The sequence below is a fragment of the Streptomyces sp. NBC_01320 genome (assembly GCF_035974375.1).
Classification (GTDB): domain Bacteria; phylum Actinomycetota; class Actinomycetes; order Streptomycetales; family Streptomycetaceae; genus Streptomyces; species Streptomyces yanii.
This window is the reverse complement of the sequence record NZ_CP108390.1, coordinates 2,242,920-2,358,262: the sequence shown is the minus strand read 5'-3', so window position 1 is coordinate 2,358,262 and position 115,343 is coordinate 2,242,920. Positions and strand designations below refer to the sequence as shown.

Genomic DNA, 115,343 nt, shown 5'->3' with positions numbered 1-115,343 from the left:
TCGGGTGCCTTCCCGTGCTCATGGCAGCCGGTCTCCCGCCTTGTCCTCCCCTTCGCGCCGTCGGCGGCGAGGGCGGCCACTGCCCGAAAGCCGAGACGAGAACTGCACAGCACAGGGGAGCAGGTGCACAGCACTGCGGCAGCCCCGCGGTGCACCAGGTCCGTGACCAGCATACGGACCTCCTCGACCACAGCGGAGGGGCCCATGCGGGGCGCCCGGTCCAGCAGTTGCTTCGCAACGAGACCGCTGGCCGATGGCGCGGCGGTGTGGCGGCGCCTGATGACTTTTCAGTGCGGCCTCCAGGTGAACTTGTCGCCACCCACCCACCGGACCACTTCCGGGTCGTCGAGGTCGTGGACCGTGATCCCTGCGGCAGCAGCGGTGAAGAGCACGTCCGTAATCGACTCTGCCGCTCTCACGACCTCTCCGTCGATCTCAACAAGGCGGAAGGGAGGATCGCCGGGCTGTACTCCCAGCACGGTAATCCGCGGCGTGGAGGTACGGGGGCTCGCGCTTTCGGTCATGTATGGATCGCTTCCACACCGCGGTCGTCAATATGCCCGGCGGCAGTGTGGGCAACGGGCTTCACGTGCTGGATAGGGGTCCGGCAGCCGACGATCGGGGCACCGTCGCGATGTCCTCGACAGAGACCGGCGAGCGGTGCGTGCGCTGTCGCCTTCGTGCGGTGAAGCTGAGAACGTGAGTATCAGAAGCGTGCACCCGGTGAGTGCGGAGCAGATCTACGCAGCCCTTGTCGCCCTGGGGGCTGAACCAGTACTGGATCCGGACGTGTGGCCCGAGGGCCCGCAGGCCGAGGACCGGCTGCGACTGCTGGGCGCCCTGCTGGCCAAAACAGAACTGGAAATCACCGCCTCGACCGGGGTGGGCAGGCAACCGCTGGAGGACGCCGCCGAAGCGCTGCTCGGATGGACGGAGCAGGCAGGACCCGACTCACAGCTTTCGTCCGTCGTGCTGGCGAACCGGTTGCAGCTCACCGCGCTGCAGCTCATGGGGCCCGAGGAAGAGGGGCCTCCTCGCCGGGCTGCGTCCTGGGCGGCCGTCGTGGCGGCTACGGAGGCACTCAGCGCCCGGCTCTTTTTCGAGCGCGGTGACATTCGGGCCACGCGACGAGCTCTCGACCGGACGGAGGCATCGGTCATCGCGATCCTGGAGGGCTTGCACGAGCTCCGCGTCGCCATCGGCGATATCGAGGAGTAGAAGGAACTCCTGAGACCGCTGGTCGCGTCGCTGACCCGCGAGAAGGGAGGCCCGTGCAAATCGTGAGACGCCTGAGCGGGCGCGCGGCGCTGTCGACACCGGCGGTGGCACCGCGGTCGGGCCATGGGCACAGTGGAGAGATGGGCGTGCCCATGACCGTCCACCTGCCCAGCGCCGACGTGGCCGCCGCGTGTCCGTACGGACGCCCGGCGAGACCCACATCCGCGGCATCGCCTACAGCGACCTCGATGTGATCGAGTTCCTGCGCCGCGCCGGACTCGACGACGCCCGGCCTCTGCTCGATGACCGGAATGGGTCCAGTGGTGCGGCGGCCGGCCCCATGCACGGGGCGCCGTGGCTGTGTCCACGAGATCGAGCAGCACCTCGACAGCGGTTTGCGGACCCCCGAATTCCTGGGCCGGGCCCGCGACATCGCCACCGCTTCGGGCATGGGCCCGTTCACCTGTCTCGCGGTCACCCGGTGCGCCCCCATCGTGTTCGCACTCACCGGTGGCTCGATGGCGTGGGAGTCGCTCGCGAAACCCGATCCGGCGGGCCGAGTGCCCCTGATCGCTGTAGGCGCCGCGACCAGGACGGTGCCGCGTACGAACCGGAGCTCGCGGAGTTGCGGGCCGCCTGGGAGCGGGTGAACGCGGGGCTGCCGGCCCATACGGCACAGCGGCTCGGGCCCTCGGGCGGTTCACACGCAGTGTGTCGAACCGCCCGAGGCCCCGGCCTCCCGGCTGCGACCGGGCTCGGCTGCTCCGCTCCCCGCCGGGAGCGGGCCGACGCACCGGTCAGTCGGTGCCGAACTCCATCGCGGCGCGGTCCAGCAGCTCGTCGTCTTCGGAGACCTCGCCGCGGGAGGCGATGGCCTCGGCGCCGCCCTCCGGCATGGTGCCGATCAGGCCGGTCGCCGCCGCCTGGGCGGCGCCGATCAGCTCGGGGTGGGCCGTGCCGACGATGCCGAGGCCGGCGTACTGCTCGAGCCTGGCGCGCGAGTCGGCGATGTCGAGGTTGCGCATGGTGAGCTGGCCGATCCGGTCCACCGGGCCGAACGCCGAGTCCTCGGTACGCTCCATCGAAAGCTTGTCCGGGTGGTAGCTGAACGCCGGGCCAGTGGTGTCCAGGATCGAGTAGTCCTCACCGCGCCGCAGTCGCAGGGTCACCTCGCCGGTGACCGCCGAGCCGACCCAGCGCTGCAGCGACTCGCGGACCATCAGCGCCTGCGGGTCCAGCCAGCGGCCCTCGTACATCAGCCGCCCGAGGCGCCGTCCCTCGTTGTGGTAGTGGGCGAGGGTGTCCTCGTTGTGGATCGCGTTGACGAGGCGCTCGTACGCGGCGTGCAGCAGCGCCATGCCGGGCGCCTCGTAGATGCCGCGGCTCTTCGCCTCGATGATCCGGTTCTCGATCTGGTCCGACATCCCGAGGCCGTGGCGGCCGCCGATCGCGTTCGCCTCCATCACCAGGTCGACCGGGGAGGTGAACTCCTTGCCGTTGATCGTCACCGGGCGGCCCTGGTCGAAGCCGATCGTCACGTCCTCGGCGGCGATCTCGACCGAGGGGTCCCAGAACCGCACGCCCATGATCGGTTCCACGGTCTCCACGCCGGTGTTGAGGTGCTCCAGCGTCTTGGCCTCGTGGGTGGCGCCCCAGATGTTGGCGTCGGTCGAGTACGCCTTCTCGGTGCTGTCGCGGTACGGCAGCCCGTGGGCGACCAGCCACTCCGACATCTCCTTGCGGCCGCCCAGCTCGGAGACGAAGTCGGCGTCGAGCCACGGCTTGTAGATGCGCAGGTGGGGGTTGGCGAGCAGGCCGTAACGGTAGAACCGCTCGATGTCGTTGCCCTTGAACGTCGAGCCGTCGCCCCAGATCTGTACGTCGTCCTCGAGCATCGCCCGGACCAGCAGGGTGCCGGTGACGGCGCGGCCGAGCGGCGTGGTGTTGAAGTAGGCGCGGCCGCCCGAGCGGATGTGGAACGCGCCGCAGGCGAGCGCGGCCAGGCCCTCCTCGACCAGCGCCGCTCGGCAGTCGACCAGGCGGGCGATCTCGGCACCGTAGGTCTTCGCGCGGCCGGGCACCGAGGCGATGTCGGGCTCGTCGTACTGGCCGATGTCGGCGGTGTAGGTGCACGGGACGGCACCCTTGTCGCGCATCCACGCGACCGCGACGGAGGTGTCGAGGCCGCCCGAGAAGGCGATGCCGACGCGCTCGCCGGTGGGCAGGGAGGTGAGAACCTTAGACATGGGAAGAGTATGTATTAATCCGCATGATTATGCAAAACGACATTCCCTGAAGTCGGTGTGGACTTCGCACAGTGTTCCACCGAGGAGGTCCAGGACGCCTGCAACGCACCGCCGGCATCGCCTCCCGCGACCGGCCTCCAGCTTCTGAACCGTTCGCCGGCAGGCACGATGTGCTGGACTTGCCGTGGGGGTGCTTGGGATCCGGGGCAGACCATCGTGGTCCACAGCGCCGAGCCCTTCCGGGGACGGCCTCAACGGGGGCCATGAGGCGGCGTGTTACGAGCCGAAGGGCTAGTGCGTATAGCCGGTCTCCCCACCCACGTACATCAGGTACTTGTCCCGGACAAGGTTGACGGGGTTGCCGGTGCGGAGGCGTTCGACCAGGTCGGGGTTGGCGAGGAAGGGGCGGCCAAGGGCGATGAGGTCGGCGTCGGCCGCCAGCAGACGTGCGGCTTCGTGCTTGCCGCCGTCGGCAGGAATCTGGTCGGTGGGCAGGACGGGGTTGGCGATGAGCGTGCCTGGCCACTGCTTGCGGATGTCCTGGTAGACGGGGGAGTCCGGGTCGGCGAAGCCCACGTGGAGATAGGCGAGGCAGCGATCGGCCAGAGCGGCGACGAGCGCCGAGTACAGTGCGCCGGTCTCCTCGCCCTCGTCGATGCCGTTGACGGTGTTCCCAAGGGAGATGCGCAGACCAGTCCGCTCGAAGCGTGTCAGGTTCAAGCGGAAAGTCTGTGAGGTGCGTCATGCGGATCGGTGAGCTTGCCAGACGTACCGGGGCCAGCGAGCGGTCCCTGCGTTACTACGAACAGCAGGCTGTGCTGACTGCGGAGCGCACCCCCGGCGGGCACCGCGAGTACACCGAGGGCGCGGTCGGTCGCGTCGCCCGTATCCAGGAGCTGTACGCGGCTGGGCTGTGCAGCTCCAAGATCGCGCAGCTGCTTCCGTGTATGGGGGACACCGACGGCGGTCCCTCCGCCACCGCGGACGCGCGACCGATCGACGACCTCACGGCGGAGCGCGACCGCATCGACCGGATGATCGATGACCTACAGCGCTCCCGGGCGGCGCTGGACGAGGTGATCGACGCGGCCGCGGCCCCTGCGGCGCATGGCCCGGAACAGCCGGCCCGGGGCCGATGAGGCAGGGACAGCGGCCGTGGCAGTCCCTGTGACCTCAGTGTTGACTCTGACGGGTCACCCCGGCCCCCCGTGACCTCAACCGGTTCTTCTCCACCCTCATCGGAGACAAGCTCCAAAAGCACGCCCAGCTCGCCGAGATGCGTACCCCGTCAAGGTTCCCGACGGTCCCGTCACGGGGGCCACAAGCCGCAACGCGATGCCGGGACGCTCCACGGGTTCATCGCCTTCCCCGCCAGGCCCACTTCTGCACCCTGCGGTTCTCGAACACCTTTGCCACGCCACCGCTCGAACCGCCGTCCGCGACCTGGAGCGGCGCTGCTCGCGGGACGGGTGCGGCGGCGACTGGCCGGCTGTGAGGTTGCAGCCGCTTCAGCCGCGCCCGCCATGGACCATCCGCCATCTCCAGTTGAATGATGACCGGCCCCTCGGGAAGCGGCACGGTCTCCCGCCGCTTGCCGATCTCGTTGACGACGTTCTCCCCCCTGGGCAGGCTCGTGGAGTCCTCGTGTCCCGCCAGTTCGTAGAGATGGACGATGAGGTTGTCGTCGCCTCGGTAGTGGATGGCGAGGTCGGCCACTCCCTGCGTGTGCAGCAGGACGTCGGGCCCTCTGTACTCCAACTGTTCCTCCGTCAGCCGCTGAGCCGCGGCCAGCGGCAGCACTCGTACCCGCCAGGGCCCTTCCGCCTGCAACCGCAGGCGCAGGGGCTCCCGCTCGGGCACTTCCGCGAGCAGCCGCCCCCGGAAGTTCTCCTCGGTGCTGTTGACGATGTTGTCCTTCTGCTTGTTGCGCCGGTCGAGGGTCCACAGGCCCGTGTACCCGTCACCTTCGACGTTGAGCTCGACGACGACCGGTCCCGGCGGGAGCCCGTCCACGGTGATCACATCGTTGTCCCGGCCGGTCTCGGTGTACGGCTCGAAGACCGGGCCGAACGACCAGTCCATCCATGGGTCGCCCGCGCCCGACACCAAGGGCTGACGCACCACCGCCGCGGGTGCGCTCACCGTCCCAGGGGCCGGCGCCGACATCGGCGCGGGCACAACCACAGGCGCGGGCACAGGTGTGTGAATCGTTTCCGGACCCGCCTCGTCCCCGGCCACGTCCACGCCATGGTCCGCCGCCAGACCGGCGAGGCCGTCCAGGTACCCCTGGCCCACCGCGCGGAACTTCCATCCCCCCGCCCGCCGGTAGAACTCCGCCACCACCATGGCCGTCTCGCCGCCACCGTCGGTCACGTCGTACCGGGCCACGGACGTACCGTCCGGCGCGAACGCCTCCACCGACGGCCCGTCCGCGTCCCGCACGCAGCCGTTCTCCGTCGACGCGACCACGAGGAGGCGGACGATGTCCTCCTCGATCGCGGTAAGACCGACCTCCAGCCACTCCGTGCCGTCCTCACCCCCGACCAGCCGTACGGAGCCCGAAGGATGGACCGGCGCACCGTGGAACACGACATCCCCGTCCCCCCGGACACGTCCGCGCTCCGTCAGGAGCAAGGCCGAGACGTCCAGCCCGTGCCGGACGGCGACCCGCAGCGGCACGGATGGTACGAAGGAGTTGCCTCCCTTGATGATTCCCCCCATCGCGCGCCTACCCCTGTCCGCCCAGTACGGAGCCGAACATGCGCGGGGCCGGCGGGCATGCCGCGGCCTCGGCGCGTGCGCCGCCCTCATCGTTGCTGGATATCGACTCGTGCCAGCGGAGCTGTCCGCTCACATCTCCTCCATCATCACTGGGACGAATTCGGCCTGCTGCTCGGCATGTTGGTCCTGCGAACGGATCATGCCACAGGGCACCGAGGGGGAACTCGCCGTCATCCGAGCCGGCCTGGCAGCCAGCCGGTCCGGCGCGCTGTGCCGCTTGGGCGAAGAGCAGGACGAGGAAGACAGCCAGGTCGCTTCGGCCTTCGATGTACTGGCGGATCACGGTCAGCGCTCGTACCCGCTGCGGTCAGCCGATCGGCTGGTCACCCGCTACGGCGGTACGGCGGGAGCGGGCCAGAGCCAGCCCACCGAGGACCGTGCCGATCAGTCCCACCAGTAGAGCAACAATGCCCCCGCCCAGCCCGTTGCCGGTGCCGAGCCCACCGTCGGCGGTGGCTACCACCAGCGCACCGAGGGCCAGACTGATCAGACTGGCCACCAGGGCAACAAGGGCTCTGCTTCGTGCGTTGCCGGTGCTGATACGGCCGGCGGAGCGGGCCAGCGCCAGCCCCCCGATGACAAGGCCGGTCAGCCCGATGAGCGCGGCCACGGTGGCGCCCAGGCGCCCAGGGGTCATGGTGTAGACACTGGCGGCGATCGGCTGGACGGAGGCGTGCGCGGCCGCCGGTGCCGCAAGCGCAGATGTGACCGGCATGAAGTGCTCCTTCTCGTCCTGCGACTGGGTGTTGCCTGAGCATGTCTGCCGGACCCACCTTCGGTCGTCCGGCGGACGCAGACACTTCGCGCTGCCACCGATGCCTCATCCGGCTGCCGCAGTCGCCGCAGGAGGCGCGAAGGTACTGCGGGTGCGGTAGCGGGCGGCTCGTCAACAAGGGGGACTCGCTCGCGGCGGCAGCCAGCTAGGGTGCGCGCATGAGTGCAGGTGAGTCCGGTGTCCGGGCCCGTGTCGGAGACTGGGTCGTCGCTGTCGGCGTGGCGGCGGCGCTGCTGGTCACCGGGCTGTCCGGGCAACGTCCCGCGACGACCATCGACTTGCTCGGGTATGCGCTGCTGACGGTCGGCGGGCTGGCATTGGTCGCGCGCCGCCGGGCTCCGGTTGCCGTCCTGGCCGCCACTGGGTTGTGCGCGGTCGGTTACCAGGCGGCCGGTTTCGATGTGCCTGCTGTCGCGTACCTGTTCGCGGTGTACGCGGCTGTACGGGCGGGACACCGCATCATCACGGTGGCGGCGAGCGTGGCCATGCTGGCCCTGCTTCCGCTCGCGGCCCTGGCCTCGGGCCTGCACGACACGGGCGAGGCGTTCGCGCAGGCCCGAGGCGCCTTGGAGCTGGCCTGGCTGATCGCGGCCGGCGCCGCGGGTGAGGCCCTGCGGCAGGCCGAGTGGCGGGCGGAGGAGGCCGAGCGCACCCGGGAGGAGACCGCGCGGCACCGCGCCGACGAGGAGCGGCTCCGTATCGCGCGGGAGTTGCACGATTCGCTCACCCACCAGATCTCGGTCATCAAAGTGCAGGCTGAAGTCGCCGTGCACGTGGCCCGCAGGCGGGGTGACGAGGTGCCGGAAGCCCTGCTGGCGATCCAGGAGGCCGGACGTGAGGCGAGCCGGGAGTTGCGCGCGACCCTCCAGGCGCTGCGCGACGACGACGCCACCCCGCCGCGTGGGCTCGACCACGTCCCGGAACTGGTGCAACGGGCGCGTACGTTCGGCCTCGACACAACGCTGACGATCGAGGGACAGCAACACGACGTCCCGGCCGCGGTGGACCGGACCGTGTACCGGATCGTTCAGGAGTCGCTCACCAACATCGCCCGTCACGCGGACGCCACCACGGCGTCGGTCCAGATCGATTGCCGTCCGGACGCCCTCGCGATACGCATCGACGACGACGGCAAGGCGACGGCGGACACTGCCCCGGTGCCCGGCGTCGGGCTGCTCGGGATGCGCGAGAGAGTCACCGCCCTCGGCGGCCGGCTGCGCGCCGAACCCCGGGGCGAGGGCGGCTTCACCGTCCAGGCGGAACTCCCCGTGGACCGGACCTCATGATCCGTGTCCTGCTGGTCGACGACCAGCCGCTCATTCGCAGCGGATTCCGCGCGCTCCTCGACCTCGAAGACGACATCGAGGTAGTGGCCGAGGCCGCCGACGGGAAGGAGGGGCTGGCCCTGGCCCTGGAACACCTGCCCGACGTCGCTCTCATCGACATCCAGATGCCGGTCGTCGACGGCATTGAGGCGACCCGGCGCATCGCCGCGGACCCGGCCTTGGCCGGGGTACATGTGGTCATCCTGACCAACTACGGCTTGGACGAATACGTCTTCAACGCGCTGCGCGCCGGCGCTGCCGGATTCCTTGTCAAGGACATCGTGCCGGAAGACTTCCTGCACGCCGTACGCGTCGCCGCGCGCGGCGACGCCCTGCTCGCACCCTCGATCACCCGCAAGCTCATCAACAGGTACGTCACCCAGCCGCTCAACGCCGGCACTGACACGGGGCTGGCAGAGCTGACCAACCGCGAACGCGAGGCCGTCACCCTGGTCGCGCAGGGCTTGTCCAACGACCAGATCGCCGACCGTATGGTGATCAGCCCGATGACCGCAAAAACCCACATCAACCGGGCCATGGCCAAGCTCCACGCCCGTGACCGCGCTCAGCTCGTCGTCCTCGCCTACGAGTCCGGCCTGGTAGCCCCGCGCAACTGCTCACATCCACGGTCCGGGTGCGGGCCTGCCCGCCGACGATCCTAGGGCGCGCAGATCAACACCCCGCCTTCAAGATCGCTCACGTAACTGCGGCCGGAGTCGCTTTCACGGATCCCCAACAGCGCCTCGGGCGCTGCCGTCAGGCGCCGCTGGGGACCTTTACGGGCGTTCAATGCGCGGGGTCGTGGGGTGTGCGATCGAGTCCGGCTGGAGTACGGGTGCTTCAATCGGCCGGTGAGTGGTTCAGTTGGCCCGGCCGTGCTCAGCGTCAAGCTGAGCGGCGGGCGGTGAGGTGCGCGACGGCTCGCGGTCCCGGAGCAGGGCGGCGATCGTGGCCGGTAGCGTGATCACGGCCACGATCGCCACCGTCATCACCACTGCCGTCCAGGCGTCCGAGGTGCGGCCGGCGAGGCACGCCGTGGCGAGCGATGCGGCCACCACGCCTACGGACTTCGCCGGGCCGAACGGGACCCGGGGTGGGACGGGGCGTCCGGTGGTGAAGCAGCGGGCCCGCCGGGCGCTGCCGAACGCGGCGATGAAGGCCAGGATCGCCTGCCGGACACCGGCCGGCGTGAGCCCTACGAGCATGGTGGCCTCCTCGTCCGGCTTGGCCAGGATGCGGCTCATATGCGTCTTCGGGCGGGAGGGGCCGTTCTGTCGGACGGGCTGGCTGTGCCGGGGCCGAGCAGGGTGGATACGTTGGCTTTCGAGCGTCGTGGCGGTGCGTCTACTGTGGCGCGGTGATGACTCAGGTGATCGTTCTCAATGGTGGCTCCAGCTCGGGGAAGTCCGGGATCTCCCGGTGTCTGCAGGCGGTCCTGCCGGATCCATGGCTGGTCCTCGGGGTCGACACGTTGGTCGACGCGATGCCCGGGTCCATGCAGACATCGGATGCGGGCATCGAGTTCGCTCCGGACGGCGAGGTGATCATCGGGCCGGAGTTCCGGACATTGGAAGCGGCGTGGATCGAAGGTGTTGCCGCGATGGCCCGTGCGGGTGCCCGGCTCATCGTCGATGAGGTCTTCCTCGGCGGAGCGGCGTCCCAGCAGCGATGGCAGAAACACCTCGGCGGCCTGCGAGTGCTGTGGGTCGGTGTCAGGTGCGAGAGCGCGGTCGCCGCAGGTCGTGAGATCGCACGGGGCGATCGGGTCACGGGGATGGCCGCGTCCCAGGCGGACGTCGTCCACCAGGGCGTGGTCTATGACCTGGAAGTGGACACCACGCACGCCGAGTCGATGGAGTGTGCACGGACCATCGCCGCACATGCCGAGTGATCGGCCGCCCGGCTGTCTGCCGCTCCGACCGCAGCGCCGGAACGATCAGGCCGCTGTGGCGGGGCCGTCCTCCCCAGCGGTTGCCCTTCTCACTGCGGATGAGGGCGCGTTGGCATCTTGGGTGCGTTGGCGCGTGCCAAGGAGGTGTTGGCGGGACTACCGAAGGACACGCCGAGCCGAAGCACGTCCCTCGGTCGACGGCCGGCCTCAGCCGGCCGACCTCGGCATGCCCGTCTTCACTGAAACGCCGCCCTGAACAACGGTCATGCGCTTCTGGGACAGCGACTGGTGGTGACACGAGCAGGGACTCCCGCCGGCTTCGAGACGATCTACAAGCGTAGGAGCGAGGTCGAGCGGACGATCGACAGGCTCAAGAACTTCCGGGCCGTGGCCACGAGGTACGACGAGCGGGCCTACGTCTTCCACGGCACCGTCACCGTCGCCGCGATCCGGCTCTGGCCTCGTCCGTGATGCGCCGGATGGAACCTGGCGGAGAGGCGCTCGAAAACCAGTGGAGCAGCGCCGCTGTGCTGCCTTACCGTGCTGCCGAGCCAAGTTGTCCAGGCAAGGACGAGCCGTTGTACACCCTGTGAGACCTCCCGAGAGCTGATGTGTCGCGCGTCGCGCATGTGCGCCGTGCTCCTTTTTGCTGCGGACTTCTCACTGAAACCGGTGTACTTCTGTGCTCAATAGCTGGGTGGTCATGCCCACCTGCCTGCCGACCGTTCTCCGCCGTTGCCATGCGTGCGCGTCCGAGCGCTTCCGGGCAAACGGTAAATTTCGCGTCAACGCAAACCACAAGCTCCTCGACGCCTGGCTCCTTGTGCTCTGTACCGCTTGCGGGGACACGGTAAAGCTCACGGTCCTGGAGCGGATGAATGTGCGCTCCGTACGGCCTGAGCTGCTGGACCGGCTGCATGGCAACGACCCTGGTCTGGCAGCTGAGCTGCTCCAGGATCCGGTCGTGCGGCGCCGTAATCGCATCGCTCTCGACTGGGACAACGCCTGGCGCCTCGACACCGGCGGATCGGATCACCTGGACCGCGAGGTGATCGACGTCTCGGTCCGCTTTGCGGCGCGGATCCCTGTCCGGCCGGTGCGACTGATTGCTGAAGGTTGCGGTCTTTCGCGGGCCGAGGTCGAGAGACTGATCACGGAGGGGAAACTCGTTTCGGCAGTCCGGCTGAGTGGCAAGCTCTCCGCCGACTTCACCTTCATGCTCAAGCGCTGAGCCCTCCTCGGGACCAGGGGCCTGTCCGGCAAGGTTCGCCGGTCAGGCCCTAACCCTGTCCGCCTCCGTCCACCGCCACGCAGTTGCCAGTCCGGAAAAGCCGGAAAAGAGAGGGGAGACGAAGCTCGCGAGGAGGCGTCGTCCAGCAGTAACGTCAGGCCCGCGGGTATCCGACCGGGTCCTCCGGCGTGAGCTCGAGGTCCGGGGCGGGGACGTTCTCGGCGAAGTGGTGTGGGCTGCGGCCGGTCTTACCCACATGCGGGGCTGCCGCCGGCCAAGAAAAACGCTTGGACTCCGCGGGCGCTGTCGCGGAACACTGAGGTTCCGGGCCCGGCCTCCCCGTACTCGCACGTCTGCGTCGCCACGAGCTGCGCGGGGGCCCTGCCGCCGTGCCCCACCTGTCGCACGAGGACCCGAGCGACGCACTTACTCGAACGGAAGCTCCGCGCGGCCACTGAGGCAACGGCCTCACCCCGCAGAAGTACGAGGCGGGCTGCCGCACGACCACACAGGGGTGGTATGGGATCGCCTGAATCGCGCGAAGCGCCGGGCAGGGGCTCGGTGCTCCTCGCACTTCGTCACTACGGACGGGAGTTGGCCAGGCTCCGGCGGCTGACGGTGCCCGCGATGCTGTTGCCGGCGCTGGGCAACATCGGCATTGCCTACATCGCGCCGCTGGTCGTCGCGAAGCTCGTCGGCCGAATCGCCGGCGACGCCGACACCACCATCGGCTCGATGCTGCCCTACGTCCTTGCCTTCGCGGGAGTGCTGCTCCTCGCGGAGACGCTGTGGCGTATCGGCCTGCACTTCCTGAACCGCCTCGATGCCCTCGGCATCGAGCACCTGTACGTGATCGGCATGGACGAACTGTTCGCCAAGGACACCGCGTTCTTCCACGACAACTTCGCCGGGTCGCTGACCAAACGGGTCCTGAGCTTCGCCTCCCGCTTCGAGGAGTTCGTCGACACGCTGACGTTCTCGGTCGTGGGCAGCTTTGTGCCGCTGGTGTTCGGGTCGGTGGTGCTGTGGCGCTACGAACCGCTGCTCGTTGTCGGGCTGTTGGCGATGATCGCGCTGACGGCGCTGTGTGTGGCGCCCCTCATCCGTCGCCGCCAGTCGCTCGTCGACCAGCGCGAGGAGGCGATCGCCCGGGTGTCGGGCCACGTCGCCGACAGCCTGATGAACATGGACACGGTTCGGGCGTTCGCCGCCGAGGAACGCGAGGCCGCCGAGCACCGGTCCCGCGTCGCGGAGTCGCGGCGGCTCTCGTTGCGTTCGTGGGACTACGGCAACCTGCGCATCGACACGCTGGTCGCGCCGATGTCCGTGCTGACCAACGCGATGGGCCTGCTGCTCGCGGTTACTCTCGGCGGGGGCGCGCACGGCGTGGAGGCGGTCGTTGTCGCCTTCACGTACTACACCAACGCCACGCGGATCATGTTCGAGTTCAACCAGATCTACCGCCGCCTGGAGAGCTCGATGACGGAGGCCGCGCAGTTCACCGAACTGCTCCTGACGCCGCCGACCGTGCTCGACCCGGCGTCGCCGGAGCCGCTGCTGTCCCGGGCCGCCGATGTCCGCTTCGAGCAGGTGACCTTCGCCCACGCGGGTGCGGAACCGCTCTTCGAACGCCTCGACCTGGCCGTGCACAGCGGTGCGAGGATCGGCCTCGTCGGCCGGTCCGGCGGTGGCAAGACCACGCTCACCCGGCTGCTGCTGCGGATGACGGACATCGACGCCGGCCGAATCCTGATCGGGGGTCAGGACATCAGCACGCTGCGTCAGGCCGATGTGCGCAGCCTGATCTCCTACGTGCCGCAGGATCCGGCGATGTTCCACCGCACGCTGCGGGACAACATCGCTTTCGCCCGGCCGGACGCCACCGACGCCGAGATCCGCCGCGCGGCCGAGGCGGCGCACGTCACGGAGTTCGCCGACGCGCTGCCGGACGGCTTCGACACCATGGTGGGCGAGCGCGGGCTCAAGCTGTCCGGCGGACAGCGCCAGCGGGTCGCCCTCGCGAGGGCGATCCTGCGCGACGCGCCGATCCTGCTGCTCGACGAGGCGACCAGCGCCCTGGACTCCGAGAGCGAGATTCTCGTCCAGGAGGCGCTGTGGCGGCTCATGGACGGTCGGACGGCGCTCGTGGTGGCGCACCGGCTGAGTACGGTCGCCACCATGGACCGGCTCGTAGTCCTGGACCGCGGACGGATCGTCGAGCAGGGCACGCACCAGGAGCTGCTCGCGTCGGACGGCGCCTACGCGAAGCTGTGGCAGCACCAGTCGGGCGGCTTCCTCGACGACACTCCCGCGCCGCAGGCCGACCGGCACTGAACGCGAGCCCGGTGGCCTCCGCGGGGCAACGTGCCGGCTTCCCAGAAGGGTGAAGCGGCTGTCTCTCCCGACGCCGCCGGGGACTGACCCGCTGCCTTGACGGACCGGAAATCCACTCGTATGCGGGGACCGTGCGCACGGCGGGGGCCGGGACGAGTCGTCCCGGCCCCTCGTCGGGTTCGCTGGGCGGGGACCGTCAGAGCCCGGTCAGTACGGTGCGGTAGCCCGCCGCCAGCGCGTGCTCCTGCATGACGACATTGACAGCGGCCATCGGGAGGTCCGGCGGAACCTGGATGTCGGCGGTGTCCAGCGCGGCCACGGTGAACACATAGCGGTGCGCAGTGTCCCCGGGCGGCGGGCACGCCCCGCCGTAGCCGGTCATCCCGAAGTCGGTCCTGCCGAGCACCGAGGGAGCGGGCAGACCCGGATTGCCCGGCGTTCCGGCGCCTTCGGGCAGCGAGGTCGTGCCGGCCGGGATGTTCCAGACGGACCAGTGCCAGAATCCACTGGAGGTCTTGGAGTCCAGGTCGAACAGCGAGATCAGATAGCTCTTGGTCCCGGCCGGCGCCCCGGACCACCGGATCGCGGGCGACTTGTTCCCGCCGGTGCAGCCGCCCCAGTCGAGCAGGTTCTCCTGCCCGAAGGTCCCGCCCGGTGGAATGTCGGGCAGGGTCACGGAGAACCTCGGGAGGGACGCGGGGAGCGCCGGGCGCTGAGCCACCGTGAGGACATCATCCTGGTGATGCCGTGTCCCGGTGGAGGGTTGGGCCACGGCGAACGTGGTGACGAGGGAGGTGGTGGCCGCGACCGCCAGGGCGGTGATCGTCCGTTTCAAGCGCACGTCTGGTCCTTTCCGGCGTGAGTCCGTTGTGGCGGTTAGCCTGCCGGAAGCCCGGGGCTTTCCGCTGCCCAAAGTTGAGCGGCGCCCCGCGGCACACCGTGCGCGGGGCCGTACACCGCCGTCCGCGTCTCCCCGGCGGGGCCCGTCCGTCACCGCTACGCTGTCGGGCGCACGCCGAGGTTCCCCCTTTCTTGCGGACAGGTGGTTGGATTTTGCTGTACATCGCGTTCTTGCGCGGGATGAATGTGCCGGGCCGTTCGGTGAAGATGGAGTACTTGCGCAGGCTGTTCACGGACATGGGATTCGACTCCGTGCGCAGCTACATCCAGAGCGGGAACGTCTTCTTCGAGTCCGACGAGACCGACCGTGCCGTGCTCAGTACCCGGATCGGTGACCATCTCAGAGGGACGCTCGGCTACGAGGTCGCGGTCTGTCTGCGTACGGTCCCGGAACTGGAGGCGCTGATCGCGCTCGACCCGTTCAAGGACGTCACGGTCACCCACGACATGCGCTGCTGCGTGGTGTTCACGACCGAGCGGATCGATCCGGATCTGGCTCTGCCGCTGATCTCCCCGAAGAAGGACATGGAGATCATAGGCAGCACTGCATACGACGCCTTTGTCGTCTGGTATCTGATCAACGGCAAGGCACCCGCGGCCAAGGGCTTTCAGGAACGCGCGTTGGGCCGCGACGCGACGACGCGCTACTTCCACACCGTGGTGAAAATTCTCGACGCGGCCAAGAAGGGCGCGTCCTGACGCTCAATACTGGGCGGTTCTCAAGGCCGCCCATCGCCTAGAACAGGTTCAGCCGACGAGAGGGCAGCTACCCATGACCGTCACCGAACCCACCCCGAGCGTGACCGGCCCGACGCCGACCGCTCTGGACCAGACCTCGCTCCCCATCGAGGAACTCCTGCACTCGGCCAACGCAGGGATGATCATCCACCGGACCGGCCAGCTCGCATACGAGTTCTCGACCGAGGGCCGGCAGTGGAGCGTCGACCTGCTGGACCACATAAACAAGGCGCAGCTCGGCGTCTGCACCACTTTCTGCTACGAGGAGGTGTTCGGCACCCGCGACCGTCTTCACTGGCTGATCCAGATGAAGGCACCCAACGACTACAGCAAGCTCCTCGACATGGTCGAGCACGACGACAAGTACCTCGACATCGCGACCAACGAGGACCGTCTGCCGGAGGCCAAGGGAGGCGGCAACTGGGAGCGGATGTTCACCTACGGTTCGCTCCAGGAGCGGATCATGCTCGGCCAGCACGGACTGATCCACGACGACCATTCCCATGAGGACACCGGCACGTTCGTTCCGCCCGCCGGGGCGCAGCTGAGCCAGCCGGCCGAGCTCCAGCTGAACTCGGCCAACGCGGGTGCGATCGTCATGCGCAGCGCGGAGGTGCTCTACGAATTCCGTGAAGAGGGACGCCAGTTCGCGTTCAACTGGCAGGGCCATGTGAACCGGGAGCTGGCCGGACGGGTCACCTCGCTGCTGTACGAGGAGACCTTCGGCCAGCAGGACCGTATCCACTGGCTGATCCACCTGCGCACCCTGGAGGACTACCGCGCACTGGCGGAGTTCGACCGTTCCAGCCGCACCGCCGAGGAGGTGTACGGTGCCGAGCGCCTGCACCCGAGCAAGGGCGGCGGCAAGTGGGACCGGCTGTTCCGTCCGGCGAGCATCAAGGACACCCTGCTGATTCCGCATCAGCGCACCACACCGCTGCGCTGAGCGGGCGTCGGCCGAGCCCCGTGGGCCCGTACACCTCGGTGTACGGGCCCACGGCGCTGGTCTGGCGGCCGGACCTCTCAGCGCACAAGAAGCTCGAAAGGCACCGCGGACTGGAGTCCGGCACGGGCCCCGGTCGCGGTGAGATATCCGGTGAGCGGCCCCCGTACGTCGGCGAACCGCGGTCCCAGCGCCGCCAGATACGCGGCGTGCGCCTCCACCGAGGCCACCGCGCTGTCGAGATGGCCACCGACATCCGCCGCGTGGGTCGGAACGGGCGACGAGGCGATGGCCACATAACGGACCCCCGCCCACGGTTCGAGGTCGAGGTCCGGGAAGATCCAGCGGTTCCCCGCGTCCCCCACGGCATCCAGGACCGCGCGCCCGGTGTTGCGGTGATCGGCCATGTTCCAGCCACCGCCGATGGCCCGGTCGTGGTGGTTGCAGGTGATCACCAGCTCCGGCCGGTGCCGACGGATCGCGGCGGCGATGTCGCGGCGCAGTGCCGGCCCGTGCTCGACGGACCCGTCGGGGTGGTCGAGAAACTCCACCGGTGCCGCGCCGACGATCCGCGCACTGGCCAGTTGCTCGTCGGCCCGCACCTTCGCGGACTCGGCGGGGCTCATGCTGTCGATGCCGGCCTCTCCGTGGGTGACGAGTACATACGCCACGCTCTTTCCGGAGGCGGTCCAGGCAGCGACGGCGCCCGAGGAGCCGAACTCCATGTCGTCCGGGTGGGCGACCACCGCGAGCGCCCTGCTCCAGTCGTCGGGCATCGGTTCGAGAGTGTCGGCCATCGTGTTCTCCATCCCTGGGTGTGGGTGGTGCGACGGTCCATGTAATCGACCCGTCGGTCGTGCTCTCTGCTCAGATTTGGGCAGGCGGTACGGATCGCCGTCGTTACTGTCGGGCCCTGGAGGTGGCCGATGAAGCCGACGGAACTGACCACCCTGGTCCGTGACCGGCTCGCCGATGTGATCGGAGTGCCGGCGGGGGACATCGCTGATGGTGCGCCGTTCGACGACCTCGGTGTCGATTCCATCCTGCGGATGGAGCTGGTCCGCTCGCTCAGCCAGGACCTCGGGGTCGAGTTGCAGGCGGCCGAGGCGTACGACCACGACACCGTCACGCTGCTGGCGAAGCTGTTCGCGGAAACGGTGGCGGCGCGGGACGCCGTGACCGGTGGGCCGAGCGCACCGGAGACCGGGCCGCCGGACGGACCGGTGGCGGCAACGGTGGCCGAGCCCGGGCCCCGCGCCGGCTATCGCGCCGAGGAGCCGACCGGTGCCGGATCCGGCGCTGCGGACAGGGACCTCGCGGAGGAACTAGCGGCGCTGGCCGCCGAGGTCACCGGCCGGGCGTTCGACCGGGACGTCGCCTTCGCCGACAACGGGTTCACCTCGTTCGACATGCTCCGGATGATCAGCGTTCTGGAGAAACGCCTCGGCTCGCTGCCCAAGACGCTGCTGTTCGATCAGCCGTCGGTGGCCGGACTCGCGGCTCACCTGGCCGACGGATACGGCCTGATCACCCTCGGCGCGGCCGACGGCGCCGGTGGCGGACCGGCGGGCAGCTCACCGCAGCCGCTGGACGAGGTCCGCCCGGCGGCCGACGGCGAGCCGGCCGTCCTCGTCAAACGCGAACTCATGGACCAGCCCGCCCTGGCCGCTGTCCTGGAAGATCTCCACACACGGCATGCGGTGGAGAGCGGTCTCGCCGGACGGGACATCGCGCCCCTGGCCTTCCTCGGCTCCCGCAGGTCGGCCTACTTCAACTTCTCCGAACGGGACGGAAACCTCTTCGCCTGGAGCTACGTCGGCAGCGACGAGAACTTCGCCCCGCTCGCGGCCGAATATGTGGCCTACGCGCGGAAGAACGGGCTGAAGGCCAACTTCCTCGCGCTGATCCCGCTCGCCGAAGCGGGCGGTGTCCCGCTCACCGCCACGCCGTTCGGTGCGGTCCAACGGCTGGAGAACCTCGGTTCGTTCAGCCTGGACGGCGGGCCCATGTCCCGTCTGCGCTATCTCGTCCGGCGCGCCGAACGGCTGGGGGAGTGGCGCACGGTCGAATACCGCAGCGGCAGCGATCCCGCCACCGACGGCCGGATCGCATCGATGATCGACTCCTGGACTGGCAACAAACAGATGACCAATCCGTATGTCTCCGTGGTCAAGGAGGAGATCCGGTCCGGACAACTGGCCCCGCGCTACCGCCCGTTCCTCACCCATCTCGATGACGAGCTGGTCAATGTCGTGATCGTCACCGATCTGCCCGCCGCCAACGGATACCTGCTCGACCTGGAGTTCTATCCGCCCGAGATGCCGCTCGGCGGACTCGACCTGGCGATCGTACGGATCATCGGGCAACTGGTCGCGGAGGGCTGCGACACCTTCAGCTTCGGTGCCAGCTTCGGAGTGAGCATCGCCGATTCGGCGACCAGCGAGCCGGAGGTCGAGCAAGGCCTCAGCGAGCTCCGGTCCGCCGGGATCTTCGGTGAGGGGAACTTCCAGTTCAAGAACAAGTTCCGGCCGCTCAACACCCCCATCTACCTGTGCCGTCCGGCCGACGAGGAACCCACGTCCGTGTCGGATGTGATCCTGATGATCGCCGACCCCCGGCTCACTCCCGCCGCCACCGGGATCACGGCCCCCGCCCAGCAGACGGACCCGGATCCGCAGTGTCGTCCGCGGAGCGTGCGCGTCGAGGATCCCGTGCCCGGCCCGGTGGCCGAACGCGAACGGCTGCTCGCCGCACACCATCACAACACCGCACTGCTCCCGGCGGGCTTCCCCGGCCTCGATCTCGCGGCCGGTGCCTGGTGGTACGACGGCGACGGCGGGGACGCTCAGCGGATGACGGAGCTCGCGGCGTGCGCCGTCGGTGAGACGCCCCCGGACTGGATTCCGCAGCCCCACATCACCCTGTTCGCCTCGCGCTCGGCCGCCCTCGCCGCGCTGGGCCGCTGCCTGCCCGGACCCCGGCCGTACATACGCGTGACGCCCGCACCCGGGGACGGCCCGGAACAGCTGCGGGCCGCGCTCGCCGCGGCGCCGCCGGACAGGGTGGCGGTGCTCGACGCCACCCGGCTGCTGGAGTGCTCCGCCGGAGCCGAGGACGTGTCCGCGAGCCTCACCGTCCTGCTCGGCACCGCCGATGTCGCGGTGCTGTCCCTGCCCGCGGAACACGGTGTTCCCTACGGTGCCCTACTGGCGTGCCGCGACGCCGCCCTGGCCGGACGGATCGACGAACAGGTCCTGTTGTACGGCGAGGGGCTGAGCCTCGGCGCCCGCCGGATCGTGTGCGCGGCGCTCGCGGACCTGGGGGCGTCCGCCGCGCGGGTGGCACGGCGGACCGCTGCGGTGGCCCGGCTCGGCGCCCGGCTGTCCGACGCCGGGCTGCCCGTCCTCGACCCGGGCCACGGCCACCAAGTCCTTCTCGACCTGGGGAAACTGGCACAGCTGAGCAACCACAGCAACCGGGTCGTCTCCGCTCTCGTCTGGATCTACCGGGAGACGGGCGTCAGGGCCGGACCCGTACCCGGCGACGACGGTGACCGGCTCGTGCGTTTCGCGGTGCCCCCGGAGCTGCCGGCGGCCCGACTCGACGCCGCGGCCGACGCACTCGTCGCCCTGGCCACCTCGACCACGCCTGTGCCGGAGCTGATGGCGGTGGACGGCGAGGGTGGCTTCCATCCGCGCGATGCCGTTCCCGAGGACATCCAGCAGGAGCTGGAAGAGGGATACGCGCCCGGGGACGACAACGGTGCCGTGCTCCGTGAGCGGCAGCCGGACGTACGACGTGAGCTGCTGCGGATCGGGGACGCCGATGTCGAGGTGTTCATCGCCGGCTCGGGCCCCGCGCTCCTGCTGATGACACCGTTCAACATCGGTGCCGGAGTGTTCGCGGAACAGTTCGCCGCGCTGGCCGACCGGTACACCGTGATATGTGTCCACCACCCCGGTGTCGGGGCGTCGACCGTGGGCTCCGAACTGAGCCTGCCCGGCATGGCCAGGACGGACCTGTCCGCCGTCCGTCGGCTCGGCGTCACCGGACCGGTGCACGTGGCCGGGTCCTCGTTCGGCGGGCTGGTGGCCCTCACCTTCGCACTCGAACTCCCCGACGACACCGCGTCACTGACCCTGATCGGCAGCTCGGCCACCCTCAACAACCGCGAGGGCGAGATCAACCGGCTCGACGTGGTCGCCGACCGGGACCTCTCGTACGCGGCCGAGGGCAGTGGTTCCCGCCGGCTGCGCCGCGAACGCGAGGCGCACCGCGCCCACCTGCTGCGCTCCGAGAGCATGGCCCCCTACAGCGGGCTGCGCTACCTCGATGTGTTCGCGGCAACGCCCGATCTCGGGCCCCGACTGGCCGACATCGCCGCACCGGTCCAGATCGTCCACGGACACTGGGACACCGTCGTCCCGATCGCGACCGGCCGTCGGCTCCATGCGGCGATCCCCGGCTCCCGCTTCCACGAAATCCGTGACGCGGGCCACTTCCCGGCGGTGACCTGTGCCGCGGCACTCAACGCCGTACTGCACGGGTTCCTCACCGTCGCCGGACGCAAAGGCAACGCAGATGAAGGATGAGACGGGCACGCCGGGGCTTCCGGGCTGGGCGTCGCCGCGCATTCTGGACCGCAGCACGGTCAGCCGGGATGTCACCGTGGCCCCGGGCATGTGCGGCACCGGTCTGTTCGTGGGGCAGCTGGGGGACTGGACCTGGGAGGCGGTGAGCGCCCTGTGCGGAGTCGATGTGTTCGCCGCCAGGAACCGGCACGGTGAGCCCGCCTATCTGTCGTTCTACTACTTCCGGATCCGGGCCGGGCGCCGCTTCCATGTGGGCGCCCTGAACTTCGGCGACCGGCTGCGGGTGACCTCCGGTCTGTTCAACTACGGAAGTGAATCGGTGCTCGCCCTGCACACCGTGCGCAGGCAGGACAGCGACACCTCGGTGGACGAGGGCCCGTTCGACCCCGAGGCGTTCTACGCGGGCAAGGACGAGGACTGCCTGTACGTCGAGAACTTCAACCGCTGGATCAGCCGGGGGCGCACCGGCAGCAATGAGGACCTGGTGCGCTCCTCGCCCCCCGACTTCCACTACGCCGAACTGCCCCGGCTGCCCGCCCCCCACTCACCGCGAGCCGACTACCGCAATGCCCGGACGAACCGGACCTTCCTCGACGGGGAGCCCCCCGGGAGGCTGCCGACCGGGCCCACCCGGCTGACGTACGCGGTCGACGCCACCCGTGACATCAACGGAGTCGGGCTGCTGTACTTCGCCTCCTATTTCTCCATCACCGACTGGGCCCTGCTGCGCCACTGGCGCGGGCTCGGCCGGGACGTCCACGACTTCATGGGCCGTACGGTCCTGGACCAGCGGATGTGCTACCTCGGCAACGCGGACCCCGAAGCCGAACTGGCCGTCGAGGTCACCGGCTGGGTCCGCCCGGGCACACCCCACGACGAGATCGTGACCGTGGTGCTGGAGAACACCGGCACCGGCCAGGTCATCGCCGTCAGCACCCTGCACGTCACGGCGGAGGGAACACAGTGACCAGGGACGAGTTGCGGAGCCTCGTCCATGAGGCGATCACGGACATCCTGCCGAACGTCGCCCCCGAGCGGATCACCGACGCGGCGCATCTGCGGGACCTGGGGGCCGACTCGGTCGACCGTGTGGAGATCATCATCTCCCTCCAGGACCGGCTGGGCATCGACCGGCCGATGGCGGAGTTCAGTGACATCCCGGATATCGGCGCGCTCGTCGGATTTCTCTGGAAGGTGAGGCAGCAGTGATCGGCATCGAGGCACTCAATGTGTACTGCGGACCCGCCCGGATCCCGGTCCCCGTCCTGTTCGAGGGGCGGGGCCTCGACCCCAAGCGGCTCGGGAACCTGCTGATGGACGAACGGGCGGTGAACCTGCCGATCGAGGACACGGTGACCAATGCGGTCAACGCCGCCGCGCCGCTGGTGAGGGCTCTCGACGACGAGGCGAGATCACGCATCGAGATACTGATCGTCTCCACCGAGTCGGGCGTGGACTACAGCAAGTCGGTGAGCTCCTATGTGCACGAGCAGCTGGGGCTCAGCCGCAACTGCCGCATGGTGGAGGTCAAACAGGCCTGCTACGCGGCCACCGCCGCGCTCCAGCTCTGCGCCGGCTATCTCGCCTCCGCCGCCTCGCCCGGCGGCAAGGCTCTCGTCATCGGCAGCGACGTGGCACTGGTGGACGCCCGCGCCGAGTACGCCGAGCCCGCCACCGGCGCGGGCGCGGCCGCCGTACTGATCAGTGACGAGCCGCGGATACTCCGGCTGGACCTCGGCGCGTTCGGTACCTACGGCTACGAGACGCTCGACTCGGCCCGCCCCGGGCCGGAGTTCGACATCGCCGACTCCGACCGATCCCTGTTCGCCTACCTCGACTGCCTGGCGAACTCCTACCGCGACTACACCTCCAAGGTGGAGTCGGTCGACCTGCGCAAGACCTTCGGTCAGCTGGCCATGCACACCCCGTTCGCCGGCATGGTCAGGGCTGCCCACCGCAAGCTGATGCGTGACAACACGGACGCGGCGCAGCCCGAGATCGCCGAGGACTTCGAGCGCCGGGTGATCCCGTCCCTCGTCTACCCGCGCCAGGTCGGCAACCTCTGCTCCGCCTCGGTCTATCTGGCCCTGTGCAGCCTCATCGACTCTGCCGTGGACACGGCGGACATGCGGGTCGGGCTGTTCTCGTACGGCTCGGGCTGCGCCTCGGAATTCTTCAGCGGAGTCCTCGCACCGGGCGCCGCAGCCGAACTGGCCGCGCTGCACATCGGTGAACGGCTGAGCGAACGCGTCGAGTTGACCTTCGGGGAATACGAGGCGCTGCTCACCGAGAACTCCCGGTGCCTGACTCCCGTCGCCCACCGCACCACGGACCTGGACCGTTACGGCCCGCTGGCCCGCAGGGCGATGGGCGACCGGAACATGCTCGTTCTCACGGGTGTCGAGGACTACCACCGCACCTACGCCTGGCTGCCGGACGACTGAGACCGAGGCCCGTCCGCCCCATCCGTTCCGTCCGGCCCGGCCGACTCGTCCAGAGCGATGGCACGGGCCGGGCACATCGTGACGGCCTCGTAGACCCGGTCAGCCAGTTCCGTCGGCGGACCGGGGTCGAGGAGTACCACAAAACCGTCTTCGTCCTGGTCGAACACCTCCGGGGCCGCCCATGCGCAGCGGCCGGCTCCGACGCAGCTCTCCTCATCCACCTGTATACGCATGCGGCCAGGCTAGGCATCCTGTCGAGTCTCCGCTGAACAGGATTGAGCAGGTTTTCGACACTCGAACAAAGTGCTCAATCTTGAGTGGCTGGCGGGTTTCCTCCCGGGTCAGGCTGCGCACTGTCTCAGATACGCCTGGGAGAGGTGACAACGGTCGTGCCGGATTCCTACCCGATGAACCGAACGTGCCCCTTCGACCCCGCACCAGAGCTCGCCGAACTACGCCGCCGGCCGTCCATCTCGCGGGTGCGGCTGGACTTCGACGACAGCATGGTCTGGCTGATCACCAAGTACGAAGATGCCTGCACCGTACTGCGCGACACCCGGTTCAGCTCCGACTTCACCCGACCGGGGTTCCCGGCCCGGCTGACGTCCCGCCCGCCGGGGCCCGGAACGTTCATCAGGATGGACCCGCCGGACCAGACCAGACTGCGCGGCCTGCTGGTGCCGGAGTTCAGGCTGAAGCGGGTCCAAGAGCTGCGCCCGATGATCCAGCGGATCGTCGACCGGCTTCTCGACGAGATGATCGCCAAGGGCTCGCCGGCCGACCTGATCGAATCCTTCGCGCTGCCACTGCCGTTTGTGATCATCACGGAACTGCTCGGCGTCCCCGACGAGCACCGGGAGTTCTTCTACGAGACCACCAACATGATCGGCGACCAGAGCATCAGCACCGCCGAGCGGATGACGGTGCGCACCAAGCTCAGGTCGTTCCTGGAAGAGCTCGTCAGCAGCAAGGAGGCACACCCCACGGGCGATCTGCTCAGCCGGATCCTGGAACGCCGCGAAGGCGCCGAGGTCAGCCGCGAGGAGGTCATCGGCATCGCCACCCTGCTGATGGTCGCCGGGTACGAGACGGTGGCCAGCCAGATCGGTGTGAGCACGCTGGTGCTGCTCCAGCACCCGGAGCAGCTCGCCGAGTTGAAGGCCGACCCGTCCCTGATGGACGACGCCATCGAGGAGCTCGTGCGCCACCAGACCGTGACCGATTACGGTGCCCGGCGCGTGGCGACCGAGGACGTGCGGGTAGGTGGAGAACTGATCAGGGCGGGCGAGGGCGTCCTGGTGGTCCTCGGCTCGGCCAACCGCGACGAGTCGGTGTTCGCCGACCCCGACCGGTGGGACATGCACCGGGGGGCAAGGGAGCACCTCGGCTTCGGCTTCGGGCCGCACCAGTGCCCGGGGCAACTGCTCGCACGCGCACAACTGGAGATCGCGCTCAACACCTTGTTCCGGAGGCTGCCCGATCTGAAGGTGGCCACATCGATCGAGGAGGTTCCGTTCCGTGGAGACATGTTCGTCTACGGCGTCCACCGCCTGCCCGTTACCTGGTAACGAGCAGGCCGGCCCGGTTCCTGCCGCATCTGTCCCGCAGTACAACGACGTACGGAAGGAGTCAGAAAAGTGTCGATAGCCCCGAACACCCAGGACTCGGCCGACCGCACCGCCCTGCACCAGGCGGCTGCCGCAGGCGATGACGTACTTCAGTCCGCGAACGCCGGAGTCGTCGTCGAGCGCACCGCGGTGATCGCTGCCGGACTCGCCACCGAAGCCCACCTGTTCGCCCGCCAGCTCACGGAGGCGATCAACAAGGGCAACCCCGGGACGGCGACCGCGTTCGTGTACGACGAGACGTTCGGTGTGCAGGGGCGCCTGCACTGGATGATCCATCTGCGCTCGATGGGCGACTACGAGCGGATCATGCGGACCGCGGCGACCGGACCCGAGCCGTGGAGCCGTCTCTTCGTGCCCGGCAGTGTCAAGGACCGCGTCATGTTGCCCCAGTTCTGGGGCATGTACAACACCAGCGCGGAAGGCGACCTGGCCAAGCAGACCGCCGTCTTCCAGGGCACCGAACGCATCACCGGCCTGCCCCCCGCCTACCAGCAGACCACGATCCCGCTCGACCGGCTGCTGAACTCCGCCAACTGCGGCGTGCTGATCCACCGCACCGGAGTGCTCGACTACGACCTGCGCTCCGAGGGAAGGCAGTTCGCCCGCGAGGTCGCCGAATCGATCAACAGTCATGTCGGTGACGACGTGTCGGTATTCGTGTACGAGGGTGCCTTCGGCCCCGCCGACCACCTGCACTGGCTGATTCACATGCGGTCCATGGACTCGTACTTCCGGCTGCTGGAAATGCACGTACGGAACGAGGACGTGCGTGATCTGTACTTCCGTGAGCTGATTTCCGCCGAAAAGGGTGGTGGCACCTGGGCGCGGATGTTCCTCCCGGGCACTCTCGTGGACACCGCGATGACGCCACAACAGTGGCATCCCGATTTCTGACCCGTGTCGGCCGATGGATTGGGGAGTACGGGGGAGTAATGGCCCTGAGCGTCGCGGAACACAAGTGTCTTACCGACCAGATCGGCGCGATCTGTCGCCGTGAATGCATTGGTGCCACACCGATCAGGGTGCGGCGTAGATCCAACATCTACAACAGCGGGCAGGCCGATTCCCATGTGTACTTCGTGGAAAGCGGCCGGGTGAACCAGATGATGTTCTCCCCGGACGGAAAGGTCTGCCTGCTGTCCGTGCACGGCCCCGACGAGATATTCGGTGAGGGCTGCCTGCTCGAACCCGAGCAGCAGGCCACCGCGAGCGCGATGAAGGACACGGTGCTCCGAAGAGTGCCGGCCGGCAGATTCCTCGCCGCCCTGGGCGAGGAGGGACTTCTGGAGGCCTTCATCCGGTACCTGGTCAATCAGATGGCCGAACAGCAGCAGGTGATCCTCGGTTTCGCGACCATGGACAGCAAGCTGCGACTGGCTACCGCACTGCTGCAGCTCGGCCGCAAGTTCGGCAGGCGGCACCCGCAGGGCCTGTGCATCTCCGAACGGCTCACCCAGGAAGAACTGTCCGAGATGGTGGGGACAACCCGGTCCAGGGTCGGATTCTTTCTGAAGGGATTCGGAGCGGTCGGCTTACTCAACTTCGACCGCAATGGATTCATCGTCGTCGACGAGAAGCGACTGGCGAACTATGTGGGCATCTCAGCCTGATGAAGGGAAATTCGGTGCCACACGTACGGATATCCGCCGGTGACAAGACGTCCGCCGGAGTCACGGCCGGAATCATCGGAATGCTGGAGGAGCTGACGGACCGGTCCGGGATCGAGGAGACCGATGTGCTGGAGAGCATCGGCCTGAGTTCCATCATGGCCGCCCGGCTGCTGCTGGAGATCCATGACCGGTACGGGGTCGATCTGCCCCTCGACCGGCTCGACCGGTCATCCACCGTGGCCGCGCTGGCCGGGGCGGTCGCCGGCGGGCCGGGGGCACCACCGGGCCGCGCCGGCGGGATCAGACAGCTGGACGTCCCGGTCCGCCCGCCGGGCAGACCGGGCGGGGCCGAGGAGTTCCCGCTCACCTCGGTCCAGCAGTCGTACGTGGTCGGCAAGCACCCGCAGCTGAGCCCCGACACCGTCGGCTGCCACCACTACCGCGAGTTCACGCTCGCGGACACCGATGTGGACCGGCTGCGGAACGCCTGGCGCACGGTCCTCGGCCATCACGCAATGCTGCGCGTCGTGGTGGCCGGGACCCGTCAGCGCATCGGTGACGGCGGGACATGGGACATCCCCGCGCACGACCGGCGCTCCTGCTCCCGCGCCGACTTCGACGCCCATGTGGCGTCGGTGCGGAACCGGATGTCCCACCGCTGCTACCCGCCCGACAGGGCGCCCCTGTTCGCGATCGAGGTGTCTCACGGACCGGGTGGCCTGGATGTCGTCCACCTCAGCATCGACGGTCTGGCGACCGACGGCTACGGCCTGGAACTCCTGCTCGATCACTGGGGGCAGTGCTATCACGCCCCCGGCACGGAACTGCCCGTCGCCGGGATCAGCGCCCAGGACTGTGCATGGGCCCTGGAGGAACACCGCGGGACAGCGGAGTTCGCCGCAGATGTCGACTACTGGACCACCCGGCTGCGCGAGATCCCCGCGGCCCCGGACGTTCTGGCGGCGGACCGGCCGCCCTCCGGCGGAGAGCTGTCCTGCCACCACCGCGAACCGCTCGGGGCCACCCTCGCCCCCGAGCAGTGGCAGGCCCTGCGCAAAAAGGCCGCGGCCTGGGAGGTGTCGCCCACCTCGCTGGTCCTCACCGTCTTCGGCGAGGCACTGCAACGGGCGGGCGGCGGGCCGGAGTTCCTGCTCGTACTGACCACCAGCGACCGGGTCCGCCTCCCTGCGGCCACCGCGGAGCTGGTGGCGCCGCTCACCTCGACCATGCTGCTGCCGGTGCGGCCCGACCCCGCCCGGCCGCTCGCGGAGTCGGCGGCGGCGACGCACCGCGGCCTGTGGGAGGGGTTCGGGCACTCCTCGGCCTCGGGCATCGAGGTGATCAGGGCGGTCGGGACCGGCCGTCGCGGCAGCGCGGCCCCGCGGCTCCCGGTCGTTTTCACCAGCATGCTCGATCTGCGGCCGAAGCGGCACGACGAGGGATTCGGCCGGCAGGTGTCGTACGCGGTCGGCCAGACCTCCGGCGTCGCCCTCGACCACCAGATGTGGGAGGAGGACGGCTCGCTCCGGGTGCGCTGGGACCTGGTGCCCGAGCTGTTCGCGCCCGGCGCGGGCCGGACACTGTTCGCGGACTTCATGGGCGCGCTGGTGGCGCTGGCCGATCCCGAGGAGGCCGAGGAGCGAGCCCTCAACGAGCTGCAGCAGGGCTATCTCGTCGACCGGCTCGCGGGAGCCCGGGAGGGCTGTCAGGTCTACCAGAGCTTCCGCCTCGACAGCTTCGACCCGGAACGGCTGGAGACGGCCTGGTTACGGCTGGTGGATTCCACGGACGTGCTCCGTACGGACGTGACACCCGGCGGGAAGCTGCGCATACGCGCCCACACACCCCGGAGCCTGCACATCCCGGTGCTGCCGGCCGAAGCGGCACAGCGGCTGCCGCAGGAGATGACCGCCCGTCCCTTCCAGCCCGGCCGGTGGCCGCTTTGGGACCTGCGGATCACCGGCGGGGAGGACGGCGGCCCCGCCGTGCTGCACCTCGCCGTCGACCTGCTCGCCGCCGACGGGCTGAGTATCCAGCTCATTGGACGCCGGCTGATGCGTCTGCTGCACGGCACGGAACCGCCCGATCCCGGCACACCCCCCGCCCCGCAGCCGCCCCCGGCCCGCGACACCCGGGCCGAGGAGCACTGGCGGGCCCGCGCCGCCGCACTCCCGCCGGGACCTGCACCGCTGGACACCGGTGGGCCGCGGACCCGTCTGGAAGGGGTCCGCACCGGCTGGCGCGCCGCCGCGGCGACCCTGCGGGACGAAGGGCTACGGGGCGACCCGGTCCTGCTCGGTGCGCTCACCGAGGCGCTCACCGGACTCCTCCCCGACCCGTACCCGCTGGAGGTGGTCCGCTGGCCGCAGGCACCGAGGCCCGCCGAACACACGGCCCTGAGCCTGCTGCCGGCCGAACCGCGCCTCCCGTCGCACGAGCGGGCCGCGCACTACCAGCGGATCCTCGACGAGGACACCGCGGCGGACACCGCCTCTGCGCTGACCGGCCTGCGCGGCGTCCGTACCAGGCCCGCGCCCACCCTCCCCGTCGTCCTCACCAGCGCCTACGACGTGACCGGAACGCCCCTGCCCGCGGGCGTCACCCCCGGTCCCGGACTGACCAGCACTCCCGGGGTGGCACTCGACTGCATCGTGACCGTGGACGGCGACCGGCTGCACTACTGCTGGGACGTGGCCCCCTCGGCCTTCGACCCGCAGGCGCTCGCCGAGGCCTTCACCGCCTTCGGTGACCTGGTCGCCCGCATCGGTGACGTCCCGGACCGCACACAGGCGCTCCACCCCGTCGTACGCGAGGCGAACGACACCGCCGTCGACTTCCCAGCCGCGCACCCGGTCCACCGCCTCTTCGAGGACCAGGCCCGCAGGCGGCCCGACGCGGAAGCGGTCCGCCGGCGCACGGGGCCACCCATGACGTACGGGGAGCTGAACCGGAGGGCCAACCGGATCGCCTGGCGGCTGCGGGACCTCGGAGTCGGTCCGGGGACGGCCGTGGGCATCGCCCTGCCCAGAACACCCGACCTGGTGGCCGCAGTGTTCGGCGTACTCAAGGCAGGCGGCACCTATGTGCCGATCGAGCCCCAACTGCCCTCCGAACGGGCCGAGTCCATACGGGCCGACGCCGCCGTCGCAATCGTGCTCGTGGCCGGCCCGGAACAGCGCCGGTGGCCCGCGGAGAGCCCGGTCACCACCGTCGACGTGACCGCGCTCGCCGAGGACATCCGCGAACGCACCGACCCACCGGCCCACGCCACACCCTCCGACACGGCCTATGTCATCTTCACCTCGGGCAGCAGCGGCCGCCCCAAAGGTGTCGCGGTGACCCATCGGGCCGTACTCAACCTCCTCAACTGGTGTTATCGCACCTGGGAGTTCGCCCCCGGCGACCTCGGCATGTGCGTGACCTCGCTCGGCTTCGACCTTTCGGTCTTCGACATCCTCGGACTGCTCGGCCGGGGCGCCGCGCTCTACCTCGCCGACGAGGCACAGCAGCACGACCCCGATCTGCTGCTCCGCGCCCTGGTCGAGGAACCCGTGACCTTCTGGAACTCGGCGCCCACCACCCTGGCCCAACTCGCGCCGAGAATGGCCGCCCACGCGGACCACCCCGGCACCGGCACGCTCAGGCTGGTCTTCCTCAGCGGCGACTACACCCCGCTGTCCCTGCCCGACGAGGTGCGCGCGGTGTTCCCCGGCGCGCGGATCGTGAGCCTGGGCGGGGCGACCGAGGCGACCGTCTGGTCGAACTTCTTCCCGGTCGACGAGGTCGACCCCCAGTGGCGGAGCATCCCCTACGGCAAACCCATCGACAACGCCCGCTACTACGTCCTCGACGAGGAGCTGCGGCCCTGCGAACCGGGCACCGAAGGAGATCTGTTCATCGCCGGGGAGTGCCTGAGCCAGGGCTACTACCGGCGGCCCGAGCTGACCGCCGAGCGATTCGTCGACGACCCGTTCGCCGCCCGTGCGGGAGAGCGGATGTACCGGACGGGCGACCGCGCCCTGCACCGGCCGGACGGTCACCTGGTCTTCCTCGGACGCTCCGACGGACAGGTCAAGATCCGGGGCTTCCGGGTGGAACTGGAGGAGATAGAGCACCGGCTCCGGCTGCACCCGGACGTGCGCGACGCGGTCGTCGTCGTACGCAGCCAGAACGGCGACAGCAAGCTGGTCGCGCATGTGATCCCCGCGAACGGCACGATGCCCGCGGTGCGGGACCTGCGCGCCTTCGCCGCACGCACGTTGCCGGACTACATGGTACCCAACTATGTGGAGCAGCTCACCGAGTTCCCGGCGACAGCCAACGGCAAGCTCGACCGTGCGGCGCTCGCCCGGCCGCCCGCCGCGCCCCAGACAACGCCGACGGCCCCCGCCGCCGCGGCAGGGGTGCGCGCCGAGGACATCGCCGAGGTCTTCGCCGGACTCCTCGGACTGGACACGCTGGACCCGACCGCCGACCTGTGGGACAGCGGTGCCTCGTCGTTCACCATGGTGCAGGCATCCGCTCTCATCGAGGAGCGGTACGGCCGGCGGACCGAGGTCGCGGTGCTGCTCGCCGAGGCCACCTGCATATCGATCGCCCGGCATCTGTCCGTCACGCCCGGGGCCGTCGACACCGTGGCGCCGCCGCCCGCGCAGGACGATCCGGCCCCGCCCCCTGCACCGAACGCACCGGACGAACCCGCCGTGGCTCGGGCGAAGCCCGGAACCGTACCGCAGGACATCCCCGAAGCCCTCGAGCGGCCCACCGCCGTGGACTTCTTCTCGCCCGAGGACCGGGAGCTCTTCAAATCCGCCGGCCATGCCACCCGGCACGCGCCCGCGCGCAGTGTGCTCCCCCTCGCCGACGTCGGATTCGCCGACGAGGTCTACACCGGGCGGTCCACCCAGCGCGATTTCGACTCCGCACCCCTGCCCGCGGAATCGCTGGCCCGGTTGCTCGGACTGCTGCGCCGCACGACGACGGGCGGACGGCCCCGGTACCTCTACCCGTCGGCCGGCGACACCTACGCCGTCCAGGCCTATGTGCGGGTGCGGCCCGGCCGTGTGACCGGCGTCGAAGGGGGCGTCCACTACTACCGGCCGGACCGGCACGAACTGGAACTGATCACACCGGAACCGGACTTCGACCGCACCGTGCATGTCTTCTACAACCGGCCGGTCTTCGACAAGGCGGCCTTCGAGCTGTTCCTGATCGGCCAGCGGGACGGCATCACCCCCCTGTACGGGCAGGACGCGGACCTGTACCTGGCGCTGGAGGCCGGATACATCGGTCAGTTGCTCACCGGGGCCCAGGCCGCCTGCGGCATCGGGCTCTGCCCGGTCGGCTCGCTGAACTTCGACGCCATCCGGGCCGAGTTCGGGCTCGACGAGGGGCACCAGCTGCTGCACACCTTCATCGGCGGCACCCGCACCGGCCACGAATCCCACGGCGCGGCGCCGCAGTACCCCGCCACGGTCCCGGACCGCGGGGCGGACCGGGCCACCCGGTCCGGGCGGGCCACCACGCGGCCGCGCACGGAGCCCCGCCCCGCCGACGCACCGCGCGCGGTGGACGACATCGCCGTGCTCGGAGCCGCCGGACGCTTTCCCGGCGCCGACGACCTCGACACCTACTGGCGCAACCTGGCCGCCGGGCACATCGCGATCGGGCCGCCGCCCGCGTCGCGCCGCGCGGCCCTGGGACAGCACGCACCCGACGCGGGCTATCTGCGGGACACCGAGGCCTTCGACAGCCTGCTGTTCCATATCTCGCCGACCGAGGCCCGCACGCTCGACCCGCAGACCAGGCTCACCCTCCAGGCCGTGTGGGAATGCCTGGAGGATGCGGGGCTGACCGCGGCGTCCCTGCGCGCCACGGCGCCCCGAATCGGTGTGTTCACCGGGGCGATGTGGCAGGACCACCAGCACACCGGCGCCGACGCGTGGCGGCGTGGCGAGCGGGCGGAGATCTTCGGCGGCGCGTCCGAGATCCCGAACCGGATCTCGCACCACTTCGGTCTCACCGGGCCGAGCATCGCCGTCGACACCTCCTGCTCCTCCTCGTTGACCGCACTGCACCTCGCCGTACGCAGTCTGCGCTCGGGCGAGTGCGACGCGGCGGTCGTCACCGGCGCCAGCCTCGTCTCGCACCCCTATCACCTGGCGCTGCTGGAGGACGGCGGCCTGCTCAGGTCCGCCGGTGTGCCGGGGGCGTTCTCGGCCGACTCCTCCGGGTGGATACCGGGCGAGGGCATCGGCGCACTCCTGCTGCGCCCCCGGCCGGCCGACGGTGCCGAACCCGGCGGCGTTCCGCTGCGCGGGATCATCGAGACCACCTGGACCGGGCACATCGGCGGGGCGGGCCGCTACGGATCGGCGAACGCGGAGGCCCTGACCGCCTCGATCGGCCAGACCCTGCACGGAGCCGGACTCGAGCCCGGTGACATCGGCTACGTCGAGTGCGCCGCTGCGGGTGCGAGCATCGCCGACGCCGCCGAGATCACCGCACTCGGCGAGATCTTTCGCACCGGTGGCCGCCCGCTCGTCGGCACGGTCAAACCGGGCATCGGGCACCTGGAGGCCGCGGCCGGGCTCTCCCAGCTCATCAAGGTGCTGCTCCAGTTCGAGCACCGCCGGATCGCCCCGACGGTCCGGGCCGCCTCGCTCAGCCCGCTGATCGGCTTCGAACGAGTGCAGCTCGCCGACACTCTGCGCGACTGGGAGCCGCTCGCCCCCGGCGCACCACTGCGCGCCCTGGTCAATGTGACCGGAGCATCCGGCACCCTCGGCCACGCGGTGCTCAGGTCCGTTCCGGGGCAGTCATGAACGCCGGTGTCTGGGCGTCCACCGGCCCGGGTTTCGAGGAGGCGCCGATCCGGCTGCTGTGCTTCGCGCACGCCGGCGGCGGCCCGCTGTTCTACCGCCCCTGGCGGGACCCCCTGCTCCCGGAGATCGGGGTGCTCGCCGCGGTCCTCCCCGGCAGGGAGACCCGGCTCAGGGAACGGCCCTGCGAACGGCTCGACGAGCTGCTGCCGCCCCTGTTCGACGCCCTGCGGCCCTACGCCGACCGGCCCTTCGCGCTGTTCGGGCACAGCCTCGGCGCGATCGTCGCCTACGAGATGGCCCGGCTGTTCAGCGAGAGCGGGACCGGCCCGCCGCTGCGCCTGTTCGTCTCCGGCCGCCGTGCACCGCACCTGCCCGCACGGCACGCCCCCCGCCACACCCTCACCGACGGCGACTTCCTCGGCCTGCTGACCCAGCTCGGCGGCACCCCGCCCGAAATCCTGCGACAACCCGGGATGGCCGAGCTGTTCCTGCCGTCGCTGCGGGCCGACTTCCGGATGAATGAGACCTACGATCCGGCGCCTGAGCGCCCGCCGCTGTTCTGCCCGGTCACGGCACTGACCGGCGACGCCGACCCCGAGGTCACCCGGGACGACATCGCCGCCTGGTCCGCCGTGACCGGCCGGGACTTCAGAATGCGCACCTTCGTCGGAGACCACTTCTACCTCAAGTCGGCTCCGCCACCGGTGGTCTCGGCGATCCGTACCGACCTCGGACTGCTCGCCCCCGCCCCGGTGGGCGGCGCACCGTGATGGACGGGCTGCGGCTGCCGCCCCTCGCCCCCGCGCAACGCCAGCGCCGCCACATGCCACGGAGTCGGTCGCCACTGCTGGAACCGCCACGGCTGCGGGGCGTCGGGCAGCTCGGCGCGTAACGGGCCGGGCCCGAGCAGGAATCCGCAGGCGTCGAACGGCAGCCGCAGCCCGAGACCGCGCGCTTTGGCATACGCCTCCTTCAGCACCCAGTGCTGGAGGAAGCGGTGCGCCCTGACCGCGTCGGGCAGCCCGGCGAACCCGGCGTACTCCCCGGAGCTGAGCACCCGCCGGGCGAGCGCGTCGGTGTCGGTGCGCCGCCGGACCGTCTCCACATCGATCCCGCAGTCCGTACCGGCGGCCAGCACACAGGCCACCAGCCCTCCCGTGTGCGAGACATTGAACCGCAGCCAGCGGTACGCGCGCGGCTCGGCGATCTCCGGGCGCCCGAGCGGCGACCTGACGAACACCCAGGCGTGCGGCGGAACCCGCGGCACCCACCAGCTCAGCGCCGTGCGCAGCAGCACATGGGCCGCCACGTACTCGGCGCGGTCGCCGACCCGGCGCTCCGCGACATCCAGCTCGTCGGCGGACAGCACCCGGAGGTATCCGTCCGGTGGCCCGGACACCGCACAGGTCCACACATGCACGGGGTGCTCGGGCCACCCGCTCGGCGAAGTCACGTTCCCATCGTGACCACCGCGCTCCCGGCCGCCTGCTCAATGCTGCGCAGACCCGGGCCGGGCCGCCCGCTAGAAAAGTCGCGTGGGTACTGGCAGCGCAATCGGCATCGAAGCGATCCATTCGTACATCGGGCCGGCCTTCGTCGACGTACGGGAACTCTTCGTCGCCCGGGGCCTCGACCTGAGCAGATTCGACAACCTCATGATGCGGCGAAAATCCGTGAACCTGCCGTGCGAGGACCCGGTCACCAACGCGGTCAACGCGGCCCGGCCGCTCCTCGCCGAACTGGACGAGGACGCACGCGCACGGATCGAACTCCTGGTGGTGGCCACCGAATCCGGCCTCGACCTGGGCAAGCCCATCAGCACCTATGTGCATCACCACCTGGGGCTCGGCAACGCCTGCCGGTCCTTCGAGGTGAAACACGCCTGCTACGGGGGGACCGCCGCCCTGCAGACCGCCGCTGCGATGATCGCCACCAGTCCGGTACCGGGCGCGCTGGCCCTGGTCATCGCCACCGACGCCCCGGGCACCGCCGCCCGCGGCACCACCTGGGAGCCCGCCGAGGGTGCCGGTGCGGTCGCGATGCTCGTCGGCGCACCGGGCCGGATCCTGCGGCTCGACCCGGGCGGCAGCGGCTTCCACACCTTCGAGGTCCTGGACACCGCCCGCCCGCGCGCCGATGTGGACGTGGTCAACGCGGATGCCTCCCTGCTCGCGTACATGACCTGTCTGGAGAGGAGCTTCGAGCACTACTGCCAACGGGTAGCGGGCGCCGATCTGCGCAAGACCTTCGGCCACCTGGTCATGCACACCCCATTTCCCGGCATGGTCAGGGGCGGGCACCGGCTCCTGATGCGCAAGAAGGCGGCGGCGGGCGCGGCAGAGATCGACCGGGACTTCACCGAACGGGTCGCCCCCTCCCTGGAGTACTGCGCCGACACGGGCAATCTGTTCTCCGGCGCCCTCTATCTCGCCGTGTGCTCGCTCCTGGACCACGCCCGTCTCGACGGCCCCGAACGGGTCGGGCTGTTCTCCTACGGCTCCGGCTGCGCCTCGGAGTTCTTCAGCGGAGTCGTGGGTCACGAACCGCCCGTCCGACGCGGCATCGACCGGCAGCTGGCCGACCGTTACGCGCTGACCGTGGCCGAGTACGACCGGATCACCGGCATGGCCGACGACCGCGGATTCGGCACCAGGGACGCCGTGTTCGACACCGGACCGTACGCGGCTGCCTACGAGCGCCGGATGGCGGGGCGCGGGCTGTTGGTACTCGACCGGATCGACGCCTACCGCCGCACCTATCGGTGGAGCTGATGGAGCCGGCCATGGACCCGAGAATCACCGTCCGCGAGGACGGCGCACTGCTGCGGATCACCCTGGACCGTCCGGACCGCCGCAACGCCATGGACGCGGCCCTTGTCGACGCGCTGGACGCCGCGCTCGACCGGGCCGAACGCAGCCCCGACTGCCGGATCGTGGTCCTGCAGGGCCGGGACGGCATCTTCTGCACCGGCATGGACATCGCGGGGGCGGCCCAGGACACTCCCGCGGACGACGAGCACACGGCCCGCCGCTTCTTCGCCCTGATGACCAGACTCGCCACCGTCCCGCGGATCGTGGTCGCCCTGGTGGACGGACAGACCACGGGCGGCGGCGTCGGCCTCGCGGCGGCCTGCGATCTGATGTTCGCGGCCCCCCGCTCGTCGTTCGGCCTGCCGGAAGGACTGTGGGGACTGCTGCCCTGTTGCGTACTGCCGTTCCTGATCCGACGGGCCGGCCGGCAGACCGCGTACACCATGTCACTGACCACCCTGCCGCTGTCCGCGGCCGACGCGGAACGCCGCGGACTTGTGGACGCCGTGGACGACGATCCCGAGACCCTGCTCCGACGGGTGGCGTTCCGGGCGGGCAAGGTCGCTCCGGATGTGGTGGGCGACCTGAAGACCTATCTGACCCGTCTGCGGCCGATGCCCCCGGAGACGGAGGACATCGCCGTGGCCGAACTGATGCGGCTGACCGCGTCGGACCGGGTACGCCGGAACTTCGACGCGTTCGCCGCCGACGGCACCTTTCCGTGGCAGAGCAGCACCGCCCCGACCACGAGGAGTTCGGATTGACTACCGCATGGGTGTTTCCGGGCCAGGGTTCACAGCGCAAGGGCATGGGGGAGGACGTCCTCGACCGCTATCCGGAACTGTGCGCGATCGCCGACGCGGTCATCGGACACCCGGTACGGGCGCTGTGCCTGCAGGACGACGAACTGCTGCACCATGTGCGCTACGCGCAGCCCGCGATGTTCGTCGTGAACGCACTGAGCTTCCTGGCCGCCCGTGACGACGGCGACCCGCTGCCCGATTTCGTCGCCGGGCACAGCCTCGGCGAGTACGCGGCACTGTTCGCCGCCGGGTGCTTCGACTTCGAGACCGGGCTCCGCCTGGTGCGCCGCCGGGGCGAGGTGATGGACGGTGTCACCGGCGGCGGCATGCTCGCCGTGCTGGGACTGGACTCGGAACGAGTCGGCCGCACGCTGGTGGCCCGCGGCTTCGACGACGTCGACCTCGTCAACCTCAACGGGCCCGAGCAGCTGGTGCTGTCCGGCCCCGCCGCGCGGGTGCGGGAACTGCGCCCCGTGCTGCGGGAGGCGGGGGCGACGAAGTGCGTCCTGCTCAATGTCGACGTGCCCGCCCACTCCCGGTACATGGAGGCAGCGGCCGACGAGTTCGCGACCGATCTGCACGCGGTACGGTTCGCGCCCCCCGCGCTCCCCGTCATCGCCAATCTGACGGCCGCGCCCTACCCGGCCGACGGAATCGCCGACATGCTGCGGTGCCATCTGTACCGTCCGGTGCGCTGGCTGGACAGCATGAACCTTCTGCTGGACGAAGGGGTCGCCGAGATACGCGAGATCGGGCCCGGGCAGGTGCTGGGCAAGTTCTGGGCCGCGGCGAAGGCCGCCCGGACGGACGCAGGGACCGGCCCGGCCACGGACGGCGGTTCGCCCGCCGCCGCGGAGACGGCCCCGCCACCCGCCGTCACCGTGCCGGGCGCCGACCGGCTGGTACTGATCTCGGCCGCGGGCGCCGAGCAACTGCGCGAGGTCGCCCGCAGACTGCGCGACCATGTGCGTGAGCACCGCGGGCTGCGGACCGCCGACGTCGCGTACACCACCCAGACCGCCCGGACGGCGATGGCACACAGGGCGCTGATCGACGCGCGCACCCCCGACGCACTCGTCGACACCCTCACCTCGTTCCTCGACGGGCACCCGGGGGCGGGTCTGCGGCACGCGGTCGTCGGGCCGCAGACCGTCGCACGCACCGAGGCCGCACCGGCAGCCCGCACGTTCGACGAGGCGCAGACGGCGTGGCTCGCCGGGGCGGAAGTCGACTGGGCCCCGTACTGGGACCGGCCGGGCACCCGGGTACGGCTGCCCGCCTATCCGTTCGCGACCCGCCTGCCGGACACACCGGCGCCGCCACCCGCCGCCGACGATCCCATGGAGGCGTACCTCATCAAGCTCTACGCCGAGGTCTCCGGGATCCCGCGAACGGAACTGCACCCCCGGGTCCCGCTGGAGAGCTACGGGCTCAGCTCCCTGATCGTCAACCGGCTCAACGCCCGCATCGAGGCGGACCTCGGATACACTTCCCGCACGCTGTTCTTCACCCATACCGACCTGGCGGGCGTTGCGGCGGCGCTCACCGAGCACACCGGCACGCCGCGCGACACCGCACGCCCGCCGTCCGCAGTCGGCCCGCAGGACGGAGTGGACGACACTGCCCACGAAGGCCCCGAGGACGTGGACGAGCGTGCCATCGCCATCGTCGGCCTGGCAGGCCGCTACCCGCAGGCGGCAGGTCTCGGGGAGTTCTGGGCCAATCTGGCGGCCGGACGCGACTGCGTGGGTCCGATCCCCGAGCCGCGCCGCCGCCCCGGCTGGCCGGTCGACATCATGTGGGGCGGCTTCCTGGACGGCGTCGACACCTTCGACCCACTGCTGTTCGGCATCACGCCCCGGGACGCGGCCCTGATGGACCCACAGGAACGCCAATTCCTGCAGACCACCTGGGAGGCGTTCGAGGACGCCGGCTACAGCCGGGAGCGGCTGCGCACCCGGCACGGCTCACGCGTCGCCGTCTACGCGGGCTCGATGTACAACGAGTACCCCTTCTTCGGGGTGGAGCGCTCCGCCGCAGGGGATCCGACCGACACGGGTTCGGCGATCGGAGGCATCGCCAACCGGGTCTCGTACTTCTACGACCTGCACGGGCCCAGCATGACCGTCGACACGATGTGCTCCTCCTCGCTCACCGCGATCAACCTCGCGATCCGCGATCTGCGCCAGGGCGACTGCGAGATGGCCGTGGCCGGAGGCGTCAATCTGTCGCTCCACCCGAACAAGTTCATCCAGCAGCGCCGGATGAAGCTCACCGCCTCCGGCCTGCGCTCCCGCAGCTTCGGCGAGGGGGGCGACGGCTTCGTACCCTCCGAGGGCGTCGGCGTCGTCGTCCTCAAACCCCTGCGAGCCGCACTCGCCGACGGTGACCGGGTACGCGCGGTCATCCGCGGCTCCGCGGTGGTGCACGCGGGCCGCACCAACGGCTACATCGTGCCGAGCCCGGTCGCGCAGGGCGATCTCGTACGGCGGGCGCTCGACGACGCCGGCGTGGACCCGACGACCATCGGCTACGTCGAGGCGCACGGAGCGGGCACCGCGCTGGGCGATCCGGTGGAAATCGACGGGCTGGTACGCGGCTTCGCCGAGGCCGGACCGGAACCCGGCAGTGTCCGCATCGGGGCGGTCAAGTCCAACATCGGGCATGTGGAGGCGGCGGCGGGCATTGCCGGGCTGACCAAGGTGGTTCTGCAGCTCGAACACCGCACGCTGGTGCCGTCGTTGCACGCAGAGCGGCTCAACCCGAACGTCGCCTGGGACGAGGTCCCCTTCGCCGTACAGCGGGAACGGGCCGACTGGCCCGCGCCGGCGGACGGCGGGCCGCGGCGTGCCGGGCTCAGTTCGTTCGGCGCGGGCGGCACCATCGCCCACGCGGTCCTGGAGGAGGCCCCCGCGCCCGTCCGGCGTCCGCACCGCCCGGGCCCGCGTCTGGTGGTGCTCTCCGGCTACGACGAGGACCGGCTGCGCGAAGTCGCCGGACGCCTCGCCGACTTCGTGGCCGTCGAGGGTCCGGAGCTGATGGACGTGGCGCACACCACCCAGACGGGCCGCGAGCATCTTCGCGAACGGCTCGCCGTGGTCGCCCTCGACACGGCCGATCTGGCCGCGCAGCTCCGCCGGTTCCTCGCCGGCGAGCCGGGCGACACGCTGCGTGGCCGGGCCCCGGCCGGGGCACGAACGACCGGCCCCGTTCTGCCGGAACCGGGCGACACCGCGCCCGATCCGCACCGCCTGGCACAGCACTGGGCACAGGGCGGCACGGTGGACTGGGCCGCCCTGTACGTGGCCGACCGGGCGGCGGGCGCCGCCCCGCGTACCGTCAGCCTGCCGACCTACCCGTTCGCCCGGACCCGCTGCTGGGTCGCCGAACCGCCGGGTGTTCCCGGGTACGTCGCGGCGACCGGCAATGCGTCGATCACCGCGAAGGACACGACCCCGCAGGAGCCCGTTCGGACGGTCCCCCTCTGCACCAAGGTCTGGGAACCCGCCGTCACCGGCGGCCCCGCGACGGCCGCAGTGCCGCCGGGCCCCGCGTCCGGCGGAATCGTCGTCTGCCTCACCGACCGGCGGTCGGGACGGACGGCCGAGGCGCTCGCCGCGACGCTGGGCGGCGACATTCGGATCGTGCACCCGGAGGGGACCGGCACCTTCCCGGCAGCGGAGCGGGTGACCGGCTGGATCGACCTGTGCGATCTCGAAGCCGAAGCCGAAGCCGAAGCCGAAGCCGAAGCCGAAGCCGACGGGGACTGGCGCACCCGCCTCGCCCTGCTGCAACAGCTTCTCGCCGGACGGGCGGGCCGGCCGCTGCGGATCGTGCATCTGACCCGGGGACTGGTCGACCTTCCCGGCGGCACCCCGAGCCTCGCCGGAGCCCGTACAGCTGCCTTCGTACGCGCGCTCGGCGCGGAATACCGCCCGGTCATCGCCACCACGGTGGACGTCGCAGATGCGGCCCCCGACGACATCGCCCGGTTTGTGGCCGACGAATGGCGCAGGCCCAAGGGCATCGGCGAAGTCAGCTACCGCAAGTCCGTGCGCTATGAGCCGAAACTTCGTCCGGTCTCCGTCCCGGGCACCCCGCTGCGGCCCGACCCCGCCAGGACCTATCTCGTCACCGGCGGCACCCGGGGGATCGGGGCGCGTGTCGCCCGGCACCTCGTGGACCGCGGGGCCACCCACATCGCGCTGCTCGGCACCCGGCGGCACGCGGAGGCCGACGCCACCGTGCGCGAACTCGAACGTGCCGGGGCGCGGGTGTCGCTGCACACCGGAGCGCTCACGGACCGGGCCGCGCTGCGCGCGTTCCTCGACCGGGCGCGCGCCGCAGGCGGACCCTTGGGCGGCGTCGTGCACTGTGCCGGAACGGTCGGCAGGGGCAGGCCGGCGTTCGTCCACAGGACCCAGGACGAGATCTCGGCCGTGCTCGAACCGAAGACCGACGGCCTGCAGTCGCTCGAAGAGCTCTGCCGCGACGAGCCGCTGGACTTCTTCGTCACCTTCTCCTCGATCTGCGCCTCCGTGCCCAGGCTCGCCTCCGGGATGCTCGACTACGCGGCCGCCAACGGCTTCATGGACTATTACGCCGGCTACCGCCGGAGGCTGGGACCGACGCCGCTGCGTTCGGTCGGCTGGACCATGTGGCAGGACAGCGGTTCCGGACGCGGCGGACCGAACGTGTGCGCATCCGTCGGACTCGCCGCGCTCGACGACGAATCGGCTCTGCAGGTGCTCGATCAGGTCCTCGCCCTTCCCGGCGGAACGGTCGCCGTCCCCTGCCCGCCGCTGCACGGCACCGTCGACAGGGACGCCCTGTTGCGGGTCGACACCGAACTGAAACCGGCCGCCGGACCGGCGCTCGCGCCCGTGTCCACGCCCGTGCCGGGGCCCGTGCCTGCCGCGGGAGTGCCGCGCTGGCTGTCCGGACTGTTCTCGGCCACCCTCGGTGTCCCCTTCGACGACCTGGACCCGACGACGGAGTTCGGCGACCTGGGCGTGGAGTCGGTGATGCTGGGGGAGCTCCTCGAAGGCATCGAGGACCGGGCCGGCCGTCAGCTGGAACCGGCCATGCTGCTCGACCATCCCACCCTGGAACGCCTCTCCCGCCGGCTCGCGGAACTCGGCATCACCGGACCAACGGCTACGGAGCAGGAACCGGCACACCCACAGGTCCCCGCACCGGCACCGGTGTCGGAGCCCCTGCCGTCACCGGAACGGGTCCCGGCCGCGGCGCAGCGCCCCGTACCGCAGGACTCACCGGTCCGCTCCGGTGGCGCCGGGTCTCCCGGGCCCGATGAGAGGGTCGCCGTCATCGGCATGGCATGCCGCTTCCCCGGAGCACCGGACGTGGGGGCGTTCTGGGAGAACCTCACCGCAGGACGCGACTCCATCACCGAAGTGCCCCGGTCCCGCTGGGACCCGGATCGCTATTACCGGGCGACGCCGCAACCGGGCAGGAGTCTGAGCCGGTGGGGCGGATTCCTCGACGGAGTGGAGAATTTCGACGCCGGTTACTTCGGCATGAGCGACGCCGAGGGCGCCGCGCTCGATCCCGCCATCCGGCTCTTCCTGGAGGCGGTCGCCACCGGTTTGAGCGACGCCGGGTACGAACCGCACGAACTGCGGGGCGACGAGATAGGGGTGTTCGTCGGCGGCCGCACCTCCGACTATGCGACACGTGCCGGTCTGCATCAGCAGATCCTCCAGTCCGACCAGCACTTCATCGCCGCCCATGTCGCCCACCATTTCGACTGGCACGGCCCCAACCTCGTCGTGGACAGCGCCTGTTCGTCCTCACTGGTCGCTGTGCGCCTGGCGATGCAGTCACTGCTGGCCGGCGACTGCACGACCGCGGTGGTCGGCGGGGTCGAGCTGCTGCTCGACGAGCGCCCGTACCTTGAGTTCAGCGCAGCCCGCGCGGTCTCCCCGACCGGCAGATGTCATGCCTTCGACGAGAGCGCGGACGGCTTCGTCCCCGGCGAGGGCTGTGGGGTCGTGGTACTCAAACCGCTGAGCGCCGCCCTGGCCGACGGCGACCGCATCCATGCGGTCATCGAGTCCACCGCGGTCAACAACGACGGTCAGACCATGGGCAGGACCACGCCCAACCCGGCAGCTCAGGCAGCCGTGGTCCGGCGCGCGCTGGTCAGGGCAGGGAGGACGGCCGGGGAGATCGGCCTGATCGAGGCGCACGGCACCGGCACCCTCATCGGTGACCCGCTGGAACTGCGCGCCCTCAGCGATGTGTTCAGGGAGAGCACCGACGCGACCGGGTTCTGCGCGATCGGCAGCGTCAAGTCCAACCTGGGTCATCTGCTGGCCGCCGCGGGTCTGGCCGGGCTGCTGAAGGCGGTGCTCTCCGTCGAACACGGGGTCCTGCCACCCACGCTGTTCTGCGAGAACCCCAACCCGCGCTTCGATTTCGCCCGTTCGCCGTTCTTTCCGAACACCTCGGCACGGGACTGGCCGGCCGGACGTCCACCGGTCGCGGGAGTGAGCTCCTTCGGGCTCGGCGGCACCAACGTACATCTGATCGTCGCCGCCCTGGACCCGGACCGGCACGGCACCTCGCCCGCCACCGTACGGGGGCCACTCCCACCCCCGCCGCTGCGGCCGAAGCGCCTGTGGCTGGACCGGCACCCGGTGGCCGAGGAGACGGGCCCCACGCCTGTCTCCGGATCGCTGACGCCGACGGCGACGGACACCGACGCACCGCTCGTACCGTCGCTGCTCCAACTGGACTTCATATGAGCGGCAACGGCCGGCGCGCCTGGCTGTTCACCGGTCAGGGTTCCCAGCGCAAGGGCATGGGCGCCCACTACGCCGACCTGCTGCCCGGCCACTGGGAACTGGCCGACCGGCTGCTGGGATTCTCGGTGCGGGAGGCCTGCGCGGCCGACTCCGCCGGGCGGCTGCGCGACACCCGCCATCTCCAGCCGGTCATGTTCGTCCTGAACGCTGTCGCCGGGCTGGTCCGGCTGGAGCGGGAGCCCACGCCGGACTTCCTGGCCGGGCACAGCCTTGGCGAGCTCAACGCCCTGTTCGCCGCGGGCTGCTTCGACTTCGAGACCGGCGTACGGCTGGTGCGCCGCCGGGGCGAGCTGATGGCGCGGGCCTCGGGCGGCTCCATGGTGGCGGTGGTGGGTCTGGCACCGGAGCAGATCGAGGCGCTGACCCGGGCCGACCCGGGCGACGCCGTGGAGGTGTCCAACTACAACTCGCTGGACCAGACCGTGCTGTCCTGCCCGCGCGCGGCCGTCGCCGGGCTGGTGGACCGGGTCGCCGAAGCCGGTGGCCGCGCGGTCCCGCTGAATGTGAGCGCGTCGTTCCACTCCCGCGACATGGCGGCCGCGGAGGAGGAGTTCCGCGGGTACCTCACCGGAGTCCCGCTGGACGATCCACGGATTCCGGTGCTGTCCAACGTCACCGCGCGTCCGCATCGACCCGGCACGGTCGCCGCACAGCTCAGCAGACAGATACGCCGACCGGTGCGGTGGCGCGAGTCGATGCTCCATCTGGCCGCCGAGGGCGTCCGGGAGATCACCGAGATCGGGCCCGGGAGGGTGCTGACCGGATTCTGGGATTCCGCGCTCGCCGAATCGATCCAGGCGAAGCCGCAGAGCACGCCGGAGCAGGCGCCGCCACGCGTACCCGTACCCGTACCGCCCCCACCAACCACACCGACCGCTTCCGCCTCCACGGCTCCCGCCGCTTCCCCTGCGGCCGGCCCGGCACGCGTCCTCGATCTCGCCCCGCAGGACCTGGGTTCGGCAGAGTTCCGGGAGGACCACGGGGTCCGCTGGGCCTACGCGTCCGGATCGATGTTCCGTGCCATCGCCTCCACCGCCCTGGTCGCGCGGATGGCGAGAGCCGGGCTGCTCGGCTTCTACGGCGCCGGAGGCGTCACTCTGCCCGAACTCGCCGACGCGATCGGGACGATCCGCGCCGACGCAGGGCCCGACGCCCGGTTCGGAGTGAATCTGCTGCACGACCCGGAGGACCCCGCACACGAGGCCGCGACCGTGGATCTCTGTCTCCGGCACGACATCCGCAGCGTCGAGGCAGCCGCTTATCTGCGCGTCACCGAGCCCCTGGTGCGCTTCCGCTTCAGCGGCGCGCACCGGGACCCCGACGGCACGCCGGTGGCGGTACGGCACATCGTGGCGAAGGTGTCACGTCCCGAGGTCGCCGAAGCGTTCGCCCGCCCCGCACCCGCCGCTCTGGTGGCCCGACTGGCCGCGGACGGCCGGCTGACCCGTGAGGAGGCCGAGGTCGCCGCGCTGCTTCCGGTCGCCGGGGACATCTGTGCCGAAGCGGACTCGGCCGGTCACACCGACGGGGCCGCCGCCATGACACTGATGCCTGCCATGACCCGGCTCCGGGACGAGGCCATGCGCCGGCACCGCTATCCCCGGCGCATCCGCATCGGCGCGTCCGGCGGCCTCGGCACCCCCGAGGCGCTCGCCGCCGCGTTCGTGCTCGGTGCCGACTTCGTGGTCACCGGCTCGGTCAACCAGTGCACGGTGGAGGCCGGAACGTCCGACACGGTGAAGGACATGCTCGCCGGACTCGATGTGCAGGACACCGCGTACGCACCGGCCGGCGACATGTTCGAGTACGGCTCCCGGGTACAGGTGGTGCGCAAGGGAACGCTGTTCGCGGCCCGCGGCAACAAGCTCTATCAGCTCTACCGTCAGCTCGACGGTCTCGAAGCGCTGGACGCGGGCACGCGCCGCTCCCTGGAGGAGACCTGCTTCCGGCGCCCGCTGGAAGAGGTGTGGAACCTCGTCAGGCAGCACTATGCGACGACCGGCCGCACCGACCTGGCCGTCGCCGTCGAGCGCGATGCCAAACGGCGCATGAGTGCCGTGTTCCGCTGGTACTTCGGGTACTCCACCCGGGCGGCGATGGCCGGTGACCCGTCGGAGCGGGCGAACTTCCAGGTCCACTGCGGGCCCGCCATGGGCGCGTTCAACCGGTTCGTGGCGGGGAGTGCGCTGGAGGACTGGCGACGCCGCCACGTGGACGGCGTCGCCGAAGAGCTCATGACCGGGGCCGCCGGCGTGCTGGAACGCGCGTCGTGGCGTCCAGCAGGAAGTCCCCGATCAGTTCGCTGACCTCCTGGGCCCGCTCGTGCAGCAGATAGTGGGTGGCGCCCGGCAGCCGCACATGCCGGGCGTCGGGGAAGGTCCGTACGGCATCCCGCAACCGCTCCGGGGAGGCGATGTCGTCGTACTCGCCCCCCAGCGACAGCACCGGCACCCGCAGTTCGGCGGCGCCGGCCAGTGGATCGTGCGACCACAGGTCGAGGAGCTGAGCGGCGTACCGCAGCAGGGTGGGACCGGTCGCGAACGGCGCGCGCACCTCACCGCGCAGAGCCGGGAACACCTGGCGCAGCACGGTGTCCGGATCGGTTCCGTCCTCGTCCGCCGGTGCCGCCCCGAACAGACTCATCAGCCTCCCCACCAGATAGGGCTGGGCGGCCAGCGTCGTGCACAAGAATTCGAGATCGCGTTCGTAGGGCGTGTCCAGGCCGTCACTGCGGCCCAGCTGTTTGAACGAACCATTGAGGAAGACCATCGCCCCGATCGCGCCCGGCCTGCGCCGGTACAGCTCCAGGGCGACCCGTGGACCCGTGCACCAGGCGGCGACATGACAGGACTCGATCCCCTCGTGATCCATGATCGCTTCGGCGTCGTCGGCCTGGCCCGACACGGCGGACGGCACCGGACCGGTGTCGTGGACGCCCCGCGGATCCCAGGCGATCACCCGCCGGGGCGCGAGATGGCCGATCAGGCGGTGCCACCAACGGGTGCGGTAGCCGAGGGCGTTGAGCAGCAGCAGCGGTGGGCCGACGGTTCCCGCGGTCAGATAGCTCAGCGGTGCGCCGTCCCGTGCGGTGATCACGGTGGGGGCCCGGTCGCGCAGCTCCTTGCCACGGGCCCGCACGGTGTCCCCGCGCATCCGCTGTCCCGCCCGCACGGAGCCGATGAGGCTGCTGAGCGCGGGTCCGTCCAGGGGCGCGCCGTCCACTGCCGACGCGACCGCGGGATCCCGGCGCCGTTCGACAGCGGGCCCGCCCAGCTGGTCCATGGTCGCGCCGAGCCGGTCGGCTAGCTGCCGGTCCACCGGATTCAGCTGGGCGGGGTCGTCGACCGCGGTGACGGTGATGCCGTACCCCGTGCTCAGCCGCCGGCACAGCTCGGGCACCGGCACGGGTTCGGCGGCCACCAGATTGACGTACCGGCAGTCCGGCCCGGTCCGTCCCGCGAGGGACACCAGGGCAGCGGCGACACGGTCCACGGGCAGCGCGCCGAGCGCCGCCCCGGGGTGCGCGTGCAGGCGCAGCGGTCGGTCGCGCAGATATCCGGGTGCGCGCTCGTCGAGTTCTTCGCGCACCGCTTCCAGGGTCGTCAGCAGGTGCAGCAGACCGCCGTCGCGGTCGTCCGGCGGGGCGCCGGGCCGGTCGGCCGCCGGATCGGTGCGCACGATATGGGCGACTATCCCCAACTCGGCACACCGGGAGGCCACTTCGTCCTCCCTCGGTTGCCCCGGCCAAGGCCCCTCGGGCAGCGGCTGCGGATGGTTCCGCGCCTGCACCGGCCGGGCCGGACCGACATGGCCGAAGCTGCGGGCATCGAGATCCGGCAGGAGCGACAGCAGCGTGCGGGTGAGCGCGGCGTCCTGCGCGTCCCCCCGCTCACGGTCGGGGTCGCAGCCGGTCGCCAGACACCAGACCTCGTCCGCGGACACATCCGTGCCGCCGTCGTGCGGCTCGGGCACGAACATCCCGTCCGGGGCCTTCACCAGCGGCACATGGACCAACCGGGTCCTTGCGTCCCTCCGTTCGCGCGGCGGAAGCCGGGCCAGCACCCGGTCGACCAGATGGCATTCGGCGCTGAGCAGAATCACCTTCGCCGTGGTCGCCGAGAGATAGCGGGCGGCGAGAGCAGTGGCCAGCGACCGCGGGCGGCCGGCGATGAGAACAGGTCCGCGCATAGGCGTCTCACTTGTCGTCCGGGCGGGTGGGACGCCCATCGTGCGCGGCGGCCTCCGCAGCGCACCGCACACATTTGAGCACCGTACGTACCGGCCGTCCGCTTAGCATCGCCCCACTCGCAGGGCGACCACGGGAGAGCAACGTGTGGGACGTGACATTCGAGAAGGTGCTCAGGGCCTCGCTGCGCGGACTGCCCGATCAGGTGGACCTGGAGGCGGACGCGCTGCTGACCCGATTCGGACTCGACTCCCTCGCGACGGTCGGGCTGATCGCCGCACTGGAGGAGGCGTACGCCGTGGTCATCCCCGACGAGGCGGTGAACCCGATGAACTTCCGCACGCCGAGAACGATCTGGACGGTGCTCTCGGCCGCCCGCGGCGAACCGACGGAGGCTGCCGGATGAGCCCCGGCGGTCTGCACACCTCGTTTCTCGACGGCCTGGCGCGCAACCCGCACGGGCCCGCCCTGGCCATCCACGGCCGCGAGTGGACCTACACCGAACTGCACACGCTGGCCGGGCGGTACACCGACCGGCTCATCGCGGACGCCGGACGTCCCCCGCGCCGGGTCGGGATACTCGCGGCCAAGAGCATCGAGGCGTACGCCGGCCTGCTGGGCGCGCTCTACGCGGGCGCCGCCTACGTACCGCTGGGCCCCGAGGTGCCGCTCGCCCGCAATGTCGCCGTCGCGCGGTCCGCGGGGGTGGACGCCCTGATCACCGACGCGTCGGGCGCCGAGCAGGCCGCATGCCTGCAGGACGTCGTACGCGACGCACGCGAGCGGGCCGGTGACGACGGGGGAGAGGCGGGCGCGGGAAGCCGAGCGGAGGACGGCGACGGGCCGGCGTACGTCCTGTTCACCTCGGGATCCACCGGTGTGCCGAAGGGCGTACCCGTCTCGCACGCCAATGTCGGCGCCTTTCTGCGGGCCGCCGGGCGGCGCTACGACTTCGACGAACGGGACCGGTTCAGCCAGATCTACGAACTCACCTTCGACCTCGCCGTGTTCGACCTCTTCATGGCGTGGTCGGTCGGCGCGTGCGTCTGTTCGATGACCCGGCTGCACGCCCTCGACCCGGTCCGCGCGGCCCGCCGGAACGGGCTGACCGTCTGGCACACCACCCCCAGCCTGGTGGGCGCCGTCCAGTCCAGGAACGGTCTGCCCGCGGGTGGCCTCGACGGGCTGCGGCACAGCATCTTCTGCGGCGAGGCGCTGCCCGCCGCAACCGCACGCGCCTGGCACCGCGCGGCTCCCGCCTCGATGATCCACAACATCTACGGGCCGACGGAGCTGACCATCGCCTGCACCGCCCACACGTGGGATCCGGAACGTGACCCCACCGACACCGGCACGGTGCCGATCGGTGTGCCGCACGAGGGCCTGGACGTGTTGCTGCTCGGCGAGGACGGGGAGATCCGCCAGGACGTGGGGGAGCTGTGCGTGACCGGCGACCAGATGTTCGCGGGCTATCTCGACCCGGCCGCCGATACGGGCCGGTTCCTGGAGCACGACGGGCGCCGCTGGTACCGCACCGGCGACCGGGTCAGGCACGAGCGCGACGTCGGGCTCGTCCATCTGGGCCGCACCGACCAGCAGATCAAGATCCGTGGCTACCGGGTCGAGCTCGGCGAGATCGAGAGCGCCGTACGAAGGATCACCGGGCAGGACGCCACGGCGCTCGTTCTCGGTGAACCCGCCGCGGAAATAGCGGTGTTCGTGTTCGGTGACACGCCCGTCGACCTCCCGGCGCTGGCGAAACGACTGGCCGGCGATCTGCCCGGCTACATGGTGCCAGGCCACCTCTGGCCGTTGCCGAAGGCCCCCCTGAACAGGCACGGAAAGATCGACCGCGGAAGCCTGCGGGCCGCAGCGGCACAGCGGCTGGACCGCCCGGCCGGTGAGTGAACCACCTAGGGAAGGACTGGCGGACATGGCTCAGCGGACGATCAACTGCGACCTTCACCTCGCGCCGGACGACTTCATCATGCGCGACCACCGGGTGCACGGGGTGTCCGTACTGCCGGGTGCGGCATTCCTCGACATCGTCCACCGGATCATCGAGGCCCAGGGCTTCGACGGCGCCGGCTGCGAACTGCGCGACATCGTCTTCGCCGAGGCCGTGGCCACGGACCCGGGGACCGGCCGGGACATCCGGGTGACCCTGACCGAGCGGACCGACGGCGACTGGGACGTCACCGCCCGCAGCCGGGCGGCCGTGCCGGACGACCCGCCGCCCTGGCGGGACAACTTCTCCGGCCGCCTCACCTGGACCACCGCGGGACCGGCTCCCGCAGTGGACCTCGACGCCCTGCGGGCGGGGGCCGTGAAACAGCGTGATCTTGCCGAACTGTACGCCCAGGCACGGGCCGAGCGGATCCAGCACGGTCCGGCGATGACCTGCTCGGGCGCCATGTGGGAAGGGCCCGGCTATCTGCTGGCGGAGCTCAACCTGTCGCCGCGCTCGCAGGATCTCGAGGACGGTTTCCACCTCCATCCGGCCAAGCTGGACGCCGCCACACTCGTCGCGTTCGGGATGACCGGTTCCACGGGCGATCCGTTCATCCCGATGTTCATCGAGCGGTTCCGGGCGAACCGTCGGCTGCGCGGCCGGTGTTACGCGTATCTGCCCGCCCCCGAAACGGCTGCCGCATCCGGCCAGCTGGTCACCAGCGACTGTCTGATCCTTGACGAACAGGGTTACCCGGTGGCCGAGTTCACCGGGCTCACCTGCAAGCGGATCAGGTTTCCGGAACAGGTGACGGCGCTCGTCGCCGCTCCTGCTCCCGCTTCCGTGCACGCGGCTGCAGGGCATCCGGCCGACGCCCCCGCCACCGAGCCGACCGACCCGGCCGGGGAGGAGCCGCCGGCGGCCCGTGCCGAGGACGGCCATGTCGTGCTGCTGCGGCGTCTGGTGGCCGGTGCGCTCGGCGTGACGGCCGACGAGGTCGACACACGCACCGGCTTCTACACACTGGGCCTCGACTCGGTCGCGCTGCTGAAGCTCGGCCAGGATCTGGAACAGCTCATCGGGGAACGGCTCTACCCCACCCTGCTGTTCGAGTACGGGACGGTGGACGAACTCGCCCGGCATCTGGCGCAGACCCACCCGCAGCTCCCGGCCGCCACGGGACCCACAGGCCCGGCACCCGCCCCTGCCGCCGCGTCGCCCGCAACACCCACCGCCGCAGTGACCGCCGAACCGGCCGGGACCGCGGCGACCGCTCCCGGTACGCCGCGGCCCGCCGTCGTGGCCTGTCGCCCTGTCTGGCACCCGATGGATCCCGGCCCGGGTCCGGACCAGGAACCGGCCGGGGACGTACTGCTGCTGGGGGCAGCCCCCGAACTCGCCGCCGGACTGCGGGCCCGGATGCCCGCCGGGCGGCGGCTGATCGTCGTCGGGACAGGCCCCGGCTTCGCGGCGGACGGCCCGGACTCCTACCGCCTCGACCCGCGCAGCCGCGACCAGTGGACCACTCTCCTGGACCGGCTGGCCGACGAAGGCACCGACACCGCGGCGTTCATCCAGATGCTGCCGGACGACCCGGCGCGGGGGGACCGCGACGCGTTCGACACCGTGCGCGCGCTCGCCGCCGCCCTCGCCTCGCGGCCGCTGCCCGCCCCGGTCGGAGTGCACCAGATCTACCGTTCGGGACACGGCACCCCGCCGCCGCAGTACGGGGCCCTGGCCGCCCTGTGCCGCACACTCACCGCCGAGGTCCCCCGAGTACGCTGTCGCGCCGTCGAACTGGACCTGCCCGCAGGGGCGGAGGACCTGCTCACGGTCGCGGCGGGCGGCATCTCAGGACCGCACGAGCCGCACCTGCGTTACGCGGCGGGCAGCCCGTACGTGCTGCGTCACACCCGCGTCGCGCTCCCCGCGCACGCGGATCCGCCGGGCCCGGCGTCATCCGTCTATCTGATCACCGGCGCGGGCGGGGGGATTGCCACGCTCCTGGCCGAGCGGCTGGCCCGCGAACCCGGCGTCGGGCTGCTCCTCCTCGGGCGCCGCCCCGCGGACCCCGGTCTGCGCCACCGGATCGACGGCTGGGAGCGACTGGGCGCCCGCGTGCACCACGTCCGGGCCGATCTGGCACGGGAGGACGAGGTGCGTGCCGCGGTCGCCGAGGGAATCGCCCGGTTCGGCCGTATCGACCGGGTCCTGCACTGTGCCGGGGCTGCCGACGACGGGGTGTTCTTCCGTGAGGAAGCGGGACGCACCGACCGGGTGCTCGCCCCCAAGACCGCCGGCCTGCTGGCCCTGGACGCGGCCACCGAGGACCTCGAACTGGACTGGTTCGTCACGTTCTCCTCCCTCGCATCCGTGGTGCCGAGCCCGGGGCAGAGCACCTATGCGTACGCCAACTCCTTCATGGACCACTTCGCGAACCGACGCACCGGCCGGACCCTGTCCGTGGCCTGGCCGCACTGGGCCGACGGCGGGATGAGCGTGCCCCCGGAGGCCATCGAGAGCGCCCGGGGGGAGCTCGGTCTGTCCCCGATGCCGGCGGCCGACGGACTGCGGACACTGTGGTCCGCACTGGCCACCGGCGAACGCAGGATCGTGGTCGGCCACGGCGAGCCGGAACGCATCGACACGGCGCTGCACCTCGTGGAGCACACGGAGCCCGGCGGCCGCACACGGCCGCAGGCCCGTCCGACAATCCGTGACCGGGCGGAGCCCAAGGACGCCGGTCGGCCCGTCGAGGGCGCGGACCCGGACGCGGCGACGGACGAGATCGCCGTCATCGGCGTCGCCGGGCGCTATCCGCAGGCCGACAGCCTCGACGCCTTCTGGGACAACCTCCGCTCCGGACGTGACTCCGTCACCGAGATCCCTGTCGACCGCTGGGACAACGAGGCCCTCTACGACCCGGAGAAGGGACGCCCCGGGCGCACCTACGGACGTTGGGGCGGCTTCCTCAGCAGCATCGACCGTTTCGATCCGGCGTTCTTCGGCATCTCGCGCAAGGAAGCCGAATGGATGGATCCGCAGGAACGGCTGTTCCTCACCACCGCCTGGCACACCCTGGAGGACGCCGGATACCCGCCCGACGCCCTGCGCGACGAGACCGTCGGTGTCTTCCTCGGCATCATGTGGAACCACTACCAGCTGGTCACCGGCGGCGTCGGCGGTGTCGCACCGACCGCGCTGCACTCCTCCGCCGCCAATCGGGTCTCCTTCGCCCTCGACCTGAGCGGTCCGAGCATCGCGCTCGACACCGCGTGTTCGTCCTCGCTGACCGCCCTGCACCTCGCGGTCGAGAGCATCCGGCGCGGTGAGTCGACCCTGGCCCTCGCCGGCGGCGTCAACGTCATGGTCCATCCGCAGAAGTACCTCCAACTCGCCCAGGGACGCTGGCTCTCCGAGGACGGCCGCTGTCGCAGCTTCGGTGAGGGCGGCACCGGGTACGTCCCGGGCGAAGGGGTCGGCGCGGTGCTGCTGAAACCGCTGTCCCGCGCCCGTGCCGACGGCGACCACATCCACGCCGTCATCAAGGGAACCGGTGTCAACCACAGCGGCCGGACGAGCGGCTTCACCGTGCCCAGCCCGGCGGGCCAGGCGGAGCTGATCCGTCACTCCCTCGCGTCCAGCGGCATCGACCCGGCCACGGTCGGCTATGTGGAGGCACACGGCACCGGGACCTCGCTCGGGGACCCGATCGAGATCGAGGGGCTGGGCCGGGGATTCGGCGACCGGGCGCCCGCGCACTGCCCGATCGGCTCGGTGAAGTCGAACATCGGGCATCTGGAGAGCGCGGCGGGAATCGCCGCCCTCACCAAGGTCCTCCTCCAGCTCAAACACCGCACACTGGTGCCTTCGCTGCACGCCGGAACGCTCAACCCGCAGATCGACTTCGACGGTTCACCCTTCCGCGTCCAGCGCACCACCACCGACTGGCCGGTTCCCGACGGCACCCCCCGTCGGGCCGTGATCAGCGCCTTCGGCGCCGGTGGAGCCAACGCCCATGCCGTCGTCGAGGAATATCTGCCCACCCCCCGCGCCGCCGTCCCGGCCGGCCCGCAGCGGGTGACACTGTCGGCCCGCACCGAGGACGCGTTGCTCGACCAGGTGCGGGCGCTCGACAGCCATCTCGCCTCCCTCGACCTCGCCGGCACCGATCAAGGCCGCTATCTCGCCGATCTCGCCCACACCCTTCGCGTCGGCAGGGCATCGATGGTGCGCCGCGCGTCGGTCGTGGTGGACAGCCTCGCGGAACTCCGCCGCGCCCTGGCCGGGATCCTGGACGGGGAGGACCGGGAGGCGCGGGAGACCGCAGAGGCCCCAGGAACGCCGGGGGAACGCGGCGACGTACGGAGGATCCCGCTGCCCGGCTATCCGTTCCAGGAGGAACGCTGCTGGCTCGGCGCCTGGGAACGCGCGCACGACCCGTCCCGGCAGGACGCCGCGGCGGCCATCGCACCGCCCGCGGCGGCCGCGCCCCGCACGGCTCCCGACCGGCCGGCCGGGGACGGCGGCGTGGAACTGCGGGTGCTCGACCACGGCGTCGGCCTGGTCGTGCTCGGCGCGCCGATGTTCACCGACCGGTTACTGCGTGAACTGGCCGACGCCTTCGCGGAGATCGACACACGCGACGACATCCGCGCTGTCGTGATCACCGGCAGCAACACCATCTTCAGCATGGGCGCCACCCCCGAGGCCCTGGAGGAACTGGCCCGGGGCGAGGGCAGCTTCACCGACGAGCCCGTGGTCTACGGGGCTCTCACGGGCTGTCGCAAGCCGGTCGTCGCCGCACTCCAAGGACATGCGTCGGGCGGCGGCTTCACCTTCGGCATGTACGGCGACGTCGTCCTGCTGAGCGCGGACAGCTCCTACAGCGCCAACTTCCTGAAGTACGGCTTCACGCCCGGCATGGGCGCCACCTACATCCTGGAACACCGGCTCGGCCGGACGCTCGCCCACGAAATGCTGCTGACCGGGCGCTCCTACCCCGGCGCCGAACTGAGCAGACGCGGTGCGGGAGTCACCGTGCTGCCCTCCGCGCAGGTGCTGCCCGCCGCGCTCGACCTGGCCCGCTCCATCGCCGGGCATCCGGCGGTCGCGTCCGGTGCGCTCAAGGCGGAGTTCGCCGGTCGCGTACGGGCCGAGCTGCCCGGGATCATCGACCGTGAGGTACGCATGCACCGGGACGTACTCGGCGAGGAGTCCCTGGACCGTATCCACGCCCGGCACCACACCCGTGAGGAATCCGGCGCAGCACCCGTCGCCCCCGAACCGCGTCGCGCCGACCCGCCGGCCGCCGACCGCCTTCCGCAGGCCCCGGAACCGGTCGACTCCGCCGAGGTGGAACAGGCGGTGCGCGAGGCGCTCGGCGCGCTGCTGTACCTCGAGCCGAAGGAGCTCGACACCTCCCTGACGTTCAACGAGATGGGCCTGGACTCGGTCGGCGCGGTGGAGGTGGTCAGAGACCTCAACCAGCGCTACGGGCTCGACCTGGATTCCGTCGCCGTCTACGACCACCCCACCGTGCCCGACCTCACCGGTCTGGTGGCCACGGCGCTCGACGAGCAGCGTTCCCTGCATGCCGCGGCGACCGCTCCCACGGCCCCCCAGCAACCCGCAACGGCCCCGTCGGCGGCACCGACCGCCGACCTGTTGCCGCCGCGCGAACTCCCCGACCCGCGGCCGGACACCCGGCCCCCGGCGCCGCGTCGGCTGCCGCCGGAGGCGGACCCGCCCGCGCCGGCTCCGACAGCGGGCCCGTCCGGCCCGCTCGTCACCCTGGCGCCGCTCGGGCGCGGCATCCGGGAACCCGAAGGCGACCCGCCCGCGCCCGCCGCAGCCTCGGCCGGCCCCGAAGCTTCCGCCCACCCCGCACCCGCCCCGGCCCCTGACGGCCGTATCCCGCAAGGTCACGCTTCCGACGGCCGCACGGTCACCGACCGCACGTCCGATGGCCGCACGGTCACCGACCGCACGTCCGATGGCCGCACCGTCGCCGACGGCGCCCCCGGCGGGCACACCCCCGCCGACCACTCGGAGCCGACCGGATCCCCGGAGGCCACGGAGCAGACCGGGTCCTCCGACATCGCCGTCATCGGCATGTCCGGGCGCTTCCCCGGCGCCGACGACCTCGACGCCTTCTGGCACAACCTCGCCGGCGGGCGCAGTGACATCGGTGAGATTCCCGCCGAACGATTCGACTGCGAACCGGACTTCGACGCCCGCCGGGGCGTCGAGGGCAAGACATACAGCCGGTGGGCCGCCATGCTCGCCCGGGTCGAGGAGTTCGACCCGGCGTTCTTCCACCTGTCACCGCTCGAGGCTCGCGCCATGGACCCACAGCAGCGGCTCTTCCTCCAGGAGTCCTACCGCGCCCTCGAAGACGCCGGGTATGCGGGCGACGGCGGGGAACGGGCCTTCGGTGTGTTCGCCGGGTGTGCGACGAACGACTACACCCAACTGCTCACCGACAGCGGGTCCCGGGACTCGGGACAGGCGTTCCTGGGCAATGCCCCGTCCATCCTCGCCGCCAGGATCGCGTACTTCCTGAACCTCACCGGCCCCACCCTGGCCATCGACACCGCCTGCTCGTCCTCCCTGGTGGCGGTCCACCTCGCCTGCGAGAGCATCCGGCGCGGCGAGTGCACGGCGGCACTGGCCGGCGGGGTCGCCGTCATGGTCACCCCCGAACTGCTGATCCGCACCAGCCAGACCGGCATGCTCTCGCCGACCGGTCGCTCCGCGCCGTTCGATGCCGACGCCGACGGCATCGTCCTCGGCGAAGGGGTCGGGGTGGTCGTACTGAAACGCCTCGACGCGGCGCTCGCCGACGGCGACCAGGTGCATGCCGTGATCCGCGCCGGCGGCATCAACGGGGACGGCAAGACCAACGGCATCACCGCCCCCAGCGCCGCTTCGCAGGCAGCACTGATCCGCTCGGTGCTGCGTCGGGCCGGACTCGGCGCGGAGGACATCGGTTACGTCGAGGCGCACGGCACGGGTACACCGCTCGGCGACCCGATCGAGGTCAAAGCCCTGACGGAGGCGTTCCGTGCGGACACCGACCGGACCGGATTCTGCGGACTGGGCTCGGTGAAGGCGAACATCGGACACACCACGACGGCGGCCGGCATCGCCTCGCTGCTGAAGGTGCTGCTGTCCCTGCGGCACCGCCGGCTCGCCCCCATGCCCGGCTTCGGCCGCCCCAACGACAAGATCGACTTCGCGGGCAGTCCTTTCGTCCCGGTCACCGAGCCGACCGACTGGGAGCCTTCCGCCCGCGGTGAACGGATCGCCGCGGTCAGCAGTTTCGGCTTCAGCGGCACCAACAGCCACCTCCTGGTCGCCGAAGCCCCGGCCCGGCTGCCCGCACCGCGGCCGCACACCGCGGAACGCGTCGTCATCCCCGTCTCGGCCCGCACCGACGCCGCTCTGGACGTGAGCCTGTCCCGCCTGGCCACGCACCTCGACACCGCTCCCGACGTCGGGCTGCCCGACCTCGCCCGCACCCTGTCCACCGGACGCAGACATCTGCGGGCGCGGGCGGTGTTCACCGTCGACAGCGTGGACCGGCTGCGCCACGCGCTGCGCCTCGCGGCCTCGGGCGCAGCCGGTCCCGACCATCTGCGCGGCATGGCTCCGGCCGACCCCGCAGAGCCGTCCGGCACGCTGCCCGGTGACGCCTCGCCCGACCGGATCGCCGCCTCGTACCTGCGGGGCGAACGGATCGACTGGGAGGCACTGCACGCCCGGCCCGGAACCCGCACGATCGCCCTGCCGACCTACCCGTTCGCCCGTGAACGCCACTGGCCGGACCGTCCGCACAGTGACCCGCGGGACACCCGCACGCCCTCCTGGCGCATCGGCCCCGACGACCCCCTGGTCGACGGCCACCGGGTGTCCGGACACCCGGTCCTGCCGGGGGCGGCGGCCATCGCCATGGCCGTCGCGGCAGCGGACCTGGGACCGCTGCGGCTGAGCTCCGTACGGTGGCTGCGGCCCTGCCGGATCTCCGCCCCGCGCGCACTCCACGTCTCCCTCGCCCCGGCGGATCCGCCGGCGCGCCGGTTCACCCTCCACGACGGATCGGGTACGGAGTACGCCACCTGCCTGGCCGAGCCCCTGCCCGCCGGCACCCCTGCGGAACACCTCGACATCGACGCGGCGGCGCGCCGCTGCGACCGCTCGGTGGACGCCGCCCGGCTGTACGCGGACTTCGCCGCAGCCGGCGTCGGCTACGGCCCGCGTTACCGTCTGCTCGACGGCGTCCGTTTCGGCACGGACGAGGCCGTCGCCACCCTCGACCCGGCACCCGCCGGCCCGGCGGGCCCCTATCCGCTGCACCCCGCCGTGCTGGACGCCGCCCTGCAGACGGCCGCCGTGCTGCTGCCGGGAGACCGGCCCGCGGTGCCCTTCTCCGCGCAGGAGGTGTGGGTCAACGGCCCCCTTCCCGCCGGGCCGCTGACGGTGCATGCCCTGCGGGAGCGGCACGGATTCACCGTACGGCTGGCGGATGCCCGGGGGACCGTACACCTGAAGGTGACGGGCTTCTCCCTCCGGCCCATCGCAGCGCCGGCCGCCGACCCGCTGGACGGCATGATCCACATCCCGCGATGGCAGCCCGAACCGCTCCCGGACAGCGTGACGCCGACCGGTGCCGACCGCACAGCCGTGCTCCACCTGGGCGGACCGGACGAACTCTCCCGCGCGCTGGTGGCACGCTGCCCCGGCCGGGACACCGTGCTGCTGAGGGCCGACGCGGACGGCGTCCCCTCCCTCCCAGGGCCGGAGGAGTGCGAGGCCCTGTATGTGGTGGCCTGTCAGGAACCCGACGAGGGCATGGCCCCGACCGTGCTGAACGCCCTCACCGCCCTCACCGCCTCCCGGCAGGCACACCGCCCCCTCCGGCTCACCCTGGTGGTGGCGGGTGAGGACGACACGGACCCGGCGGCCCGGCTCCCGCACGCCGCCGAGGCCCAGGGCCTCTGCCGGGCGGTGGCGGCCGAGTACCCGCACTGGTCGGTGCGGTGCCTGGACATCGGCACCTGCGCGGACGACCCGGCCGAACTGGCCCGGCGGATCCTCGCCGAACCGGGCGAGGACCGGCTCGTCGCCCTGCGCGGCACCGAGCGCTATGTGCAGCGGCTCGTCCCGGCCGACCTGACGGCCGAGACCACCGACCCCTACCGGGACGGCGGCGTGTACGTGGTCGCGGGAGGCACCGGTGGTATCGGCCGCCAACTGTGCCGCCATCTCGCGGCGACCCGCCGGGCCCGCCTGGCGGTGGTCGGCAGACGCCCGGCCGATGACCCGGCGGTCCGTGCACTCCTGGACGAGGTGACCGCACTCGGCGGCCGGGCGCGCTACTTCAGTGCCGACCTGGCCGACGTGGCGGCACTGAGGTCCGCCGTGGCGGCGGTGCGCGCGGCATGGGGCCCGGTCCACGGCGCCTTCCACAGCGCGCTGGTGCTCCGCGACCGCACGGTGGCCAACCTGGACCGGCCCATCCTCGACGAGGTCCGTCGCCCCAAGACCGACGGTGCCCGCAATCTGTACGAGGCGCTGAGCGACCAGCCCCTCGACTTCCTCCTCTACTTCTCCTCCGCGGTCTCCTTCACCGACAGCGCGGGCCAGGCCAACTACGCGGCGGCGAGCATGTTCGAGGACGCCTACGCCACCCGGCTGCGCCGCCTCGGGCACCCCGTCTCGGTCATCAACTGGGGGTACTGGGGCGGCGTCGGAGTGGTCGCCGACGAACGCTATGCCCGCCGCCTTGCCACGCTCGGCATCGGATCCATCGAACCCTCCGAAGGGCTCGCCGCCGTGTCCCGGATTCTGTCGTCCGGACTGCCCCAGGCCCTGGTGCTGCGGGCGGAACCACAGGGGCTCGCCCAGTTCGGCATCGGCACCCCCGCGCCCACCGCCCGTCCCGCCACGGCCACACGCCCCCCGGCCGGACCCGGCATCGGCACCGACCCACGACTGGACGGCGCACGGGCCGCCTTCACCGCTCTGGACGCCCTGGCCCGCGATCTGGTCCGCCATGCCATGGCGGGCTTCGGCGGCCTGGACCGGGTGGGCCGGCACACACCCCTGGCCGACCTGATGGCCCTCACCACCGGCACACCGCACCACCGACGGCTGCTGCGCGCCGTCCTGGAGATGCTGGCCCGCTCAGGCGCCCTGCTCATCGACAACGACGATGTCGTGCCGCTGCGCACCGAGGAACCAGTCGTCCCCGACGTGACCGGTCTGCTGACCGCACACCCGGAGATGGCCCCGCACGTCAAGCTGCTGCGGACCTGCGCTGACGCCCTCCCCGACGTACTCACCGGCAGTCGCGCGCACCTCGAGGTGCTCTTCCCGCACGGCAGCGTCTCCCTCGTCGAGGACGTCTATCGGGGCCAGCCGATCGCGGACCATGTCAACGGGCTGCTCGCCGCCCGGGTCGCCGACGCCGTGCGGACCGGAGCGGGCCGCCCCGCGCGGGTCCTGGAGATCGGTGCGGGTACCGGCGGCAGCAGCGCGGCGGTGCTGGCCGCGTGCGCCGCGACCGGGCAGGACTACGCGTACTGCTACACCGACATCTCCCCGGCCTTCCTGCGCCACGGCGAAGCGGAATTCGGCACCCGGGACGGCCATGTCTCCTTCCGGCCGCTCGACATCGGCCGGGACCCGGCGGAACAGGGATTCGAACCGGGTGGCCACGACGTCGTCCTCGCCACCAACGTCCTGCACGCCACCGCCGACATCGCCACCACCCTGCGGCACGCCGCGTCCCTGCTGCGCCCCGGCGGACTGCTGCTGATCAACGAGGTGACCCGCGCCTCCGACTACCTGACCGTCACCTTCGGTCTCACCCCTGACTGGTGGGCGGCCGAGGACGAGCAGCGCAGACTGCCCGGCGCACCGCTGCTCAGCCCCGGCCAGTGGCGCGACGCCCTGACGGAGGCCGGTCTGCGCCAGGTGCGGGCCGAAGGCGCCCCCGGCGTCCCGGCCGCTGACCTGGAGCAGTGCCTGATCATCGCCGAACGGCCGCCCACGACCCCCGCTCCCGCGACGCCCGACATCCAGGCGCCCGCGGCCTCGGCACCCGAGATGCTGGCGCCCGAGACCCCGGCCCCCGGCCTCGCGGACCGAGCGGTCACCACCGCGACCACGCCCGACTACGTACGAAAGGTCTTCGCCGAGGTGCTCGGCTCCCGGCCGGAGGACCTCGACGACCGGGCCACGTTCGAGACCTTCGGGATCGACTCCCTGGTCACCCTGCGCATCGTCGACCGGTTCGCGCAGGACCTCGGCGAACTGCCCGCGACCCTGCTGTTCGAGAACCTCACCATCGAGCAGCTCGCCACCCACCTCGAACGCGAACACGCGGACCGTCTCGGAGTGGTCCTCCGGGCCTCGGCACCGCAGCAGCCCGCGCCGGCGCCACTGCCCGCATTCCCGCCCGCGCCCGAAGACACCGCCGCCCGCGACGGCGATATCGCCGTGATCGGCGTCTGCGGACGCTACCCCGGCGCCCCCGACCTGCGGAGCTTGTGGCAGAACCTGGCCTCGGGAACCACCAGCGTCACCGACGTGCCGGCGGACCGCTGGGACTGGCGCACCCACTTCGATGCGCGGCGTGGCACCCCGCAGCACACCTACGGCCGCTGGGGCGGCTTCCTGGAGGACGTCGACCGCTTCGACCCCGCCTTCTTCGGCATCCTTGCCCGGGACGCCGCGGCGATCGACCCGCAGGAGCGGCTCTTCCTGGAGACCGTCTGGAATCTGCTGGAAGAGACCGGCCACCTGGGCACCCACACCCGGGTACCCCGCACCGGGGTGTTCGCCGGCCTGATGTACGGCACCTACGGGCAGCTCGGCGCCACCCTCTGGAACGAGGGCCGGCTCAGCGGCGCCCACTCCTCCTACTGGTCGGTGGCCAACCGGGTCTCGTACTTCTTCGACTTCACCGGACCCAGCATGGCGGTCGACTCCGCCTGCTCCTCCTCCCTCACCGCCGTCCACCTGGCATGCGAGAGCCTGCGGCGCGGCGAATGCGAGACCGCGATCGCCGGTGGGGTCAACCTGATCCTGCACCCGTCCCACCATGTGTCGCTGTCGGGACTGAACATGCTGTCCGCCGACGGCGCCACCAAGGTCTTCGACGAACGGGCGGACGGATTCGTACCGGGCGAGGGCGTCGGCGCCGTCCTGCTCAAGCCCCTGCACAGGGCCATGGCGGACGGTGACGACATCTGGGCGGTGCTCAAGGGAGGGTCCGTCAACGCGGGTGGAAAGACCGGCGGTTACACCGTCCCGAACCCGAACGCCCAGGCGGCGCTGATCACCGACGCGCTGCGCCGGGCCGACGTCGAGCCGGGCACCGTCTCGTACATCGAGGCGCACGGCACCGGCACCGAACTCGGCGACCCGATCGAATTCGCCGCCCTCGCCCGCGCCTTCGCGGAGTCGGGTGCCGTGCCCGGACGCTGCGGCGTCAGCTCGGTCAAGGCCAACATCGGTCATTTGGAGGGGGCCGCGGGCATCGCGGGCCTGACAAAGACGCTGCTGCAACTGCGGCACCGCAAGCTCGCACCGTGCGCGTCCCTGGACATCGTCAATCCGAGGATCAGCTTGGCGGGCACCCCGTTCTTCCTGCCCCGCACGCTGACCGACTGGGAGCCGACGGCACCGGGGACCCCTCTTCGCGCCGGGATCAGCTCGTTCGGCGCGGGGGGCGCCAATGTGCATCTGGTGCTCGAGGAACCTCCGGCACCCCCTTCCCTCCCGGCCCCGACCGTCCCCGTCGGCGAACAGCTCTTCCTGCTGTCGGCCCGTACGCCGGGGCAGTTGGCCACCCACGCGGCCCGGATCGCCGATTTCCTGACCGGGCCAGGCACGGACGTGCGACTCGACGCCCTGTGCTGGACCAGCCAGACCGGACGCCGGGACATGGCCGAACGCGTCGCCGTACTGGCGGCGGACGTGCCGGAACTCGCCGCGCGGCTTGCCGCGTTCGCCCACGGTGAGGACGCTCCGGGTCTGGTCCGCGCGTCCGCGGGCCCGTCGGCCGCGCCGCCGGCCGGCACCCGCGATCTCACCGTGCTGGCCGGACACTGGGCGTGCGGCGGCCGACCGGACTGGCGCGAACTGTGGCCCGAACCGCCGGGCCGGATCCCCTACCCGACCTACCCGTTCGAACGCACCCGGCACTGGACGGACACCCCGACGACCTCCCCGACCCTCACTCCCGCTCCGGCCCCCACACCGTCCGACGCGGCCACGACCGAACAGGTCGGGATGCCGTCCGCCGGAACCCCATCGGGTACGACGCAGTACCTGGTGCCCGAGTGGCGCCCGGAGCACCTGACCGGCACTCCCCGCGCGCCCGGCCGGGTACTGGTGCTCGGCGCCGGCGCCGGAGCGTCGGAGACCGTGGCAGCGGTGGAGGCCGCGATCCGCGAAGCCGGTGGCACGTGCCCGATCTCCGGCCCGGGGGAAAGCGCCGAGGAACGGAGCGCCTGGGCGCGGGCCCTCGCCGCCGAGGAGCAGCTGCCCGACGGCCTGGTGTATGTCGCCGGCCCCGGAACTCTGCCCGAGCAACTCGACGCCGGACTGCACACCGTCCTGTCCCTGACCGCTGCGGTAATGGCCGCCGGTTCGGGCCGGCGGCTGCGGGTCGTGTTCGGCCACACGCAGCCCACTCCCGCCTACGCGGCGGTGTCCGGCGCACTGGCCGCACTGGCCCTGGAACACGGCGGGCTGCGGGCGACCCGGCTGTACGCGGGCGACGAGCCCGCCACGGCGGCCGACCGGATCGTCGCGGAACTCCTCCGTGAACCCGCCGGGTCCGCCGACACGGTCACCTACGAGCACGGCGAGCGGCGTCGGCTGCACATGGCGGAGCGGGTCCCCGCCGACGGCCCGGGACTGCACCCGGCCGGAACGTATCTGATCACCGGTGGCGCGGGCGAACTCGGTCTGCGCTTCGCCGCATACGTGGCACAGTGGCCGGTCACCGTCGTGCTGGCCGGCCGAAGCGCGCTCGACCCGGAACGGACCGCCCGGCTCGCCGCACTCGCGGGGCCGGGAGCGCGTATCCACTACCACCGCGCGGACGTGACATCCCGCCATGAGGTCGACGAGCTGATCGGCACGGTCAGGAGGCTGTACGGTCCCCTGCGCGGCGTCCTGCACGCCGCCGGGATCACCAGGGACCGCAGGGCCGCGGAGAAGTCGCGGGCGGAGATCGCGGAGGTCGTCGCGCCCAAGGTGTACGGAGCCGTGCATCTCGACGAGGCCACCCGGGACGAACCCCTCGACCATTTCGTCCTGTTCTCCTCGGTGGCCGGTGTGTCCGGCAATCTGGGGCAGGCGGACTACGCGTTCGCCAACGCCTATCTCGACGCCTTCGCGGAGGAACGCGAGGGGCGCCGCAGGGCAGGTGAGCGGCCGGGCCGGACCCTGGCGATCGGCTGGCCGCTCTGGGACGGCGGAGGCATGAGCGTGGACGCCGCGACCCGACGCCTCTTCGAGCGTCTGTGGGGGATGGTCCCGATGCCTCCGGAGGCCGGACTGCGCGCGTTCACCCGCGCGCTGACACTGCCCGACAGCCGGGTCATGGTCGTCGAGCGTGCGGCACCGGCAGCGGAGTCCGCTCCGCAGCGGGACACCGCCACGGTGACCGGAGCGCTGCCGGACGTGGAACGGACGGTACGGACACTGGCCGCCGCGTTCCTGCTGGTGGACGAGCGCGAGGTGGACACCGACGCCGACCTGATGGAGCTGGGCTTCGACTCCCTGTCCCTGACGGAGCTGGTCATCCAGGTCAACGAGGCGTACGGGCTCGATCTGCTGCCGACCGTGCTGTTCGAGAATCCCACGCTGGGGTTGTTCGCCCGGTACCTGGTGGAGGAACACGGGGCCGGCCCGGACACCACTGCCCTCACCGGCTCCGACACCGCACGGGAAGACAGCCGCCCCGCGATCGCAAGCGAGGGCATCGCAGGCGCAGACCTCGCCGATACGGAGGCCACAGAGACGGATGCCGCAGACACGGGCATCACGGACAGGGGCATCCCCGTGACGGGCGCCGCAGACACGGACATCGCCGTCATCGGGATGGCGGGCCGGATGCCCGGAGCCGACGATCCCGACGCCTTCTTCCGGCGCCTGATCGCCGGTGACGATCTCACGGGCCCCGTCCCCGAGGATCGTGCCGATCTGCGGGGCGACCCCGAAATCGCAGCTCAGCGCGGAGGGTTCCTCGCAGGCATCGATCGGTTCGACGCCGCCCGATTCCGAATCTCGCCGCGCGAGGCGGCGCTGATGGACCCGCAGCAGAGACTGTTCCTGGAGACCGTCTGGAGTGTATTCGAGGACGCCGGCTACCGCCCCGACCAGCTCGCCGGTACCGACACCGGACTCTTCGTGGGGGTCGCCACCTCGGACTACGACGACCTGATGACCAGTCACGCCATTCCCGTTCAGGCGCATATGGCGACCGGCATCGCGCACTCAGTGCTCGCCAACCGGGTGTCCCACCGGTTCGATCTGCGTGGCCCCAGCGAGGCCGTGGACACGGCCTGTTCCAGTTCCCTGGTGGCGCTGCACCGCGCCGTCCGTGCTCTCGCGGACGGCGAATGCACCATGGCCGTCGCCGGCGGGGTCAACGCCGTGCTCAGCCCCTCGCTGTTCAAGGCATTCGTCCGGGCGGAGATGCTGAGCCCCGACGGCCGCTGCAAGACCTTCGACGCCGCCGCCGACGGATATGTGCGGGGCGAGGGCGTGGGCGCCGTGCTGCTGAAGCCGCTGCGGCAGGCGGTGGAGGACGGCGACCACATCCACGCCGTGATCAAGGGAACCGCCGTCAACCACTGCGGTCGTACCGCCTCGCTCACCGCCCCCGACCCGGAGGCACAGGCCCGGGTCCTGGTGAGCGCGTACCGCCGTGCGGGCGTCGACCCGCGCACCGTTACCTATCTGGAGAGTCACGGCACCGGTACCCGGCTGGGCGACCCGATCGAGATCGAGGGGATGAAGAAGGCGTTCACCGAGCTGTACGAGGAACACGCACTGCCCGTGCCCGCCACCCCCCATGTGGCAGTGGGCGCGGTCAAGACCAACATCGGCCATCTGGAGGCCGCTTCGGGCATGGCCGGACTCCTGAAAGTGCTGCTGTGCCTGCGGCACGGATGGCTGCCGGGCAATCTGCACCTGGACACCGTCAACCCCTACCTGCGGCTTGACGGCTCGCCGCTGCGGCTGCTGGAGCGGGCCGAGCGCTGGGAAGGCGTGCCGGACGGAGACCGTGCGCTGCGCAGGGCGGGGGTGAGTTCCTTCGGCTTCGGCGGAAGCAACGCGCATGTCGTCGTGCAGGGGTACGACGACGCGCGCCCCGCCGAACAGGACCAGCGCCCCCGGGTGTTCCCGCTGTCCGCACCGGACGGTGAAACGCTGCGCGAGTACGCAGCCCGGCTGGCGGACAGCATCGGGCGTGAACCGTCCGCGCCGCTCTCCCGGGTGGCGTACACCCTTCAGACGGGCCGTACGGTGTTCCGCGTCCGCCACGCAGTGGTCGCCGCCGATCAGGGCGAGCTCCTACGCGCCCTTGCGGAGCTGGCCACCGGCCCGGTGCCCGAACCGTCCGACACCCCGGTGCCGGAAGCCGTACCGGGGCCCGGTGATCCGCACGCCCTGGCGGCAGCCTGGACGGCCGGGGCGCAGATTGCCTGGGAGGAGCTGTGGACCGCCGTTCCGGGCCGCACACCGCTGCCCGGAGTCCCGTTCACCCGGACCGCGCACTGGTTCACCGTGCCCGAACCCGACGCTTCGCACACACCGCCCCCGGTGACCGCGGCGGCCGCGAGGACGGAGCCGCGACGGGTAGGGGGCCGAGTGGTCCTCACCCCGACGCACACACCGCCACACGCCCCGGCCGGGACCAAGGATCCGAAACGGGCCCGGAGCAGGACGCGGGTCATGGCCCGGAGCGAGACCCCGGTCGAGGACCGGAGCAGGTCTGCCGTCGAGGACCAGGACAAGACCCCGGTCGAGGCATCGAGCACCCCATCGAGCCCGGCCCCGGTGACCGTCCGGACACCCCGGACGGAATCCGTGCCCCCTGCCGTCGACACCGTCGTGGGCCGCACCCAGCAGCTGGTGGCGTGCGGATACAACCCCGTGCTGCTGCCGGCCGCCCAGGTCCCCTTCGATCTGATCACCGACTCGTGGGCGGAGCGCGACCACCCCTCGGTCACCCGCCGGATGGCCGACATCACTGCCAGGTCGTTCAGCCGGCGCCAGGACATCGAGGAATGCGGCGCACCGTGGCTGCCCTTCAAACGGATCGTCGCCACACCGTCCGGGCGGGCAGCCGAAGCCCTGCTCTGCAGGCTGTGGCCAGGCGAGCGCGGCACCGTCCTGCATGACGGGGTCTTCCCGACCTGGCTGTACAGCCTGGCCGGGAACGGATTCCGGCCGGTGGAACTGGCCCGGCCGGACACACCGCGGCAGCCCTTCCGCTCCGATGTGGATCTCACCGCGCTGCGCACGGCGCTCGCCACGTCCCCGACGCCCGTCTCTTTCGTCTGCCTGGAAGCGGGCAACAACGCGGGCGGCGGCCACCCGATCTCCTGGGGCAATCTCACCGAGGTCCGCCGGACCCTCGGCGGCGACATCCCCCTCGTCATCGATGCGACGCGGATCGTGGAGAACGCCTTCCGGGTCCGTTCCGACGAAACGGACGGTCCGGACGGTGATGTGTGGGACGCGGTACGCGACCTGCTGGCCACCGCGGACGTGGTCACCCTCAGCATGCCGAAGGACTTCGGCATCGACTCCGGCGGGCTCCTCGCCACGAACCTGTCCGAACTCACCGACCGGCTGGACGGCGAGCGGGCCGACCACGGACCGCACCTGCACGCATGGGGCCGCCGTGCCCTGGCGGTCGCCGCGAACGATCTCGACTGGGCGGCCGACCGGGTTGCCGAGCGGATGCGGCACACCGCCACGTTGTGGGAACACCTCCACGACGCCGATGCCCCGCTGAGCGGACCCGCGGCCGGACACTGCGTCGTCCTCGACGTCGGCCGACTGGCGCCGTACGCGGAACTCCCCGAACCCGTGCCGTCGTTCCTGGCCACGCTCTACTGCGAGACGGGTGTGCGCGGCGGCCCGCATCTGGGCGGCGGCCTCGCGGCCCAGATGGTGCGGCTCGCCGTTCCGGTCGGTCTCACCGACACCGAGACGGACACCGTCGCGGACCGGGTCGCCACGTTCCTGACCGGCCCCGCCGAGCCGATCGTCCTGGTCGCGGCAGACGGCACCGCCGATCAGGTACGCGCCCCCCAGGCCCGCTACCGCCTCGGCACCCGGGATTCCGCGGAAGCCCGCCCCGTCCCCCACGCCCACGCCCACCCCCGCCCGGCGCCGGCTGCCGAGACCGTGAATAACCCCAACCTCCAGGTGCTGCGCGAGGCGGCGCCCGACGTGGAGGTACGCATGGTCCCGGTGCCGGGCGGCGAGGCCGAGGTGTTCGTGAGGGGCCGAGGTCCCGCCGTTCTTCTGATGCCACCGTTCAATATCGGCGCGGGCCTGTTCGTGGAGCAGTTCCGTGGGCTGAGCGACCGCCACCGGGTGGTGGCGGTGCACCGGCCCGGAGTGGGCCGCACCCGGGTGACCGGCGGCCTCGGCCTGGAAGAGGTGTCGGCCCTGCACCGGCACGTCCTGGACGAGCTGGGCATCACCGGCCCGGTGCACGTCGTCGGCGCCTCGTTCGGCGGCCTCCAGGCGCAGAGCTTCGTACTCGCCCATCCCGAGCGCGCCGCCGGCCTCACTCTGATCTCCAGCTCCCACCGGTTCGCCAACCGACCCGGCGGCGTTGCGAAGCTGTCAAGGGTTGCGGCGGAGGACCTGGACGCCGCAATCGCGGGCAGCGGCTCACACCGACTGGCGGACGCCCGCGACGACCTGCTGGCCACGCTGCTGCGCAGCGAGAGCATGGACCCGCACACCGGCATGCGCTATCTCGACGCCTTCGCCGAACACGCCGGTACGCAGGACAGGCTGGCGGACATCAGTACGCCCACGCTGATCGTCCACGGCCGCTACGACACGGTCGTCCCGGTCGACACCGTTCAGCTCCTGCACCGGCTGATCGGAGACAGCGAACTCGTGGAGATTCCCGACGCCGGGCACTTCCCCGGACTCACCAGCCCCGGCCAGGTCAACGAGATCCTCACCGAATTCTTCGCCACCCACCGAGCCGTACAGCACATCGGAGAACCGACCGGAGAACCGACCGACGGGAGCAGACGATGACCGACCTGTCCCAGACCGACGACGGGCACATCCTCGCCACCATCCGGCGGCGTGCCGCAGAAGTGGTGCCGACCACCGGCGACGGCGCACCGCTGTCCGCCGACAGCAGCCTGGCCGCGGCGGGCTGCAACAGCATCGACAGGGCGGAGATACTCGCCCTGGTCATGGAGGACCTCGGCGTCGTCGTGCCGCTCGACGAGTTCGAACGCACCCTGACGCTCGGCCAGGTCGCCGCACTGATGAGGAAACACGGGTGAGCCCCGCCTCGTTACGGAGCTGGGTGACCGGCCTCGGCGTGCTCTGCGCCGCGGGCCGGGACCCGGCCGGGTTCACCGGTGCCCTGCGCGCCGGCCACTCCGGCATCACCCGCCGCGAAACCGGTGCCTCGGACGAAGTCGGGTGGCCCGACCGGAGCGCCGTGATCGACGGATTCGCACTGGCGGACGCACTGGCCGACTGCGAGGGACTGTCCGCCACGCTGCTCGACTCCGCTCGGCGCAGCGTGGCACGCTCCCCGTACAACATTCAGGTCGCCACGGTCGCGGCGCTGCAGGGTTGGCTCTCCGCGGCCCTCGACGAGTCGCCCGCGCCCCCAGCGCGTACCGGAGTCGTGGTGGCCGGATCCAATCTCAACGGCGGCTACGCATGGCGCCAGCAGCAGCGCTTCGAACGCGACCCGGCGTATCTGCCACCGACCTTCGCCCTGCACTATCAGGACACCGACCACGTCGGGACGCTGAGCCAGCTCCTGGGCATCCGTGGTGAAGGATTCACCGTCGGCGGGGCGTCGGCCAGCGGCAATGTGGCGATCATTCAGGGCGCCCGGCTGATCGAGTGCGGGGCGTTGGACGTCTGTCTCGTCGTCGGAGCTCTGACCGAACTGTCGCCCATGGAGCTGCGCAGCTACTGCAATCTGCGCGCCGCGGCGGCCGGGGACGCGGCCACGACGGGATTCGGGGCACCGTTCGACACCGGCCACCGAGGGTTCGTACCGGGCGAGGGGTGCGCGGTGCTGGTGCTGGAATCGGAGGCATCGGCGCGTCGACGGGGTGCGTATCCGCTCGCCGAGTTGAGCGGATACGCCCAGCGTCTCGATGCCAACAGGCTGGCGGACCCTTCGGCGGACGGTGAGGCGGACGCGATGGAGGCGGCCATCGAACGGGCCGGTCTGTCGCCCGCCGACATCGACTACGTGAACGCGCACGGGACCGGCGCGCCGCTCGGGGACGCGGCCGAACTCCAGGCGCTGCGAAAGGTGTTCGGGTCTCGGGGCCCCTGGGTGAACGCGACGAAGGCGTTGACCGGACACTGCCTGTCGGCGGCCGGTGTGGTGGAGGCCGTGGCCACCGTGATCCAGTTGCGGGACTCCTTCGTCCACCCCACGGTGGGCCTGACGAGTCCGGTGGACGCCTCGCACCGCTTCGTCGGCCCCACGGCGAAGGGCGTGCCGTTGCGGCACGCCCTCTCCAACAGTTTCGGCTTCGGCGGGATCAGTACCAGCGTCGTGTTCGGCGCAGCTCCCGCTTGAGCACCTTGCCGATCGGCCCGTGCGGCAGCTCGTCCACGGCGACGATCCGGTCGGGCAGCTCGCCCGCCGGCAGCCGCTGCGCGAGGAAGTCCCGCAGACCGTCGGCGGACCCGTCGGGGCCGCCGGACCGCAGCCGCACGGCGGCCACCAGCAGCGTCCGCCCGTCCGGACCCGGCGCACCGAACACGGCGGCCTCCACCACATCGGGATGCCAGTACAACTCGTTCTCGGCACGCAGCGACGAGAAGGTGTGTCCTTCGCGGGTGACGACGTCGGCGGCCCGGTCGTGGAGGGTCAGTATCCCGTCCGCGTCGAGGGAGCCGACATCGCCCATGTGCGTCCACCCCTCCCGGAACACCCGGGCGGAAGCTTCGGGATCGCGGTAGTAGGAACGGGGCGGCGCGGGGGACGACAGACAGATCTCGCCGACCTGCCCGGGCGGCAGGGGGGAGCCCTCCGCATCCACGATCTTCACCCCGGTCTCCCGCCGGGGCTCACCGACCGTGGCCAGTTCCGGCCTGCGGAAGTACTCCGGGTCCTTGTGCTCGTTCCAGGGGGCCGTGATCAGGGAGGTGAGCGCGGGGGAGACTTCGGTGGATCCGTAGCCGATGATCATCCGGGTGTCGGGCAGCGCCTGCGACAGCTTGTTCACCATGCCGAGCGGCACGCTGGCTGAGCCGAACATCAGCATCGTCAGACAGGTCAGATCATGGGTGTCCAGCACACCGTCGGCCAGCAGTTGGATGGCGACGGAGGGCGGCAGCACCGCCAGTTCCAGCCTCGGTCCGGCGATGGCGGCGGCGATGCTCTCCGGATCCGAACGGCCCAGCACATGGATGGTCGAGTCCGTGGTCAGGGCCAGAATGAGCGCATTGTGGCCCGCGTTGGTGCCCAGCGGAACGGCGCACAGAATGCTGCCGACGTCCTGGAAGAGATGTCCCCAGGCGAACGTCGGGTACGTCAGGTTCGCGTGGCTGACGGCGACCGGCTTGGCGTCACCCGTCGTGCCCGAGGTGTAGAGGATGTCCGACAGCTCGTCGCTCGTCATCGCGGGCGGCTGAATCTCGGCCAGGGCCGAGAACTCCGCCCGGTCCGAGAACTGCGACGACGTCGAGCGTTCCGGCGGCTCCGACAACTCAGCAGCGGCCGGCGCACCGCGCTCGTACCCCGGCTCGGCCCACCACGCACCGTCCGGTGGCTCACTCCCGGCCCCGTGCAGCACTCCGAAGGCGCCGCAGTACGTCAGTCGGCGCCGGATCTCCGCGGCCCCGAGCCGCCCGGTCAGCGCGATCGCCGTGCCGCCCGCAAGATACACGGCGACATGTCCGATGGCGTACCCGATCCAGTCGCTTTCCGCGTAGTACAGACCGATCCGGTCACCCGGCCGTACTCCGACGGTTTTCAGTCGATGGGCAAGTGCACCTGAGGCGCGTATCCATTCCCCGTATGCCAGGGAGTCGGTTCCGTCGACGACCAGGGCGATATGGTCCGGTTTCTCCTTCGCGCGCTCAAGGATGAGCTGCGGGACCGTCGGCGGCACTGCGGCGATGTCGGTCATGAAGTGAACGTATGGCGCCTGTTTGTGCGCCTGCTGCTCACTTTTGAGTGGTAGCAGCACTCAACTCGGCATTGACACACTTCAGTTGGACCGACATCCTCACCAACGCGAATCAGAGTGAGATAATCGAGGAGGTACGGACGGTGGTTGTCCCTCAGCCTGAAGGACCCGAGGCAGTATTACCGCGAAATAGAGTGATCGCGACCGTCGGCGTATTGCTTGCGCTGGCACTGACATCAATTGACCTGTCCGTGGTCGGCGCGGCCATGCCCAAGATCACCGAAGACTTGGGTGGGCTCCGGCTCTACTCCTGGGTGGGAGTCGGCTATTCGGTGGCGGCGGCGGTGATCCTGCCCATCGCCGGTAAGCTCGGTGACCTCTTCGGTCGCAAACCCTTCCTGCTCACCGGCCTGGTCGGGTTCCTGGTCACGTCCTTTCTGTGCGGCGCCGCGCAGTCCATGACGCAGCTGGTGATCTACCGGGGTGCGCAGGGCCTGTTCGCAGGCATCCTGATGGCCAACATCTACACCGTGGTTGCCGACATCTACACGCCGGAGCGGCGGGCGCAGACGCAGGGGATCTTCTTCAGCGTGGCCGGGCTGAGCATGGTGATCGGACCGCCCATCGGCGGTGTCATCACCGACAACCTGGACTGGCGCTGGGTGTTCTACATCAATGTTCCGATCCTGCTGCTCTCCGTGCTCGCGATCACGGCCGGCGTGCCGTACGTGAAGTCCCGGTTCAGCTGGCGCGACATCGACTTCCTCGGAGTGGCGCTGCTGATCGCCGGCCTCGTGCCGATCCTGATCGGTCTGAGCCTGGCGGGTGACGGCCATGCGTGGACGTCGGCCGAGGTGCTGATCCTGCTCATCGGCGGAGCCGTGATGCTGGTGGGCTTCTTCCTGGCCGAAAACCGCGCGGAGCACGCGATCGTGCCGCTGTCGCTGTTCCGCGGCAACCAGTTCTCGGTGCTGGCGGTCATGTCGTTCTTCACCGCGTTCGCGATGATGGGAGCGATCTTCTACGTACCGCTGCTGATGCAGGGCGTACTCGGATCCAGCGCCACGTTCGCGGGCAGCCTGCTGAGCCCGATGATGTTCGCCCTGATGATCGTCCCGCCGATTGCGAGCAAGGCGATCACGGCCGTCCCCCGCTACCGGATCCTCGGCGCCCTCGCGATGGCTCTTGTCGCGGGCGGTCTGTTCCTGCTCTCGACCGTCGACACGGGCAGCGGACGCGGATCCACGGTGGTCGCGATGATCCTGCTGGGCATCGGCATCGGCATCTCGTTCCCGATGGCGACGATCGTGGTGCAGAGCGCCGTCGCGAAGGAGATGATCGGAGTCGGCACCAGCCAGATGCAGTTCTGGCGGATGATCGCCGGCCCGGTGTCCCTCGCGCTGATGGGCTCCATCCTCTCCCTGCAGCTGGGCAGGGACGCCACCGCCGCCGACTCGGTGCCGCCCGCACAGCTCGCCGACGCGTTGCACACGGTGTTCCTGACGGCGACGTTCATCGTGCTGATCGGGTTCGTGGCCACACTGTTCCTCAAGGAGGTCCCGGTGCGTGCCATGCCGAGCATGATGCGCCGGAAGAAGAAGCCGCAGCCGGGGGCGGCCGGTGCCGACGCGGCACCGGCGCCACAGGCCACCGAAGGGGCCGCCGGGGCCCCGGGAACCGCGCGGCGAACGGAGGCGGGGGAGGCCTGACACGGCATCGACGCAAGGCGTACGGGCGGGCCGGGTGCCCGCCCGTACGCATGCCCGCCGCCGATGCGCAGTCTTGAGCAGGAATTCACCACAGGCATCATTACGCTCACCCTCCAACGGCCGCTCCCCTAGGAGGAATCCGGATCATGGCGGAACGCGCAGAGGTGATCGTCATCGGTGGAGGCCAGACGGGTCTCGTCACCGCCTACTACTTGGCCAAGGCCGGCATTCCCTATCTGGTTCTGGACGGGGAATCGCGGGTGGGCGACGCATGGCGAAATCGCTGGGATTCGCTGGAGCTGTTCACGATCGCCCAGTACTGCGAACTTCCGGGTCTGCGTTTCCCGGGGCGGCGCGGCCGGTTCCCCGACAAAGACGAAATGGCCGACTATCTCGAAGAGTTCGCTCGAACCAACAGGATTGAGGTTCGCCTCCGCACCGAGGTCGCCGCCCTGGACAAACGCCCCGGCGGCGGATTCCTCATCGAGACGAACCAGGGCTCCTTCGAGGCCGAACACGTGGTCATCGCCACCGGCGCGCAGCGGCTGGGCAATGTCCCGCCGGTATCGAAGAAGGTCGGCGCAGAGGTCTTCCAGGTGCACACCGGCGACTACCGCAATCCGAAGCAGATTCCCGGCAGTCGTGTCGTGGTGGTCGGCGCCGCCAACTCGGGTGCCCAGATCGCCACGGAACTCGCGAAGACCCACCGGGTCACCCTGTCGCAGGGTTCCCCGCTGCCGCACTTCGGGCGCCGTTTCCTCGGCATCGGCATTCACTGGTGGGGCGACAAACTCGGCATCATCAAGAAGCCGCTGATCGGCGAGAGGGACCGGCTGCACAAGAAGACGCTGCTTGTCGGCCCCAGCCTCAAGACGCTGTCCAAGCGGCACCGGTTCACGCTCGCCGGACGCACCGTCGGAGCCGAAGGCCGTACGCTCCGCTTCGAGGAAGGCACCGAGACCGAGGTCGACGCGGTGGTCTGGGCGACCGGCTTCCGCTACGACTTCAGCTGGATAGGCTTCCCGGCACTGGACGAGCACGGCGTACCGCTCCAGGACCGTGGTGTCACCGGCGAACCCGGCATGTACTTCCTGGGCCTCCAGTGCCAGTTCTCGTACGGCTCCGGGCTCATCTGGTGGGTCAAGGACGACGCCCAGTACGTGGTCAGTCATCTCAACGACAGGCGTCGCGCGCGGTCCGGCAAGACCGTCGGCTGATGGCCGGGCCGCCATGGGGGAGGGGCCGGCGGCGCCCTCCCCGCGGCGGCAGGACGTGGTGGGCGATGCGTCTGCTCTGGCACGACCTGGCACGCGGGTTCATCGCCACCGCGGGCATCTTCGGGCACTACACCGCTGAATACCAGCTGCTGATGCGCCCGTACGCCCGGGATCCCGCCCCGGAAGACACCCGAAGCGCGCTTCGGCCGCCGGAGTCCCCGGCGGCTGCCGACGTGCCCCCCGGCTTGATGAGCGGCCCGCCACCCGGCCACCCCGAGCGGGTCGTCCCCGGCAGCCCGCCATCCGACGAGGAGCGCGATCTCTGGACACGACTGCGCGGCTGATCGTCCGGCTCCCCCCGGACGACGTCAGGAGGCCCGCACCCCACGGGGTGCGGGCCTCCTGACGTCGGGCCCCTACGCCCTCACTCCTCGAAGTCGTAGTCCAGCGTCACAGCACAGCTCCCGTCGGGCCGCGAGGTGTACCCACCCTTGCCGGTGAGCCCCACCAGCCCCCCGGTCGCCGAACCCGGCACCACAAACCAATCCGCACGGGCCACGCCGTCCAGCCAGCTACCCGTGGCCTGGAGAACAAAGCTGCCCTTCCGTCCGCCCACGGTCCCGGTCACGGTCTGGAGCCCGACGAAGTTCGCCGTGGAGTCGGTGGGATACACCATGAGTGTTTCCGCGGCTCCCTCTCCCTCGATGTCCCCGCTGAAGGCGTTGGTGAAATGGGCTTTGGTGAGCTTCGGGGTATCGGGTCCCTCGGCGTAGGGCTTTTCGTCCCAGCTCGTGATCTCGTAACTACCGGCGGCCTTGGCGGTCAACTGAGCCTCCATCGAAAGTGTGGTGGTCATTCCGACGGGTCACCCGCGGCACGTATCCGTCACCACGTCCGGCAGGCATTCCGGCTAAGCCCATCATGCGATCCATGCCCGCAAGTATGCCCATCCCCGACCGCCTGCGTGGGTGATTCAGCCACTGCTGACGCGCCCCCACTGCGACTGCGACACCCGACTCGACACGCCGGACTCCGTCGCCCGGACACGGACCGAGGCCCAGCGATGAGGTCGGCGCGGTCGAGGCTGCCCTGTTCGCGCAGGCATCGGTGGCGCGTCCGCTCCGTCTCCGGCGGAGGGCGGCCGTGAGGGGAGTGGGTCATGGCCGCCCCTTCGCAGGATGACTGCGTGCGGGTGCGCGCCGGATGGCCCGTGGCTGGTCGGAGCACGCGCGGACGGGCGGACGGCCTTGGCGTCGACCGCCCGGGGGAGCGAGGGGGGAACGTGCGTGCCCGGGCCCGATCGGCAGGCCGTCCGGATCGCCCTGTGACCCTCGCCCCCCACATCTGTCTCAAAGGCGCGCCTTCAGGCGCGGCCACGGCCGGGCACCGAGGCGCTCGATATCGGTGTTGAAGCGCCGCAGATAGGAAGCGAAGGCGGTGATGTCTTCTTCCGGCCAATCGGCCATGACCCGGTCCAGGGAGCGGACTATGTCCTCCCTCTCCTTGTCGAGTACGCGTGTGCCCTCGTCGGTGATGCGGAACTTGCGGGCCATGCCGCCGTCCGGGTCCGGGATGCGCTCCACGAGTCCGGTGCGCGTGATCGCAGCCGTCTGCCGGTTCAGGGTGGAGGCGTCCAGTCCGAAGGCGTCGCTGAGTTCGCCGATCGACATCGGTCCCTGCATGCGAATGCGGCTGAGCAGGATGTAGGCGCTGCGCTCCAGGGCCCCGTCCTTGCGGTGTCTGCCTCGCTGGTTCACGAACGAGTGGCGACTGAGCAGCATCTGCTCGTACTCGACTTCGTGTGTTGCCCGGGCCATGCGCCTGTCGCCTCCTGCCTGTCGCCGGGCCGCTCTCGTCCGGCCGGCCTTCCATTCTCTCATAGGCGTGCACCATGCATGTAAAGTGGTTGATGCATAGTACATGTATGGTGCATAACTATTCGTCGTGTTGGGTCCGGCGAAGGCGTATGCCGGTTTCGACGTGGCCGATGCCGTGCTCGGCCAGCGGGCCGATGCTCAGACCAAGTCGACGGCATTCGGAGAGCAGGCCGGGCAACGCACTCAGCGTGGCTCGCCACGCGCCCGGCGCGCTCCATCCGTCCGCATCGTGCAGCAGCACGGTGTCACCGCCGGTCAGACCTGCGAGGACCGATGCCCTGACGGAGCGGGCATCGGCGTCCGCCGTCCAGTCCCGTCCCCACGCCGACCACAGCACCGGTCGCAGGCCGGCGCGGCGGGCAGCAGCCAGGCGGCCGCCGGTGAGGATGCCGTACGGCGGTCGATACCACTGCGGGACGGTCCCGCAGACCCTCTGTACCGCGCCGGCGGTCCGCGTCACCTCCCGTACGTCGCGCAGCGGTGTGGGGAACCAGGGGCGCTCGTGATGCCAGCCGTGCACCGCGACCTCGTGACCACCCGCCACAAGCGCCCGGCCAAGGGCGGGATGACGTTCCAGCGAGTCGCCGACGACGAAGAAGGTGGCCCGCACCCGGTTTTCGTCCAGGACGCGCAGGAAGTGCGGCGTGCTGGCCGGGTCCGGCCCGTCGTCGAAGGTCAGTGCCACGTGAGAGGGATGACCGCGGCCGTCCAGTGCGGGGCTGAAAATCCTCCGTACGGGCGGCAGCCAGGTGGCGGCGGGCCCCATGTGCCACGCGGCAGCCACACCCAGAGCGCCGACCACCGCGCCGGACGACATTGCCGTCCGCCCTGCGGCGGAGAGTCCTACCATCGCTGTCCGTCCTTTCCGGAGACCACCGGGGAACTGCTCAGATGCACGCTGGCGAACGCGATGAGCCCGAGCGCCGCAGCCTCCGGCAACACCCGCCAGCCCAGTTCGATCCGCTCCTCGAACAGCAAGACGCCCAGAATGACGCTCAGCAATGAGTCGCCGAGAGTGAGCGCGGGCTGCGACGAGGCGAGCGAGCCCGCCCGCAACGTGGCTTGCAGCAGCAGGAACGAGCCCAGGCCGACGGCCGCGGCGGCGTAGATCTGCCACGCGGTGAACACCGCCCCGACTCCGCCGGACAGCAAACCGAGCGTGTCCTTGATCAGCGCCGCGGTGAAGGAGAAGCCGATGGCGGTCGCCGACCCCAGCACCGCCGCACGGGCGGAGCCCCGCAACCCCATTCCCACCGTGATCAGCACGATCGACACGGCGGCGGTGGGCACAGCGCTGAGCAGCCACCTCTTCGGCGGCACGGTCTCCACGCCGCCGGTCGGACTGGCCAGCAGGAGGAAGGCCGCCAGGCCCAGCGCCATACCGAGGAACGCCCCCCAGGTCCGCGCCCCGGGCGGCCGCCGGAAGACGGCCGCAGCCAGCACCGACGTGAACAACAGCTCCGTCGTCATCACCGGCTGCACCACAGCCAGTGGCCCGGTCGCCAGGGCCAGGGCCTGCGCCAGCCCCGAGAGGAGCAGCAGTCCCGCCCCCCAGCGCCAGGCCGGCCGGCGGACGAATCTCAGGCTCCCGAGGCGATGGCTGCCCGTGCGTCCGGGCAGATCCGCTGCCGCAGCGCGGCGCTGCAGCACGGAGGCCGCCGCGTTCCCGAGCGCGGCGAGCAGGGCCAGCACCACGGAGACGATGATCACGTGTCACCCACCCTGCCCGCGTGTGGTTTGCCGGGGCCCACTCAGCCGAACCGCATGGCCAGCTTGCGGAAGAGTTGCGGAGCCATGCCCTGGAGCCGGCCCGGCACGCCCAGCCAGCGCGGCACGGTGATCTCGTCCCGGCGACCGGCGAGCGCCTTCTCGACCGCTGCCGCGACCCGCCCGGCGGGTACCGGTCGTGGCCAGGACCGCGTGTAGGGGGTGCCGCGGCGGGCGAAGAACGGCGTGTCCACGGGACCTGGCAGCACCAGGCAGACGTGGACGCCTGTGCCCTGGAGTTCATGGCGCAGGCTCTCCGTGAACGCGATCAGCGCGCCCTTCGTCGCCGCGTAGACCGCCTCGTCCCGTACACCGAACCGGCCGGCGACAGAGCCGATCAGCACCAGCCGGCCCGACCCGCGGGACACCATCTGCGGCAGCACCAGGCGGACGAGGTGGAGTACGGCGCAGACGTTGACACTCACCAGACGGTCCACCGTGCCGGGCGGCATGTCGGTGTACGAGCCCGCCCAGCCGAGCCCCGCTCCGGCGACGAGCACGTCGACTCTTCCGCTGTGCGCCAGTGCCGCCTCGGCCAGCTTGCGGCAGCCCTCCTCGGAGGCCAGGTCCATCGGCAACGCGGCACCGGAGGTGCGGGCGGCGACACTGCCGAGCCGGCCCTCGTCCCGCCCGTTGAGCAGCAGCTCCCATCGCCCGCCGGCCGCGAGCCGTGACGCGATCTCGGCGCCGATCCCGGACGAGGCCCCGGTGATCAACACGACCGGCCGCGGGCCGGGGGCGGGCGGACCGGCCGCAACCGACTGCGTCACGTCGGTCCCGGTTGCGGGGGTGCCGTGGGCTGGGTGGCTCTTGTGCATGGCTTCCGTCCTCCGGGGCCGCCGACATCCTGATGAAGCACCAGCCTGCAGCGGCCCGTACCGAGTCATCCTTCATGCAACCAGCGCACCGGCCAACGCGCTCGACCGCACCTGGGCTAACGGCCCGCCCGTCCGGGGCTGGCGCACCGGCCGCGATGCGAGGAATATCCAAGAATGGGACGCCGGATTCTGATCGTCAGCGCGAGCATGGGCGCCGGACACGACGCCGTGGCCGCCGAACTGGCCGGGCGGCTGCGGGCCGACGGTCATCTGACCGCACGTGTGGACCTCCTCGAGATTCTGCCCCCAGGTGCCGGGCGCGGGCTGCGCGCCGCATACCGCACGGCGCTCCGCCACTGCCCAGGGGCCTACGCGGCGGTCTACTCGGCATTCTTCCGCGACCGCGGAGACCAGCGCGACCGGAACGGCTGGGCGCCGAGCACCGGGCCGCTGGCCGCAGCCCTGGAGCCACGCCTGCGCGACGTCGTCGAGCGCTGGCGCCCGGATGCGCTCGTCTCCACCTTCCACCAGGCTGCTCAGGTCACAGGGCGGCTGCGCGCCCAGGGCGGTGACTGCCCGCCCAGCACGGTCGTGGTCACCGACTTCGCCGTGCACCGGCAGTGGCTCCATCCCGGCAACGACCTGCACCTGTGCCTGACCGAGGCCGTCGCGGCGCGCGTCCGTGCCAGGACAGGACGCCCGGCGGAGGTGTGCGGCCCGGTCGTGCCTGGAGCCTTCGCCGCGGCCGCCCACGAGAATGCGGGCGGGCGGCCGTCGCGCTGGGCGCGGGAGTTCGCGCGGCGCGGTCCGGGCCGGCCTGCGGTGCTGCTTTCGGCCGGGGCCTGGGGCGTGGGACAGGGGCTGACTGCCACCGCGCTCCTGCTCGCCGGCGCAGGCCACCTTCCGGTGCTGCTGTGCGGCAAGGACGAACGACTGCGGACCCGCGCCGCGATGCTTCCCGGCGTCCTGGCGCTGGGCTGGGTCGAGGACCTGCCTGAGCTCATGGCGGCATCGGGCGCCCTGGTGGACAACGCCGCGGGGCAGACGGCCGTCCAGGCCCTCGCCGCCGGCGTACCGGTCGTCGGATACCGGCCGATCCCCGGCCACGGCGCCGAGGGCGTCAGTGAGATGGCTGCCGCAGGCCTCACCGAACACGCTGCCGACACGATCGGGCTGCTCAGCTCACTGGACCGGCTGCTGCGCCCCGGTCCCGACCGGGACCGACGGATCGCCGCCGGGCAGGCCGTCTTCACCGCAGACGCGGCCGAACTGGTCGCCTGGTGAGCCCGAGGGGCGAAGTACGGCAACCGGATGAATGACTGCGACCGGCCGCGGATGTGGGCCGCCGACGGTTCCTTGCTGCGCGCGTTCACCGCGCTGGTGGCTCAGGCCGAGATGAACGAGGACCTGAACCGGGTCGTCGCGGTGGACTCCAAAATCCCGCGGGTCAGGAGGTGCCCGCCGGTGTCGGTGGAGCGCTGCCGGCAGGGGGCGGCTCGAAGGCGGTCGGGAGCGAGCCGGGGGTGACCGGGGTCCGTTGGCCGGAGCCGGTGACCGGGAGGCGGGCGCCGTCGAGGGCCGGGTCCACGTATTCGGCGAACCAGGCGTCGAGCCGGGTGGCGAGTTCGGTGCGGACAGCCGTGTGGAGCGGTGCGTCGGCGAGGTTGTGCTCCTCGCCCGGATCGTGGGCCAAGTCGTACAGCTCGTGCGGGCCGTGCGGGTAGCGGTGAACGTATTTCCAGTCCCGGGTGCGGATCATGCGTACCGGCCCGTACTCGTCGTAGACGACGATCCGCTGCCGTTCGGCGCCGTCGCCGTCGCCGTCGTCGGTACCGGTCAGGATGTCCGCGAAGGACCGGCCCGGCAGCCGGGGGTCGGGGTGGTGGTCGAGGCCGAGGTGGTCGACGAGCGTCGGCAGGACGTCGTACTGCGACAGCAGGGCGTCGCAGTGGCGCCCGGAAGGGATGCGGCCGGGCTGGGAGATCAGACAGGGCACGAGGACCGAACTGTCGTACATGTTCTGCGGGAACGTGCCGTTGCCCTTGCCCCAGATGCCGTGGTGTCCGGCATTGAAGCCGTTGTCGCTGGTGAAGATCACGAGGGTGGATCCGGTGAGGCCGAGTGCGTCGAGCCGGTCCAGAACCCGGCCGATGGCCGCGTCCATGGCGGTCGTGGCGGCGAAGTAGCCGATCAGGGCCTGCCGGGTGTCGCTCTCGCCGCCGACCGGTGAGCCGTCCTCGGTCAGCGGCTGCCACGGGTGCGCAGGTCCTTGCGGACAGCTGTCGAAGGTGCAGTTCTCGTACAACTCGGTGTACTGGTGCGGGTGTTGTCCGCGCCACGGCTTGTGGGGCGCGGTGAAGTGCAGGGAGAGATGGAAGGGCTCGGGGCGCTCGGACTCGGATGTGAGGAACTGATCGGCGTCGGCGGCGAGCGCGTCGGTGAGATAGCCCGGCTCCTCGGCCCGCGTTCCGTCGCGGTACATCGGCGCCCCGTAGTACGGGCCGCCGCCGCTCTCATGGGCGTACCAGTGGACGAAGCCCTTGCGGGGACGGTCGTTGGCGCCCAGATGCCACTTGCCGCTGAGACCGAGCCGGTATCCGGCGTCCGCGAGCAGATCGGTGAAGAGCGTCCGTCCGGAGAGGAAGTCGATGCCCGTCCGCCCGGCGTGATGGTACGAGAGCCAGTCGTGGACCCCGTGCTGGGAGGGCAGTTCCCCGGTGAACAGGGAGGCACGGGCCGGCGAGCAGACCGGTGAGGTGCAGAAGAAGCGGCTGAAGCGGATCCCCCGGGTCGCCAGGGCGTCCAGGTGTGGGGTGTGGATCTCGTCGTTGCCCGCGCACCCCATCGCCCACGGCCCTTGGTCGTCGGAGAGGATGAGCAGGACGTTGGGACGGTCCGGGTCGCGGCTGGCCAAGGGTTCCTCCTCGAACGATGGCCGGTGAGGCCGGGACGGGCACGACGCGCGCGGAGGGCGTCCGCCGCAGCGTGCGTACCGGCTCCGCCGTCGAGGGCGGAGCCGGGGCATGGCCTGCCGCCGCCCGTATGAGCTGTCTGCGCTGCGCGAGAGCGAGCGTCTCGTGCATGTCCCGAGCCTGGGGGTGGGCTGCGCATCGAGTCAACTGCTCATGACGTAATGAATCGCCTATGAATGATTCGGGTGCCTGGTGACCGGTAGTGGCGCGGGCACCTCCTTCGACCCCGTTGCACGCGGGATGGCTCGCCCAGTCGCTCATTCATGGGTAATTCATATGCTCAAACGGCAATTGACTGCTCTATGAATGGCTGGAAATCATAGGCCCAATCCCTCCAGCCCCGCCTCAGACCGCAGTCTCCGAGGAGAGCTATGCCCAACGACAGACAGTCCGTCAGCTCTGCCCACATCTCGCGCCGAGCCGTCCTCACCGCCGCCCTGGCCGCCTCCGTCGGTCTCACGGCGGCCGCCTGTGCGCCCGGCGCGTCGTCCACCGCGGGCGGCGGTGACTCGTTCACGTACTGGTCCATGTGGAAGCAGAACGAGCCGCAGGCCAAGGTGCTGCAGGCGGCGATCACCCGGTTCACCGAGGACACCGGCATCAAGGTCAGCATCCAGTGGAAGGGCCGACAGGTCATCCAGCAGCTGGCGCCCACTCTGAACACCGCCAACGTCCCGGCCGACCTCGTCGACTCCGCGGACCGCTTCGCCTACGCGCAGCTCCAGGCCACCGGCCAGGCGCTCGACCTCACCCCCCTGCTGGGCGAGGCGATACCGGGGGAGAGCGGCAACACCGTCGGCAGCGTCGTCCCGGCCCGCTACCGCGACCTGAACACCACCGACGGCACCCTCTGGCAGATTCCGTACGAGGTGCTCACCACCCAGATCTGGTACGACGGGAAGGCCCTGCCCGACGTGGCCGCCAACCCGCCCGCCACCTGGGAGGAGTTCACCGAACTGCTGGCCAGGCGGAAGAAGGCCCTCGGTGACGGTCCGCTGGCACTCGACGGGGACATCCCCGACTACGCCGCCTACTGGACCTATTACGCCGTCCTGCGCGGACTGGGCCCCGGGGCCTTCGGCAAGGCGGCCATGGACAGGACCGGAGCGGCGTTCGAGGCCGAGGGCTTCGTCGACGCGCTCCGGCACATCGAGAAACTGATCGGCGCCGGCGACTTCACGTCCGGGTACGACGGATCCAAGTGGCCCGCCGTGCAGCAGAAGTGGGCCAAGGGGAAGTCCGACTTCCTGCTGCTGGGCACCTTCGCGCCCAGTGAGACAACCGAGTTCGCCACCTCCGGCTTCCGCTACCGGTCCTTCCCCTTCCCCGAGTTCACCGGCGGCGGCGAGGCGGCCCAGGACATCTCGCTCATCGGCTTCTCCATCCCCAAGAAGGCCAGGAACAGCGCCGCCGCGCAGAAGTTCATCGCCTACTTCCTCGCCAAGCGCCAACTGTCGGGCATCTCCGGCCAGGCCAAGAACATCACCCCGCGCTCCGACATCGCCGCCCCTGCCGAGCTGGCCGACGCCCAGAAGGCCCTCGCCTCCGGCACCATCGTGAAGACCCTGGACGGCGTCAAGGAAACGGCCGCCGAGTGGTACACCAAGGTCTTCCAGCCGCTGAACACGAGCTTCATCACCGGTCACCTCACCGCCGAGGCCTTCGCCGGCAAGCTCAAGTCCGCGTCCGCCGCCTACTGGAAGACCGCCTCGTGACGGCCGACGCGGCCACCGGAGGACTCCGTACCCGCCGACGTGCGTCCGTCTCGCGGACGGACGCACGTCCCAGCCCGCTCGCCGCCCGGCGCCGCCGGCTGTTCTGGCCGCTCCTCGTGCCCGCGGTCGTGGTCTACCTCGTCTTCTTCGCCGGCCCCTCCCTGTACACAGTGTGGCTCAGCTTCAACGAATGGGGCGGCGCCGGTCCCATGAGCTTCGTCGGGATCGACAACTACCGTCGCCTGCTGGAGGATCCGGCCTTCCAGCAGTCCTTCACCAACACCCTGTGGATCATCCTCGGCGTCGGCGGACTGACCTTCCTGGTCTCGTTCGCGCTGACCATGGTGCTGCGCGACATGAAGGGCCGCAAGGCCGCCCGGTCCATTCTCTTCTTCCCCAACATCGTTCCCAGCATCGCCCTGTCGATCCTGTGGGGATTCCTCTTCCAGCACGACGGACTCGCCGACGCCCTCGTCGGGGCGCTGGGGATGGAGCACCCGCCGAACTGGCTGGGGCAGAGCACCATCTTCCGTGTCATCATGATCGGCCTGGTGTGGACCTCGACCGGCTTCTACACCACCATCCTGATGGCCGCCGTCGACCAGATACCGCCCGAGCTCTACGAGGACTGCGACCTCGCCGGAGCCAACGCCTTCCAGAAGTTCCGCCATGTGACCCTGCCGCTGATGTGGGACGTGGTCGGCGTCTGCGCGGTCCTCTGGACCATCAGCGCCGTCAAGGTCTTCGAGTTCGTCTACGCCTTCGCCGGTGCGGCGGGCCAGATGCCCGACACCGGTGTGTGGAACACCGCCCTCTACACCTACGGCGAGGCCTTCGCCTCCGGCGGCATACCGCGCTACGGCTCCGCCGCGGCGAGTGCCGTGGTCATGGTCACCCTGGTCGGCGCCCTCGTCGTGCTCATCCGGCGCGTCATGCGGCGCGACACCGTGCAGTTCTGACCGTCCGGGGGCGCGCCCCCTTGCGCAGCCCGTCGTTTCCCGAGAACCCAGGAGGCCCCGCCGCCATGGCCGTCATCACCTCCGGTCGCCCGCCCGGCCGCCTCGCCCGCCTGCGCGGCCGGCTCACCACCACCCGTGTCCTCGGAGTGCCCCTGGTCTGGGCCTTCGCAGGCTTCAACATCCTCACCGGACTATGGCTGCTCCTGTCGTCACTGAAGAGCGCGAGCGAGATCTTCAGCTCCCCGTGGGAGCTGCCGCACGCCCTGCACTGGGACAATTACGCACGGGCCTGGACCGAGGGCCTCTTCGGACAAGCCGCCCTCAACACCCTGGTCGTCGTGGCCGGCACCGCGGTGGGCACCCTCGTCCTCGCCGCGCCCGCCGCGTACGTCCTCAGCCGCGTCACCACCCGCTTCAACGGCGGCTTCATCCTCTTCTTCGCTCTGGGCCTCGGCATCCCCGCCCAGGTGGTGATGCTGCCCCTGTTCGTGGTCATGAACAAGCTGTTCCTGGTCGACAGCCTCTTCGGACTCATCGTGGTCTACGTGGCGACCTCGCTGCCCTTCGCCGTGTTCTTCCTCACCGGTTTCTTCTCGACCCTCCCGGTGGAACTGGAAGAAGCGGCCGCGCTGGACGGGGCTTCCGCGTTCCGCACCTTCTGGCAGGTGATGCTGCCGCTGGCCCGAGGCGGACTGGTCACCGTCCTGATCCTCAACATCATCCAACACTGGGGCGAGACCGTCTTCGCACTGGTCTTCATCCAGAACACCGATCACCAGACCCTCTCCCTCGCCCTTCTCGGCTTCCTCCAACAGATGCAGTACAACGGCGCCGACTGGGGCGGCCTGTTCGCCGGCGTGGCCGTGGTCGTCCTGCCGGTGCTCGCCTGCTACGTATGGCTCGGCCGCCGGATCATCGAAGGCATGACCGTCGGCTCCGTCAAATGACAGGCAGAGGAGACGTCATGGCCGACCGGCCGCATCCGTCGACGGCGCAGATCGCCGAAGGCACGAAAGACCTGAAGTTCCGCCAACTCGCCCACGAGCTGCGCCAACAGGTCCGGGACGGCGTCTGGCCCGTCGGGGGCCGACTGCCCACGGAGAAGCAACTCGCCCTCAACAGCGGCACATCGGTCAGCACCGTACGGCGCGCCGTCGACGAACTCATCGCCGAAGGACTCGTCGTCCGACGCCAGGGATCGGGCACCTTCGTCCTGCCGCCCGATGCCCCCGGCACCGGCCGCGCCCTGATCGGCGTCCTCGTCCCCGACACCACCTTCTACTACCCCCAGATCCTCCAAGGCATCGAGGAAGGACTGTCCACCGCCGGTGCGCGGCTGCTCCTCACCTGCTCCGGTTACGATCAGGAGCGCGAGGCCCGTGACGTGCAGGACATGCTCGACGCCGGCACCGACGGGCTGCTGCTCGTGCCCACGCTCACCGGGCCCGAACCGGCGGACCGGTACCTCGCGCGCCTTGCCGCACTTCCCGTGCCGGTCGTCCTGGTCGAGCGCCGGAGCACCTCCCTGAGCGACACCAACGAGTACGTCTGCACCCACCACGAGGCCGGCGCCTACGACGCCGTCCGGCATCTCGCCGGACTGGGGCACCGGTCCATCGGCCTCGTGCTGCGCGCCCCGAGCCCCACTGCACCTCCGGTGATCGAGGGCTACCGGCAAGCGGTGCACGAACTGGGCTGTTCCGCAGCCGAGTTCCGGGCCACCCGGCAGGAGTGGAGTCCGGCGGCGGCCGACCGCTGCCTCGCCGTGCTGCGGGAGGCGGGCGTCACCGCAGCCGTATGCTTCGGCGACCGGCAGGCCGCGCTCCTCGAAGGCGCCGCCCGCCGGGCCGGGCTCACTGTCCCCGACGACCTCGCCCTGGTCGCGTACGACGACGAGATCGCCGACCTCGCCGACATTCCGCTCACCGCGGTCGCACCCCCCAAACACCTGCTGGGCAGGACGGCCGCCGAGACACTGCTGCGGCGGCTGGGCGAACCCGGACTGGCCCGCCACCGCATCCTGCTGCGCCCCAGCATCACCGTCCGCCAGTCCTGCGGGGCGAGGACGACCGACACCGGCACCACACCGAAGCAACAGGAGATCACCTCGTGACGGACATACGGCTCGGCCTGATCGGAGCAGGCGCGGTCGCCGCCCTGCACGCGCAGGCCGCCCAAGGCATCCCCGGCGTGCGGGTCACCGCTGTCTGCGACCTCGTAGCGGCCACGGCACGGAGAGTCGCCGAACCTCTGGGAGCAGCCGAGTTCACCGACCACCGTGCGCTGATCGCCTCCGGGACGGTCGACGCCGTCGTGGTCAACACGCCGCACGCGCTGCACACCGCGATCGTCACCGACTGCGCGGCGGCCGGACTGCACGTCCTGGTCGAGAAGCCCATGGCCACCACCTCCGCGGACTGCGAGGTCATGGACCGCGCCTGTCAGGACGCCGGAGTCGCACTCTTCGTGGGGCACATCCAGCACTTCCTGCCGCCGATGGTGGCCGCCAAGGCCGCGCTCGACGCGGGCGCCATCGGTTCACTGCTGGCCGTCAGCGACTGGCGCAGCACCGACTACCGGCCTGGGAGCCGCCCTGCCTGGTTCTTCGATCCGGTCGTGTCCGGCGGTGGCGTCTTCATCAACATCGGCACCCACTGTGTGGACCGATTGCTGTGGCTGGCCGGACGGCGGGTCCTCGCGGTCAGCGCCACCGCCGTACACCGGGCGAACACGCCGGCACGCATCGAGACCGATGTCCTGGCCCGCCTGGAGCTCGAGGACGGTCTCGTCGGGCACATGGGCATCACCAGCACCGGGCTGCCCGCACGGGACGAACTCATAGTGATCGGCGAACGCGGCGCCATCCGGGTCGCCCGCGGCTCCGGCGCGACCCTGCACCCGGACTGCGGCCTCGGTGCGGGCGGCTCCACCGTCCTGGCCGCGGAGTCCGACGACGACATCCCCCGGGCCTTTGGCGACCAACTGGCCGCGTTCGCAGCCGCGGTGCGTGGACAGCAGCCGCCGGCCGTCACCGCCGAGTACGGGCGGCAGGTCATCGAGGTCGTCGAAGCCACCTACCGGTCCAGCGCCGCCGGAGAGCGCGTCGCTCTGACTGCCGGGCTGGGAGCGTCCCGTGCCTGAGCGCCGGGCCTGACGGAGCTGACTGTGCTGCCGACCTCCTCGACCACGCCGACGTATTAGTGGCCCATCGGGTGGGGTTCGTCGACCGGGTTGACGCCGCGGTAGTCCCACAGGTCCGATCCGTAGACGCAGGTGGCGACGGTACGGATGATCGCGTCGGTCGGGGCGACGATCTTCGGGTCGGGGACGTTCTCGATCCGGATGTCACCGCGCTTGCGTACGGCCTTCCTGGGTACGTCCTCATCCCGACCATCAATGCCTTTCGCCGGGGTCCCCGGCGGGGCGCCTGTCGTGCGGACAGCGATAACGGGCTGGCCACCGCACGTCGGCGCATGCTGCGAAGACCGAGCGGAGCAAAGGTGCAGTCCGGCCAGGACTGAACTGCCGTAAGTCCCTTCATCGTGGTGCGAGTAGCTATTCGGAGGGCGGCAGTAGGGTCCCCAAGGGGCCGAGGTCGAGGTTGAGCTCCTCCATGGTCAGGTCGTACCGGGCGCACAACTCGTTCATACGGTCGTGGAGGATCAGGAGAGTGGCACCGAGGCGTTCCTCCTCTTCCTCGGTGAGGTCTCCCTCGTCGACGCGGTGCAGAGCCTGGCGCTCCATGAGCTGTCGCAGGAGTTCGACGAGGGTGAGGACGAGTTTGACCAGGTCACGCTCCACGGTGTCGGGTTCCGCGACGATCCGGCGTGTCGTCCTGTGTGCCGGGGGTTTCTCGTCCTGGGACGTGGCGGGCAGCAGACGGAAAGCCCGCGTGGCTGCGTCGGCGACCTCGTCGAAGCGACGTCCGGGCCCGCGGTCTTCATTCGTCATGGTCGTCTCGCGGCTGTGGTGTGCCCTCCGCCCAAGGCGACGGGTTCTGCGCGGTGATGGAGACGATGAGCGCTCGCAGGGAGACACGGACAAGGTCGATGCCTGCGATCGACAGCGTGATGTCACCGGTGAGAACCACGCCACCGCTGAGGAGGCGGTCCAGCAGGTCGATGAGGGCGATCTGCCGGCTGGGCAGCGGTTCCCTCTCGGCTTCTACGGGTAGCCGGGCAGCCCCGGTCACGGTGACGCCGTCCCCTCCGCGGGTTCGGCATCGGGCGGCGAGGCGAAGGAGTAGGGCGCCCAGGGGCCGGTGACCTCGACGCGCACCGAGTCCAGGCCTTCGGCCGCTCGCATGACGTCGGAAAAGAACGCGTCAGCATGCTCCGCCGGTACGAGGTACGCGTCATTGACGACGTTCTCCCCGGACCCGACCGCGAGTTCACCCTGCTGGAGCCTGTGCCGGGCCCGGTCCACCGCATGGATGCCGGCCGCGGCTTCGACGTTCTCAGCTGCCTGTTCGGCTGCCCGGTAGGCGTCTTCCTGTGTATGCCGTTGTGCTCTGCGACTGCGCAGGTAGGCGCGCCCGGGGCTGAGACCGGGTGCCGGAGCCGCATCTGTCCGGGCGGCGGTGACCGATATGGGTTCGACGTAGATTTTGACGCCCCACTCGACGTGCGCCGCCAAGCGGGACAGCCGGTCGCTGAACGTGCCCTGGCAGGCGTCGAGCGTCATGGCGACTCGCTCGTCATCGAGATACACGGTCGCGAGCCGCAGCGGAAGCACAGTGGTATGGGCGGACAACGCCTCAACCACGCCGTGGTGGGCCCTGGCCACCGCCTCGAGCCAGTCCAGGTCCTCAAGGTGCCGCTTGAGGGCGTCCTCCTGAAAGTCCTCGGGCGGTACAGGGCTCACCACCGCCGCAACGTCACCACCATGCCGACCGTGTACCAGGTGCACCGAAGCCCGCGCCACGCCTTGAAGGCCGGCGAGGACATCCGGCAGTCCATCGGCGTCTCGTACCACGGCATACGTGTAACTGATCGGCTCGGTCATCACTCATCCCGCCTCTTGGGGCGGACTTTGGCCGACTGCCGGCGCTGCGGCGTCGCATGCGGCGGTTTCTCGGTCACGGAACGGCGCTGTTCGGCCGACGCAAGCTCCGCGTCCTCGCGCAGAGCCTCGATCTCCGCGCGCAGGCGCTTGTTCTCCTCTGCCAGCTCGCGACTGCCGTTCGCGCGGGAGGACAGTGAGGGATCGTGCTCCCACCAGTCGATTCCCATCTCCTTGGCCTTGTCCACGGACGCGACCAGCAGGCGGAGCTTGATGGTGAGCAGTTCGATGTCGAGAAGGTTGATCTGTATGTCGCCCGCGATGACGATGCCTTTGTCGAGTACCCGCTCCAGAATGTCGGCGAGGTTGGCCGAGGACCCCTGGGCGTACTGCGGGGACGACCTGTACGGGACGGAGCCAAACCTGCTGGCAACGGGTTCTGTCACGGCCTATCGACCTCGGTTTCCTTGATTCCAGCGCCTGGAAGCAGAACTACGGCGCGGGCATTCATCAGGTCCACCCCGGGCTGAAGGCCGGGCGCGACCGCATGGCTGCCCGCGTGGAACAACTCCTTGAGCGGCTGCTCGTCGACATGGGCGCGGACGAGCCCTGCCCGGGTCGGTCAGCCGCTTCAGGCTTCTTGCCGACGAGACACAGGGCGACGGGCCGGGCGATCCTTTCCAGCCCGGTGCCCCGTGGCCTCCCGGTAGGGCGTCTGTCTTCGCATTCATCATTGCCGAAATCTCGGTCATGTCCTGCGGATCTCCTGGTGCGCCTTGATCTCGTCGAGCCGGTCGAGCAGCTCGTCCTCGCGCTGGTCGAACGTCTCCTCGTCGATCGCTCCTGACAGGAGCGCCTTCTCCAGCTCCGCGAGCTCCCGCTCGACCGGCCCGGGGTCGTAGTAGTCCCGCTCGGCAGCCTCCACGACACGCTCCACGACCCAGCCCACGCCGCGCACGGGTGCCAGCGGGAGAGTGAGGATCTGGGCGAACAGGCCCATGAGTGCTCCCTACACGAAGCTGTACGGCGGCAGCGGGCCACGCAGCCGCCAGTCGAAGTCTTCGCCAAGTTCGGCAGCGAGGTTCTTCTCTGTGGCAGTGAACCGATCCTCCCGGCGTCGATCCACGAGGAAGGAGACGTTCAGGAAGTCGTTGCCGGCCGTCTGTGAGGCCCGCTCATCGCGGGCGAGGGGGCGCAACGCCTCGATGACAGCGGCTGCCAGTGCTTCCTGGCGGGCCTGGACCTCGTTCGCCACGAGCTCGCCCAAGGCGAGCGGCAGATCGGGGTTGTTGTGGCCGGCCCGGATGTCGTCGTTGAGTCTGCGGGCCTCCGGCGACTCCTGGAGGATTTGGCGCAGCAGCGCGTCTTCGTCCTGTGCCGCCTTCAGGTGGTACTCGGCGCACCCTTCCAGCGCGGCCAGCCGTTCCGTGTACCGCTCGGCGTTCTCCTCGAGCACGGTCCGCACCGCGTCGTCATCAGGGGCCAGCAGACCGAATCGCAGAGGCAGTACGGTGCCGTCGGCCATCAGCCGCTCCTGGACCGCCTGATGTGCACCGACGTCCCGGCGTTTGGCGCGCAGCTCCTGCGGAGCGTCACTGACGACTGCGCTGAGGATTCCGCCCTGCACTGTACGCAGTTGTGCGGGAGGGTCGCCCACGCCGTTGAGATCGTCCAGGCGCAGCGGATGCGTGGCCGCCGTTATGGCGTACACATACACGGCCATGACTCAGTCCTCCCGGTGCCGGGAAGCACGGCGGGCCGTCCGGGGGCGGGGCCGCTCCCGCCTCTCTTCGGCTTCCTCGTCCTCGTCCTTGCGGCCCTGCTGCAAGACGTCGGTGACGGCCTCCATCGCGCCGGTCAGTGCCCCCTTGCTCTTGCCCTTGGCTCCGCCTTCGGTCACTTCGCCCACGAGGTCGGTCAGCTGGCTGGGTGCCTTGCGTCCGGACTCCAGGTCGAGGCGGTTGCAGGCCTCGGCGAAGCGCAGGTAGGTGTCGACACTCGCCACGACGATGCGGGCATCGACCTTGAGGATCTCGATGCCGACCAGCGATACACGGGCGAATACGTCGATGACCAAGCCGCGGTCCAGAATGAGTTCCAGAACGTCGTACAGAGTGCCGGAGCTCGGTCCCTGAGAAATACTGCCTCTGCCTTGCGGCACCACGGTCACGGTGCCCTCCCTTCGCCATCGGCCGCATACAGCGGCTCGGCGGCCCTTGCTCTCGCCCGGCGACCTGACAGCCGGGGACGGCGGTCGTAAAAGGGTCATGCGCCACGGTCGATCTGCCCGCGTGCATAGCGGCGGGTCTGCTCGTACGCCATCAGTTCGCCGTCCTGGTCCAGCGTCACCCGGTAACTCGCCATCACACTGGTGGTCTCGGGGATGCGTTCCAGTTCCATGACCTCTACCTGTGCCTTCCAGCCGTCCTCGGTGGGCTGCACCGCAGAGACGGACTCGGGCGACCTCCCCAGCAGCTCCTCAAGCTGCTCGGCCGCGTACCGCATCGCCTGCGGCGCAGACACGCGGCCAGACCTCGGCGAATCACGTTGAACCCGCGGCTTCGTGCTGCGAGCGCTGTCGCTGCGCGAGTCCGTGGCCTTGCTCCGGGACGGCTGCCGGCGTTGACCGCCGGCGCTCTTTTCTCCAACGGCCATGCTGCTGCCTCTTCGGTAGACGGCCTCTGAGTACCGGGTTGCTCCGAGTCTCGCTCAGCCGCTCGGGTTAGCAATGCGCACTGACATGATATGGCCGCGCTATTCGCGGTCTGCCTCTGTCGAATTTGCTCGTGACCGCCCTTGCTGCGCACCAGGGGTCCCTCCGGTGCGGACATGATTTTTTTGCAAGAAAAGATTGATGTTCGAACCGTTGGGATTTCATGGAGAAACTCAGGAAGAATGCATGGTCACCGCAGGAAAGTATGTTCCTTCCGCAGGAACGCGGTCAGCAGCCATCGGCGCGGTTTCGCCGGGCCGGTGTCGATCCGACGGCATGGCATCCGACCCCGCCCCGTCCCCGCTCCCGCGCCCGGCGCCCACCTACCGGTCGGTAGTGCCGTGACCGGCAATGTTTGCTCACAGCCGGGTGACGAGCGGCTCCTCACAGGTCGGCAGGTGCTGCGGAAATGGTCACTTTGACGCGTAACGCACCCAACGAGCTGGGAGAGTTCCTCAAGGCCCGGCGCGCGGAACTGAGCCCGCGCTCTGTGGGACTGCCCGACGGGACACCGCGGCGGGTGCCGGGACTGCGCCGCGAGGAAGTGGCCCTGCTGACCGCGATCAGCACCGACTACTACACCCGCCTCGAACAGGGGCGCATGCAGGCATCCGAGCCGGTGTTGACCGCCCTCGCCCGCGTCCTGGGGCTGAATGAGGACCAGCGCGACTACATGTTCGAGCTGGCGGGGAAGGAAACCGGCCGGTTGCGCCGGCACGCGGTACAGACGGTCCAACCGCAGTTGCAGCGGCTGCTCGACGATCTCACCTCGATCCCGGCCATGGTCCTGGGTCGCCACATGGATGTTCTGGCGTGGAACCCTCTGGCTGCCGCCATGGTCGGTGACTTCGGGAAGCTGCCGGAAGCGGACCGCAACTACGCGAAGATGGTCTTCACCGACCGCATGAGGGAGTTGTACGCGGACTGGGAGAGCACGGTCCGCATCACGGTGGCCCAACTGCGCATGGACGCAGCCCGCAATGCCGGTGATCCCCGGCTGACCGCACTGGTTGCCGAGCTGTCCGAGCTCTACCCGGACTTCCGGCGGTGGTGGTCCCCTCACGACGTGGCCGCCCGCACCGTGGGCACCAAGACGCTGAACCACCCGCTCGCAGGCACTCTCGTCCTCGAATGGGACACCCTCACCTGCAGCACCGACCCGGATCAGCAGCTTGTCATCTGGACCGCCGAGCCCGGCACGGCCACGTACGAGGGCCTGCGCTTCCTTGCCTCCTGGGCCGCGGGCGGACCTCGGCCTGCGCCCGGCAGACCGGCCGGGCGATGACGTTGGTTCCGTCCCGAGCCCGGCGCATCGACGAAGGGACCGCCCGCCTCCTCCGCGCGCCCGGTGATGTGTGGCCTTCCCCGCGGACCCGGGGCGTCCCGTCACCGAGGTGACCGTATCGATACCTCCCACGGATCTCGACGAACCGCCGACTCGGCAAGGCGAGCCACCACCGGTCCCGTATGGCTGTCTGCATACATCTGGTCGGGCTGCCGGAACACGAGGATGCATCGGCCCCGACCTCGGAGTACCACTGCTGCAGCACGCCGACTTGGCCCCGTCTGTTTGTGCGCAGGTCGAGACGGTCACCGCGGCGTGACCATTGCTGATGCTCTGCATCTGCCGTCAGAATGGCTGCATGGTCCTCCATGCATCGCCACACGCCGGCACACAGGACGTGGCGTCAACTACGGCGGTTGAGGCGGTGCTCAAGCGGGCCGGAGGGGACCGCGATCGCCTGCTCGAGAGGTTCAATCGGGCGGTGCGCCGTCCCGAGTCGTTCGGGGGACTGGCGGGACTCGGGGTGCTGCTCGATCAGATCGCGAGGACCGAACAGCAGTCCGTGGACACGGTGTGGATCCCGGATACGAACGCACGGCTGAGCCCTTCAACCATGCTGCGAGAGTTCTTCGCCGACCCGGACATTCATGTGGCCGCCTCCCAGTACGGCGAGGACGCCTACCGCCGGGGCTGGCTGTGCCTGGATCGCGCCCTGACTCCTGAGGAGCACGCTGTGCTCGTCGACGCAGCCGTCATGTGGGCGAGGACCGATCGCACCGTTCACGACATCGTCGCCGAATTCGGCCCGGCGTCGGTCACTTTCGGCGACCCTGACCCGCGTCGTCCCAAGACCCTCAGCTACGCCGGCAGCGACCGGAACGCGCCCGTCGTGGCCTTCCATCTCGGCCCTGCACGAGCCGGGACGATCCCAAGTTCCGAGCGTTCACCGGTAGTTGGCGCACCCTTGCTCGGAGTCCGGGTCTGCGACGATTTTCCTGGTCGCTGGGAGCTCACACCGTACGGCGAAGCATTCTTGGAGGCCGAACCGGAGTAGGAACCCGCCCCGGTCCCCGACGGCCGCCTTCCTCCACTGACCGCCCGGGGATGTGGATCCCGAGAATCGGGGCGAGGGCGTGTTGTGGACGTGGTCCAGGTTGGTCCGCGTGAATGCGAGGGTGCGGACTTACCGGTATGTGGGGCCCGTTGAGTTGCGGGACGCGGTCAGCCCCGGTGATGAGGGGCAGATCATCAGCTCGATGGCCGACCTCGAAGGCTGGGCTTTGTCTCCTGCGGAAGTCGTCTTTCGCTGACCTGGAGTGTGGAAGGGATGGACGCCGCGTTCGCCGTCTGTCCCGGAACGGCGGCCCTGCGACGCCGCCACCGACGCACCGGTGCGGTGACGCTGTTACGGAACTTCCTGCACCGGCCGTGCCAGCTCGACATTGAACTGGGCCCCGGCCAGCAGAGCGAGATTGGTGAACCAGACCCAGATCAGGAAGACGACGAGCCCGGCGAGCGACCCGTACAGCCGGCTGTACGCACCGATGTGGGTGGCGTACAAGGTGAACCCGGCCGATGCCACGAGCCACAGGGACGCGGCGAGCACTCCGCCGGGCAACCCTCGCCGCAACCCCCTGGCCGCCGCCGGGCCGGTACGGAACAGCACCATGATCAGACAGGCAACGAGGACCATCAGGATGGGCCACTTCAGCACCGTCCACACCGTGTCACTTGCGTGTGCTAGGCCGATACGGTGTCCCAGCCAGCGGGCCAACGGCCCGGTCAGCACCAGTGCGAACGCGCTGGTCATCAGTAGCAGGAGCAGCCCGACGGCACTGGTCACGATGATGTGTGCCTTGCGCAGCGCGGGCCGTGTGTCGCGGACGCCGTGCAGGGCGTGCAGAGCACGGCGGAAGACGGCCAGATAGCTGGAGGCGGACCACACGGCGCTGCTGGTCCCCGTCGCGACCAGCAGCCATACGGCGCCGCGCTCCTGGGTCGCGGCCTCCAGGGGCTCGCGCAGCGCGGCGCCGGACTCCGCGGGGGCGAAGGCCGTGATGTCGGCGATCAGCACGTCGGTTGCTCGGGGGTTGGCCAGGCCGATGAGGGCGACGGTGACCAGGAGCGCCGGGAGCAGGGCGAGGATGGCGTAGTACGTCAGGGCGGCGGCCCAGTCCGAGAGGTCGTCGTTCCACAGGGAGACGGGGGTGCGGCGCAGGGCGGCCCGGTAGTGGGCCGCCCGCCCGGAGGGTGCGCCCTGGCGGGGGACGCGTCCTGAGGCGATGGGTGTGGTCTTGCTGGGCACGCTGGTCTCCGGGGGACGTGGTCAGGCACGGCGCGGCCTGGCGGCGCCGGGGGAGGCAGCGGATCCCCCGGGGTACGGACGTCCTTTGCTACCACCTTTTCTCGTGCCTCCGATCATGGGTCGTACTCCTGCCGTGTCCAGGACCACCTGCACTACCGGACGAATCCGTTCTGGCTGCCGCTCTCCGGTATCTCGGGTCCGGGAGGAGTCGGGCCCTGGCCGGGAGTCGGCGGTCGGCGAAGGGTGCACAAAGGCGCGGCAGCAGCCCGGCAGCTGGGCGACCAGCAGACGGAGCACGAAGCGTGCGTTCTCCTGGCGCGACTCGGCCTCGCCGAGGGCGAGTCGCGAGCGCGCGATGGCCGAGCTCCGCGCGGCCGGGAAAGCCGCCGGCACGGTTATGCCGCCCCCGGGCCCGAGGCAGCGGCGCCCTCACCCTTCAGTCGGGGGCCCCGATCACCTCCGGCAGCCCGTCGGAAGCCGCGGAGCCTGCCTGCCGAGCACCGGCGCGGGCCGCAGGGGACGCGACGCCATCCGTTGACCCGAAGCCGCGGCGCGCGGACCGACCCGACGGGGCGTGAGGCCTTCGGCACGCCGGGATGTGGCACGGTGAACATGCAGCCCGATGGATCACCGAGAATGGATCACCGAGGAGGAGATTCCGTGTCGAATCCACCGCTTCCCGAGAACGCGATCGCCATGCTGAAGAAGCCCAACCAGGCCGTCATCGCGACGCTTCGGGCCGACGGCCAGCCAGTGTCCACAGCCACCTGGTACCTCTGGTGCGACGGCCGGATCCTGGTCAACATGGATGAGGGCCGCAAGCGGCTCGAACACATCCGCAACGACCCCCGGGTCACGCTCACCGTGCTCGACGAGGGGAACTGGTACACCCACCTCAGCATCATCGGACACGTCGCCGACGTACGTGAGGACAAGAACCTCACCGACATCGACCGCCTGGCCCAGCAGTACCTCGGCACGCCGTACCCTCAGCGGGACCGCGGCCGGGTCAGCGCCTGGATCGAGATCGACCGCTGGCACGGCTGGGGCACGCTCAAGGAGAACAGCCAGCCCGGCTGACCCGCGCGCCGCGGCGTCTGGCACGCACCACGCTCTCCGCGTTGTCGGGATCACCCACGCACGACCTCAAGGGCGACCCTGTGCCTTGCGACGGCACGCACCGGACGCCGAGCGGGGGTCGAAGCCGCCGAGCCAGGCGCACTCGCCGGCCTCGGCGTTCAGGTCCTGCGGGGCCGGGACGCCGGATACCGGCTGGGACACGCGCCCGCAGCCGCGTTGCACGGGGTTCCCGTCCGACCGCCGTGATGCAGGAGGCTGGACGGGGCTCGGATCCACGCAGATCATCCGTCGGGTTCATGACCTCGACCAACGCCTCGTCACCCAGGCGTGATTGTGCCGCCCGTATCGACATCAGTTCGCCCAGGGGAACTGGCCTGCGCCTGCCCGGACCAGCACCTCAGCCCGGATCCGCACCTCCCCGACCCGAGGCACGCGCGGAGCCGGTCCGGGCGAGGGAGCCTGCCGACAGGCAGCGGGCTGCGCGGCGGGCCGTACATCGTGACCAGCAGGTCGCCCGGGGGCAACCCGGCGTACGGCCCACTCCGTCGCCGGTGGCGGCCGACGGTGGGAGAGCAACCGGATGCCGATCGGTATCCGGTTGCCGCCCCACCGCCGCCCCGCCCGCGGAGGCGCCGGACCGGGCAGTCCGCCGAGATCAGACCGCCGGTGCCGGGAAGGTCGGGTACTCGACTCCGGAGACGTGCTGGACGACGCGGATGACCTGGCAGGAGTAGCCGAACTCGTTGTCGTACCACAGGTAGAGGATCGCGTTGTCGCCCTCGACCTTGGTGGCACCCGCGTCGACGATCGAGGCGTGGCGCGAGCCGATGAAGTCGCTCGAGACCGCATCGGGGGCGCTGATGAAGTCGATCTGGCGCCTGAGCGGCGAGGTCAGCGACACGTTGCGGAGGTAGTCGAGGACTTCCTCGCGGGTGGTCTCGCGCGCCAGCTGCAGGTTGAGGATCGCGATCGAGACATCCGGCACCGGAACGCGGATCGAGCTGCCGGTGATCTTCGCCTGGAGGTCGGGCAGCGCCTTGGCGACGGCGGACGCGGCACCGGTCTCGGTGATGACCATGTTGAGCGGCGCCGAGCGGCCGCGGCGGTCGGAGCTGTGGTAATTGTCCAGCAGGTTCTGGTCGTTGGTGAACGAGTGGACGGTCTCCACATGTCCGCGCAGGACGCCGTACTCGTCCTCCATCGCCTTCAGCGGCGGGACGATCGCGTTGGTGGTGCAGGACGCGCAGGACAGGATCTGCTCGTCCGGCTTGATCATGTCCTGGTTGACACCGTGGACGATGTTGGGGACGTCGCCCTTGCCCGGCGCGGTCAGGACGACCTTCGCGATGCCGGGGCGGAGGTGCTTCGACAGGCCCTCGCGGTCGCGCCACTTGCCGGTGTTGTCGACGAGGATGGCGTTCTTGATGCCGTACGCCGTGTAGTCGACCTCCGACGGGTCGCTGGCGTAGATCACCTTGATCTCGTTGCCGTTGGCGACGATCGTGCTGCTCGCCTCATCGACGGTGATCGTGCCCTGGAACTGGCCGTGGATGGAGTCGCGGCGCAGCAGCGAGGCGCGCTTGACGATGTCCTGGTCGCCGCCCTGGCGGACGACGATGGCGCGCAGCCGCAGGCCGTTGCCGGAGCCGGCCTTCTCGATGAGCAGGCGGGCGACGAGGCGGCCGATGCGGCCGAAGCCGTAGAGGACGACGTCGCGCGGCTCGCAGCGCTCGATCTTGTTGGCTCCCGTGGCCCCGGCGACGGCCCCGGCGGTGAACTCCTCCACCGAGAGGCCGCGGTCGTCGGCCTTGTACGTCGCGGCAAGCATGCCGATGTCGATCTGGGAAGGGCCGAGATCGAGCGTGGTGAGAGCCTGCAGGAACGGAAGCGTCTCGGTGACCGAGAGTTCCTCACCGGCGATCTGCCGGGCGAATCGGTGGGTCTTGAGGATGCTGACCACCGACTTGTTCACCAAGGAGCGGCTGTGAAGCAGGACCGTGACGTCCCGCTCCCGATGCAGCTTCCCGATGATCGGGATCATCGACTCCGTGATCTCCTCGCGGTTCTTCCAGTTGGTGAACGAGTCCTCGTTGACAGTCACAGGTTTATCTTTCGAGCTAGGCGGTGCTCATATGCTAACCGCCCGCCACTTCGATCATTCACCCGGTGTCACCTGAGCCGGATGCCGTGAGCGGGCCCCATGGCCACGTCAGGGGAGGGAATGGGCCGCTGTGCGGAGTATGGGCGATCGATTTACCCGGATGCGCCCTGACTTGCTCCCGGCGTGATCTTTGTCGGCCGCGGTGCCGACGTCATCGGCATCGACCGTCTTGGGACCTCTGCCGAGCCGGGGCGCCCACGCAGTGGTGACCAGCGGCCGGCGCGTGCGCCGCACGCCCGTCCGTCGCGGCGGCCAGTACATCCGAGGAGCATCGCCCGCACATACAGCACCCCGCGACCCTGCCCTGGACCCGAGGTGGCAGTGGCAACCCCCGCAAGAACCTCGACGCGCTCGATCCCGGATGCGTCGGGGTGACGATCAGTTGCCTTCGCTGCCCGTCGTGCCCCGGCACCCGGTGCAGGGTTCGCACGATCCAGGGAAGGGTTCGGACGCCCTCGATTCCGTACCAGGGACGCACCCGGTCCGCCCGCCGCGCTCCCGCAGCACAACGGCGCACCGAGAGAGTCGGCGGGGGAGCGGCCCGCCCGGTCGACGTGCGAAGGACTCCCGGGCGGGCCGCGCTCCCGCAGCACAACGGCGCACCGAGAGAGTCGGCGGGGGAGCGGCCCGCCCGGTCGACGTGCGAAGGACTCCCGGGCGGGCTACATCGTCCACGCTGCCCTGAACGCGTCCGCCCGCGCTGCCGACGGGCCGGTGCCTGAGCCGAACGAGGACGCAGAATGCAGCCGTCAGGCGCTGAGCGCCTGCCTGTGGGTGTCGATGGCCGCGGGCAGAACGCCCAGGTGATCATGGAGATCAGTGACCGCGCGGACGTTCCGGTCGGCGAGAAGCGCGTCGAAGCGGGCCATCCGGCCGGGGGCCCGGCAAACATCCCCGAACTGCAGCGCTTGCCGCCACTGAGCCGCGCCCTCGCGTCGCGGCGGCAATGATCGCGTTTTCCGGCGCGCCCATGGTCTCATGGGACACGAGGTTCGGTGGGGGTTGTCGACGGTAAGGGCTCCGAGGGGATCTTCGCTGGTGAAGGTGACAGCAGACATCGTGCGGGCCTCCACCAGTCACTGCGGCGGGGACCGTCTCGCCCGTCAGGCCGTGAGCGGAGCGGCCTCAGCCGGTGTGCCGACTGGTCGGCCCGGGACGGAAGGCTCCGGGGAGTTCCTTGCAGGCGGCCTTCCAGCTAACGCCGTTACCGGCTCAGTCACGACGCTCGCCCGCTCCCCTCACCATGGCGCTCGACGCCGTGCTCGATCACACCCGCGGCCTGTCCCGGGAGGCACCCGGATGCATGAGGCGGTTGAGCGCCGTGCGACCGCTGGTGGGCCATTGCACCGCCGACAAGGCCGCGGCACACGGTGATGGCCCCGTGACACATGATTCCTCCTCCCCTTCTCCCTTCCGGGAGCAGAGCACACGTGCCCCGGAGACCCGGACTCCGCTGCGTGCGTTCCTCAGGACCGAGTCCGGCAGCGCGGCGGTGCTGCTGGCCGCCACCGTGGCTGCACTGGTGTGGGCGAACGCGGCTCCCGGGGTGTACGCATCCTTCTGGGAGGTGCACCTGTCGGTGACCGTGGGATCGGCAGGGGTATCGCTGGACCTGCGCGAGTGGGTGAACAGCGGCCTGATGACGTTCTTCTTCTTCGTCATCGGGCTGGAGGCGCGCCGGGAGTTCGACATGGGCGAGCTCCGGGAGCGGCAGCGGGTCATGCTGCCCCTGGCCGCGGGGCTCGCCGGCATGCTCGTCCCCGTCGGGATCTACCTCGCGTTCAACTCGGGTGATGCCTCGGCCCACGGCTGGGGGGCGGCCATGTCCACGGACACCGCGTTCGCCCTGGGCATGCTGGCTATTCTGGGACGACGGTTCCCCGACGCGCTGCGCACGTTCATTCTCACGGTGACCGTCGTCGACGACCTGCTGGCTCTGGTGGTCATCGCCCTCGTCTACAGCGACCACATCACCGTGCCCGCCCTGCTGTCCGCCGTGACCCTGTTCGGCCTGATCCTGCTGGTCAGGGCGGCGGGCGTGCGCCACGGACTGACGTACCTGCTGATGGGGGCCGCGACCTGGGTCGCGCTGCTCAAGTCCGGTGTCGATCCGGTGGTCGTGGGTCTGGCCATGGGACTGCTGACCTACGCCTATCCGGCGGCGCGCAGCGACCTGGAACGCGCGAGCGATCTGTTCATCTCATTCCGCGAGCAGCCCACACCCGAACTGGAGCGCTCGGCACGCCAGGGGCTGGCGTCGGCGCTGTCGCTCAATGAGCGACTGCAACGGATGTACCACCCGTGGACGAGTTATGTGATCGTGCCGCTGTTCGCCCTCGCCAATGCCGGCATCACCATCGACGCGGGACTGCTGTCGCGGGCGGCAACGTCCCCGGTCACTCTGGGCATCCTGTTCGGCTATCTCGTCGGCAAGCCGGTGGGCATTACCGGTGCCTCCTGGCTGCTTGCCCGGCTGAGCCGCAATCGGCTGAGGCCGCCGGTCGGTTGGGGCGCCCTCGCCGGGGGCGGCACGATCGCCGGGGTCGGGTTCACCGTTGCCCTGCTGATCTCCACGCTCGCCTTCGACGGAGACCGGCTCGAAGAGGCGAAGGTGGGCATCCTGGGCGCGGTGGCCTGTTCCTTCCTCGCAACCTGCGCCGTGGCGATGGCGATCAGGCTCCTGCCGCCGCAGCGGCGAGCACGAGTACTGCTCGGCACAGCCGAGAGAGTGATCGATCTCGCGGTCCCGGTCGACCCCGAACGTGACCACGTCCGGGGCCCGATGACCGCTCCGGTGACACTGGTCGAGTACGCCGATTTCGAATGCCCCTACTGCGGCCAGGCCGAACCCGTGGTCCGTGACCTGCTCGCCGACTTCGGCGATCTGCGCTACGTGTGGCGGCACCTGCCGCTCACCGATGTCCATCCCGGCGCGCAACTCGCCGCCGAGGCTGCCGAGGCCGCGGCGGATCAGGGGGCCTTCTGGCAGATGCACGACCTTCTCCTGGGGCACCAAGGCGCGCTCCGGGCGCCCGACCTGATGCGCTACGCGGACGAACTGGGCTTGGACGCCGAGCGCTTCCATCGCAGTCTGCGCACTCACGCGGGGGCCGACCGGGTCGCCGAGGACAGGGAATCGGCCGATCTGAGCGGGGTGACAGGAACCCCCACCTTCTTCATCAACGGCCTGCTGCACCGCGGCGCCTACGACATCGACGCGCTGTCCGCCGCGGTGCGAACAGCCCGGGCGCGTGCAGGACTGACGCGGTGATCCGCCGGATGCAGTCGGTGACAGGGCCGGCCGAGGCCTCCGGAGACGTGGGACTGCGGGTGATCGGGGCCCGTCGACGCCCCACGGTGTGGTTCTCCGCCGGTGCGGGTCGCGCAGGGAGTCCTGCATCACGCGCAAGGCCGGGTTGCCGTCATTCCTCAGGGTGGACGATGCTGCACACAGCGTGCTCGGACGGCCCGATCGCCCACCCATCGCCGGTCCGGGAGTGACTGAGTGGCTCCGGACCGGCTTCCTGTCAGTCGGGGGTGAGCACCGCTGCGCCGTTCACGCGGTCCGCGGCCAGGTCGGCCAGTGCTTGATCAGCCCGGTTCAGGGGATAGCGGCTGACGGTGACCTGGATACCGATGCGTTCGGCGAGTTCGAGAAAGTCGCGGCCGTCCGCGCGGGTGTTGGAGGTGACGCTCCGCAGATTCCGCTCCTGGAAGAGATGCCGCTGGTAGTTCAGCGCGGGAATGTCGGAGAGATGGATACCGGCGATCGCGAGGGTGCCCGACCGGTCGAGTCCCTCCAGGGCCACCGGCACCAGATCACCCACCGGAGCGAACAGGATCGCCGAGTCGAGGGGCTCCGGTGGGCTGTCGTAGGCGCCGCCGACCGATGAAACACCCAGGGACAGAGCGAGTTCACGCGCCTGCGCGGAACGCGTCATCACATGGACGGTGGCGCCGTCGGCCAGAGCCACCTGAGCGGCCAGATGGGCCGACGCGCCGAAACCGTAGATTCCGAGCCTGCCGCCCTTCGGCAACGCACTGCGGCGCAGCGACCGGTAGCCGATGATTCCCGCGCACAGGAGAGGGGCGAGCAGGGCCGCGTCCTGGGACTCGGGGAGCCGGTAGGCGAACGCCTCGGGAACAAGGACCAGGTCGGCGAAGCCGCCGTCGGCATCCCACCCCGTGTACGTGGACCGGGGGCACAGGTTCTCCCGTCCGGAGCGGCAGTAGCGGCAGGACCCACAGGTACGGCGCAACCAGGCACCGCCGACCCGGTCGCCCACACGGAACACGTCGGTCGCCTCGCCGGCCGCTGCCACCCGGCCGACGATCTCGTGCCCGGGAATCGTCGACGGACGGTGGGGGGTGAGGTCCCCTTCGGCGAGATGCAGGTCCGTGCGGCAGACACCGCAGGCTTCCACCCGCAGCAGGAGTTCGTCCGGGGCGGGCGCGCCCACTTGGCGGTGTCTGCGTACCAGGGGGCCGGCACCGATCGGTCCGGGTGTCCCGACGGCCCAGCCGCTGAGCATCTGTGAATGGGGGAGCCCCATGCCTCCAGCCTGCGGCCGCTGGGCGGGTCCGGCAAACCGGCCGGTTTCCGCATGTGCTTCGGGAACCGCAGATCGGGGCGCCTGCTGCGTCGGCGGGAGTGGAAGGCCCGCCAGGTCCTCGTCCGGGGACCATCCGGCCCATGCGCGCCGAGCTCCTGCCGAGTCAGCCTGACAGTGCCCCGTACCGGACCTGAGAGGAAGAAGGGCGATGTCATGAAGGCACTCGTCTTCCAGGGCCCCAGCCGGACCTCGTGGCGGGATGTACCGGATCCTGGCATCAAGGACGCCGCGGACGCGATCGTCCGCGTCGACACGGTCACTATCTGCGGCACCGATCTGCACATCGTCAAGGGCGATGTGCCCGAGGTGGTTCCGGGCCGGGTGCTCGGGCACGAAGCGGTGGGCACCGTGGTCGAGACCGGCGGCGATGTCAGCACGGTGTGCCCCGGTGACCGCGTGCTGATCTCGTGCATCTCCGCCTGCGGGCGGTGCCGGTTCTGCCGCGGCGGGCAGTACGGCCAGTGCCGTGGGGGCGGTGGTTGGGTGCTGGGCCACACGATCGACGGCACCCAGGCCGAATACGTGCGGGTGCCGTTCGCCGACCTGTCCGTGCATCCACTGCCGGGCGCCGTCGACAGCGACGACGCGGTCCTGTTGGCCGACATCTTCCCGACCTCGTACGAGGTCGGGGTGCTGAACGGCAACGTGCGGCCCGGCGACACGGTCGTCGTGGTCGGTGCGGGGCCGATCGGTCTGGCGGCCGTCATCACCGCGCGTCTGTACAGCCCCGGCCGCATCATCGCGGTGGACCTCGCGGAGTCCCGGCTGACCACCGCGCGCGCACTCGGTGCGGACGCGACCGTGAGCGCGAGCGAGGAACCCGAGCGTCTCGTCGAGGACCTCACCGATGGACTCGGTGCCGATGTCGTCATGGAGGCCGTCGGCGTACCGGCGACATTCGAGATGTGCACCCGAATGGTCCGCCCCGGTGGCCGGGTCGCGAACATCGGGGTCCACGGCAAGCCTGCGGTCCTTCACCTCGAAGACCTCTGGATCAAGGACGTCACGATCACCACCGGGCTGGTGGACACCCACTCGACGCCGATGCTGCTGGGCATGATGGCCGCAGGGCGCCTTCCGTCGGCTTCGCTGGTCACCCACCGTTTCGAGCTGGGCCAGATGGAGGAGGCGTACGACATCTTCTCCCGCGCCGCCGAAACCGGAGCCCTCAAGGTGACGCTGGGCGGCCCGCAGCACAACGCCGTCTCCGTCCCCGACCTGCTGTGACCCGAAGGACGTGAGGACCATGAGCGAGGGCACGCCTGCATCCGCCTCCACCGAGTCTCCGACCGGCCGCAGCGACCTCGGTCGGCGGGTGGCAGCGCGCCGTCAGGAACTCGGTCTCACCCGTGAGGAGGTGGCCGAACGCTGCGGCGCCGCTCCTTCGTACATTGCCTATGTGGAGGATCGGGCCGCCGTACCGGCCGTCAGCGTTCTGGTGCGCCTCGCGGATGCGTTGCAAACGACCGTGGCCGAGCTGACCGGTATGACGGTGGAACGTCCGCCGGGCAGGGCAGCGGCACTGCCGGGCGCCGAACTCATCGCGCTCAGTGACACCGAGTGCCTTCGACTGCTGTCGACGCACGGTGTGGGCAGGATCGCGATCGTCACCGCGGACGGGCCGGCCATCTTCCCGGTCAACTACGTGCTGGAGGGCAACGAGATCGCGTTCCGGACCACCGGCGATGGACTTCTGGCCGCGTCCGCGGGAACCGAGGTGGCCTTCGAGGCCGATCACATCGACGACGTGATGAGCCAGGGCTGGAGTGTGCTGGTGGTGGGCGATGCATCAGGTGTCACGGCTGCCCAGGCCATCCAGCGACTGGACCATGTTGCCCGCTCCCTTCCCTGGGCGGGTGGCCCCCGCACCCACTGGATGGTGGTCACCCCCACCCGTATCACCGGGCGTCGCGTGGTGCAGAAGTGAGAAAGCTGCCTGCCGTCGCCGGCACGCCGATCGCGCCGCAAACGGTGTGCAGCGGGCTGGAGTTCGCGCAGGCAGCGACCGCCCGGTGCCGGGGCGCGCAGGCGGAATCTGCGGACCGGCCAGGACCAGGACATGACCCCAGGACTCAGAGCCGCACCGCTCTCACCACCCTTCCCACTCGGCGCCCGGTCCGGGAACGTTCTACGGTTCGATCGTCAGAACCTCGTCCAAGGGGCGGCGTGGTGTGCGGGGGCCCGTCGGCCCGTAACCCATGCGGATGATCATCTGTGGGTGTCCCGTGCCGAAGACGGGGTCGCGGAGGATCCACCGCAGGTCCGGCCATTCGAGGGGCTGCGTCGCGAACGAGGTGGACACCTCGTTCAGCGTGGCCGTGAGCAGAACACGTTCCAGGGCCTGACCGGCGCGCAACCAGTCCACGGGGCGGTCTCCCGCGGTGCTCAGAACGGCCAGCTGCGGCTGCTTCTCGAACAGCACGCGTGCGCGCCCCGCCAGGACATCGGTGCCCGCGAAGTCGCGGACCGTCGCCCTTCCGGACGCGTCGGAGGGGCCGAATGCGTAGTCCGGGATCCCGTCGACGGACGCCTCCGCCTTCGTGTCCCGGGTCCAGTAGCGCTGCTCCGCCTCCCGTCCGGGGTCCCTCCGGTCGTACCCCTCGGCATCCCGGATCAGTTCCAGCACGGTCTCCAGGTGCGTCGGGGTCAGGAACGAGAAGTTCGCTCCTTCGGCACGGGCCGCTTCGGTGAAGAGCACGCGGACGTCCTCGGGTACTGGCCGGTCCTCGAACGGGTACCGGCTGGTGTGCCGCTCCCGCATCGCGCGGTGGAGCCCGACGAGCGCAGCCTCCTCGGGATTCCGAGGGGCATCCTTCAGCTGGACGCTCGCCAGCAGCGCCGGGTCCGAGGGGACGGGCAGCAGCGTGGTTTTCAGGGCGAGGCCCCGGTGAGCTGCGGACACCCGCAGGTTCAGGAGGGCCGCGCCGCATCCCACATGCAGTCCGCGGGTGGCGGGGTCGGCCTCCGTCATGGCACGGCCGAAATCCGCCCGAAGAGTAAGAGTGCGACGGGAACGTCCGTAATGGAACTGCCAGGGCTGGGCATTGTGCATGGACGGAGCTGTGATGGCATCGGAGACGAGGCCGGCCACCGTCGTGTCGTCGGGCGTCTGCGCGAGCATCGGGGGCCTCCCGGAAGCGGACATCGGGCGGAGCGTCTTCAGGATGGAGTGGGCGTCCTCCCCAGGGATATGGGCCATTCGTCCCTCGGTCGGGCCGGACGGACTCCTCGGCGGGGCCGTTCAGGACGCGTCGGCCGGAAGGTTTCCGTACCAGGACGTGTTCCCTCGGGTGCGCTCCACCGGATGCCGCGTGGTGTTCGGCCGTTACCGTGGACATATGGCCCGCCCGTGACGCGCGGGCCACGGCGGAGGCACCGTGGGCGACAAGGGCACTGACCGCAACGGCGAGGAACGCCGTCGGCTGGGCACACTCCCCGAGGACCTCCAGGAACGCCTCGATCTTTCGAAGCGCGGACCTGCCGAGGCGGCGCTGCTGCTGGACGCCGTCATGTCGGTGGGAAGGGGGCTCGATCTGCCGCAGGTGCTGCGCCGGATCGTCGAAGCCGCGGTCGTCGTGGTCGATGCCGAGTACGGAGCCCTCGGGGTGCTCGGCGAGGGAACCCGCCTTGCACAGTTCCTGCCCGTGGGCATCACGGACGAACAGAGAGAAGCCATCGGCTCGCTGCCCGAGGGGCACGGCATCCTCGGCGAGCTGATCCGCCACCCCGTGCCCCTGAGGCTCACTGAACTCGCCGACCACCGGTCGTCCCACGGGTTCCCGCCGAACCATCCCCCCATGCACTCGTTTCTGGGGGTGCCCATCCGGGTCCGCGACGAGGTGTTCGGCAACCTGTACCTGACCGAGAAACGGGGTGGCCGCGCCTTCGACGCCGAGGACGAGACGGTGCTCTCCACCCTCGCTGTGGCAGCCGGGGTCGCCATCGAGAACGCACGCCTGTATTCGCAGACGCGTGACCGGCAGCGTTGGCAGGAGGCCAACAGCGAGATCGTCGAGGGTCTGCTGAGCGGGGTGGACGAGGCGTACGTCCTGCAGATGATCGTCGACCATGCCTCGCGTATCCTCTCCGCCGACCTGGGTGTTCTGGCGCTCCCCGAGGGGGAGGGCGCCCTGCGGGTGGCGATAGCCTCCGGCGTGGACGCCGACACACACCGTGGACTGGTCCTGCCACGCGAAGGTTCGTTCGTCGGCTCAGCTCTCCACGCCGGCGAGCCGATCATCAGCCTCGACGTCGAGTGTGATCCGAGGATCACCGCTGGGCCCCCGCGATGGGCAGGGCTCGGTCCGGCCGTCGCGGTGCCGATGAAGACGGGGGGACGCGTCCTGGGGGTGCTGCTGCTGGCCCGTGTACGGGAGCGTCCCGCATTCACCGAGTGGGAGACCGCGCCCCTGCTGACCTTCGCCGGGCAGGCGGCGCTGGCGATGGAACTCACGGAACGGCGCGAGTCCGCCGAGCAGATCGCCCTGCTGGAGGACCGGGACCGGATTGCCCGGGACCTGCACGACCTCGCCATTCAGCGGCTGTTCGCCACCGGTATGACCCTCCAGAGCGTGGTGCGGTTCGTGGACCATCCCCGGGCCAGTGAACGACTGCTGCGTGCCGTGGACGATCTCGACGAGACCATCAAGATCATCCGGTCCACCATCTTCGGCCTCCGCGCACGCGAATCGGGCCGTGCCGAACAAGGTCTGCGCGTCCGCACGCTGACCGCGGTGGAGCAGGCCGCACGTGCCCTGGGCTTCCAGCCGTCCCTCCGCATGGGAGGGCTCATCGACACAGATGTGCCGGCTGAGACCGCGGACCAGGTGATCGCGGTGCTCGGCGAAGCGCTCAGCAATGTCGCACGCCATGCCCGGGCGACCTCGGCGGACGTCTCGATGGTGGTCGGTGAGGGAGCGCTGACGTTGGTCGTGTCCGACAACGGAGTGGGCATGCCGGAACACGACAGCTCACACAGTGGGCTGGACAACCTCGCGCAGCGCGCCAGGAACCTCGGCGGTGACATGACGGTCGAGCCATCGGCGGAGGGCGGCACCCGGGTGAGGTGGCGCGTGCCGCTGCGACTGACATGATCCGTGGACCGCGCGGCAGGCCGCAGCTTCGGCGTCAGTACTCGCGACCGCTCGCCGAGGGCGGCGAGGAGGGCACCGGTCTGTGCGCGGCGATCACGGCTGCCTGAATACGGCGCTCCACGCCGAGCTTCGCCAGGAGCCGGGAAATGTGGTTCTTGACCGTTTTCTCGGACAGATAGAGGCGTTTGCCGATCTGACTATTGGTCAGTCCCTCACCGATCAGAGCAAGTACGTCCTTCTCCCGTGGAGACAGTGCGGAGAGCGCATCCTCGGCCTCGGCCTCGGCGCCGGAACCCTCTCCGCGCAGACTGTTCATCAACCGTGCGGTGGTCGCCGGATCGAGGGTGGAGCGCCCGGAAGCCAGCGTGCGGACGGCTGTGACGAGGTCGGACCCCTTGATCTCCTTGAGCACGTAGCCTGCTGCGCCCGCCATGATGGCGTCGAGCAGCGCTTCGTCGTCATCGAACGAGGTGAGCATCAGGCAGGCCAGTTCCGGCATCCGCGAACGCAGTTCGCGACAGACGCTGATCCCGTCGCCGTCGGGGAGCCGCACATCGAGGATCGCGACATCCGGGCGCAGTGCCGGGCCACGGGCCAGCGCATGATCGGCCGTACCGGCATCGCCGACGACCTCGATGTCGGGTTCCGCGTCGAGCAGATCCTGCACCCCGCGCCTGACCACCTCGTGGTCGTCGAGCAGGAACACCCGGATCGGATTCTGCGCGGAGAACGCGGCTTCGCCGCTCATGGCGCCCACCTCGCTTCTGCAGGGCTCTCCACCGGCCCCATGTTCATCGTGGCCCGCACACCGACGGTGCACCAGAGCCGATCGGCCCCCGCACCACCCGGGCCGTTCAGTCCTCGGCGATGTCGGCCTGGGGACCGTACAGCTGGAGCAACCTCTTCCGCGTTCCGTACAACCGCTCCGCCACTGTCTCGGCCACGTACTTGTACACCGCCCGGCCCAGCACCGCATCGGCCGCGCACAGCGCGCGGACGGTAGCGGCGTCGAACTCCAGGGCCTGACCCGCGTGGACCACGTGCGCGCCCATGTGCCACACATGCGGGGAGCAGAGCCAGGACCAGCCCAGCAGGTCGTCCTGGCCCAGGGTCTCGACGACCGCCGGGCGGCGGCCGGGCACATGGAGGTCGACCTCGACCCGGCCGGAGCGGATGATCCAGAAACGATCGGCCCGCCTGCCCTCCTCGAAGACGCGTGAGTCGAGGACCAGCGGCACCTCGTGTGCCGCCGTGTCGAGAAGGCGCTGCCGGCTCTCGGGCGGGAGCGAGTCGAGCAGACTGTGCGTCGACATGGGGTCCTCCGTCCCTGGCGGGCCATGGCGGCTCCGCGCGTGACAGCCCGGCCGCGTGCCCCACCGTCCGGTGTGAACGATAGGCGGGGCTCCGGGGGGAGGCTCGGTCATCGGACACCCCCGGGGTCTGCCGCACCCGAACCCGCTGAACGGCATCAGCCCGTTGACCGGCATTCCACGTGATTTTCACGGTGATCCGCTCACCGACCCGCCCGCTTGGGCCGTACGGGGGCGGTCCGGGACCGATCGGCCCATGGGCTCTGATCTCCCGCCGCAGGATTGTGGAGGACGCGCCTGGGCACATACCCGGTGAGCGCCAGGAGGTGGTGGCAGTGAGCCGCATCAGAATTGTCCGTCGCCCACCGCCTCCCTCGGGGCCTCCGCCCCTCGATCTGCGAACTCCGTCCGGGCGGCCTCTGCCCTACTGAGTTCCACGACGCGCCCGTGTCCCGGAATCGTGATGCCATGAAAGGAAGCCCTGGCGAAGGGACCGCCCCGTTCATGGCAGCCGTACCGTCTCCTGCCCCGTGCCTGCATTCCGTGCGGGCCGTGGTCTTCGACACCGACGGAGTGATCACCGACTCCGCCCGGAGCCACGCCGCGGCCTGGAAGAAGGCATTCGACGCCTGTCTGTCGGAGCGGGAAGGGCAGCGGCCCTTCGATCCGGTCGACGACTATCTCCGCCACGTCGACGGCCGTTCACGGCACGACGGTGCGGCGGCCTTCCTCGCGTCGCGAGGGCTGGACCTTCCCGACGGCAGCCCGGACGACCCGCCCGGCACGGCGACGGTGTGGGCGGTGGCCGCACGCAAGGAGGAGCTGTTCACGGAAACGCTGCGCACCCACCGGGTCGATGTCTGGCCCGGCACGGTTCGCCTCCTTCACGCACTGCGCAGTGAGCGGACGCCCTGTGCTGCCGTGTCCGCCTCCTGCCACGCGACGGAACTCCTGTCGCGGGCCGGCCTCATCGGGCAGTTCGGTGCCGTGGTCGACGGAAACGAGGCACGGCGGCTGGGGCTCGCGGGGAAACCGGATCCCGCGCTCTTCGTCGAAGCGGCGCGGCGCCTCGGGGTTCCCGTATCGGACACCGCTGTGGTGGAGGACTCCCTGGCCGGTGTCGAGGCCGGCCACCGCGGCGGATTCGGACTTGTGGTCGGCGTGGACAGGGCAGGCGGTCCCGGCAAGGCCGCGGACCTGCGACGCCGTGGCGCCGACATCGTGGTGTCCGATCCCGGTGAACTACTGATCGGCAACGACTGATGGCGGGGGCCTGGGAGTGGCTGTACGAGGGGTACGAGCCGGAGGCGGAGCGGCTGCGCGAGGCGCTGTGCACACTCGGCAACGGGTACTTCGCCACCCGTGGAGCCGCATCCGAGACCACCACCAGCAGGTCCCACTACCCGGGCACCTACGTCGCGGGTTGCTACGACCGGCTGACCTCATCGGTCCGGGGCCGACAGGTGGAGAACGCCGACCTGGTCAACCTGCCGAACTGGCTGCCGCTGCGCTACCGCATCCGCCCCGCCGGCACAGGCCCCGGACCATGGCTGTCACCGGACCACGAACACCTCGCGGAACACCGACAGACGCTCGATCTGCGCCGCGGCACGCTGACCCGCCGGTCCGTCTACCAGGACGAGGCAGGCCGTCGCCTGTATGTCGAGCAGTGCCGTCTGGTGCACATGGGAAACCCGCATCTCGCCGCCCTGCACACGGCTTTCACTGCGGCCGGGTGGGTGGGGGCGGTCGAGGTGGAGGCGGCGATCGACGGCGACATCCGGAACGCCGGTGTCGCGCGGTACCGGGATCTGTCGGACTGTCATCTGACCGGCTGGTCGACCGGAACGGAACAGGACGACGTGGTGTGGCTCGGATGTCGCACCGCGGAGTCGGACATCGGCCTCGCGCTGGCCTCCCGCATCGTGGCCACGTCCGGCGGTCCCGGGCGGCAGCAGCCCGATGAGTCCGGGCGGCGTCCCCGTCCTCGGCAGACCCCACGGAAGGTCTTCCAGACACTGGTGCTGCCGCTGGATCCGGAATGCGACGCCGTCGTGGACAAGACGGTGGCGCTGTACACGTCGCGTGACCCGGCGATCGGCAGCCCGCTACGGGCTGCCGTGGCCGGGGTGCGAACGGCCCCGGAGTTCACAGAGCTGCTGGCCTCGCACCATCGGGCGTGGGCCGGCCTGTGGCAGCGGACCCGGATCGAGGTCCCGGGCGAAGCGGGCAGGATTCTGCGACTTCACCTCTTCCACGTGCTGCAGACGCTGTCCCCGCACACGGCAGAGCTCGATGTGGGCGTACCGGCGAGAGGACTGCACGGAGAGGCATACCGGGGTCATGTCTTCTGGGACGAGCTCTTCGTGCTGAGGTTCCTGAGTCTGCATTTCCCTGAGGTTTCCCGGGGACTTCTGGACTACCGCCACCGGAGGCTGACCGCGGCCTGCCGCGCGGCACAACAGGTGGGACGGGCCGGGGCCATGTACCCGTGGCAGAGTGCCGACGACGGCCGGGAGGAGACCCAGGAAATCCATCTCAATCCCCGTTCGGGGCGCTGGCTGCCCGACCATTCACGTCTGCAGCACCACGTCGGTTCGGCTGTCGCCTACAACGTGTGGCAGTACTGCCAGGCCACCGCGGACACGGATTACCTGCATTCCAAGGGCGCGGAGATGCTGCTGCAGATCGCCCGGTTCTGGGCGGACAGCGCCGCATGGGACGCGTCGTTGGCCCGGTACCGCATCCGCGGTGTGGTCGGCCCCGACGAGTACCACGACGCCTATCCGGGAGCCGGGACTGCGGGCATAGACGACAACACGTACACGAACGTGACGGCGGCCTGGGTGCTGGCACGGGCCACGGAGCTGTACGGCGACCTGCCCGACCATCGGAGGAAGCTCCTGCTGGAGCGCATCCGCCTCGCCCCCGCGGAGCTGGAGCGTTGGGAGGACGTGTCCCGTCGGCTGCATGTGCCGTATCACCGTGGTGTCATCAGCCAGTTCGCCGGATACGGAGAACTGGGCGAACTCGACTGGGCCGCTTACCGGAAGCGCTACGGCGACATCCGGCGGCTCGACCGCATCCTTGAGGCGGAGGGCGACACGGTCAACCGCTACCAGGCATCCAAACAGGCCGATGTGCTGATGCTCGGCTACCTGTTCTCACCGGGAGAACTCGGTGGCCTGTTCCAGCGCCTCGGACATGCGCTGGACGACGACACCTGGCGCGCCACCGTCGACTACTACCTCGCGCGGACGAGCCATGGTTCCACCCTCAGCTCCCTGGTTCATGCCTGGGTGCTGGCACGGGCGCACCGCGAGGAGGCGTGGGCGTACGGCAAGGAGGCACTCACCGGTGACGTGATCGACATCCAGGGCGGCACCACGGCGGAAGGCATCCATCTGGGGGCGATGGCCGGCACTCTCGATTTCGTGCAGAGCGGAATGACCGGGCTGGAGACGCGTGACGACGCACTCTGGCTCTCCCCGGCCCCGCTTCCCCAGCTCTCGCAATTCGGGGTACGCATCGGATTCCGCGGGCACGAGGTGGACCTGGATATACGGGCGCAGCGGCTCCGGATCGCGATATCGGACTCGCACCACCCCGCCCTCCGGCTGGTCCTGGGCGGCCACACCCACATGATCGTCCCTGGCACGGTGCGATGGCTCGATCTGCCGTCGGGCCGACGCCCCGCCCGCCGTCACAGGAAGGGCCGCCAGGACTGAGACCCCACCATCGGCGGCCCCCTCCGGGCCGGAGCCGGGTGGGTGACATCACGGACGGCGATCACGCCGCGTGTCATGACATCACCGACGATGTGCGGGTCGCGTGGCATGACGTCTCCTGGGCCGGGGCCGCTGATTCGACAGCTCACGGGTTCATCCGACCAAAGGTTCGAACAAGGGCCGTCCGGTCTCCGACGGGACCCGACGGCCCACGTCCGCACCGTCCCGCCGCGGCATCGCGGACAGGCGACGGCGGCATGAGGTGGCCTCCGGCGTGCCGATTTCGGTGCGATCGAGCGCGAAAGCCGGGACGACGGTGGGCATCCGCCGAGGTTCACCGGCAGGTAGGGGGCCGGACGGCCCCCGCAGGGGCCCGTTGGCCCCAAGCGGGAGTGTGCCCTGCCGGGCGAAATTGAAGACGGACATCGATGGTGGCGGTGGCGCCCCGGGGCGCCGGAAGTGGAGCACGCGATGTCAGGAACGCAGATGGAGCGGAGGCACGGCCCCTTCCGATCTCATGGACTGGTTCGGCGTCGGCTTCCCCCGGTCCCGTG

78 protein-coding genes and 3 pseudogenes are annotated in these 115,343 nt (G+C 70.4%); 47 read left to right on the top strand and 34 right to left on the bottom strand.

Annotated features, from left to right (window positions below):
- Positions 1 to 287: 287 nt before the first annotated feature.
- Positions 288 to 524, bottom strand: coding sequence for a hypothetical protein (locus OG395_RS11080; RefSeq protein WP_327242747.1), 237 nt, complete (start codon positions 522 to 524; stop codon positions 288 to 290).
- A 175-nt stretch (positions 525 to 699) separates the two neighbouring features.
- Between OG395_RS11080 and OG395_RS11075 the strand changes: the two genes are divergently transcribed.
- The gene (locus OG395_RS11075) at positions 700 to 1,218 is read left to right on the top strand and encodes a hypothetical protein (RefSeq protein ID WP_327242746.1); all 519 of its coding nucleotides are present in this window, start codon (positions 700 to 702) and stop codon (positions 1,216 to 1,218) included.
- A gap of 797 nt (positions 1,219 to 2,015) precedes the next feature.
- Here the strand turns inward: OG395_RS11075 and argG are convergent.
- Both argG and OG395_RS11060 read right to left on the bottom strand, forming a co-directional pair.
- Positions 2,016 to 3,464 (bottom strand): argininosuccinate synthase, encoded by a 1,449-nt coding sequence (argG, locus tag OG395_RS11065; RefSeq protein WP_327242745.1) that lies wholly within the window; start codon positions 3,462 to 3,464, stop codon positions 2,016 to 2,018.
- A 291-nt stretch (positions 3,465 to 3,755) separates the two neighbouring features.
- A pseudogene (locus OG395_RS11060) lies at positions 3,756 to 4,166 on the bottom strand (oxidoreductase); the annotation flags it as partial.
- A gap of 41 nt (positions 4,167 to 4,207) precedes the next feature.
- On the opposite strand from OG395_RS11060, the gene OG395_RS11055 reads away from it, so the two are divergent.
- Positions 4,208 to 4,603: a MerR family transcriptional regulator gene (locus OG395_RS11055; protein WP_327242744.1), complete on the top strand. Its 396-nt coding sequence runs from the start codon at positions 4,208 to 4,210 to the stop codon at positions 4,601 to 4,603.
- A gap of 217 nt (positions 4,604 to 4,820) precedes the next feature.
- Here the strand turns inward: OG395_RS11055 and OG395_RS11050 are convergent, their stop codons facing one another.
- The 3 genes from OG395_RS11050 to OG395_RS11040 form a co-directional block, all read right to left on the bottom strand.
- Complete coding sequence (locus OG395_RS11050) at positions 4,821 to 6,185, bottom strand: TerD family protein (protein ID WP_327242743.1); 1,365 nt, start codon at positions 6,183 to 6,185, stop codon at positions 4,821 to 4,823.
- A 7-nt stretch (positions 6,186 to 6,192) separates the two neighbouring features.
- The gene (locus OG395_RS11045) at positions 6,193 to 6,318 is read right to left on the bottom strand and encodes a hypothetical protein (protein ID WP_327242742.1); all 126 of its coding nucleotides are present in this window, start codon (positions 6,316 to 6,318) and stop codon (positions 6,193 to 6,195) included.
- A gap of 234 nt (positions 6,319 to 6,552) precedes the next feature.
- A complete protein-coding gene (locus OG395_RS11040; RefSeq protein ID WP_327242741.1) occupies positions 6,553 to 6,960 on the bottom strand; it encodes a DUF6223 family protein in 408 nt (135 codons plus the stop codon).
- A gap of 218 nt (positions 6,961 to 7,178) precedes the next feature.
- On the opposite strand from OG395_RS11040, the gene OG395_RS11035 reads away from it, so the two are divergent.
- Positions 7,179 to 8,306, top strand: a complete 1,128-nt coding sequence (locus OG395_RS11035) for a sensor histidine kinase (protein WP_327242740.1) — start codon at positions 7,179 to 7,181, stop codon at positions 8,304 to 8,306.
- Positions 8,303 to 9,007, top strand: coding sequence for a response regulator transcription factor (locus tag OG395_RS11030; protein WP_327242739.1), 705 nt, complete (start codon positions 8,303 to 8,305; stop codon positions 9,005 to 9,007). The genes OG395_RS11035 and OG395_RS11030 overlap by 4 nt, the downstream gene beginning before the upstream one ends.
- A 198-nt stretch (positions 9,008 to 9,205) precedes the next feature.
- Here the strand turns inward: OG395_RS11030 and OG395_RS11025 are convergent, their stop codons facing one another.
- The gene (locus tag OG395_RS11025; RefSeq protein ID WP_327242738.1) at positions 9,206 to 9,589 is read right to left on the bottom strand and encodes a hypothetical protein; all 384 of its coding nucleotides are present in this window, start codon (positions 9,587 to 9,589) and stop codon (positions 9,206 to 9,208) included.
- Between the two features lie 116 nt (positions 9,590 to 9,705).
- Between OG395_RS11025 and cpt the strand changes: the two genes are divergently transcribed.
- The 4 genes and pseudogenes from cpt (at position 9,706) to OG395_RS11005 (ending at position 13,801) form a co-directional block, all read left to right on the top strand.
- On the top strand, positions 9,706 to 10,236 hold the full coding sequence (gene cpt, locus OG395_RS11020) for a chloramphenicol phosphotransferase CPT (protein WP_327242737.1): 531 nt from the start codon (positions 9,706 to 9,708) through the stop codon (positions 10,234 to 10,236).
- A 303-nt stretch (positions 10,237 to 10,539) separates the two neighbouring features.
- Positions 10,540 to 10,707 (top strand): annotated as a pseudogene (locus OG395_RS11015) (transposase); the annotation flags it as partial.
- 211 nt (positions 10,708 to 10,918) lie between these two features.
- Positions 10,919 to 11,467 (top strand): DUF1062 domain-containing protein, encoded by a 549-nt coding sequence (locus tag OG395_RS11010; protein WP_327242736.1) that lies wholly within the window; start codon positions 10,919 to 10,921, stop codon positions 11,465 to 11,467.
- 519 nt (positions 11,468 to 11,986) lie between these two features.
- On the top strand, positions 11,987 to 13,801 hold the full coding sequence (locus OG395_RS11005; protein WP_327242735.1) for an ABC transporter ATP-binding protein: 1,815 nt from the start codon (positions 11,987 to 11,989) through the stop codon (positions 13,799 to 13,801).
- 196 nt (positions 13,802 to 13,997) lie between these two features.
- Here OG395_RS11005 and OG395_RS11000 read toward each other — a convergent pair whose 3' ends face one another.
- Entirely contained in the window at positions 13,998 to 14,642 is a 645-nt protein-coding gene (locus OG395_RS11000) for a YbhB/YbcL family Raf kinase inhibitor-like protein (RefSeq protein ID WP_327242734.1), read from the bottom strand.
- A gap of 212 nt (positions 14,643 to 14,854) precedes the next feature.
- On the opposite strand from OG395_RS11000, the gene OG395_RS10995 reads away from it, so the two are divergent.
- On the top strand, positions 14,855 to 15,400 hold the full coding sequence (locus OG395_RS10995; RefSeq protein WP_327242733.1) for a DUF1697 domain-containing protein: 546 nt from the start codon (positions 14,855 to 14,857) through the stop codon (positions 15,398 to 15,400).
- Between the two features lie 73 nt (positions 15,401 to 15,473).
- Positions 15,474 to 16,385, top strand: a complete 912-nt coding sequence (locus OG395_RS10990) for a DUF6039 family protein (RefSeq protein WP_266978202.1) — start codon at positions 15,474 to 15,476, stop codon at positions 16,383 to 16,385.
- Between the two features lie 77 nt (positions 16,386 to 16,462).
- Here OG395_RS10990 and OG395_RS10985 read toward each other — a convergent pair whose 3' ends face one another.
- A complete protein-coding gene (locus OG395_RS10985; protein WP_327242732.1) occupies positions 16,463 to 17,179 on the bottom strand; it encodes a PIG-L deacetylase family protein in 717 nt (238 codons plus the stop codon).
- A gap of 129 nt (positions 17,180 to 17,308) precedes the next feature.
- Between OG395_RS10985 and OG395_RS10980 the strand changes: the two genes are divergently transcribed.
- From OG395_RS10980 to OG395_RS10965, 4 genes are read left to right on the top strand one after another with little or no spacing between them, the layout of a single operon-like run.
- Entirely contained in the window at positions 17,309 to 20,974 is a 3,666-nt protein-coding gene (locus tag OG395_RS10980) for an alpha/beta fold hydrolase (RefSeq protein ID WP_327242731.1), read from the top strand.
- Positions 20,964 to 21,941 (top strand): LnmK family bifunctional acyltransferase/decarboxylase, encoded by a 978-nt coding sequence (locus OG395_RS10975; RefSeq protein WP_327242730.1) that lies wholly within the window; start codon positions 20,964 to 20,966, stop codon positions 21,939 to 21,941. Before OG395_RS10980 ends, OG395_RS10975 begins: the two co-directional genes overlap by 11 nt.
- Complete coding sequence (locus OG395_RS10970; protein WP_327242729.1) at positions 21,938 to 22,183, top strand: acyl carrier protein; 246 nt, start codon at positions 21,938 to 21,940, stop codon at positions 22,181 to 22,183. Before OG395_RS10975 ends, OG395_RS10970 begins: the two co-directional genes overlap by 4 nt.
- On the top strand, positions 22,180 to 23,418 hold the full coding sequence (locus tag OG395_RS10965) for a hydroxymethylglutaryl-CoA synthase family protein (RefSeq protein WP_327242728.1): 1,239 nt from the start codon (positions 22,180 to 22,182) through the stop codon (positions 23,416 to 23,418). The genes OG395_RS10970 and OG395_RS10965 overlap by 4 nt, the downstream gene beginning before the upstream one ends.
- On the opposite strand, the gene OG395_RS10960 is transcribed toward OG395_RS10965, so the two are convergent.
- Positions 23,394 to 23,651, bottom strand: coding sequence for a ferredoxin (locus OG395_RS10960; protein ID WP_327242727.1), 258 nt, complete (start codon positions 23,649 to 23,651; stop codon positions 23,394 to 23,396). The genes OG395_RS10965 and OG395_RS10960 overlap by 25 nt on opposite strands.
- A gap of 174 nt (positions 23,652 to 23,825) precedes the next feature.
- Here OG395_RS10960 and OG395_RS10955 point away from each other — a divergent pair, with 174 nt between their 5' ends.
- From OG395_RS10955 to OG395_RS10935, 5 genes are all read left to right on the top strand, one after another.
- Positions 23,826 to 24,986, top strand: coding sequence for a cytochrome P450 (locus OG395_RS10955; RefSeq protein WP_327242726.1), 1,161 nt, complete (start codon positions 23,826 to 23,828; stop codon positions 24,984 to 24,986).
- 69 nt (positions 24,987 to 25,055) lie between these two features.
- A complete protein-coding gene (locus tag OG395_RS10950; protein WP_326793240.1) occupies positions 25,056 to 25,940 on the top strand; it encodes a DUF6039 family protein in 885 nt (294 codons plus the stop codon).
- Positions 25,941 to 26,068: 128 nt separating this feature from the next.
- Positions 26,069 to 26,656, top strand: coding sequence for a Crp/Fnr family transcriptional regulator (locus OG395_RS10945; protein WP_327242725.1), 588 nt, complete (start codon positions 26,069 to 26,071; stop codon positions 26,654 to 26,656).
- A 14-nt stretch (positions 26,657 to 26,670) separates the two neighbouring features.
- Complete coding sequence (locus OG395_RS10940; RefSeq protein ID WP_327242724.1) at positions 26,671 to 33,480, top strand: non-ribosomal peptide synthetase; 6,810 nt, start codon at positions 26,671 to 26,673, stop codon at positions 33,478 to 33,480.
- Positions 33,477 to 34,250: a thioesterase II family protein gene (locus OG395_RS10935; RefSeq protein ID WP_327242723.1), complete on the top strand. Its 774-nt coding sequence runs from the start codon at positions 33,477 to 33,479 to the stop codon at positions 34,248 to 34,250. The genes OG395_RS10940 and OG395_RS10935 overlap by 4 nt, the downstream gene beginning before the upstream one ends.
- On the opposite strand, the gene OG395_RS10930 is transcribed toward OG395_RS10935, so the two are convergent.
- The gene (locus OG395_RS10930; protein ID WP_327242722.1) at positions 34,160 to 34,933 is read right to left on the bottom strand and encodes a 4'-phosphopantetheinyl transferase family protein; all 774 of its coding nucleotides are present in this window, start codon (positions 34,931 to 34,933) and stop codon (positions 34,160 to 34,162) included. The genes OG395_RS10935 and OG395_RS10930 overlap by 91 nt on opposite strands.
- 82 nt (positions 34,934 to 35,015) lie before the next feature.
- Here OG395_RS10930 and OG395_RS10925 point away from each other — a divergent pair, with 82 nt between their 5' ends.
- The 4 genes from OG395_RS10925 to OG395_RS10910 are packed head-to-tail and all read left to right on the top strand — an operon-like array spanning position 35,016 to position 46,226.
- Complete coding sequence (locus OG395_RS10925) at positions 35,016 to 36,251, top strand: hydroxymethylglutaryl-CoA synthase family protein (RefSeq protein WP_327242721.1); 1,236 nt, start codon at positions 35,016 to 35,018, stop codon at positions 36,249 to 36,251.
- An 11-nt stretch (positions 36,252 to 36,262) separates the two neighbouring features.
- Positions 36,263 to 37,054 (top strand): enoyl-CoA hydratase-related protein, encoded by a 792-nt coding sequence (locus OG395_RS10920; RefSeq protein WP_327242720.1) that lies wholly within the window; start codon positions 36,263 to 36,265, stop codon positions 37,052 to 37,054.
- The gene (gene fabD, locus OG395_RS10915) at positions 37,051 to 43,860 is read left to right on the top strand and encodes an ACP S-malonyltransferase (RefSeq protein WP_327242719.1); all 6,810 of its coding nucleotides are present in this window, start codon (positions 37,051 to 37,053) and stop codon (positions 43,858 to 43,860) included. Before OG395_RS10920 ends, fabD begins: the two co-directional genes overlap by 4 nt.
- Entirely contained in the window at positions 43,857 to 46,226 is a 2,370-nt protein-coding gene (locus OG395_RS10910) for a PfaD family polyunsaturated fatty acid/polyketide biosynthesis protein (protein WP_327242718.1), read from the top strand. Before fabD ends, OG395_RS10910 begins: the two co-directional genes overlap by 4 nt.
- On the opposite strand, the gene OG395_RS10905 is transcribed toward OG395_RS10910, so the two are convergent.
- A complete protein-coding gene (locus OG395_RS10905; protein ID WP_327242717.1) occupies positions 46,153 to 48,108 on the bottom strand; it encodes an alpha/beta hydrolase in 1,956 nt (651 codons plus the stop codon). The genes OG395_RS10910 and OG395_RS10905 overlap by 74 nt on opposite strands.
- 152 nt (positions 48,109 to 48,260) lie before the next feature.
- Between OG395_RS10905 and OG395_RS10900 the strand changes: the two genes are divergently transcribed.
- From OG395_RS10900 to OG395_RS10880, 5 genes are read left to right on the top strand one after another with little or no spacing between them, the layout of a single operon-like run.
- A complete protein-coding gene (locus OG395_RS10900; protein ID WP_327242716.1) occupies positions 48,261 to 48,512 on the top strand; it encodes an acyl carrier protein in 252 nt (83 codons plus the stop codon).
- Positions 48,509 to 50,014 (top strand): amino acid adenylation domain-containing protein, encoded by a 1,506-nt coding sequence (locus OG395_RS10895; RefSeq protein ID WP_327242715.1) that lies wholly within the window; start codon positions 48,509 to 48,511, stop codon positions 50,012 to 50,014. Before OG395_RS10900 ends, OG395_RS10895 begins: the two co-directional genes overlap by 4 nt.
- A 25-nt stretch (positions 50,015 to 50,039) precedes the next feature.
- The gene (locus tag OG395_RS10890) at positions 50,040 to 69,380 is read left to right on the top strand and encodes an SDR family NAD(P)-dependent oxidoreductase (RefSeq protein WP_327242714.1); all 19,341 of its coding nucleotides are present in this window, start codon (positions 50,040 to 50,042) and stop codon (positions 69,378 to 69,380) included.
- Positions 69,377 to 69,637, top strand: a complete 261-nt coding sequence (locus OG395_RS10885) for a phosphopantetheine-binding protein (protein ID WP_327242713.1) — start codon at positions 69,377 to 69,379, stop codon at positions 69,635 to 69,637. The genes OG395_RS10890 and OG395_RS10885 overlap by 4 nt, the downstream gene beginning before the upstream one ends.
- Entirely contained in the window at positions 69,634 to 70,908 is a 1,275-nt protein-coding gene (locus tag OG395_RS10880; RefSeq protein ID WP_327242712.1) for a beta-ketoacyl synthase N-terminal-like domain-containing protein, read from the top strand. Before OG395_RS10885 ends, OG395_RS10880 begins: the two co-directional genes overlap by 4 nt.
- Here the strand turns inward: OG395_RS10880 and OG395_RS10875 are convergent.
- Entirely contained in the window at positions 70,871 to 72,466 is a 1,596-nt protein-coding gene (locus OG395_RS10875) for a class I adenylate-forming enzyme family protein (RefSeq protein ID WP_327242711.1), read from the bottom strand. The two genes, OG395_RS10880 and OG395_RS10875, sit on opposite strands and share 38 nt — an antisense overlap.
- 143 nt (positions 72,467 to 72,609) lie before the next feature.
- Between OG395_RS10875 and OG395_RS10870 the strand changes: the two genes are divergently transcribed.
- The 3 genes from OG395_RS10870 (at position 72,610) to OG395_RS10860 (ending at position 75,736) form a co-directional block, all read left to right on the top strand.
- Positions 72,610 to 74,175, top strand: a complete 1,566-nt coding sequence (locus OG395_RS10870; RefSeq protein ID WP_327242710.1) for an MFS transporter — start codon at positions 72,610 to 72,612, stop codon at positions 74,173 to 74,175.
- A 146-nt stretch (positions 74,176 to 74,321) separates the two neighbouring features.
- Positions 74,322 to 75,392, top strand: a complete 1,071-nt coding sequence (locus OG395_RS10865; protein WP_327242709.1) for a flavin-containing monooxygenase — start codon at positions 74,322 to 74,324, stop codon at positions 75,390 to 75,392.
- 65 nt (positions 75,393 to 75,457) lie between these two features.
- Entirely contained in the window at positions 75,458 to 75,736 is a 279-nt protein-coding gene (locus OG395_RS10860) for a DUF6059 family protein (protein WP_327242708.1), read from the top strand.
- A gap of 80 nt (positions 75,737 to 75,816) precedes the next feature.
- Here the strand turns inward: OG395_RS10860 and OG395_RS10855 are convergent, their stop codons facing one another.
- The 5 genes from OG395_RS10855 to OG395_RS10835 all read right to left on the bottom strand — a co-directional run bounded on the left by OG395_RS10855 (position 75,817) and on the right by OG395_RS10835 (position 79,854).
- Positions 75,817 to 76,248, bottom strand: a complete 432-nt coding sequence (locus OG395_RS10855) for a DUF3224 domain-containing protein (RefSeq protein ID WP_327242707.1) — start codon at positions 76,246 to 76,248, stop codon at positions 75,817 to 75,819.
- Positions 76,249 to 76,741: 493 nt separating this feature from the next.
- Positions 76,742 to 77,209: a MarR family winged helix-turn-helix transcriptional regulator gene (locus OG395_RS10850; protein ID WP_327242706.1), complete on the bottom strand. Its 468-nt coding sequence runs from the start codon at positions 77,207 to 77,209 to the stop codon at positions 76,742 to 76,744.
- 118 nt (positions 77,210 to 77,327) lie between these two features.
- On the bottom strand, positions 77,328 to 78,119 hold the full coding sequence (locus OG395_RS10845) for a polysaccharide deacetylase family protein (RefSeq protein WP_442818540.1): 792 nt from the start codon (positions 78,117 to 78,119) through the stop codon (positions 77,328 to 77,330).
- Positions 78,113 to 78,979 (bottom strand): DMT family transporter, encoded by an 867-nt coding sequence (locus tag OG395_RS10840; protein WP_327242705.1) that lies wholly within the window; start codon positions 78,977 to 78,979, stop codon positions 78,113 to 78,115. Before OG395_RS10840 ends, OG395_RS10845 begins: the two co-directional genes overlap by 7 nt.
- 41 nt (positions 78,980 to 79,020) lie before the next feature.
- Complete coding sequence (locus OG395_RS10835; protein WP_327242704.1) at positions 79,021 to 79,854, bottom strand: SDR family NAD(P)-dependent oxidoreductase; 834 nt, start codon at positions 79,852 to 79,854, stop codon at positions 79,021 to 79,023.
- A gap of 174 nt (positions 79,855 to 80,028) precedes the next feature.
- Between OG395_RS10835 and OG395_RS10830 the strand changes: the two genes are divergently transcribed.
- Positions 80,029 to 81,138: an MGDG synthase family glycosyltransferase gene (locus OG395_RS10830; RefSeq protein WP_327242703.1), complete on the top strand. Its 1,110-nt coding sequence runs from the start codon at positions 80,029 to 80,031 to the stop codon at positions 81,136 to 81,138.
- Positions 81,139 to 81,301: 163 nt separating this feature from the next.
- On the opposite strand, the gene OG395_RS10825 is transcribed toward OG395_RS10830, so the two are convergent.
- Positions 81,302 to 82,768 carry a sulfatase-like hydrolase/transferase gene (locus OG395_RS10825; protein WP_327242702.1) on the bottom strand — a complete coding sequence of 489 codons (1,467 nt, stop codon included), beginning with the start codon at positions 82,766 to 82,768 and terminating at the stop codon, positions 81,302 to 81,304.
- Between the two features lie 429 nt (positions 82,769 to 83,197).
- Here OG395_RS10825 and OG395_RS10820 point away from each other — a divergent pair, with 429 nt between their 5' ends.
- The 5 genes from OG395_RS10820 (at position 83,198) to OG395_RS10800 (ending at position 88,641) form a co-directional block, all read left to right on the top strand.
- Positions 83,198 to 84,541, top strand: coding sequence for an ABC transporter substrate-binding protein (locus OG395_RS10820; RefSeq protein ID WP_327242701.1), 1,344 nt, complete (start codon positions 83,198 to 83,200; stop codon positions 84,539 to 84,541).
- Positions 84,538 to 85,500 carry a carbohydrate ABC transporter permease gene (locus OG395_RS10815; RefSeq protein WP_327242700.1) on the top strand — a complete coding sequence of 321 codons (963 nt, stop codon included), beginning with the start codon at positions 84,538 to 84,540 and terminating at the stop codon, positions 85,498 to 85,500. Before OG395_RS10820 ends, OG395_RS10815 begins: the two co-directional genes overlap by 4 nt.
- Before the next feature lie 65 nt (positions 85,501 to 85,565).
- The gene (locus OG395_RS10810) at positions 85,566 to 86,447 is read left to right on the top strand and encodes a carbohydrate ABC transporter permease (protein ID WP_327242699.1); all 882 of its coding nucleotides are present in this window, start codon (positions 85,566 to 85,568) and stop codon (positions 86,445 to 86,447) included.
- A 17-nt stretch (positions 86,448 to 86,464) separates the two neighbouring features.
- Positions 86,465 to 87,613 carry a LacI family DNA-binding transcriptional regulator gene (locus OG395_RS10805; RefSeq protein ID WP_327242698.1) on the top strand — a complete coding sequence of 383 codons (1,149 nt, stop codon included), beginning with the start codon at positions 86,465 to 86,467 and terminating at the stop codon, positions 87,611 to 87,613.
- Positions 87,610 to 88,641: a Gfo/Idh/MocA family protein gene (locus OG395_RS10800; RefSeq protein WP_327242697.1), complete on the top strand. Its 1,032-nt coding sequence runs from the start codon at positions 87,610 to 87,612 to the stop codon at positions 88,639 to 88,641. The genes OG395_RS10805 and OG395_RS10800 overlap by 4 nt, the downstream gene beginning before the upstream one ends.
- Before the next feature lie 59 nt (positions 88,642 to 88,700).
- On the opposite strand, the pseudogene OG395_RS10795 reads toward OG395_RS10800, so the two are convergent.
- The 9 genes and pseudogenes from OG395_RS10795 to OG395_RS10755 form a co-directional block, all read right to left on the bottom strand.
- Positions 88,701 to 88,898 (bottom strand): annotated as a pseudogene (locus OG395_RS10795) (hypothetical protein); the annotation flags it as partial.
- A 157-nt stretch (positions 88,899 to 89,055) separates the two neighbouring features.
- The gene (locus OG395_RS10790; protein ID WP_327242696.1) at positions 89,056 to 89,451 is read right to left on the bottom strand and encodes a gas vesicle protein K; all 396 of its coding nucleotides are present in this window, start codon (positions 89,449 to 89,451) and stop codon (positions 89,056 to 89,058) included.
- A complete protein-coding gene (locus OG395_RS10785) occupies positions 89,441 to 89,692 on the bottom strand; it encodes a gas vesicle protein (RefSeq protein WP_327242695.1) in 252 nt (83 codons plus the stop codon). Before OG395_RS10785 ends, OG395_RS10790 begins: the two co-directional genes overlap by 11 nt.
- Positions 89,689 to 90,504 carry a GvpL/GvpF family gas vesicle protein gene (locus OG395_RS10780; protein WP_327242694.1) on the bottom strand — a complete coding sequence of 272 codons (816 nt, stop codon included), beginning with the start codon at positions 90,502 to 90,504 and terminating at the stop codon, positions 89,689 to 89,691. The genes OG395_RS10785 and OG395_RS10780 overlap by 4 nt, the downstream gene beginning before the upstream one ends.
- Positions 90,504 to 90,947 carry a gas vesicle protein gene (locus OG395_RS10775; protein WP_327242693.1) on the bottom strand — a complete coding sequence of 148 codons (444 nt, stop codon included), beginning with the start codon at positions 90,945 to 90,947 and terminating at the stop codon, positions 90,504 to 90,506. Before OG395_RS10775 ends, OG395_RS10780 begins: the two co-directional genes overlap by 1 nt.
- Positions 90,948 to 91,249: 302 nt before the next feature.
- A complete protein-coding gene (locus OG395_RS10770) occupies positions 91,250 to 91,501 on the bottom strand; it encodes a gas vesicle protein GvpG (protein ID WP_327242692.1) in 252 nt (83 codons plus the stop codon).
- Positions 91,502 to 91,510: 9 nt separating this feature from the next.
- Positions 91,511 to 92,224, bottom strand: a complete 714-nt coding sequence (locus tag OG395_RS10765; RefSeq protein WP_327242691.1) for a GvpL/GvpF family gas vesicle protein — start codon at positions 92,222 to 92,224, stop codon at positions 91,511 to 91,513.
- Positions 92,225 to 92,227: 3 nt separating this feature from the next.
- Positions 92,228 to 92,665: a gas vesicle structural protein GvpA gene (locus OG395_RS10760; protein WP_442818750.1), complete on the bottom strand. Its 438-nt coding sequence runs from the start codon at positions 92,663 to 92,665 to the stop codon at positions 92,228 to 92,230.
- Between the two features lie 101 nt (positions 92,666 to 92,766).
- Complete coding sequence (locus tag OG395_RS10755) at positions 92,767 to 93,156, bottom strand: gas vesicle protein GvpO (protein WP_327242689.1); 390 nt, start codon at positions 93,154 to 93,156, stop codon at positions 92,767 to 92,769.
- A gap of 467 nt (positions 93,157 to 93,623) precedes the next feature.
- Between OG395_RS10755 and OG395_RS10750 the strand changes: the two genes are divergently transcribed.
- On the top strand, positions 93,624 to 94,499 hold the full coding sequence (locus tag OG395_RS10750; protein WP_327242688.1) for a helix-turn-helix domain-containing protein: 876 nt from the start codon (positions 93,624 to 93,626) through the stop codon (positions 94,497 to 94,499).
- 481 nt (positions 94,500 to 94,980) lie between these two features.
- Positions 94,981 to 95,553, top strand: coding sequence for a hypothetical protein (locus OG395_RS10745; protein ID WP_327242687.1), 573 nt, complete (start codon positions 94,981 to 94,983; stop codon positions 95,551 to 95,553).
- Between the two features lie 351 nt (positions 95,554 to 95,904).
- Here OG395_RS10745 and OG395_RS10740 read toward each other — a convergent pair whose 3' ends face one another.
- A complete protein-coding gene (locus tag OG395_RS10740; RefSeq protein ID WP_327249308.1) occupies positions 95,905 to 96,783 on the bottom strand; it encodes a YihY/virulence factor BrkB family protein in 879 nt (292 codons plus the stop codon).
- Positions 96,784 to 97,464: 681 nt separating this feature from the next.
- Here OG395_RS10740 and OG395_RS10735 point away from each other — a divergent pair.
- Complete coding sequence (locus OG395_RS10735; RefSeq protein ID WP_327242686.1) at positions 97,465 to 97,884, top strand: PPOX class F420-dependent oxidoreductase; 420 nt, start codon at positions 97,465 to 97,467, stop codon at positions 97,882 to 97,884.
- Positions 97,885 to 98,539: 655 nt separating this feature from the next.
- On the opposite strand, the gene OG395_RS10730 is transcribed toward OG395_RS10735, so the two are convergent.
- Complete coding sequence (locus tag OG395_RS10730; protein ID WP_327242685.1) at positions 98,540 to 99,985, bottom strand: glyceraldehyde-3-phosphate dehydrogenase; 1,446 nt, start codon at positions 99,983 to 99,985, stop codon at positions 98,540 to 98,542.
- A gap of 800 nt (positions 99,986 to 100,785) precedes the next feature.
- On the opposite strand from OG395_RS10730, the gene OG395_RS10725 reads away from it, so the two are divergent.
- Both OG395_RS10725 and nhaA read left to right on the top strand, forming a co-directional pair.
- Positions 100,786 to 100,995: a hypothetical protein gene (locus OG395_RS10725; RefSeq protein WP_327242684.1), complete on the top strand. Its 210-nt coding sequence runs from the start codon at positions 100,786 to 100,788 to the stop codon at positions 100,993 to 100,995.
- A 431-nt stretch (positions 100,996 to 101,426) separates the two neighbouring features.
- Positions 101,427 to 103,316: a Na+/H+ antiporter NhaA gene (gene nhaA / locus OG395_RS10720; RefSeq protein ID WP_327242683.1), complete on the top strand. Its 1,890-nt coding sequence runs from the start codon at positions 101,427 to 101,429 to the stop codon at positions 103,314 to 103,316.
- Positions 103,317 to 103,572: 256 nt separating this feature from the next.
- Here the strand turns inward: nhaA and OG395_RS10715 are convergent, their stop codons facing one another.
- Positions 103,573 to 104,598, bottom strand: a complete 1,026-nt coding sequence (locus tag OG395_RS10715; RefSeq protein WP_327242682.1) for a zinc-binding alcohol dehydrogenase family protein — start codon at positions 104,596 to 104,598, stop codon at positions 103,573 to 103,575.
- Positions 104,599 to 104,811: 213 nt separating this feature from the next.
- On the opposite strand from OG395_RS10715, the gene OG395_RS10710 reads away from it, so the two are divergent.
- Together OG395_RS10710 and OG395_RS10705 are read left to right on the top strand one after the other, a co-directional pair.
- Complete coding sequence (locus OG395_RS10710) at positions 104,812 to 105,885, top strand: zinc-dependent alcohol dehydrogenase family protein (RefSeq protein ID WP_327242681.1); 1,074 nt, start codon at positions 104,812 to 104,814, stop codon at positions 105,883 to 105,885.
- A 19-nt stretch (positions 105,886 to 105,904) separates the two neighbouring features.
- Positions 105,905 to 106,585 carry a helix-turn-helix domain-containing protein gene (locus tag OG395_RS10705; protein ID WP_327242680.1) on the top strand — a complete coding sequence of 227 codons (681 nt, stop codon included), beginning with the start codon at positions 105,905 to 105,907 and terminating at the stop codon, positions 106,583 to 106,585.
- A gap of 201 nt (positions 106,586 to 106,786) precedes the next feature.
- On the opposite strand, the gene OG395_RS10700 is transcribed toward OG395_RS10705, so the two are convergent.
- Positions 106,787 to 107,779 (bottom strand): Acg family FMN-binding oxidoreductase, encoded by a 993-nt coding sequence (locus tag OG395_RS10700; RefSeq protein ID WP_327242679.1) that lies wholly within the window; start codon positions 107,777 to 107,779, stop codon positions 106,787 to 106,789.
- A 256-nt stretch (positions 107,780 to 108,035) separates the two neighbouring features.
- On the opposite strand from OG395_RS10700, the gene OG395_RS10695 reads away from it, so the two are divergent.
- Positions 108,036 to 109,751: a sensor histidine kinase gene (locus tag OG395_RS10695; protein ID WP_327242678.1), complete on the top strand. Its 1,716-nt coding sequence runs from the start codon at positions 108,036 to 108,038 to the stop codon at positions 109,749 to 109,751.
- Between the two features lie 34 nt (positions 109,752 to 109,785).
- On the opposite strand, the gene OG395_RS10690 is transcribed toward OG395_RS10695, so the two are convergent.
- Both OG395_RS10690 and OG395_RS10685 read right to left on the bottom strand, forming a co-directional pair.
- A complete protein-coding gene (locus tag OG395_RS10690) occupies positions 109,786 to 110,499 on the bottom strand; it encodes a response regulator transcription factor (protein ID WP_327242677.1) in 714 nt (237 codons plus the stop codon).
- Positions 110,500 to 110,605: 106 nt separating this feature from the next.
- Complete coding sequence (locus OG395_RS10685; protein ID WP_327242676.1) at positions 110,606 to 111,064, bottom strand: cyclic nucleotide-binding domain-containing protein; 459 nt, start codon at positions 111,062 to 111,064, stop codon at positions 110,606 to 110,608.
- Between the two features lie 501 nt (positions 111,065 to 111,565).
- On the opposite strand from OG395_RS10685, the gene OG395_RS10680 reads away from it, so the two are divergent.
- Positions 111,566 to 112,324 carry an HAD family hydrolase gene (locus tag OG395_RS10680; RefSeq protein ID WP_327242675.1) on the top strand — a complete coding sequence of 253 codons (759 nt, stop codon included), beginning with the start codon at positions 111,566 to 111,568 and terminating at the stop codon, positions 112,322 to 112,324.
- Entirely contained in the window at positions 112,324 to 114,789 is a 2,466-nt protein-coding gene (locus OG395_RS10675) for a glycoside hydrolase family 65 protein (RefSeq protein ID WP_327242674.1), read from the top strand. The genes OG395_RS10680 and OG395_RS10675 overlap by 1 nt, the downstream gene beginning before the upstream one ends.
- Positions 114,790 to 115,343: the final 554 nt, after the last annotated feature.

Excerpts from the sequence above, each read along its gene's own strand:
- OG395_RS11080 (WP_327242747.1), bottom strand. The coding sequence starts at position 524 with ATGACCGAAAGCGCGAGCCCCCGTACCTCCACGCCGCGGATTACCGTG.
- argG (WP_327242745.1), bottom strand. The coding sequence starts at position 3,464 with ATGTCTAAGGTTCTCACCTCCCTGCCCACCGGCGAGCGCGTCGGCATC.
- OG395_RS11055 (WP_327242744.1), top strand. The coding sequence starts at position 4,208 with ATGCGGATCGGTGAGCTTGCCAGACGTACCGGGGCCAGCGAGCGGTCC.
- OG395_RS11050 (WP_327242743.1), bottom strand. The coding sequence starts at position 6,185 with ATGGGGGGAATCATCAAGGGAGGCAACTCCTTCGTACCATCCGTGCCG.
- OG395_RS11040 (WP_327242741.1), bottom strand. The coding sequence starts at position 6,960 with ATGCCGGTCACATCTGCGCTTGCGGCACCGGCGGCCGCGCACGCCTCC.
- OG395_RS11035 (WP_327242740.1), top strand. The coding sequence starts at position 7,179 with ATGAGTGCAGGTGAGTCCGGTGTCCGGGCCCGTGTCGGAGACTGGGTC.
- OG395_RS11030 (WP_327242739.1), top strand. The coding sequence starts at position 8,303 with ATGATCCGTGTCCTGCTGGTCGACGACCAGCCGCTCATTCGCAGCGGA.
- OG395_RS11025 (WP_327242738.1), bottom strand. The coding sequence starts at position 9,589 with ATGAGCCGCATCCTGGCCAAGCCGGACGAGGAGGCCACCATGCTCGTA.
- cpt (WP_327242737.1), top strand. The coding sequence starts at position 9,706 with ATGACTCAGGTGATCGTTCTCAATGGTGGCTCCAGCTCGGGGAAGTCC.
- OG395_RS11005 (WP_327242735.1), top strand. The coding sequence starts at position 11,987 with ATGGGATCGCCTGAATCGCGCGAAGCGCCGGGCAGGGGCTCGGTGCTC.
- OG395_RS10990 (WP_266978202.1), top strand. The coding sequence starts at position 15,474 with ATGACCGTCACCGAACCCACCCCGAGCGTGACCGGCCCGACGCCGACC.
- OG395_RS10985 (WP_327242732.1), bottom strand. The coding sequence starts at position 17,179 with ATGGCCGACACTCTCGAACCGATGCCCGACGACTGGAGCAGGGCGCTC.
- OG395_RS10980 (WP_327242731.1), top strand. The coding sequence starts at position 17,309 with ATGAAGCCGACGGAACTGACCACCCTGGTCCGTGACCGGCTCGCCGAT.
- OG395_RS10975 (WP_327242730.1), top strand. The coding sequence starts at position 20,964 with ATGAAGGATGAGACGGGCACGCCGGGGCTTCCGGGCTGGGCGTCGCCG.
- OG395_RS10960 (WP_327242727.1), bottom strand. The coding sequence starts at position 23,651 with ATGCGTATACAGGTGGATGAGGAGAGCTGCGTCGGAGCCGGCCGCTGC.
- OG395_RS10955 (WP_327242726.1), top strand. The coding sequence starts at position 23,826 with ATGAACCGAACGTGCCCCTTCGACCCCGCACCAGAGCTCGCCGAACTA.
- OG395_RS10935 (WP_327242723.1), top strand. The coding sequence starts at position 33,477 with ATGAACGCCGGTGTCTGGGCGTCCACCGGCCCGGGTTTCGAGGAGGCG.
- OG395_RS10920 (WP_327242720.1), top strand. The coding sequence starts at position 36,263 with ATGGACCCGAGAATCACCGTCCGCGAGGACGGCGCACTGCTGCGGATC.
- OG395_RS10910 (WP_327242718.1), top strand. The coding sequence starts at position 43,857 with ATGAGCGGCAACGGCCGGCGCGCCTGGCTGTTCACCGGTCAGGGTTCC.
- OG395_RS10905 (WP_327242717.1), bottom strand. The coding sequence starts at position 48,108 with ATGCGCGGACCTGTTCTCATCGCCGGCCGCCCGCGGTCGCTGGCCACT.
- OG395_RS10895 (WP_327242715.1), top strand. The coding sequence starts at position 48,509 with ATGAGCCCCGGCGGTCTGCACACCTCGTTTCTCGACGGCCTGGCGCGC.
- OG395_RS10890 (WP_327242714.1), top strand. The coding sequence starts at position 50,040 with ATGGCTCAGCGGACGATCAACTGCGACCTTCACCTCGCGCCGGACGAC.
- OG395_RS10885 (WP_327242713.1), top strand. The coding sequence starts at position 69,377 with ATGACCGACCTGTCCCAGACCGACGACGGGCACATCCTCGCCACCATC.
- OG395_RS10875 (WP_327242711.1), bottom strand. The coding sequence starts at position 72,466 with ATGACCGACATCGCCGCAGTGCCGCCGACGGTCCCGCAGCTCATCCTT.
- OG395_RS10865 (WP_327242709.1), top strand. The coding sequence starts at position 74,322 with ATGGCGGAACGCGCAGAGGTGATCGTCATCGGTGGAGGCCAGACGGGT.
- OG395_RS10860 (WP_327242708.1), top strand. The coding sequence starts at position 75,458 with ATGCGTCTGCTCTGGCACGACCTGGCACGCGGGTTCATCGCCACCGCG.
- OG395_RS10855 (WP_327242707.1), bottom strand. The coding sequence starts at position 76,248 with ATGACCACCACACTTTCGATGGAGGCTCAGTTGACCGCCAAGGCCGCC.
- OG395_RS10850 (WP_327242706.1), bottom strand. The coding sequence starts at position 77,209 with ATGGCCCGGGCAACACACGAAGTCGAGTACGAGCAGATGCTGCTCAGT.
- OG395_RS10845 (WP_442818540.1), bottom strand. The coding sequence starts at position 78,119 with ATGGTAGGACTCTCCGCCGCAGGGCGGACGGCAATGTCGTCCGGCGCG.
- OG395_RS10835 (WP_327242704.1), bottom strand. The coding sequence starts at position 79,854 with ATGCACAAGAGCCACCCAGCCCACGGCACCCCCGCAACCGGGACCGAC.
- OG395_RS10830 (WP_327242703.1), top strand. The coding sequence starts at position 80,029 with ATGGGACGCCGGATTCTGATCGTCAGCGCGAGCATGGGCGCCGGACAC.
- OG395_RS10820 (WP_327242701.1), top strand. The coding sequence starts at position 83,198 with ATGCCCAACGACAGACAGTCCGTCAGCTCTGCCCACATCTCGCGCCGA.
- OG395_RS10810 (WP_327242699.1), top strand. The coding sequence starts at position 85,566 with ATGGCCGTCATCACCTCCGGTCGCCCGCCCGGCCGCCTCGCCCGCCTG.
- OG395_RS10805 (WP_327242698.1), top strand. The coding sequence starts at position 86,465 with ATGGCCGACCGGCCGCATCCGTCGACGGCGCAGATCGCCGAAGGCACG.
- OG395_RS10790 (WP_327242696.1), bottom strand. The coding sequence starts at position 89,451 with ATGACGAATGAAGACCGCGGGCCCGGACGTCGCTTCGACGAGGTCGCC.
- OG395_RS10780 (WP_327242694.1), bottom strand. The coding sequence starts at position 90,504 with ATGACCGAGCCGATCAGTTACACGTATGCCGTGGTACGAGACGCCGAT.
- OG395_RS10770 (WP_327242692.1), bottom strand. The coding sequence starts at position 91,501 with ATGGGCCTGTTCGCCCAGATCCTCACTCTCCCGCTGGCACCCGTGCGC.
- OG395_RS10765 (WP_327242691.1), bottom strand. The coding sequence starts at position 92,224 with ATGGCCGTGTATGTGTACGCCATAACGGCGGCCACGCATCCGCTGCGC.
- OG395_RS10755 (WP_327242689.1), bottom strand. The coding sequence starts at position 93,156 with ATGGCCGTTGGAGAAAAGAGCGCCGGCGGTCAACGCCGGCAGCCGTCC.
- OG395_RS10750 (WP_327242688.1), top strand. The coding sequence starts at position 93,624 with ATGGTCACTTTGACGCGTAACGCACCCAACGAGCTGGGAGAGTTCCTC.
- OG395_RS10725 (WP_327242684.1), top strand. The coding sequence starts at position 100,786 with ATGCAGCCGTCAGGCGCTGAGCGCCTGCCTGTGGGTGTCGATGGCCGC.
- OG395_RS10715 (WP_327242682.1), bottom strand. The coding sequence starts at position 104,598 with ATGGGGCTCCCCCATTCACAGATGCTCAGCGGCTGGGCCGTCGGGACA.
- OG395_RS10710 (WP_327242681.1), top strand. The coding sequence starts at position 104,812 with ATGAAGGCACTCGTCTTCCAGGGCCCCAGCCGGACCTCGTGGCGGGAT.
- OG395_RS10705 (WP_327242680.1), top strand. The coding sequence starts at position 105,905 with ATGAGCGAGGGCACGCCTGCATCCGCCTCCACCGAGTCTCCGACCGGC.
- OG395_RS10700 (WP_327242679.1), bottom strand. The coding sequence starts at position 107,779 with ATGCTCGCGCAGACGCCCGACGACACGACGGTGGCCGGCCTCGTCTCC.
- OG395_RS10690 (WP_327242677.1), bottom strand. The coding sequence starts at position 110,499 with ATGAGCGGCGAAGCCGCGTTCTCCGCGCAGAATCCGATCCGGGTGTTC.
- OG395_RS10685 (WP_327242676.1), bottom strand. The coding sequence starts at position 111,064 with ATGTCGACGCACAGTCTGCTCGACTCGCTCCCGCCCGAGAGCCGGCAG.
- OG395_RS10680 (WP_327242675.1), top strand. The coding sequence starts at position 111,566 with ATGGCAGCCGTACCGTCTCCTGCCCCGTGCCTGCATTCCGTGCGGGCC.
- OG395_RS10675 (WP_327242674.1), top strand. The coding sequence starts at position 112,324 with ATGGCGGGGGCCTGGGAGTGGCTGTACGAGGGGTACGAGCCGGAGGCG.